At 70.8% G+C, this 115,343-nt stretch carries 88 protein-coding genes (1 of these 88 only partly in view); 31 read left to right on the top strand and 57 right to left on the bottom strand.

Annotated features, from left to right (window positions below; translation table 11 throughout):
- From ACWC91_RS10285 to ACWC91_RS10275, 3 genes are all read left to right on the top strand, one after another.
- Positions 1-37, top strand: partial view of a multinuclear nonheme iron-dependent oxidase gene (locus ACWC91_RS10285; protein ID WP_450642027.1) — the end only. The gene continues 1,382 nt to the left of window position 1, outside the view; the window shows 37 of its 1,419 coding nt (coding positions 1,383-1,419); its start codon lies beyond the left edge, outside the window; its stop codon occupies positions 35-37.
- 117 nt (positions 38-154) lie between these two features.
- Positions 155-994, top strand: coding sequence for a TIGR04222 domain-containing membrane protein (locus ACWC91_RS10280; RefSeq protein ID WP_450642025.1), 840 nt, complete (start codon positions 155-157; stop codon positions 992-994).
- Positions 995-1,244: 250 nt separating this feature from the next.
- The gene (locus ACWC91_RS10275) at positions 1,245-2,903 is read left to right on the top strand and encodes an alpha/beta fold hydrolase (RefSeq protein ID WP_450642023.1); all 1,659 of its coding nucleotides are present in this window, start codon (positions 1,245-1,247) and stop codon (positions 2,901-2,903) included.
- Positions 2,904-2,945: 42 nt separating this feature from the next.
- Here the strand turns inward: ACWC91_RS10275 and hemQ are convergent, their stop codons facing one another.
- Together hemQ and hemG are read right to left on the bottom strand one after the other, a co-directional pair.
- A complete protein-coding gene (gene hemQ / locus ACWC91_RS10270; RefSeq protein WP_225075721.1) occupies positions 2,946-3,677 on the bottom strand; it encodes a hydrogen peroxide-dependent heme synthase in 732 nt (243 codons plus the stop codon).
- Positions 3,678-3,681: 4 nt separating this feature from the next.
- Complete coding sequence (hemG, locus tag ACWC91_RS10265) at positions 3,682-5,136, bottom strand: protoporphyrinogen oxidase (protein ID WP_225075722.1); 1,455 nt, start codon at positions 5,134-5,136, stop codon at positions 3,682-3,684.
- A gap of 160 nt (positions 5,137-5,296) precedes the next feature.
- On the opposite strand from hemG, the gene ACWC91_RS10260 reads away from it, so the two are divergent.
- Both ACWC91_RS10260 and ACWC91_RS10255 read left to right on the top strand, forming a co-directional pair.
- Complete coding sequence (locus tag ACWC91_RS10260; RefSeq protein WP_225075723.1) at positions 5,297-6,301, top strand: DUF4349 domain-containing protein; 1,005 nt, start codon at positions 5,297-5,299, stop codon at positions 6,299-6,301.
- A gap of 61 nt (positions 6,302-6,362) precedes the next feature.
- On the top strand, positions 6,363-7,772 hold the full coding sequence (locus ACWC91_RS10255) for an FAD-dependent oxidoreductase (RefSeq protein ID WP_376499405.1): 1,410 nt from the start codon (positions 6,363-6,365) through the stop codon (positions 7,770-7,772).
- Positions 7,773-7,775: 3 nt separating this feature from the next.
- Here the strand turns inward: ACWC91_RS10255 and ACWC91_RS10250 are convergent, their stop codons facing one another.
- On the bottom strand, positions 7,776-8,072 hold the full coding sequence (locus ACWC91_RS10250) for a hypothetical protein (protein WP_225075725.1): 297 nt from the start codon (positions 8,070-8,072) through the stop codon (positions 7,776-7,778).
- Positions 8,073-8,197: 125 nt separating this feature from the next.
- Here ACWC91_RS10250 and ACWC91_RS10245 point away from each other — a divergent pair, with 125 nt between their 5' ends.
- Positions 8,198-9,016 (top strand): rhomboid family intramembrane serine protease, encoded by an 819-nt coding sequence (locus tag ACWC91_RS10245; protein WP_225075726.1) that lies wholly within the window; start codon positions 8,198-8,200, stop codon positions 9,014-9,016.
- A gap of 61 nt (positions 9,017-9,077) precedes the next feature.
- Here the strand turns inward: ACWC91_RS10245 and ACWC91_RS10240 are convergent, their stop codons facing one another.
- The gene (locus ACWC91_RS10240; protein WP_450642019.1) at positions 9,078-9,515 is read right to left on the bottom strand and encodes a cytidine deaminase; all 438 of its coding nucleotides are present in this window, start codon (positions 9,513-9,515) and stop codon (positions 9,078-9,080) included.
- A 269-nt stretch (positions 9,516-9,784) separates the two neighbouring features.
- Here ACWC91_RS10240 and ACWC91_RS10235 point away from each other — a divergent pair, with 269 nt between their 5' ends.
- Entirely contained in the window at positions 9,785-11,305 is a 1,521-nt protein-coding gene (locus ACWC91_RS10235; RefSeq protein WP_450642017.1) for a catalase, read from the top strand.
- A 108-nt stretch (positions 11,306-11,413) separates the two neighbouring features.
- Here the strand turns inward: ACWC91_RS10235 and ACWC91_RS10230 are convergent, their stop codons facing one another.
- The 5 genes from ACWC91_RS10230 to ACWC91_RS10210 form a co-directional block, all read right to left on the bottom strand.
- A complete protein-coding gene (locus ACWC91_RS10230) occupies positions 11,414-13,003 on the bottom strand; it encodes a sensor histidine kinase (protein ID WP_450642015.1) in 1,590 nt (529 codons plus the stop codon).
- The gene (locus tag ACWC91_RS10225) at positions 13,000-13,752 is read right to left on the bottom strand and encodes a response regulator transcription factor (protein ID WP_225075729.1); all 753 of its coding nucleotides are present in this window, start codon (positions 13,750-13,752) and stop codon (positions 13,000-13,002) included. The genes ACWC91_RS10230 and ACWC91_RS10225 overlap by 4 nt, the downstream gene beginning before the upstream one ends.
- Positions 13,753-13,859: 107 nt before the next feature.
- Entirely contained in the window at positions 13,860-15,536 is a 1,677-nt protein-coding gene (locus ACWC91_RS10220; protein WP_450642013.1) for a CotH kinase family protein, read from the bottom strand.
- Entirely contained in the window at positions 15,536-16,213 is a 678-nt protein-coding gene (locus ACWC91_RS10215; RefSeq protein WP_225075731.1) for a DUF4956 domain-containing protein, read from the bottom strand. The genes ACWC91_RS10220 and ACWC91_RS10215 overlap by 1 nt, the downstream gene beginning before the upstream one ends.
- Entirely contained in the window at positions 16,210-17,049 is an 840-nt protein-coding gene (locus ACWC91_RS10210; RefSeq protein WP_225075972.1) for a polyphosphate polymerase domain-containing protein, read from the bottom strand. Before ACWC91_RS10210 ends, ACWC91_RS10215 begins: the two co-directional genes overlap by 4 nt.
- Positions 17,050-17,397: 348 nt before the next feature.
- Here ACWC91_RS10210 and ACWC91_RS10205 point away from each other — a divergent pair, with 348 nt between their 5' ends.
- The gene (locus ACWC91_RS10205; protein ID WP_225075732.1) at positions 17,398-18,048 is read left to right on the top strand and encodes a CatB-related O-acetyltransferase; all 651 of its coding nucleotides are present in this window, start codon (positions 17,398-17,400) and stop codon (positions 18,046-18,048) included.
- Positions 18,049-18,102: 54 nt separating this feature from the next.
- Here ACWC91_RS10205 and ACWC91_RS10200 read toward each other — a convergent pair whose 3' ends face one another.
- The 7 genes from ACWC91_RS10200 to ACWC91_RS10170 all read right to left on the bottom strand — a co-directional run bounded on the left by ACWC91_RS10200 (position 18,103) and on the right by ACWC91_RS10170 (position 25,144).
- Positions 18,103-19,077: a PDR/VanB family oxidoreductase gene (locus ACWC91_RS10200; protein WP_225075733.1), complete on the bottom strand. Its 975-nt coding sequence runs from the start codon at positions 19,075-19,077 to the stop codon at positions 18,103-18,105.
- Positions 19,077-19,577 carry a hypothetical protein gene (locus tag ACWC91_RS10195; protein ID WP_450642010.1) on the bottom strand — a complete coding sequence of 167 codons (501 nt, stop codon included), beginning with the start codon at positions 19,575-19,577 and terminating at the stop codon, positions 19,077-19,079. The genes ACWC91_RS10200 and ACWC91_RS10195 overlap by 1 nt, the downstream gene beginning before the upstream one ends.
- Positions 19,578-19,662: 85 nt before the next feature.
- A complete protein-coding gene (locus ACWC91_RS10190; RefSeq protein ID WP_281154323.1) occupies positions 19,663-20,451 on the bottom strand; it encodes an amino acid ABC transporter ATP-binding protein in 789 nt (262 codons plus the stop codon).
- Positions 20,448-21,389, bottom strand: a complete 942-nt coding sequence (locus ACWC91_RS10185) for an amino acid ABC transporter permease (RefSeq protein WP_225075735.1) — start codon at positions 21,387-21,389, stop codon at positions 20,448-20,450. Before ACWC91_RS10185 ends, ACWC91_RS10190 begins: the two co-directional genes overlap by 4 nt.
- Position 21,390: 1 nt before the next feature.
- Entirely contained in the window at positions 21,391-22,308 is a 918-nt protein-coding gene (locus ACWC91_RS10180) for an ABC transporter substrate-binding protein (protein ID WP_450642007.1), read from the bottom strand.
- Positions 22,309-23,087: 779 nt separating this feature from the next.
- Positions 23,088-24,101 carry a succinylglutamate desuccinylase/aspartoacylase family protein gene (locus ACWC91_RS10175; protein WP_450642005.1) on the bottom strand — a complete coding sequence of 338 codons (1,014 nt, stop codon included), beginning with the start codon at positions 24,099-24,101 and terminating at the stop codon, positions 23,088-23,090.
- Positions 24,102-24,106: 5 nt separating this feature from the next.
- Entirely contained in the window at positions 24,107-25,144 is a 1,038-nt protein-coding gene (locus tag ACWC91_RS10170; RefSeq protein ID WP_225075738.1) for an aromatic ring-hydroxylating dioxygenase subunit alpha, read from the bottom strand.
- Positions 25,145-25,280: 136 nt separating this feature from the next.
- Between ACWC91_RS10170 and ACWC91_RS10165 the strand changes: the two genes are divergently transcribed.
- Positions 25,281-25,988, top strand: a complete 708-nt coding sequence (locus ACWC91_RS10165; protein ID WP_225075739.1) for a GntR family transcriptional regulator — start codon at positions 25,281-25,283, stop codon at positions 25,986-25,988.
- Positions 25,989-26,046: 58 nt separating this feature from the next.
- On the opposite strand, the gene ACWC91_RS10160 is transcribed toward ACWC91_RS10165, so the two are convergent.
- Positions 26,047-27,405 (bottom strand): APC family permease, encoded by a 1,359-nt coding sequence (locus tag ACWC91_RS10160; RefSeq protein ID WP_281154326.1) that lies wholly within the window; start codon positions 27,403-27,405, stop codon positions 26,047-26,049.
- 94 nt (positions 27,406-27,499) lie between these two features.
- Positions 27,500-28,381, bottom strand: coding sequence for a carbon-nitrogen hydrolase family protein (locus tag ACWC91_RS10155; RefSeq protein ID WP_281154327.1), 882 nt, complete (start codon positions 28,379-28,381; stop codon positions 27,500-27,502).
- A gap of 83 nt (positions 28,382-28,464) precedes the next feature.
- Between ACWC91_RS10155 and ACWC91_RS10150 the strand changes: the two genes are divergently transcribed.
- Both ACWC91_RS10150 and ACWC91_RS10145 read left to right on the top strand, forming a co-directional pair.
- Positions 28,465-29,259: a FadR/GntR family transcriptional regulator gene (locus ACWC91_RS10150; protein ID WP_225075742.1), complete on the top strand. Its 795-nt coding sequence runs from the start codon at positions 28,465-28,467 to the stop codon at positions 29,257-29,259.
- Between the two features lie 222 nt (positions 29,260-29,481).
- Complete coding sequence (locus ACWC91_RS10145; RefSeq protein ID WP_450642001.1) at positions 29,482-30,834, top strand: glutamine synthetase family protein; 1,353 nt, start codon at positions 29,482-29,484, stop codon at positions 30,832-30,834.
- A gap of 78 nt (positions 30,835-30,912) precedes the next feature.
- On the opposite strand, the gene hemE is transcribed toward ACWC91_RS10145, so the two are convergent.
- Complete coding sequence (gene hemE / locus ACWC91_RS10140; protein WP_281154328.1) at positions 30,913-31,983, bottom strand: uroporphyrinogen decarboxylase; 1,071 nt, start codon at positions 31,981-31,983, stop codon at positions 30,913-30,915.
- Positions 31,984-32,108: 125 nt separating this feature from the next.
- Between hemE and ACWC91_RS10135 the strand changes: the two genes are divergently transcribed.
- The 3 genes from ACWC91_RS10135 to ACWC91_RS10125 all read left to right on the top strand — a co-directional run bounded on the left by ACWC91_RS10135 (position 32,109) and on the right by ACWC91_RS10125 (position 35,378).
- Positions 32,109-32,792, top strand: coding sequence for a DUF3000 domain-containing protein (locus ACWC91_RS10135; RefSeq protein WP_225075745.1), 684 nt, complete (start codon positions 32,109-32,111; stop codon positions 32,790-32,792).
- Positions 32,793-33,141: 349 nt separating this feature from the next.
- Positions 33,142-33,804 (top strand): response regulator transcription factor, encoded by a 663-nt coding sequence (locus tag ACWC91_RS10130; RefSeq protein ID WP_100572546.1) that lies wholly within the window; start codon positions 33,142-33,144, stop codon positions 33,802-33,804.
- 284 nt (positions 33,805-34,088) lie between these two features.
- Complete coding sequence (locus ACWC91_RS10125; protein WP_281154329.1) at positions 34,089-35,378, top strand: ribonuclease D; 1,290 nt, start codon at positions 34,089-34,091, stop codon at positions 35,376-35,378.
- Between the two features lie 91 nt (positions 35,379-35,469).
- Here ACWC91_RS10125 and ACWC91_RS10120 read toward each other — a convergent pair whose 3' ends face one another.
- Genes ACWC91_RS10120 through ACWC91_RS10110 form a run of 3 tightly spaced genes read right to left on the bottom strand, consistent with a single transcriptional unit; the run spans position 35,470 to position 38,542 of the window.
- Positions 35,470-36,300, bottom strand: coding sequence for a carbohydrate ABC transporter permease (locus ACWC91_RS10120; RefSeq protein ID WP_225075747.1), 831 nt, complete (start codon positions 36,298-36,300; stop codon positions 35,470-35,472).
- Positions 36,297-37,232: a carbohydrate ABC transporter permease gene (locus tag ACWC91_RS10115; RefSeq protein ID WP_450640877.1), complete on the bottom strand. Its 936-nt coding sequence runs from the start codon at positions 37,230-37,232 to the stop codon at positions 36,297-36,299. The genes ACWC91_RS10120 and ACWC91_RS10115 overlap by 4 nt, the downstream gene beginning before the upstream one ends.
- A complete protein-coding gene (locus tag ACWC91_RS10110; RefSeq protein ID WP_450640876.1) occupies positions 37,232-38,542 on the bottom strand; it encodes an ABC transporter substrate-binding protein in 1,311 nt (436 codons plus the stop codon). The genes ACWC91_RS10115 and ACWC91_RS10110 overlap by 1 nt, the downstream gene beginning before the upstream one ends.
- A 169-nt stretch (positions 38,543-38,711) precedes the next feature.
- Here ACWC91_RS10110 and ACWC91_RS10105 point away from each other — a divergent pair, with 169 nt between their 5' ends.
- The 4 genes from ACWC91_RS10105 (at position 38,712) to ACWC91_RS10090 (ending at position 45,661) form a co-directional block, all read left to right on the top strand.
- Positions 38,712-41,177 carry a glycoside hydrolase family 2 protein gene (locus ACWC91_RS10105; RefSeq protein ID WP_450640875.1) on the top strand — a complete coding sequence of 822 codons (2,466 nt, stop codon included), beginning with the start codon at positions 38,712-38,714 and terminating at the stop codon, positions 41,175-41,177.
- Positions 41,174-42,202 carry a LacI family DNA-binding transcriptional regulator gene (locus ACWC91_RS10100; RefSeq protein ID WP_450640873.1) on the top strand — a complete coding sequence of 343 codons (1,029 nt, stop codon included), beginning with the start codon at positions 41,174-41,176 and terminating at the stop codon, positions 42,200-42,202. The genes ACWC91_RS10105 and ACWC91_RS10100 overlap by 4 nt, the downstream gene beginning before the upstream one ends.
- A gap of 118 nt (positions 42,203-42,320) precedes the next feature.
- The gene (locus ACWC91_RS10095; protein WP_225075752.1) at positions 42,321-43,538 is read left to right on the top strand and encodes a thiolase family protein; all 1,218 of its coding nucleotides are present in this window, start codon (positions 42,321-42,323) and stop codon (positions 43,536-43,538) included.
- Entirely contained in the window at positions 43,535-45,661 is a 2,127-nt protein-coding gene (locus ACWC91_RS10090) for a 3-hydroxyacyl-CoA dehydrogenase NAD-binding domain-containing protein (protein ID WP_225075753.1), read from the top strand. The genes ACWC91_RS10095 and ACWC91_RS10090 overlap by 4 nt, the downstream gene beginning before the upstream one ends.
- 104 nt (positions 45,662-45,765) lie before the next feature.
- Here ACWC91_RS10090 and ACWC91_RS10085 read toward each other — a convergent pair whose 3' ends face one another.
- The 6 genes from ACWC91_RS10085 to ACWC91_RS10060 all read right to left on the bottom strand — a co-directional run bounded on the left by ACWC91_RS10085 (position 45,766) and on the right by ACWC91_RS10060 (position 56,269).
- On the bottom strand, positions 45,766-47,154 hold the full coding sequence (locus ACWC91_RS10085; RefSeq protein ID WP_450640872.1) for a GDSL-type esterase/lipase family protein: 1,389 nt from the start codon (positions 47,152-47,154) through the stop codon (positions 45,766-45,768).
- Positions 47,155-47,195: 41 nt separating this feature from the next.
- On the bottom strand, positions 47,196-49,268 hold the full coding sequence (locus ACWC91_RS10080; protein WP_450640870.1) for a PIG-L family deacetylase: 2,073 nt from the start codon (positions 49,266-49,268) through the stop codon (positions 47,196-47,198).
- Positions 49,265-52,141: a stealth conserved region 3 domain-containing protein gene (locus ACWC91_RS10075; RefSeq protein ID WP_225075756.1), complete on the bottom strand. Its 2,877-nt coding sequence runs from the start codon at positions 52,139-52,141 to the stop codon at positions 49,265-49,267. The genes ACWC91_RS10080 and ACWC91_RS10075 overlap by 4 nt, the downstream gene beginning before the upstream one ends.
- On the bottom strand, positions 52,141-53,112 hold the full coding sequence (locus tag ACWC91_RS10070) for a hypothetical protein (protein ID WP_450640869.1): 972 nt from the start codon (positions 53,110-53,112) through the stop codon (positions 52,141-52,143). The genes ACWC91_RS10075 and ACWC91_RS10070 overlap by 1 nt, the downstream gene beginning before the upstream one ends.
- Positions 53,109-54,824, bottom strand: coding sequence for a stealth family protein (locus ACWC91_RS10065; protein ID WP_225075973.1), 1,716 nt, complete (start codon positions 54,822-54,824; stop codon positions 53,109-53,111). The genes ACWC91_RS10070 and ACWC91_RS10065 overlap by 4 nt, the downstream gene beginning before the upstream one ends.
- A gap of 323 nt (positions 54,825-55,147) precedes the next feature.
- Positions 55,148-56,269: a hypothetical protein gene (locus tag ACWC91_RS10060; protein ID WP_450725867.1), complete on the bottom strand. Its 1,122-nt coding sequence runs from the start codon at positions 56,267-56,269 to the stop codon at positions 55,148-55,150.
- Between the two features lie 259 nt (positions 56,270-56,528).
- Between ACWC91_RS10060 and ACWC91_RS10055 the strand changes: the two genes are divergently transcribed.
- Both ACWC91_RS10055 and ACWC91_RS10050 read left to right on the top strand, forming a co-directional pair.
- Positions 56,529-57,608, top strand: coding sequence for an LCP family protein (locus ACWC91_RS10055; RefSeq protein WP_225075759.1), 1,080 nt, complete (start codon positions 56,529-56,531; stop codon positions 57,606-57,608).
- Positions 57,609-57,741: 133 nt separating this feature from the next.
- A complete protein-coding gene (locus ACWC91_RS10050; RefSeq protein ID WP_281154339.1) occupies positions 57,742-58,143 on the top strand; it encodes a PIN domain-containing protein in 402 nt (133 codons plus the stop codon).
- Between the two features lie 42 nt (positions 58,144-58,185).
- Here ACWC91_RS10050 and ACWC91_RS10045 read toward each other — a convergent pair whose 3' ends face one another.
- The 17 genes from ACWC91_RS10045 to ngcE all read right to left on the bottom strand — a co-directional run bounded on the left by ACWC91_RS10045 (position 58,186) and on the right by ngcE (position 78,300).
- Positions 58,186-58,914, bottom strand: a complete 729-nt coding sequence (locus tag ACWC91_RS10045) for a sulfite exporter TauE/SafE family protein (protein WP_281154340.1) — start codon at positions 58,912-58,914, stop codon at positions 58,186-58,188.
- A gap of 123 nt (positions 58,915-59,037) precedes the next feature.
- Complete coding sequence (locus ACWC91_RS10040; protein WP_141357308.1) at positions 59,038-59,796, bottom strand: GntR family transcriptional regulator; 759 nt, start codon at positions 59,794-59,796, stop codon at positions 59,038-59,040.
- Between the two features lie 110 nt (positions 59,797-59,906).
- A complete protein-coding gene (deoC, locus tag ACWC91_RS10035; protein ID WP_225075762.1) occupies positions 59,907-60,620 on the bottom strand; it encodes a deoxyribose-phosphate aldolase in 714 nt (237 codons plus the stop codon).
- A gap of 116 nt (positions 60,621-60,736) precedes the next feature.
- Positions 60,737-61,192, bottom strand: coding sequence for a D-ribose pyranase (gene rbsD / locus ACWC91_RS10030; RefSeq protein ID WP_281154341.1), 456 nt, complete (start codon positions 61,190-61,192; stop codon positions 60,737-60,739).
- Positions 61,193-61,237: 45 nt separating this feature from the next.
- Positions 61,238-62,806 carry a sugar ABC transporter ATP-binding protein gene (locus ACWC91_RS10025; protein WP_281154342.1) on the bottom strand — a complete coding sequence of 523 codons (1,569 nt, stop codon included), beginning with the start codon at positions 62,804-62,806 and terminating at the stop codon, positions 61,238-61,240.
- Positions 62,806-63,837 carry a sugar ABC transporter substrate-binding protein gene (locus ACWC91_RS10020; protein WP_281154343.1) on the bottom strand — a complete coding sequence of 344 codons (1,032 nt, stop codon included), beginning with the start codon at positions 63,835-63,837 and terminating at the stop codon, positions 62,806-62,808. Before ACWC91_RS10020 ends, ACWC91_RS10025 begins: the two co-directional genes overlap by 1 nt.
- 62 nt (positions 63,838-63,899) lie before the next feature.
- Positions 63,900-64,937, bottom strand: a complete 1,038-nt coding sequence (locus tag ACWC91_RS10015) for an ABC transporter permease (RefSeq protein WP_281154344.1) — start codon at positions 64,935-64,937, stop codon at positions 63,900-63,902.
- The gene (locus tag ACWC91_RS10010; protein WP_376499378.1) at positions 64,934-65,851 is read right to left on the bottom strand and encodes a ribokinase; all 918 of its coding nucleotides are present in this window, start codon (positions 65,849-65,851) and stop codon (positions 64,934-64,936) included. The genes ACWC91_RS10015 and ACWC91_RS10010 overlap by 4 nt, the downstream gene beginning before the upstream one ends.
- 185 nt (positions 65,852-66,036) lie before the next feature.
- Complete coding sequence (locus tag ACWC91_RS10005; protein ID WP_225075768.1) at positions 66,037-67,551, bottom strand: amino acid permease; 1,515 nt, start codon at positions 67,549-67,551, stop codon at positions 66,037-66,039.
- 191 nt (positions 67,552-67,742) lie between these two features.
- Positions 67,743-69,695 (bottom strand): 1-deoxy-D-xylulose-5-phosphate synthase, encoded by a 1,953-nt coding sequence (gene dxs / locus ACWC91_RS10000; protein WP_281154345.1) that lies wholly within the window; start codon positions 69,693-69,695, stop codon positions 67,743-67,745.
- 191 nt (positions 69,696-69,886) lie between these two features.
- Positions 69,887-71,176: a sugar ABC transporter permease gene (locus tag ACWC91_RS09995; RefSeq protein ID WP_225075770.1), complete on the bottom strand. Its 1,290-nt coding sequence runs from the start codon at positions 71,174-71,176 to the stop codon at positions 69,887-69,889.
- Positions 71,173-71,964 carry an ATP-binding cassette domain-containing protein gene (locus ACWC91_RS09990; protein WP_225075771.1) on the bottom strand — a complete coding sequence of 264 codons (792 nt, stop codon included), beginning with the start codon at positions 71,962-71,964 and terminating at the stop codon, positions 71,173-71,175. The genes ACWC91_RS09995 and ACWC91_RS09990 overlap by 4 nt, the downstream gene beginning before the upstream one ends.
- A 206-nt stretch (positions 71,965-72,170) precedes the next feature.
- Entirely contained in the window at positions 72,171-73,271 is a 1,101-nt protein-coding gene (locus tag ACWC91_RS09985; protein WP_225075772.1) for a substrate-binding domain-containing protein, read from the bottom strand.
- Between the two features lie 134 nt (positions 73,272-73,405).
- Complete coding sequence (locus ACWC91_RS09980; protein ID WP_141357332.1) at positions 73,406-74,605, bottom strand: ROK family transcriptional regulator; 1,200 nt, start codon at positions 74,603-74,605, stop codon at positions 73,406-73,408.
- 338 nt (positions 74,606-74,943) lie between these two features.
- The gene (locus tag ACWC91_RS09975) at positions 74,944-75,867 is read right to left on the bottom strand and encodes a carbohydrate ABC transporter permease (protein ID WP_225075773.1); all 924 of its coding nucleotides are present in this window, start codon (positions 75,865-75,867) and stop codon (positions 74,944-74,946) included.
- A gap of 2 nt (positions 75,868-75,869) precedes the next feature.
- Positions 75,870-76,796 (bottom strand): carbohydrate ABC transporter permease, encoded by a 927-nt coding sequence (locus tag ACWC91_RS09970; protein ID WP_141357336.1) that lies wholly within the window; start codon positions 76,794-76,796, stop codon positions 75,870-75,872.
- 55 nt (positions 76,797-76,851) lie between these two features.
- A complete protein-coding gene (gene ngcE, locus ACWC91_RS09965) occupies positions 76,852-78,300 on the bottom strand; it encodes an N-acetylglucosamine/diacetylchitobiose ABC transporter substrate-binding protein (RefSeq protein ID WP_225075774.1) in 1,449 nt (482 codons plus the stop codon).
- Positions 78,301-78,757: 457 nt separating this feature from the next.
- Between ngcE and ACWC91_RS09960 the strand changes: the two genes are divergently transcribed.
- The gene (locus ACWC91_RS09960) at positions 78,758-82,561 is read left to right on the top strand and encodes a GH92 family glycosyl hydrolase (protein WP_450640863.1); all 3,804 of its coding nucleotides are present in this window, start codon (positions 78,758-78,760) and stop codon (positions 82,559-82,561) included.
- 80 nt (positions 82,562-82,641) lie between these two features.
- On the opposite strand, the gene ACWC91_RS09955 is transcribed toward ACWC91_RS09960, so the two are convergent.
- Both ACWC91_RS09955 and acnA read right to left on the bottom strand, forming a co-directional pair.
- The gene (locus ACWC91_RS09955; protein WP_450640861.1) at positions 82,642-85,926 is read right to left on the bottom strand and encodes a GH92 family glycosyl hydrolase; all 3,285 of its coding nucleotides are present in this window, start codon (positions 85,924-85,926) and stop codon (positions 82,642-82,644) included.
- 455 nt (positions 85,927-86,381) lie between these two features.
- A complete protein-coding gene (gene acnA / locus ACWC91_RS09950; RefSeq protein ID WP_376499366.1) occupies positions 86,382-89,099 on the bottom strand; it encodes an aconitate hydratase AcnA in 2,718 nt (905 codons plus the stop codon).
- Positions 89,100-89,646: 547 nt separating this feature from the next.
- On the opposite strand from acnA, the gene ACWC91_RS09945 reads away from it, so the two are divergent.
- The 3 genes from ACWC91_RS09945 (at position 89,647) to ACWC91_RS09935 (ending at position 92,539) form a co-directional block, all read left to right on the top strand.
- Positions 89,647-91,176 carry a helix-turn-helix domain-containing protein gene (locus tag ACWC91_RS09945; RefSeq protein WP_225075778.1) on the top strand — a complete coding sequence of 510 codons (1,530 nt, stop codon included), beginning with the start codon at positions 89,647-89,649 and terminating at the stop codon, positions 91,174-91,176.
- Positions 91,177-91,472: 296 nt separating this feature from the next.
- On the top strand, positions 91,473-91,865 hold the full coding sequence (locus ACWC91_RS09940) for a hypothetical protein (RefSeq protein ID WP_450640859.1): 393 nt from the start codon (positions 91,473-91,475) through the stop codon (positions 91,863-91,865).
- Between the two features lie 5 nt (positions 91,866-91,870).
- A complete protein-coding gene (locus tag ACWC91_RS09935; RefSeq protein WP_450640857.1) occupies positions 91,871-92,539 on the top strand; it encodes a nucleotidyl transferase AbiEii/AbiGii toxin family protein in 669 nt (222 codons plus the stop codon).
- A gap of 397 nt (positions 92,540-92,936) precedes the next feature.
- Here ACWC91_RS09935 and ACWC91_RS09930 read toward each other — a convergent pair whose 3' ends face one another.
- Positions 92,937-96,836: a CHAT domain-containing protein gene (locus ACWC91_RS09930; RefSeq protein WP_450640856.1), complete on the bottom strand. Its 3,900-nt coding sequence runs from the start codon at positions 96,834-96,836 to the stop codon at positions 92,937-92,939.
- Between the two features lie 71 nt (positions 96,837-96,907).
- Here ACWC91_RS09930 and ACWC91_RS09925 point away from each other — a divergent pair, with 71 nt between their 5' ends.
- From ACWC91_RS09925 to ACWC91_RS09915, 3 genes are all read left to right on the top strand, one after another.
- Positions 96,908-97,237 (top strand): CATRA system-associated protein, encoded by a 330-nt coding sequence (locus ACWC91_RS09925; protein ID WP_225075782.1) that lies wholly within the window; start codon positions 96,908-96,910, stop codon positions 97,235-97,237.
- A complete protein-coding gene (locus ACWC91_RS09920; protein ID WP_450640854.1) occupies positions 97,227-98,771 on the top strand; it encodes a CATRA conflict system CASPASE/TPR repeat-associated protein in 1,545 nt (514 codons plus the stop codon). Before ACWC91_RS09925 ends, ACWC91_RS09920 begins: the two co-directional genes overlap by 11 nt.
- A gap of 139 nt (positions 98,772-98,910) precedes the next feature.
- Positions 98,911-99,447, top strand: a complete 537-nt coding sequence (locus tag ACWC91_RS09915) for a hypothetical protein (protein ID WP_225075784.1) — start codon at positions 98,911-98,913, stop codon at positions 99,445-99,447.
- 576 nt (positions 99,448-100,023) lie between these two features.
- On the opposite strand, the gene ACWC91_RS09910 is transcribed toward ACWC91_RS09915, so the two are convergent.
- The 6 genes from ACWC91_RS09910 to ACWC91_RS09885 form a co-directional block, all read right to left on the bottom strand.
- On the bottom strand, positions 100,024-100,338 hold the full coding sequence (locus ACWC91_RS09910) for a hypothetical protein (protein ID WP_225075785.1): 315 nt from the start codon (positions 100,336-100,338) through the stop codon (positions 100,024-100,026).
- Positions 100,339-100,597: 259 nt separating this feature from the next.
- Positions 100,598-101,128, bottom strand: a complete 531-nt coding sequence (locus ACWC91_RS09905) for a proline dehydrogenase (RefSeq protein ID WP_450640852.1) — start codon at positions 101,126-101,128, stop codon at positions 100,598-100,600.
- A gap of 401 nt (positions 101,129-101,529) precedes the next feature.
- Entirely contained in the window at positions 101,530-103,050 is a 1,521-nt protein-coding gene (locus tag ACWC91_RS09900; RefSeq protein WP_376499353.1) for an amino acid permease, read from the bottom strand.
- Positions 103,051-103,394: 344 nt separating this feature from the next.
- The gene (locus ACWC91_RS09895; RefSeq protein WP_263637772.1) at positions 103,395-103,820 is read right to left on the bottom strand and encodes a DUF4345 domain-containing protein; all 426 of its coding nucleotides are present in this window, start codon (positions 103,818-103,820) and stop codon (positions 103,395-103,397) included.
- 501 nt (positions 103,821-104,321) lie between these two features.
- Positions 104,322-105,950 carry a flavin monoamine oxidase family protein gene (locus tag ACWC91_RS09890; RefSeq protein WP_225075789.1) on the bottom strand — a complete coding sequence of 543 codons (1,629 nt, stop codon included), beginning with the start codon at positions 105,948-105,950 and terminating at the stop codon, positions 104,322-104,324.
- Between the two features lie 188 nt (positions 105,951-106,138).
- Positions 106,139-107,593 (bottom strand): APC family permease, encoded by a 1,455-nt coding sequence (locus ACWC91_RS09885; protein ID WP_450640851.1) that lies wholly within the window; start codon positions 107,591-107,593, stop codon positions 106,139-106,141.
- Positions 107,594-107,892: 299 nt separating this feature from the next.
- On the opposite strand from ACWC91_RS09885, the gene ACWC91_RS09880 reads away from it, so the two are divergent.
- Together ACWC91_RS09880 and ACWC91_RS09875 are read left to right on the top strand one after the other, a co-directional pair.
- The gene (locus ACWC91_RS09880; RefSeq protein ID WP_225075791.1) at positions 107,893-109,329 is read left to right on the top strand and encodes an aldehyde dehydrogenase family protein; all 1,437 of its coding nucleotides are present in this window, start codon (positions 107,893-107,895) and stop codon (positions 109,327-109,329) included.
- 128 nt (positions 109,330-109,457) lie between these two features.
- Positions 109,458-109,991 (top strand): Lrp/AsnC family transcriptional regulator, encoded by a 534-nt coding sequence (locus ACWC91_RS09875; protein WP_141357369.1) that lies wholly within the window; start codon positions 109,458-109,460, stop codon positions 109,989-109,991.
- Positions 109,992-110,055: 64 nt separating this feature from the next.
- Here the strand turns inward: ACWC91_RS09875 and ACWC91_RS09870 are convergent, their stop codons facing one another.
- The 3 genes from ACWC91_RS09870 to ACWC91_RS09860 form a co-directional block, all read right to left on the bottom strand.
- The gene (locus ACWC91_RS09870; protein WP_281154350.1) at positions 110,056-110,481 is read right to left on the bottom strand and encodes a DUF6299 family protein; all 426 of its coding nucleotides are present in this window, start codon (positions 110,479-110,481) and stop codon (positions 110,056-110,058) included.
- Between the two features lie 125 nt (positions 110,482-110,606).
- Positions 110,607-111,011, bottom strand: coding sequence for a RidA family protein (locus ACWC91_RS09865; protein WP_225075793.1), 405 nt, complete (start codon positions 111,009-111,011; stop codon positions 110,607-110,609).
- 279 nt (positions 111,012-111,290) lie between these two features.
- Positions 111,291-112,430: an acyl-CoA dehydrogenase family protein gene (locus ACWC91_RS09860; protein WP_450642670.1), complete on the bottom strand. Its 1,140-nt coding sequence runs from the start codon at positions 112,428-112,430 to the stop codon at positions 111,291-111,293.
- A 60-nt stretch (positions 112,431-112,490) separates the two neighbouring features.
- On the opposite strand from ACWC91_RS09860, the gene ACWC91_RS09855 reads away from it, so the two are divergent.
- Positions 112,491-114,185, top strand: a complete 1,695-nt coding sequence (locus ACWC91_RS09855) for an AMP-binding protein (RefSeq protein WP_376499535.1) — start codon at positions 112,491-112,493, stop codon at positions 114,183-114,185.
- Between the two features lie 93 nt (positions 114,186-114,278).
- Positions 114,279-115,100 (top strand): PaaX family transcriptional regulator, encoded by an 822-nt coding sequence (locus ACWC91_RS09850; RefSeq protein ID WP_376499342.1) that lies wholly within the window; start codon positions 114,279-114,281, stop codon positions 115,098-115,100.
- Positions 115,101-115,343: the final 243 nt, after the last annotated feature.

The following is a 115,343-nucleotide window of genomic DNA, read 5'->3' as shown; positions in this document are numbered from 1 at the left end:
GGCCCGCGCGGCCCAGCGGGTGCTGCTGCGCCGCTGAGCCCGGCCCCGACACCCTGACCTCGGAAAACAAACGGAACGTCACATACCGGCAACACTCTGTCCGGATGGCGGACAAGGCATGGTGTTTCCCAGGCCTCTGGCATAGAAACGCGTCATGTTCTGGGTCCTTCTCCTGCTCCTGGCCTGGGCCTTCGCGGGCGCGGCGTGCCTGCGGCTGTGCCTGGCCGCGGTACGCGCCGCGGCCGTCGACGTGGGCGCGGGCCAGGGCCGCGATCTGACGCTCTATGAGGCGGCGTTCCTCTCCGGCGGACCGGCGCGGGTCGCCGATCTGACCCTGGTCTCCATGGCGCGCCAGCACCGGCTGCTGCTCGCGCACACCGGCTGGGCGACGGTCGTCGATCCGCGCGGGCGGGACGAGATGGAGCGCTCCGTCATAGGGGCGATCGGCCCGGAGGGACAGTCCCGGATCGCGCCGGTGCGCGCGGCCGCGGCCACCGCGGACGCGGTGCGCGGGCTCGCCGACCGGCTCGTCGGCGCCGGTCTCGCCGTGCCGGACGGGGACGGGTCCACGATCGCGGCCGGGGTCCGCCGGGTGCGGACGGCCACGCTGGCCGTGCTCGCCCTGGGCACGACCGCGCTGCTGCTGCCCGGCCCGACGGGGATGCCCCGCGAGCTGATCGCCCTCTGGTTCGCGCTGCCGCTCACGCTCACCCTGAGCTGCCTGGCCATCGCCCGCTTCGAGGTCCACCCGTACTCGCGTTGGGCGTCCCCGGCCGGACAGCGCCTGCTCGGCGCGCTGAACCGGCGGGTGAACGGCGCCGTTGACGAGCGTACGTACCTGGCGTCCGTGGCCGTGCACGGCGTCAGCGCGATCGGCGAACCGAACCTGCGCGCGGCCTTCGCCCACCGCGACCAGCCCTCGCCCGACCGTCCCTCGCGCGGCGGGCCCCCGCGCGGCGGGCCCCCGCGCGGCCGGGCCTTCCGGGACGGATAACCCGCGACTCGACTGGCCGACCAGCCGACCAGCCGACCAGCCGACCAGGGCCAACGGGCGTACGGGCGTACGGGCGTACAGGCACGGGCGTACAAACAGCGGTGCGGGCCGGAGCGTGCGCCCGGCACCAGCGCTCGCGCGGGGCGCGTCGGGCGCATCGGCGCCGACACCGGCGGGACGGTGCTTGCCCTCCCCACCGCGGCGGACGAAACATCCCTTCTGTCGCTGCCGTGCACCGAAGGGATACGCGATGACCGCTGCCGCCGTCTGGACGGCCGCCGGGTCCCTGATCCTCACCGCCCTCGCCGGCGCCCCGGCCTCGGGCTCCGCACGCCTTCCCGGCACCGCGGCGGAACTGCGCGGCACCGTCGTGGCCGCGGCGCGCGCCCGCGCGGCCGGAATCGACTTCGGCGCGTGCCCGAAGGCACGGGACCTGCCCGGCACCCTGGAGTGCGGCACGGTCCCGGTGCCCCTCGACTACGCGCACCCCGACGGCGAGCGGATCCGGCTCTCCGTCAGCCGGGTGCGGGCCACCCACACGGACCCGCGCAACAGCAAGCGCAGAGTGCCCCGTCAGGGCGCCCTGGTGTTCAACCCGGGCGGTCCGGGCGCCGACGGCACCTCCTTCCCGCTCATGGGCCTGCTGCCGGAGTGGAAGCGCGTCGCCGCCGCGTACGACCTCGTCGGCTACGCCCCGCGCGGGGTGGGCCGGTCGGCCCCGCTGTCCTGCCAGGACCCGAAGGGCTTCTTCAAGGCGCCCGCACCCGCGCCGACGCACCCCTCACGGGCGTACAAGGAGCGGCGCGTCACCGAGGCCAAGGCGTACGCGCGCGGCTGCGCCCGGCGCGCGGGCCAGGCGCTGCGGCACTACAACTCCCTCAACAACGCCCGCGACCTGGACGTGCTGCGGGCGGCGCTGGGTGAGGACCGGCTGACGTTCGTGGGCGCCTCGTACGGCACCTACTTCGGCGCGCTGTACGCCACGCTGTTCCCCTCGCACGTGCGCCGGATGGTCTTCGACGCGGCGGTGAACCCGGCGCCCGACCGGATCTGGTACCGCAACAACCTGGACCAGTCGGCCGCGTTCGAGGCCCGCTGGGCGGACTTCCGGGAGTGGACGGCCCGGCACGATGACGTGTACGCGCTGGGCCGCACGGCCGGGCAGGTGCAGAGGAGCTACGACAGGGCGCGGGAGCGGCTCGCCGCCGAACCGGCGGGCGGCTCGGTGGGGCCGGGGCAGTTGCAGGGCCTGTTCCTGACGGCCGGGTACTACGACGACCACTGGCCGGGCAGCGCCGAGGCCCTGTCGGCGTATCTGAAGGGCGACCCCAAGCCGCTGGTCGCGCTGGCGGCCCCGCACCGGGAGGGGGCCGCCGAGGCGGAGAACGGCAACGCGGTCTACACGGCCGTGGAGTGCAACGACGCTGCCTGGCCCGCGGACTTCGAGGTCTGGGACCGGGACAACACACGGCTCGCGCGGGTGGCGCCGTTCGAGACCTGGAGCAATGTGTGGGCGAACCTGCCGTGCGCCTACTGGAAGGCACCCCGGCAGCGGCCCCTGGACGTGCGGACCCGGCCGGGCGAGCTGCCGCCGACGCTGATCCTGGCCGCCGAGCGGGACGCGGCCGCGCCGTACGACGGCGCCCTGGAGCTGCGCCGGCGCCTGGCCGGCTCGGTGCTGGTGACCGAGCGGGGCGCGGGCACGCACGGCATCGCGGGCGGGCCGAACACGTGCGTCAACGCGTATCTGGAGGCCTACCTGCTCCAGGGCCGCCTGCCGGCGCGGCAGGCGGAGTGCGCGCCGCGCGCGGAACCGGGGCCGGACGGCCCGACCTTCCACGAGTCCCGCGCACGCCAACTGCGCGACGCCCTGAAGAACGCCACCGGCCGGCCCGCCGCCACCCGCTGACCGAGCCGGTCCCGGGGTCGGGCCCCGGGACCCGGCCGGGTGTCAGGCCAGACCCGCCACCAGCTCGGCGATGTCCTTGCGGCGCCCGGTGAAGAACGGGATCTCCTCGCGGACGTGCCGGCGGGCCTCCGAGGCGCGCAGGTGCCGCATGAGGTCGACGATGCGGTGCAGCTCGTCGGCCTCGAAGGCGAGAACCCACTCGTAGTCGCCGAGGGAGAAGGACGCGACCGTGTTGGCCCGCACGTCCGGGTAGCCGCGGGCCATCTTGCCGTGGTCGGCGAGCATGCGGCGGCGGTCCTCGTCGGGCAGCAGGTACCAGTCGTACGAGCGCACGAAGGGGTAGACGCTGACGTAGTCGCGCGGCGTCTCGTCGGCGAGGAACGCCGGGATGTGCGAGCGGTTGAACTCGGCGGGGCGGTGCAGCGCCATGTTCGACCACACCGGCTCCAGCGCGCGGCCGAGCCTCGTGCGGCGGAAGAGGTTGTACGCCTCCTGGAGCTGGTCACTGGTCTCGGCGTGCCACCAGATCATGAGGTCGGCGTCGGCGCGCAGGCCCGAGAGGTCGTACGTGCCGCGGATGGTCACGCCCTTGGCGGCGAGCTGGTCGAACAGTTCCTGGACCTCGTCCGCGTAGCCCGCGCGGTCCTCGGGAAGCAGGTCCTTCAGCTTGAAGACGGACCACAGCGTGTAGCGGATGACCTCGTTGAGGTCCTTGGCCAGCTTGCCCTTGTTCGGGATCCTGCCGGAGTCGGTGGTAGGAGCGTCGTCACTCATGAGGCTATTCTCCCGCTCCGCCGTGCAGACTCTGCACCGGGTCCGCCGTCAGGTCCCGCACGGCGCGCAGGTCGCCCTCCAGCTGGTCCACGGCCGCGTACGCGCTCGCGACGCACGCGGGGATGCCCACCCCGTCGTACACCGCGCCGCACACCGCCAGACCGGGCAGCTTGCCGATGTGCTCGCGGATGCGGGCCACGCGGGCGTGGTGGCCGACGGGGTACTGGGGCAGGCCGTCGGTCCAGCGGGTGACACGGGTCTCCAGGGGCGCGGCGTCCAGGCCGGTCGCCTCGCGCAGGTCGTGCCGGGAGACCTCGACGAGGTCGGCGTCCTCGCGCTGGAGGATCTCGGTCTCGCCGTACCGCCCCACGGAGGTGCGCAGCACGACCACGTCCGGGTTCTCGTCGGCGATCCAGCCCCACTTCTGGGAGGCGAAGGTGGACGCCTTGATGGTGCGGCCGTCGACGGGGGGCACCAGGAAGCCGCTGCCCTCGGGCAGGGCGGTGCCGGCGCGGCGGTAGGCGAGGGTGATCAGGGCCATGGAGGCGTACTCGACGGCCCTCAGCTCGGCGGCGGCCTCCGGGGACTCGGCGCGCAGCAGCCCGGCGGCGGCGGGCGCCGGCACGGCGACGACCACCGCGTCGGCGTGCAGCACGCGGTCACCGGCGGCCACCCGCCAGGACGTACGGTCCTGCCGGCGCAGCTCCGTCACGGGGGTTCCGGTCAGGATCTCGCCGCCGCGGGCCCGCACCGACTCCGCGACCGCGAGCGGCAGCCGGCCCACACCGCCCTCGACGCCCATGAACACCGGCCCGGTCTGCTGTGCGGCGGCCGCCGCGTCCTGGATCTCGCGGACGCCTTCCAGCAGCGAGTCGTGGGTCTGCGCGGCCCGGAAGAGCTGCGGGACGGCCGAGCGCATCGAGATGCGGTACGCGTCACCGGCGTAGACCCCGCCGAGCAGGGGCTCGACCAGGCGGTCGACGACCTCGCGGCCCAGGCGTGCGGCCACGTACTCGCCGACCGCCACGTCGTCGCCGACCTCCGTGCGGGGCAGCTCGGCGTCGCGCTCGATGCGGGCCAGGCCCTCCTCGGACAGCACGCCGGCCAGCGCGGAGGCGGTGCCGGGCACCCCCATGACGTGTCCCTTGGGCATGGGCCGCAGGGCGCCGCGGGTCCAGATGGAGGCGCTCGCCGTCGCGGGCGGCTGGAGGTGGCCGGCGAGACCCGTCTCGCGCGCGAGGGTCACGGCCTCGGGCCGGCGGGCCAGCATCGACTCGGCGCCCAGGTCGACGCGGACGCCCGCGATCTCGCCGGGCAGCAGCTTGCCGCCGACCCGTTCCGCCGCCTCCAGCACGGTCACCCGCGCCCCGCGCTGCAGCAGCCGGTGCGCGGCCGCCAGCCCCGCGATCCCGGCACCGATGACGACGACATGGCCCGTGCCCGTACCCGTTGCGCTCATGAGCCCACTCTCTCAGACCCCTCCGGCGCTCCTCCCGCGCCCCGGTGTCCGGCCCGAGTCATGAACGTGACCGCATCGGAACCGTTTTCGGCCAACGTCTCGCGCCGTCCGGGAGTCGAAGAAGCGTCAGTGGTCACGACGACCCTCGGGGGTATGCCACATGCGCACACGACGTTCCGTCCGGCCCGCTTCCGCGCTGGCCGGGCTCCTGCTCGCCGCCGCTCTCGCGCTCACCGGGTGCGGCGCGGGCGACAGCGGCGGCGACAGCAGCGCCGCCGCCAAGTCCGGCGCGGAGGCGGCCGACGGCGGGGCCCGGAAGGGCGCGCCGGACACCGGCGGCGGCCAGGCCTCCGAGGCGAGGGCCACCACGCCGCCCCGGGTCGCCGCGAGCCACATCATCCGCACCGCCTCGCTCACCGTGCAGGTCAAGGACGTGCCGAAGGCCCTCGACGCGGCCCGCACCACCGTCGAGAACGCCGGGGGCTACGTCGGCGACGAGAGCACCAGCCGCGACGAGGAGGGACACGAGCGCACCCGCGTGGTGCTGCGCGTGCCCGCCGACAGGTACGACGAAGTCCTCGGTGGCCTGGAGGGCACCGGCAAGCTGATCGAGCGCACGGCGAAGGCGCAGGACGTCACCGACCAGGTCGTCGACGTGGACAGCCGCATCAAGTCGCAGCGCGCGAGTGTGGCGCGGGTGCGTGAGCTGATGGACCGGGCGACCCGGCTCAGCGACGTGGTCAGCCTGGAGGGCGAGCTGAGCCGCCGCGAGTCCGACCTGGAGTCGCTGCTGGCCCAGCAGGCGTCGCTGAAGGACCGCACGAGCCTGGCCACCATCACCCTGTCGCTGTCCCGGACACCGGCGCCCGAGCCGCCGGTCGCCAAGGACGATCAGCCCGGGTTCATGGACGCGCTGGCGGGCGGCTGGCACGTGTTCGTCACCGTGCTCCGCTGGATCGCCCTGGCCATCGGGGCGCTCCTCCCGTTCGCCGCGGCGGCGGCTCTCCTCGCGGCGCTGTGGCTGCGGGTCGTACGGCCCCGGCTGCCCAGGCGCCCCGTCGAAGCGACGCCGACCATGACCGCGCTGGGAGCGGTGCCGGACTCCCGGCGGGCGCCCGCGCCCCCGGCCCAGAAGCCCGGCGGCGAACCGGACCCCCAGGACTGAGTCGACCTCAGGACCGGGACGACCCCAGCACCGGGACGGCGCGTCCCCGTAGCGTGTTCGCATGGACGTGAGCGCTGCGCGGGATGCCCGGGGTACGAAGGAACGCCTTGTCGTGATCGGCGGCGACGCCGCGGGGATGTCCGCGGCGTCGCAGGCACGACGGCTGCGCGGGCCGGACGAGCTGGAGATCGTGGCGTTCGAACGCGGCCACTTCACCTCGTTCTCGGCGTGCGGCATCCCCTACTGGGTGGGCGGCGACGTCGGCGAGCGGGACCTGCTGATCGCCCGTACGCCCGAGGAGCACCGCGCGCGGGACATCGACCTGCGGATGCGCACCGAGGTGACGGAGATCGACGTGGCCGCAGGCCGCGTGCGCGCGCGGGACGTGGATTCCGGTAAGGAGTCCTGGACGTCGTACGACAAGCTCGTGATCGCGACCGGGGCCCGCCCCGTCCGGCCCGACATGCCCGGCGCCGACGCGCCCGGAGTCCACGGGGTGCAGACCCTCGACGACGGTCAGGCCCTGCTGGACAGCCTGGCACGCGCGCGTGGCCGCCGGGCGGTGGTGATCGGGGCGGGCTACATCGGGGTGGAGATGGCCGAGTCGCTCATCAAGCGCGGCTACGAGGTGACGGTCGTCAACCGCGGCCGGGAGCCGATGTCCACGCTCGACCCCGACATGGGCCGCCTGGTGCACCGGGCCATGTCGGGCCTGGGCATCACCATGGTCGACGACGCCGAGGTGACCAAGGTGCTCACCGGCGACGACGGCCGGGTCCGGGCGGTGGCCACCGCGGACGCCGAGTACCCGGCGGACGTGGTCGTGCTGGGCATCGGGGTGCGCCCGGAGACCGCCCTCGCGCGGGCGGCCGGGCTCCCGCTCGGCACGCGCGGCGGGCTGCTCACCGACCGGGCGATGCGAGTGCGCGGCCACGAGAACATCTGGGCGGGCGGCGACTGCGTGGAGGTCCTGGACCTGGTCTCCGGACAGCTGCGCCACGTGCCGCTGGGCACTCACGCCAACAAGCACGGCCAGATCATCGGCACCAACGCGGCCGGCGGCTACGCCACCTTCCCGGGCGTGGTCGGCACCGCGGTGAGCAAGGTGTGCGACCTGGAGATCGCGCGGACCGGGCTGCGCGAGAAGGACGCCCGCCGGGTGGGCCTGAAGTTCGAGACGGTCACCATCGAGTCGACCAGCCGCGCGGGCTACTACCCCGGCGCCTCCCCGATGACCGTCAAGATGATCGCCGAACGCCGTACCGGCCGCCTGCTGGGCGTGCAGATCGTCGGCCGTGAGGGCGCGGCGAAGCGGGTCGACATCGCCGCGGTCGCGCTCACGGCCGGTCTGACGGTGGAGCAGATGACGGCCCTGGACCTGGGCTACGCGCCGCCCTTCTCCCCGGTGTGGGATCCGGTGCTGGTGGCGGCCCGGAAGGCCGCGGCGAAGGTCCGCGACGGCAGGGCGTGAACCCTACGCCGTGCCGTTCAGCCTCGGCAGGGAGGAGACCGAGCTGCTGGACGTCACCGCCGACGCCGTAGCGGCCGGCTGCTCCCCGGCCGGCCGGGCGTGCGTGGCCGTGACCCGGGTGGAGCGCAGCCGGTGCCCGACGGCCTCGTCCAGCGTCACCGGGCGCTTCATCTGGGATGCCAGCCGGCCGGCCTCCTGGCCGAGCCGGGCGACGTCCTCCCAGGGCAGCCGCACCACCAGGGTGAGCTCGGCCTCGCCGTCGGGCAGCGCGTGCACCGCGGGAGTGACTCGGTCGTTCATCGCCTGTTCCTCACGTCGTCCCCACGGCCCGCCTTCCCCGGGCCGCGGGTGGTTGAGGAGGCATACGTACACGCGGACGGCGGCGTTCACCGATTCGGCGAGCGCATCGCGGGCAGAACTTCTCCGTGGTCATTCCCGTCCATGACGTGAACCCGGCGCGACGCACTCCGTGGGTGACGTACGCCCTGATCGCCGCGAACTTCGTCGTGTTCCTGCTCACCCCCGGCATCGCCGGGTCCTTCACGGGCAGCAGCACGCTGGCGCAGTTGTGCCACCTCCAGGCCTTCACGGAGCAGTACGCGCTGGTGCCGAGAGAGTTGATCCACCATCAGTTGCCGTCGCTGGTCCCGACGGGCGCCGTCGGGGTGGGCGTGCACGGCCCGGGCTGCGTGCTGGGACCGCCCACCTACGACAAGTCGCCCGTGCTGTCGATCCTCACGGCGATGTTCCTGCACGGCAGCTGGCTGCACCTGCTGGGCAACATGCTGTTCCTCCTCATCTTCGGCAACAACATCGAGGACCGCATGGGGCATGTGCGGTTCCTGTTGTTCTACCTGGTCTGCGGGTACGCGGCCGCATACGGATTCGCTCTCATGAACTCCCAGTCCACCACTGCGCTGATCGGCGCCTCGGGAGCCATCGCCGGTGTCCTCGGTGCCTACCTGCTGCTCTACCCGAAGGCACGGGTCTGGGTGCTGGTCCCCTTCCTGATCTTCCTGCCGCTGCGGCTGCCGGCCTGGGTGGTACTGGGCTCCTGGTTCGTGCTCCAGGCGTTCTACTCCTCCGGCCAGGCCGTCGCCGAGGCGGGCACCGTGGCGTACCTGGCCCACGTGGTCGGCTTCATCGTGGGCATGCTGCTCGCCTGGCCCCTCAAGCCGGGTACTCCCCCACCGCCCGAACCGCCCCGCATCCTCTTCGGACGGCAGACGCGACGGGCCTGGTAGAGCCACACGCCAGAAGCTGGTGCCGTGGCAGGCGACGTCTGCCCTGCAACCGCCCGGGGCGTCAGCTCGTGCCGAGTGGTGCGCCCTCCTCGGCGTCGAGCTGGTGGTCCGCCCAGATGTAGCTTTCGGGAAGCAGATCGGTGACGGGCACCATCCGGAGGCCATCGTCCGTCCCGACGATGACCTCGAGGGCCGGGAAGTAGTCGAGGAGGACCTGGCGGCAGCGGCCACAAGGGGGCACGACGCCTCGGTCGCGGTCACCCACGGCGACGATGGTGTCCAGATCGTAGGCACCCTGGGCGGCGGCGGTGCCGATCAGGACGAGCTCCGCGCAGGGGCCTCCGGTGAAGTGATAGGCGTTCACCGCGGTGACGATCCGGCCGTCCCAGGCGCGGGCCGCAGCCGCCATGGTGTGGTTGTCGCCCCGGCAGCGTGTGGCCGCGACGTGCGCCGCTGCCCGGATCAGTTCGTGGTCGACACGGTCGGTCTGTGTGGTCATCTTCTCCGCCTTCTCGCACGGTCGGGCGACGTCGGCCCTGTCCACGACGGAGCCTAAGCGCCGGTCCTGGACGTGGCGGTTCGTCGCCGGTGCGGTGGACGGTGACCCGGCCGACCACGTCCGGACCGCGAACCAATCGCCCTCCGCAAGAACCCGTACGGAATCCGACGGTGTCACCCACAACGTGCGGCTCGGTGCGTTTAGTACGGGTTCTCACGGTCACGCGCATGGAAGGGCATGGAGGACCGGCACAACGAAAGGGCAGACTCATGACGGAGTTCCTTCCCGCCACCACGACGGACTCCGGCGCGCCCGTGGAGAGTGATGAGCACTCTCTCACCCTGGGCCCGGGCGGGCCGGTCCTGCTGCAGGACGCCTACCTGATCGAGCAGATGGCCCAGTTCAACCGGGAGCGGATTCCCGAGCGCCAGCCGCATGCCAAGGGGAGCGGCGCCTTCGGCCGCTTCGAGGTGATCGAGGACGTCAGCGCCTACACCATGGCAGCGGTGTTCCAGCCGGGCACCCGCACCGACCTGGTCATTCGCTTCTCGACGGTCGCCGGCGAGCGGGGCAGCCCCGACACCTGGCGTGACCCTCGCGGCTTCGCGGTGAAGTTCTACACCACCGTCGGCAACTACGACATGGTCGGCAACAACACACCGGTGTTCTTCGTGAAGGACCCGATGAAGTTCCAGCACTTCATCCGCTCCCAGAAGCGCCGCGCGGACAACAACCTGCGCGACCACGACATGCAGTGGGACTTCTGGACGCTCTCGCCGGAGTCCGCGCACCAGGTGACCTGGCTGATGGGGGACCGCGGCATCCCCCGCACCTGGCGCCACATGAACGGCTACACCTCCCACACCTACATGTGGATCAACGCCAAGGGCGAGCGGTTCTGGGTGAAGTACCACTTCAAGACCGACCAGGGGATCGAGTTCTTCACCCAGCACGAGGGCGACCAGATGGCCGCCGTCGACACGGACTACCACATGCGCGATCTCTTCGAGCACATCCGTGACGGCGACTTCCCCAGCTGGACGCTGTACGTGCAGGTCATGCCGTACACGGAGGCCGCGCACTACCGCTTCAACCCGTTCGACCTCACCAAGGTGTGGCCGCACGGTGACTACCCGCTCATCCCGGTCGGCCGGATGACCCTGGACCGCAATCCGACGGACAACCACGCGGAGATCGAGCAGGCGGCGTTCCAGCCCAACAACTTCATCCCCGGGATCGGGCCGAGTCCGGACCGCATGCTGCTGGCCCGGCTGTTCTCCTACGCGGACGCCCACCGGCACCGCATCGGCGCCAACTACCAGCAGCTTCCCGTGAACGCGCCCATCGTCGACGTCCACACCTACTCGAAGGACGGGGCGATGGCGTACCGGAGGACGACGGATCCGGTGTACGCCCCGAACTCCAAGGGCGGTCCCGCCGCCGACCCCGCCCGCTTCGGCCCGCCGCCCAGTTGGACGGCCGACGGCGAGATCATCCGTACCGCATACGTCTCCCACGCCGAGGACGACGACTGGGGGCAGCCCGGCACCCTGGTCCGGCAGGTCCTGGACGACGCCGCCCGGGACCGTCTGGTCGACAACGTCGTCGGGCACCTCCTCAACGGGGTCAGCGAACCGGTCCTGGAGCGGGCCTTCACGTACTGGTCGAACATCGACGAGACGATCGGCAAGCGCATCGCCGACGGTGTGCGGTCCAAGGCCGACGAGAAGGATCCCAAGGCCGCCGAGCAGGGAAGCCCCGCACGACGCGGCATGCAGCACAAGGCATGACGTTGGTTCCGATGTTGTTCGAGGTCGCCGGCCAGGAACCTGGCCGGCGCTGATCCCGCTGGACGGCCTCGACGACGCCGGCAGACCTTTGTGCGGCTCGCCTGCCCCTCAGGCCGGGCGCTCCCCCACCGCCGGAGCCGTGCCGCATCCTCTTCGGACGGCAGACGCGTCGGGCCCGGCAGGGGGCGAGTCGGGGAGCAGCAGGCGGAATGTGCAGCCTTCGCCGGGGCGGGTGTCCAGTTCCAGGCGTCCGTCGTGCGCCTCGGCGATGGCCGCGGCGATGGCGAGGCCGAGGCCGGAACCCGGTTGGGGCGACCCCTGCGGTTCGGCCCGGAAGAAGCGGTCGAAGACACGGGCCGCCTCGTCGGGGTCGAGGCCGGGGCCGTCGTCGGCGACCTCGATGACGCAGACGGGCGTCCCCGGCGCCGCTGGCGGCCCGGTGCCGGTGCGGCCGGGGCGGTCCGTGCCGTAGCCGTGTTCGCCGGCGTGAGCGGCGCCGACCCTGACGCGGACGCGGGTGTCGCCGGGGGTGTGGGTGCAGGCGTTGGAGAGGAGGTTGCCGAGTACCTGGGCGAGTTGGTGGGGATCACCGGACGTCTCGACGATGTCGAGACCGCGCTCGTGGCCGCCGGGGTGGGTGAGGAGCGGTTCGAGGGTGATGGTGCGCCGCGGGTGGCGGACGGCGGTGGTGGCGATGGCGTCGGCGGCCAGGGAGAGCAGGTCGACGGGCTCGCGATGAGGAAGGGGCGTGTCGCCGAGTGTCGCGAGGAGGAAGAGGTCGTCGACGAGGCGGCTCATCCGCTCCGCGTTGTGGTTGATCAGGGTGTGGGCTTCGTGCCGTCGCAGGTCGCTCATCCGGGGTTCGTCGAGGAGGAGTTCGGCGAAGCCCTGGATGGCGGTGAGGGGCGTGCGCAGTTCGTGACCGGCGTCCGCCATGAAGCGGCGCAACTGCCGTTCGGAGGTCTCCGTGCGATGCAGCGCGGTGCGCAGGCGGTCGAGCATCGTGTTCAGTGCCAGGCTGAGCCGGCCGACCTCGGTGTCCGGGTCGGTGACGGGAACGCTGAGTTCCAGGGCGCCCTCGGTGATGCGCTGGGCGGTCCGCTCGACGCGGGTGAGGGGCCGCAGGCCGAGGCGGACGGCGACATTGCCCAGGATGACGACTCCGCCGGCGACACCGATGCCGAGAACGACGCTGAACCAGAGCAGTTTGGTGGTGGCGCCGTCGACGGTGTCCAGGGGAAGGGCGACGACGGCGTGCATGTCGTCGGGCCCCGAGTGGTCGATCACCCGCCACCCGGATCCGGACGAGTCCTCGGACTCGACCGTCCTGGGCTTCTCCGTGTCCAGGTCCAGGTCGGCCGCCTTCTCGGGCAGGCGCGGGCCAGGGCTGTCGCCGTTTCCCAGGGAGGCACGCAGCAGGTGTCCGTCCTGGCCGTAGAAGTAGACGCGGTAGTCCGAGGGCAGGGCGTCGTTCCCTCCGGGGGGCCGCAGCGCGCCGTCGCCGCCGATGTCGCGGTAGACGTCGGCCGGGGGACGGAAGTGGGTGAGCCGGTCGTCGACCTGGTCGGTGAGCCAGGAACGCACGACGGTCAGCCCGGCGATCTGGCACAGGACGACGGCGCAGGTCGCCAGAAGGCCGGCGATCAGCACGAGGCGGCTGCGCAGGGAGCGCGGGCGCGGTCGGGCCGGCCACCTCATCGCGCGCCCGTGTTCGACTCGTCGCGCGGGAGCCGCAGACAGTAGCCGACTCCGCGCACGGTGTGGATCAGCGCGGGCGGGTCGCGGTCGATCTTGCCGCGCAGGTTCTTGACGTAGGTGTCGACGATGCGGGTGTCGCCCGAGAAGTCGTACCGCCACACCTGCTGGAGGATCTCGGTCTTCTCCAGCACGCGTTCGGGGTGGGACAGCAGGCAGGCCAGGAGCCGGAACTCGGTCGGCGACAGCTTCAGGAGCCGGTCGGCGCGCCGTACCTCGTGGGTGCGCTCGTCCAGGGTGAGGTCGGCGTAGCGCAGGGGAGGGCGGACGCCGGGGGTGGAGGCGGGGGCGCTGCTGCGGCGCAGGATCGCGCGGATGCGCAGCAGTACCTCCTGGACGTGGAAGGGCTTGGTGACGTAGTCGTCGCCCCCCGAGCTCAGGCCGATGATGCGGTCCTCGACGCCGGTACGGGCGGTGAGGAACAGGACAGGGGTGTAGGCGCCCTGTGCGCGCAGGTCGCGGGTGAGCTGGAAGCCGTCGGTGTCGGGCAGCATGACGTCCAGCACGATCAGATCGGGGCGGCGGTTGCCGGCCTCGAACATGGCTTCCTGCCCGCCGGCCGCGCTCGCCACGGTGTAGCCGGCCGCGCTGAGCGCGGAGGTGAGCAGGGTACGGATGCTGGGGTCGTCCTCCACGACCAGGACGGTGTGCCCGGCGGCAGGCGTCCGTGCGGGGGTGTGCTGGTCGATCACGTTCGGGCACCTCGGTGTACGGGAAGACGGAGCCGCTGCGGGGACCCGGGCGGGCCGACCGGCATCCCGGGCAGCGGCGTGGAGAGAGAGCCCGGGATGCCGGTGTTCTAGCCGGTCACCTGTTCGTCCTTGGCGAGTGCCGCGGCACGGTCGGTGATGGTTTTGCCGAGCCCGGCGACGGCGGTGTCCAGTTCCTTGGAGCCGGCTCCCGCGGAGCGGGCCTGGTCCGCGACGGACTGGAGGTCCTCGGCCGCCGTACCCGACTGGTAGAACTTCTGGTACAGCGCTCGGTAGGCCTTCTTGTAGACGCCGTCGAACGCGTCGGCCTCCAGGAACCTGGTCTTCAGGACATGCTCCATGAAGCCGCCCTTGCCGCCGTTGCCGCCGGGCATGCCCTGGCCCGGATCGCCGCCGGCCGCCCCGCCGGGCATTCCCTCGGGCATTCCTTCAGGCATTCCGCCGTCCATGCCGCCGGGCATGCCGCCGGGCATGCCGCCGCCCATGCTGATGGAGTCGTCGGGCCCGGCCGTCGCGTCGCCGCTGAAGGTCAGGTTGTAGTCCCAGCCCAGGACGGAGAACTTCTTGGTGTCCAGGTCGTACCACAGCAGGTAGTTCTTGCCGGGGCCGGCCATGTCGTCGAAGTTCAGCAGCAGGTTCTGCGTCGCGAGATAGGTGGCCAGCGAGTCGACGTCCACGTACTTGCCGAGGTCGCGGGCGAACTCCTCGTCCGAGGCCTTGTCGGCCCACTTGATGAGCTTCATGACCGGTTCGAGGTCCCGGCTGCCCTTCTTGTTGAGCTGCTTGAAGGAACTCTCGTAGTCCGTCGGATCGTCACCGCGGTAGGCGAAGCTGCCGCCGGCCTTCGCCTTGTACAGCACCCCGTTGCCGTCGGCGACGTCCTCGGCGTAGTCGGTGTCGGGGCTTTCGACCATGAGCCGCGTGACGGTGGGCCGGTTGTTCACCGTCAGCCGGGTGAAGGAGTACCGCTCGGCCTTCTGCCCGCTGCGCCGGGTCAGCGACAACGACAGCGCCTCGTTCACCGGCACCTGGCCGTCGCTGCCGGGACGCAGGGAGATCTCCCGCTCGCCCTGGTAGGCACGGCCGTCGACGAACTCGTCGATCTTGACGAGCCAGGGCAGTTCCTCCGGCTTCTTCTCGGACAGGTCGTACTGCATCATCCCGCCCATGCCGCCCGCCCCGCCGGGGGCGCCGCCCGCCTTCTGGTTCCCGCCGCGGTCCCCGGCCCCGGCCCCGCCGGCAGCACCGGCCCCGCCGGGTGCACCGACGCCGCCGGGTGCACCGACGCCGCCGGGTGCGCCGGCCGGAGCCCCCTGCGCGGCATCGGGGAAGCCGCGGCCGCCCCCGGGCATGCCCTTGTTGCCGCGCAGTGACATCAGCGTGGAGTTGCCCTTGAGCCGGATTCCGACGTCGTTGAGGTAGACCCCGTCGATGATGAGATCCGCCTCGATGTACTCCTTGGTGCCGTCGTCCCGGAACTCCTTCATCATTTTGTCGAAGTCGGTCTGCTTGTAGGTGAGTTGGACCGAGTGCGACACCGACGTGTCGTACAGGTCCACGGTTCCCCGGACGTTCTCGGTGATGGGGTCCGCCTCGACCCTCGAAGCCGACGTGACATAGGGGGAGATGCGCGCGTCGCCCAGGAAGAAGACCATCGCGGTGAGGCCGACGCCCAGTGCCGCGGTCGGCTTCCAGTGGTGGCGCAGCCGCACCGGCAGCCGGTCCCGCAGGCGGCGCCGGTGCCGCACCGTGTTGTCCCCGGCCATCACAGATCGGTGGTGTCGTAACCGGTCAGGACCGTGACCCGCTGTCCGGACGTCCGCTCCTGAAGGGCGGTGACCAGGTCGCCGGGCTCGGCGCCCTTCTTCAGCCGCACCGTGTAGAAGACCTCGCTCAGTGCGCCGCCGCGGATCGTCTCGGTGCTCACCAGCTCGAACTCGCTGGTGTACTTGATCAGTACGTCACGGATCTGCGGCGTGTAGTCGTCACCGGCCGGGACCTGGACCTTGACGACCTGGCGCTGCACGTTCAGCGCGAACCAGTTGAACTTGAACATCACGAGGACGACGGCGCAGATCACCACGGCGCCGACCGCGGCCAGCGTGTAGAAGCGGGCACCGCACGCCATGCCTATCGCCATGGCGAGGAAGATGAAGCCGACGTCCCTGGTCTCCTTGACCGCGTTCCTGAAGCGGACCACGGACAAGGCGCCGACCAGTGAGAACGCGCGAGCCAGGTTCGAGCCGACGACCAGCATGATCAGCGCGACGATCATGCCGACGACGACCAGGGTCTGGACGTAGGACTGGCTGTAGGAGACGTTGCGGTGCGTGTACCGGTACACGTAACCGATCAGCGTGGACAGGACGAACGACAGCGCCATCGCCGCCACGACGTCGGTCACGCTGAACGTGCCGCTGAGTTCCTGCAGATCGAAGTTCACTTTGCTCCTGCTTTCATCGGCGCGTCCTGCGCCGGCCGCTGCCGGGGCGGCTGTGCTTCAGTGGGGGTGGGTGGCGGGTAGTCCGCCTCGTTGACGTGGAAGACCGAACGGGGGGCCAGACCGAAGGCCTCGATGGACTGCACGTACTTCGAGATCCGTACGAGGTTGAGGTTGCGGCGCGCGGTCAGGTCCGTGATCCAGTGCGGGGTGCGCTCGTTGACCTTGATCTCCATGACCGACAGGTGCGGCGGGATCGTGAACCGGTTCTGGGGCGTCTCGATGCCGAAGTGGAAGTCCCGGTCCCGGCCGCGGATACGGCGGTCGAAGGTGACGCGCAGACCGGTGTCCGCGTCCCGGCCCACCAGGGCCTCACGCTGGTAGCCGGTGATCGCGGTGGGTTGAAGGTCGAGCCGCACGGCGAGTTCGAGGACCTCCTGGATGAAGGCGCTCTCCTTCGCCGAGTGCGGCACCATCTCCCGGCCGTCGCACAACTGCCGCGCCGCACCGTAGGGCAGGGTGATGCGGCGCTTCTGCGTGACCCGGTTGACGCGCTGCTTGATCTCCACGCACACCGGCGACTCGTCGGTGATCCCGTCGAGGTCGCCGTAGTGGCGGATGCGCAGCTTGCGGCGGAACTTCAGTCCCTCGATCTTCTCCCAGTAGAAGCGCAGCTGAGGAGTGTCGTAGTACAGGCTCCACACGCCGTAGCCGCCGACCGGGCTGTGCAGGTCCCGGTCCATCCGCTCGGCCAGTTCGTCCCGGATCTCCGCCGCCTGCTCCACGGGGACCAGGTACTTCAGCTCGAACCGGTTGAACGCGTGCAGCCGGCTCGCCACGTGCAGCGGTTCGCCGTCCGCCCGTTCCGCGCCCTCGCCGGGCCGGACCTGATCGGCCCGGCCGTCGCGCGCCGCGGTTGCCTTCGACAGGAACACCATGCGCCTCCTTGCTCATACGTTGCGGACCGACCGACCCCGCACACGCAACCAGTGGCACATGATGGGCTCATGAGAATCCCGGGTTGATTCCAGTAGTCCTCACGATGGCCGGAAGGCGAACACGAGGAACGGGGGGCGCGGTTACGGGCGCGTTCACCGGCCGCACTCCGGTAAATCGGTGTCCTGGACGAGGCTCTGCCGCGATCATGGACCGGACACCGGCACGCAACCGATGAGGAACCGCCCGCCATGCCTGTCCCTGCCGACCCGACGGTCCTCCACCCGATGCCCGGGCAACCGCGGGTGGTGCTGCTCCGGCCGCTGGTGAAGTCCCCGCTGATCGAGGTCGGGGAGTACTCCTACTACGACGATCCGGACGACCCGACCGCGTTCGAGACCCGCAACGTGCTCCACCACTACGGCCCCGAGAAGCTGATCATCGGCAAGTTCTGCGCGCTGGGCACGGGAGTGCGGTTCATCATGAACGGCGCCAACCACCGCATGGACGGCCCCTCGACCTTCCCCTTCCCCACCATGGGAGGCTCGTGGTCAGAGCACTTCGACCTGCTCACCGGCCTGCCGAACCGAGGGGACACCGTCGTCGGCAACGACGTCTGGTTCGGCCATGGAACGACGGTGATGCCCGGCGTACGGATCGGACACGGCGCGATCATCGCCACCGGCGCCGTGGTCACCGCCGACGTACCGGACTACGGCATCGTCGGGGGCAACCCGGCCCGCCTCATCCGCACCCGCTACGACGACCGGGACATCGCCCGGCTGCTGGCGGTGGCCTGGTGGGACTGGCCCGCGGAGCACATCACCGGGCATGTGCGGACGATCATGTCGGGCAGCATCGCCGATCTCGAAGCCGCCGCCCCGGACGCCCCGCACATGTGACGCGCGCACAGCCGGACCGCGCCGAGGGCCGTGCCCCGGCGCGGGCCCCGGCGGTCAGAGGTCCAGCACCAGCCGGGGGCAGCGGGCGCGGCCGACGCAGATCATCATGGTGTCGTTGGCGGCGCGTTCCTCCTGCGACAGGAGGCTGTCCCGGTGGTCGGGCACGCCCTCGACGACCTTGGTCTCGCAGGTGCCGCAGATGCCCTCCCGGCAGGAGTTAGGGGCGTCGATCCCCTGGTCCTCCAGCGCCTCGAGGACCGTCCTGCCGGCGGGCACGGTGACGCTGCGCCCGGAGCGCTGGAGCACCACCTCGAACTCCCCGTCGGCGTCCGCGGCGCCGGGCTCCCGGGGCGCCGCGGCGAACCGCTCGGTGTGCAGGGCGCCGGGAGGCCACGGGGCGCAGAGCCGCTCGACGGCGGCGAGCAACGGCTCGGGGCCGCAGCAGTAGACCGCCGTCCCCTCCCTCGGCACGCCCAGGAAGGGCTCCAGGTCGAGCAGGCCGAACTCGTCCTGCGGGCGCACCAGCACCCGGTCGCCGTAGCGGGCCAACCGCGGCAGGAACGCCATGCTCTCCCGCGTCCGCCCGCCGTACAGCAGCGTCCAGCGGGCGCCGGCGGCGGCGGCCCGGTCCAGCATCGGCAGCAGCGGGGTGATCCCGATGCCTCCCGCCACGAACAGGTACTCGGGGACGTCGACCAGCGGGAACCGGTTGCGCGGCCCGGTCACCTCGACCTCCTGACCGGGGCGCAGGGTCTCGTGCACCGCCCGGGAGCCGCCGCGGGACGCCGGTTCCCTGAGCACGGAGACCCGCCAGACGGACCGGTCCGCGGGCGATCCGTTGAGCGAGTACTGCCGGGTGACGGAGCCGGGCAGGCACAGGTCCAGGTGCGCTCCCGGCTCCCACGCCGGCAGGTCGCCGCCGTCGGGCCGCCGCAGGTGCACCGAGACCACCCCTTCGGCCTCCCAGACCAGGGCGGACACACGCAGCCGCAGCCGCCGCTCCCCGTCCGCGACGGGTGCCGCCGCCATCAGGGCACCCAGCTCAGGGTGCGGCCCCGGGCTGAGCCGAGGCGGACCACGGCGACCCGGGTGTCCAAGCCGTCCGAGGTGCCTGGGCCGTCCGGGTGCCGGACGTCCACGTGCAGCGGGTCGTCTCCCGCCAGCACCATCGCGTCCGCGTCCGCCAGCAGGTGCCGTTCCTCCACCAGCAGCCGTCCTCCGGTGGACACCAGGACCAGCACGTCGTCCTCTGCGCGGTCCACGGTCGTCCCGGCGCCGGGGTCGAGTACCTCCACACGGGCACGGACCGCGGCGGGGTCGGCGGCGACCTCCAGCAGCGCCCCGTCCGGCAGGGCTTCGGTGATCCGCGACGCTCCGGGCAGCGGGGCGGTGCTGGGGCCGTGACCTCCGGCGAGCAGCCGCACCTGCCACTGCCAGGGCTCACGGCGGGGCGTGTCCGGTGCGGCCGCGACCTCCCGGCAGCCGCCGTCCACCTGCCGGTGGGCGTTGGCGCGGAGCAGGAGCCTCATCGGTCGTCCTCCTTCGTCGTCACTCGGGGAACTCGAGGGGGTTTCTCACTCGAGGGCGTTTCTCAAGGGTGGGTGCCGGGGGCGCTCACCGCACGGCGGCCAGGAAGGCTTTGGTCCGTTCGTGCCGGGGTGCGGTGATGACCTGCCGGGCGGGTCCGGTCTCGACGACCTGGCCGCCGTCGAAGAAGACCACCCGGTCGGCGACCTCTCGGGCGAAGCCCATCTCGTGGGTGACCACGATCATGGTCATGCCGGACGCGGCCAGGTCCCGCATCACCCTGAGCACGTCGCCGACGAGTTCGGGGTCCAGGGCGGACGTCGGCTCGTCGAACAGCATCAGCTTGGGCCGCATGCACAGCGCCCTGGCGATGGCCACGCGCTGCTGCTGCCCGCCGGAGAGGTGGCGCGGGTAGGCCTGGGCCTTGTCCTTGAGTCCCACCTGGTCGAGCAGGTCCAGCGCCCGCTCGGTGACGACCGCCTTGGGCTCCTTCAGCGCGCGCCGGGGCGCCTCGACGAGGTTCTCCAGCACGGTCATGTGGGGGAAGAGGTTGAAGTGCTGGAACACCATGCCGATCCCGGTGCGCCGGCGGCAGATCTCCTTGTCGCCCAGTTCGTGCAGCCTGGTCCCGCGCTGCTCGTAGCCCATCACCTCGCCGTCCACCCACATCCGGCCGCCGTCGACGGTCTCCAGATGGTTGATGCAGCGCAGGAAGGTGCTCTTGCCCGAGCCGGACGGGCCGATCAGGCAGACCACCTCGCCCCGCCGGACCTCCAGGTCGACTCCCTTGAGGACCTCCAGCCGCCCGAAGTGTTTGCGGACCTTCTCGGCCCGGACCATCGGGGCCGGTTCCGCGGTGGCACTGCCGGTGGTCATGACTGCCTCCCGGTGGCGATCGGCGCGTGGGTGCTCAGCATCTGCCTCAGCCGCTGGAACGGGGTGGGCGGCAGCGTGCGGTTGCCGCGCGCGAACCGGCGCTCGACGTAGAACTGCCCGATGGTGAGGACGCTGGTGACGACCATGTACCAGATGCTGGCGACGATGAGCAGCGGGATGGTCTGGAAGTTGCGCGAGTACAGGATCTGCGCGGAGTAGAGCAGGTCGGGCACGGCCAGCACGCTCACCAGGGCGGTGGTCTTGAGCATGCCGATGGTCTCGTTGCCGGTCGGCGGGATGATCACCCGCATGGCCTGCGGCAGGATCACCCGGCGCATGGTCTGCATCCGGGTCAGGCCCAGCGCCCCGGCGGCCTCCGCCTGGCCGTGGTCGACGGACAGGATGCCGGCCCGGACGATCTCCGACATGTAGGCGGCCTCGTTCAGGCCGAGGCCGAGGATGGCCGCGACCAGCGGGGTGATCAGCCGGTTGGCGTCCAGGGACAGGCCCGGGATGCCGAAGGTCAGCGTGGGGTAGAGCGCCGCCAGGTTGTACCAGAACAGCAGTTGCACCAGCACGGGCGTACCGCGGAAGAACGACACGTACAGGAACGCCGCGGAGCGCACGACGGGGTTGACCGACAGGCGCATCACCGCCAGGACGATGCCCAGTACGACACCGAGGACCATGCAGATCGCGGTGAGTTCCAGTGTGACGGCCAGTCCGCGGCCGATGGACACGTCCCGCAGGTAGGTGTTGACGACGTCCCAGCCGAAGCGGGGGTTGGTGAACACCGACCGCAGCGTCGCCGCGCCGATCAGCAGCAGCGCGACCGCCGTCAGCCAGCGGGCCGGGTGCCGTTTGGGGACGACGGTCGGCTCGGCGTCCGGCGTCTTCGCCTCGGTCTCCCGGGCGAGCGGGGTGGGCAGGGCGGCCATGTCAGCTCCCGGAGTTCAGGTGCAGGCCGGCGGGAATGTCCCACTTCTTCATGAGCGACTCCATGGTGCCGTCGGACAGGAGGGCCTTCATGGCCGCGTCCAGGGCCGGCTTGAGCGCGGAGCCCTTGGGCACCGCGATGCCGATGGGGGACGGCTCGTAGTCGGTGCCGGGTGCGAGCTCGAACTTGCCGTTGGACGCCTTGGCCTGGAGCGCGAGGGAGACCGAGTCGGCCATCACCGCGTCGACCCGGCCGCTGACGACGGCGAGGTTGGCGCCGTCCTGGGAGGGGAAGAGCTCGGCCTTCACCGGGGCCATGCCCGCGCCGGTGCACTGCTGGGAGATCGCGGGCAGCTGGTTGAGGCCCTGGAGGCTGCCCTTCTGGGCCGAGATGGTGTGCCCGCACAGCGACATCGGTTCCATCTTGAGGCCCAGCGGGTTGCCCGCCTTGACCGCGATGCCGGAGCCGCCGTTCAGGTAGGGCACGAAGTCGACGGTCTTCGCCCGCTCGGGGGTGCTGGAGAAGGCGGAGGCGCCGATGTCGAACTTGCGGGCGGCCAGGCCGGGCAGGATGCCGTCGAATCCGGCGTTGACGTGTGTGACCTTCAGGCCCAGCCTGGCGCCGAGGGCGTCGGTCATGTCGATATCGAAGCCGATCATCGTCTTGTTGTCGGTGTCGAAGTACTCGAACGGCCGGTAGGAGGCGTCGCTCGCCACCGCGAGCACGCCCTTGGACTTGACGTCGGCGGGGAGCAGCGCCGCGGCCCCGGCCTCCACCGCCGCCGTGCCGGCACCACCGCCGGACGCCGCCGCGGACGGCCCCGGACCGGCGGAACCGCCTTCGGCCGATGCGTTGGTACAGCCGGCGAGAGCCAGCGCGACGACTGCCGCGAGGAGGGGAAGACGTATCGGATGGCGCACGGGATCGTCCTTCTTGAGGGAGGGCAGGACAGGGGCGGGTGGTAGTCGACGGGGGCTGAGGTCGGGGCCGAGGGACGGGGCTGAACGGCGGCCCCGTGCGATCAGCCGGTGCCCGGAGCGGCGGCGCACCGGACGGTCCGCGGGCGAGGGGACCGGCGTGACGGCCGGCGGGTGGTCGGACTGGCGGAACGCCGGGCGCCGGGTGGCCCGAGCGGTACGTCTGGCGGGCGGTGGGTGGCAGGACGGGCGGCACCGTGGCGGGTCGGCGGTGACCGAACCGGCGCTGAGCCACTGTGAGTCGGTGGGGTCGACGGAACACCGGGCGGTCCAACGGGTGGCGGACCGGCGGCGCCGTGGCAGTCGGCGGGTGGTCGGAGTCGGACGTGCGGTGGCGGATCGGCGGGTGGCCGAACCGGCCGTACGCCGAACGGTCGAGGGGTGACCGAACTGGAGCTGCGCCACGGAACGTTGGTGGGGTCGGCGGAGCCCCAGGCGGTCCAACGGGTGGCGGACCGGCGGCGCCGTGGCAGTCGACGGGTGGTCGGAGTCGGACGTGCCATGGCGGATCGGCGGGTGGCCGAACCGGCCGTACGCCGAACGGTCGAGGGGTGACCGAACTGGAGCTGCGCCAAGGGACGTTGGTGGGGTCGGCGGAGCCCCAGGCGGTCCAACGGGTGGCGGACCGGCGGCGCCGTGACAGTCGACGGGTAGCCGAACTGGCTTTGCGGAAAGGGGCGTTGGTGGGGTCGACGGGTGGTCGGGACGAGGTGTGCCGGCGGTCAGCCGGAGGACGGGGTGTCGGCGTCCGGGCGGTGCGCCGCCAGGCGGTAGAGGGCGTCGCCCAGGTCCACCAGGGGCGGGCGGCGGAGGACTGCGACGACTCCGGTGCGGTGGGCGACGACGGGGACGGAAGGGCGGGCGAGTTCCTCGACGGGGTGGATCCGGGCGATGAGGTCTCCCTCCTCGACCTCCTGGCCGAGGCGGGCGATCGGCTCGAAGAGCCCCCGGGCGGGGGTGTACACGGCGCCGTCGGGGAGCAGGTCGATCCAGCGGGTCGGCGCGGCGGGCGGGGTGTCCGGATCCGCCGGGAGGATCCCGGCTCCCGCCAGCACCCGGCGCAGCCCGTGGACCGCGTCGGACACGAACGCGGGGTTGACCTCACCGCCGCCGCCCAGCTCGGTGGAGATCATCGCGACCCCGGCGTCGTCGGCGGCGGTGGAGAAGGATCCGGGCTCGAACCGCGCGGGGACGACCATCGTCCACGGCAGCCCCATCCGCTCCGTCAGCCGCCGCTTGGCCTGCCAGGCCTCGGGCCCGGGACCGTCGTAGACGAAGACCGACGGGAGGTAGTGACCGGTCGATCCGCCGGAGTGCAGGTCCATCGCCAGGTCCGCGTGCGGCAGCAGTTCGCGGACCAGGGCGTGGGCGAGCTGGTCGGTGGGACCGCCCGTGCCGTTCCCGGGATAACTGCGGTTGAGGTTGCCGCCGTCGAGCGGTGAGACCCGGGCCGCGGTGCGGACCGCGGGCAGGTTCAGCGCCGGCAGGACGATGAGCCGGCCGGTCAACTGCCCGGGGTCGGTCCCGCGCAGCAGGCGGTGCAGGACCACCTGCCCCTCGTACTCGTCTCCGTGGGTGCCGGCCACGAGCAGGGCCGTCGGGCCGGGCGCGCCGGAGAGCACCGCGACCGGGACGGGGACGACCCCGTTGTCGTGCCGGTTGTCCGAATGGGTGAGGTGGAGGGCGCCGACCTGGCGCCCCGGCGCGTCGAGGTCGATGCCGTGCAGCCGCGTCACGGCCCTCAGCCCTTCACTGCCCGGCCGGCGGCCCGGTCGGCGGACTGCTCGGCGGCGAGCAGCCGGTTGAGGATCCGGCGGGCCTTGGCGACACCGGCGTCCTGGCCGATGAGCACGTCGTGCTCGCCGCCGGGCCGCTCCCGCATCCCGGTCTCCTGCTCCCGGAGCGCGTCGGCGTCCTCGCGCAGCACGGTCTCCAGGCCGACCTCGAGCTCCTTGGTGGCCCACTCGGCGTCGACCGCGAAGTTGCGGCTGAACGCGTAGTAGTACCAGGTGGTCCGCTCGTCGACCGGGGTGATCCCGTTGAGCACCTTGATGAGGTGGCCCTCCTCGCGCGGGCGCCCCTGGGCGGTGATGCCGGAGTGCAGCACGTGGTAGCCCGGGACGTGGAACTCGGTGGCGTGGAACCGGTCGTACAGTCCCTCGATGCCCATCGTCCGCGCGTACAGCGGCGGCGCCTCGACGCCGGGCATGAACCGGTCCACGGTCACGACGTCGCCGTCCACCTCGACCGTGATGCCGTACTCGGGGATGTAGTCGTCGCCGACGGTCGTCTTGTGCAGGAACGTCTCGTGGGTGAGGTCCAGCAGGTTGTCGTGGATGAGGTCGTGACGGCACTCGAAGAGCATCGTGTGGGTGACCGTGGCCCACGCGGGGTCGTTCATCCAGTGCGTGTCGGGGACCAGGCTCTCGTCGGCGAGGTCCTCGTCGCCGGTCCACACCCAGATCCAGCCGTCCTTCTCCACGACCGGGTAGCGCCGTACGCGGGCCCGGGCGGGGATGGCGGCCTGCGCGGGGACGCGGGTGCACACTCCGTCGGGCCCGTAGGCGAAGCCGTGGTAACCGCACTCGACGGAGTCCCCCACGGTGCGGCCGGCGGACAGCGGGTAGGCGCGGTGGGCACAGCGGTCGGCGAGGACCACCGCCGCGCCGTCCTGGGTGCGGTAGAGCACGAGGGGTTGCTTGCAGACGACCCTGCGCACGGGATCGCGAGTGACTTCCGTGGACCAGGCAGCGACATACCAGGTGTTCAGAACGAACACGGCCAGACCTCCTCTGGATGCAGTGCGCACACCGTATACAGTGGGTTCAGAGAAGACAACGGTCCGCGCGAGGTGGAATTCTTCGGCGGAAGCGGTATCCGGTTGGGGGTACGGCCCTCAGGGACGGAGAGCACACGTGGAGCCTTTGCGCAACGATCCCAGGGACACCAGGCCGTTGGGCGTCCGCGTGTACGAGCGACTCCGCGACGAGATCGTCTCGGGCGGCCTGGAGGCCGACGCCACCCTGGTGCAGGAGCAGGTCGCGGAGCGCCTCGGCGTGTCCCGCACCCCGGTACGGGACGCGCTGAACCGCCTCGCCCACGAGGGACTGGTCACCTGGCTGCCGGGCAGCGGATACATCGTCAACGCCCTCCAGCCCAAGGACATCGCCGAGGTCTACCAGGTGCGCCAGTCGATGGAGACGCTGGCGCTGCGCCTGGCCTGCGGGCGGCACGACCGGGCCCGGCTGGCCCGGCTCGCGGCGGTGATCGAGGAGATGGCGGCCACGGACCCGGCCGACGCGGCGGCGCAGTTCGAACTCAACCGGGCCTTCCACCGGCTGCTGATCGAGCCCTGCGACAACGCACTGCTCCTGCGCATGATCGACACCCTCTGGGACCACCCGGTCAACCGCCGCATCACCCGCTCCTACGTCCACGAGCCGGGCAGCGTCCCGGTGATGGTGAGCGAGCACCGCGCCATCCTGGAGGCCGCCCGCGCGGCGGACGAGGACCGCCTGGTCCGCCTGGCGACCGAGCATATGTACACCGGCTACCGGCAGACCCTGCCCGCGGACAGCGGCCTGGAGCTGGTACCGGGGCCGGAGACGGAGCAGTCGCGCTGAGAGCCGGAAGGGGCCGCCGGCAGTGCGGCGGCCCCTCGGTGGAGAACCCGGATCCCGGTCAGACCGTTTCGGGGGTCCTGGTCTCCTCGGTGAAGTCGATCTCCGGCGGCGGGGTCCGGAACAGCCGGGTGAGATACGCGAGGTAGAGCACGCCCACGGCGAGCCAGATCAGGCCCAGGGTGATGGCCTTGCCGTCGAGGCGGGTCAGCAGCCAGATGTCGACCGCCGCGCCGATCGCCGGGAAGGCGACGTAGGTGAGCGGGTTCAGTCTGCCGCCCGCGCGGCGCTCGCGCAGGAAGGTGGCGATCACGCTGAGGTTCACCGAGGTGAAGGCGGTGAACGCGCCGAAGTTGATGAACGACGTGGAGGTCGCCACGTTGAGTCGCAGCGCGATGAGCCCGATTGCCCCCGTCAGCACGATGTTGACGGCCGGGGTGCGGAACCGGGGGTGGACGAACCCGAAGAAGCGGCGGGGCAGCACACCGTCCCGGCCCATCGCGAACAGCAGGCGCGAGGCGCTGGCCTGGGCGGCGATGCCCGAGGCGAACTGAGCGACCACCAGACCGGCCAGGAAGATCGAGGAGAACAGGCTCCCGGCGATCGTCTTGGCGATCTCGAAGGCGGCCGAGTCCGGGTCGGCGAAGGTGCTCCCCGGGTGGACGAGCTGGGTCGTGTACGCGAGCAGGACGAAGATTCCGCCGCCGATCAGGGCGATGAGGATGATCGCGCGGGGGATGGTGCGCCGCGGCTCGACGGTCTCCTCGGTCAGGGTGGTGACGGCGTCGAAGCCGAGGAAGGAGTACGCGGCGATGGCCGCTCCGGCCGAGACGCCGACCAGGGTGCTGTCGTCGTTGAGGAACGGCGTGGCGCTGAACAGCCCTCCGGCGCCCGAGTGGCGGAAGACGTGGAGCAGTGAGAAGAGAGCGAAGAAGCCGATGACGAGGACCTGGAAGATCATGAGCAGGTCGTTGGTCTTCTCCGCGGTGCGGATGCCGCGCACGTTCAACGCGGTGGTGATCGCGATGAAGCCGACGATCCAGACCCAGAAGGGCACGCCGGGGAACTGGGCGTGCAGGTAGGCGCCGCCGATCAGCCAGATGACCATGGGCAGGAAGAAGTAGTCGAGGAGCGTCGCCCACCCGACGAGGAAGCCCGCCCTGGAGTCGATGGCCCGCCGCACGTAGGTGTAGGCCGAGCCCGCCACCGGATGGGCCGCGGCCATCTTGCCGTAGCTGTGCGCGGTGAAGATCATCGCGACCATGGCCAGCAGGTAGGCGGTCGGCACGGTGCCGTTGGTCGTCTGCGCGATGACTCCGTACGTGCCGAGCACGATCAGGGGGGTCATGTAGGCGAGGCCGAAGGCGACGACCGATCTGAGGGTCAGGGTCCGGTTCAGCGTCGGGGTGGGCTGTTCCATGGCGGGGCTCCAGGGGGCGCGTAGGGGCCGGGCGGGCTTCCGGGGATGTGTCGGCGGGCGAGGGGGACGGGGCGGAGGCGGATGTGCCGGGCGGTCAGCCGCCGGCGCGGCGGTCCGGATTCCAGCGGCGGGGGTCGATCCGCCCCTGGTACAGCGGCAGTTCGATCGGGGCGTCACCGTCCTGGAACTGGTCCCACACACGGTTGAGGCCCGCCGTGCCGTGGGTCCGGACCCGGGTGACGTCGTCGAGGTCGAGCACGTCGGTGAGGACGGTGGGCAGGGCGTCGGGGGCCTCGACCCGTACCCGGCCCTCCGGGTCCACCACGAGACTGCGTCCGGTGCCGACCGGGCCCGCGGTGTTGACGCTGATCACGTAGACCTGGTTCACCATGGCGTTGGCCCGGGCGAGGACCAGTTCCTGGGCACGGTCGGCGGTCGTCGTCATGACCGGATTGACGATCACTTCCGCGCCCATCCAGGCCAGATGCCGGGAGACCTCGGGGAACCACGCGTCGTAGCAGATCGCGAAGCCGATCCGGCCCGCCTCGGCCAGGTCGGCCACGACGAAGCGGTCGCCGGGGTCGTACGGCTCGTAGGGGCGCCACGGGAAGACCTTGCGGTAGGAGGCCGCGAGCCGGCCCTCGGGCGAGAAGGCCAGAGCGGTGTTGAACAGCTCGCCCCGCGCACCGCGCTCGCACACGCTGCCGGGCAGCAGCCAGATGCCCAGGTCACCCGCCAGCTCGGCGAGCATCCTGGTCCGGGGGCCGTCCAGCGGCTCCGCGGACTCCCGCAGCTGGGCCTCCCGCTCCTCCCGGGAACCCTCCACGCCGCACAGGTGCAGCTCGGGATGAACCACCAGACGGGTCCCGGGGAACCTCGCGAGGAGGTCCTGGACCTCGTCGGCGAAGCCGGCCAGCGGCGAGCGGGAGGAGCGCGGAGGGGCCTGCGCGAGGGCGATGGGCAGGGGCCGGGACACGGGAGTCACCACTTTCGGACAGCAGGTGGCCTGATGGCGAAAAAAAATAGAGCACGATGAGCACTTAAACAAGAGTGTTCAAGATGAGCACTTTTGAGTACGGTGTCGCCATGCCCGGCTCCCCCGTGAACTCCCGCCCGGCGCGCGCGGAGCAGGCCACGCACGGCCTGAACGCGCCGCCGCTCACCGCCATCCGGCGGCTGTCCGCCCTGGACGCCGTACGGGCCCGGATCGCGCTCGCCGTCGATCTCGGCCTGCTGGCGCCCGGTGAGCGGCTGCCCGGCAGCGACCGGATCGCCGAGGCCCTGGGCGTTTCCGAGATCACGGTCCGCCGGGCCCTGGTGGCGCTGTGCAAGGAGGGCGTGCTGGAGCGCAGACGCGGCCGCACCGGCGGGACGCTGGTGGCCGAGCGGCCCGCGCACTCGACGGTCGGGGCCATCGAGACGTACCGGGCGGCATCGGCCGACGTGCACCAGCTGATCGACCACCGGCTCGTCCTGGAGTGCGGGGTCGCCCATCTGGCCGCGGTCCGCGGCCTCGACCCGGAGACCGCGCGGGAACTGGACCGGCTGGTCGACGAGATGGACCGGGCCCCGAGCTGGGCGGAGTTCCACGGCTGCGACGAGCGGTTCCACATGGCGGTGGCCGCCGCGACCGGACTCGACTCCGTCGCCGAGCCCTACGGCGCCGTGCTACGGGAGCTGTACCGCTACTACCTGCCCTACCCGCTGGACTTCCTGCGCCACTCCAACGACGAGCACCGCGCCCTGGTGAAGGCGATTCTGCGCGGGGACGCGGCGGAGGCGGCCGAGGTGGCGCGCCGGCATGTCGAGGAACTCCACAAGAGCATGTTCATGGACCTCCTCGACCGGCGCTGACCGGAACGGGCGGTCCACCGCCGCGCCGGGCGCACCCCTGCCCCGGCCGGCCCGGCGCACCCGCGGCCGGCCCCGGCACCCGCACCCGGCCGCCACGGCGTTCGCCCACGTCACCGAAGTGATCCGGGGCTGGGGCCCCGGCCGTCGGCGCCCCGGCGGCGATCACACTCAAGAGCACGACCGCGGAGCCGGTCACGGCCGCACGCGGTGAAGGAGGATGCCATGTCCACCGCGCGCGAGGAGCGGGCCCGGGCGGCCGGGGAGGCCGACCGGCTGACGGCGCAGGGAGTGAGCGGGGTCGTCCTCACCATGGTGGACACCGCGGGCATCACCCGCATCAAGACCGTGCCGGTCTCGGCGCTGCCCGACGCCGTGCGGTGGGGTGTCGCCATGCCGCCGGTCTTCGACCTGTTCCTGGCCGACGACTCCGTCACCGGCGGCATAGTCACCGGCGCCCCCGAGGGCGACCTGCGGCTCCTGCCCGACCTCGGCCGGCTGACCCCGCTGGCCGCGCAGCCCGGCTGGGCCTGGGCGCCTGCCGACCGCCACGACCAGCGGGGCACTCCGTACCCCGGCTGCCAACGGCTGTTCGCCCGGCGGATGACCGAGCGGGCCGCCGAACGCGGTCTCGCCCTGCGGATGGGCTTCGAGACCGAGTGGGTGGTCGGCCGGGACACGGATCCGTCCCCGTCCCCGTCCCGCCCGGCCGCGGGCCCCGCGTACGGCATGGCACGCTTCGTCGAGCTGTCCGACTACCTGCGCGACGTGCTGGACGCCCTCGTCGCGCAGGGTGTCGCCGTGCAGCAGCTGCACCCGGAGTACGCGCCCGGCCAGTTCGAGGTGTCCGTGGCACCCTCGGACCCGGTGGGAGCGGCCGATCTGGCGGTGCTCGTGCGGGAGACGGTCAGGGCGGTCTCCGCGCGGCACGGACTGACGGCGTCGTTCGCCCCGGTCGTCGAGGCGGGAGCGGTCGGCAACGGTCGCCACCTGCACCTCAGTCTCTGGCAGGACGGCCGGAACCTGTGCCGGGACGGGGACGGCCGGCACGGCATGACGGCGGTCTGCGAGGCGTTCCTCGCGGGCGTCCTGCGGGAGCTGCCCGCGCTGCTCGTCCTCGGTGCGCCCTCGGCCGCCAGCTATCTGCGGCTCGAACCCTCGCGCTGGGCCGGTGCGTTCCAGTGCTGGGGCCCGGAGAACCGGGAGGCCGCGATCCGCTTCGTCGCCGGGGCGCCGGACGCCGACTGGGCGGCGAACGCCGAGATCAAGAGTTTCGACGCGGCGGCCAACCCCTATCTGGCGGTGGGCGCGGTCATCGCCGCCGGCCTCGCCGGAATCGACGCCGCCGCGACCCTCCCGCCGCCCGTCGTGGGTGACCCCGCCGAGGTGGGAGGGCACAAGCGGCTGCCCACCTCGCTCACCGAGGCGCTGGGGCACTTCGAGCGGTCGGCGGTGCTGCGCGAGGCGCTCGGGGAGCCGCTGTTCGGCGCGGTCGTCGCCGTACGGCGTGCGGAGGCCGCGCGGTTCGAGGGGGCGACCCCGCAGAACATCGTGGCGGCCACCCGCCTGCGGTACTGACGACCGGCGACCGGCCGCCGAAGGGCCCGCCCCGTCCCTCCTCCCGGTGCGCCCGGCACCGGGAGGGAGGGCGGCGGGTCAGTGGGCGGTCTGCGTGTGGACGTACTCGACGAGGTGGGTGAGCGCGTCGGGGTCGGTCGAGGGCATGACGCCGTGGCCGAGGTTGAAGATGTGGCCCTCCAGTCCCGCCGCCGTGTCCAGCACCTCCTGGGCCTTGGCCTCCATGGCCTTCCGGGGCGCGAACACCACGGTCGGGTCGAGGTTGCCCTGGAGCGCCTTGCCGGGGCCGACGCGGCGGGCGGCCTCGTCGAGGGGGACCCGCCAGTCGACGCCGACGACGTCCGCGCCGGCCTCGCCCATCAGGCCGAGCAGCTCGCCGGTGCCGACGCCGAAGTGGATGCGCGGGACGCCGTACCCGGCGACGGCCTCGAAGACCTTGGCGGAGGCGGGCAGCACCGAGCGGCGGTAGTCGACCGGCGAGAGGGCGCCTGCCCAGGAGTCGAAGAGCTGCACGGCGCTCGCGCCCGCCTCGATCTGCACCTTCAGGAAGGCGGTCGTGATGGCGGCGAGGCGGTCGAGCAGGTCGGCCCACAGCTCGGGGTCGCCGTACATCATCGCCTTGGCGTTCTCGTACGTCCGGGAGGGGCCGCCCTCCACGAGGTAGCTCGCGAGGGTGAAGGGGGCGCCGGCGAAGCCGATGAGCGGGGTGGACCCGAGTTCACGGGTGAGCAGGCCGATCGCCTCGGTGACGTAGGAGACGTCCTCGGGGGTCAGGTCGCGCAGCCGCGCGAGGTCCTCGCGGGTGCGCACCGGACGCTCGACGACCGGGCCGATGCCGGGCTTGATGTCGAGGTCGATGCCGATGGCCTTGAGGGGCACGACGATGTCGCTGAAGTAGATCGCCGCGTCCACGTTGTGCCGGCGGACCGGCTGGAGGGTGATCTCGGTGACCAGCTCCGGGCGCATGCAGGACTCGAGCATCGGGATGCCCTCGCGCACCTTGCGGTACTCCGGCAGGGAGCGCCCGGCCTGCCGCATGAACCACACGGGCGTGTGCGGCACGGGTTCACGCCTGCACGCCTTCAGGAAGGCGGAGTCGTAGGTGGCTGTCTGCGGCTGCCGGCTTGCGGGCGTCTGGTTGGCACTCACGCCCGCAAGTCTCGCATGCCCCCGATGACGCGAAGGCCCCGGTGTGCGGCCCCCGGACGGCGCCGCCGACGGCGGCGGGGTGTCTTGCCCTGCACAAAGGCCCGGTTCCCCTTAATCTTCCCGGCATGGCTGCGGCTCAGGGACGACTGTCGGACGGCACTGGCGGAATGGACGATCCGAAGGATCCGGGAAAGGGGGACTGCGATGCGAGCAGGGCGGCTCAGGCTCCGTTGCCCTTCCAATCGGCGGTCGAGGCGCTGAGGTCCGCGCGGTTGCGGCCGCAGCTGGAGATCGAGCAGGTCCCGCCGCCGCAGCGGCTCGCCCCGTTCACGTACGCGCTGGAGGCCACCGTCGTCGACGGGGAGCAGGACCTGGCCGACGGCCGGCTGGTGCTGCTGCACGACCCGGCCGGGCACGACGCCTGGCGCGGCACCTTCCGGCTGGTGACGCTGGTGCGCGCGGAGCTGGAGCCGGAGATGGCCTCCGACCCGCTGCTGCCGGACGTGTGCTGGTCGTGGCTGACCGGGGCGCTCCAGGCGCGCGGGCTGATGTACGGCGAGCCGAGCGGGACCGTCACGCGCGCGAGTTCGCACTACTTCGGCGGGCTGTCGTCCCGCCCGGCCGCCTCGCAGATCGAGATCCGTGCCTCCTGGACGCCCCGGGAGGGGCTGGGCGGGGTGCCGGACACCGCGGCGCACCTGGCGTCCTGGTGCGATCTGCTCGCCCAGGTCGCCGGGCTGCCGCCGGCCGGTCCGGGGGACGCGTCGGTGGTGACGCTGCCGCAGCGGCGCGGCCCGCAGTCGCGCTGACGGCGGACCCGTCCTCGCGCTGACGGGGGACGGGCGCCCACGCTGACGAGAGGTCCCGCACCCGCGTGCGTACACCTGTCCGGGCACCTCACCGACTTCTTGCCGTTTCTTTGTCGATACGGCCACTTTCAGGCAGGCATCGCTCCCGAACGACACCCAAGTGAACCGATTCGACCTTCGGATTATCGACAATACGTTCGAATTAAACGCTCGGTCACTCACCAGATCGTGATCATTCTCTAAAGGACAGCGGGTTTGGTGCCGAAGACCACTGTGACCTTGCAAGCACGGTTCTTCCCGGCTTCATCCCCACAAGCCGGCCCCGTCCCCCCACCCCCCAGGAGGCCTGGTGTCCGTTCTCCTCGAGCAGCCCGCAAGCCTGGTCGCCTACCGCCCGAACAAGCCGACCGCCATGGTCGTCGTGGCGGACCCGCGCGTCCGTTCCACCGTCACCCGTCATCTGTGGGCGCTCGGAGTCCGTGACGTCATCGAGGCGTCGTCCGTCGCGGAGGCCCGTCCCCGTATCGGTAATCCTCGTGACATCTGCGTGGCCGACGTCCACCTGCCCGACGGCTCCGGACTCACGCTGCTGTCCGAGACCCGTGCCGCCGGATGGCCCAACGGCCTGGCCCTGTCCGCCGCCGACGACATCGGCGCCGTGCGCAACGCCCTGGCCGGCGGTGTCAAGGGCTATGTCGTCACCGGCACCCGCACCAACGTCGGGCTACCCACCCGGCCCGGCGCCGCCCCCATCGGCGCCGCCGCCGCCCGACTGCACCGCCGCCCCCCGGGCGCCCCGAGCCATCCGGGTGGTTTCCGCGAGCTCTCCGGCCGCGAGGTCGAGGTGCTGCGGCTGGTCGCGGAGGGTCAGTCGAACAAGGCGATCGGCGTCTCGATGGGCCTGTCCGCGCTGACCGTCAAGAGCCACCTCGCCCGCATCGCCCGCAAGCTCGGCACCGGCGACCGGGCCGGCATGGTCGCCGTCGCCCTGCGCACCGGCATCATCCACTGACCGCCCCGACCAGCCCCTTTCCCGGTTTGTCCGCCGCCATCCCCGATCCCCCGCTCACCTCTCCCCCGTCCCTCCGTCAGCACGTTCAGCACGTTCAGCACCCGATCCGCCCGCCCGAGAAACCGTCCCCTCATCCCGGTCGTCCCCCCGGTCGCGCTCCGCGCGTGCCCCCTGCCGGTCGTGCACCGGACGTATCACCTGCCTGACCGGTTTACGACCCCCCGGCGCCCGCCGACGGAACGTTCCGTCGGCGGGCGCCGTCCATCCACGGATACTCTTGACATGTGACCGACGCCCAAGAGACCGCAGCAGACAGCTCACTGCGAACCACCGGAGGCGCCCCTCCGGACGACGGCGGATCTTCTGGCACCGGGGCGCCGATCCCCCTGCTCGAACCCCGTGAGGGCATCCCGCCCGTGATCGCCGACGCGGACGCGCTCGCCGAGGTGACCGCCGCGTTCGCGGCCGGCTCCGGCCCCGTCGCCGTCGACGCCGAACGGGCCTCCGGCTACCGCTACGGCCAGCGCGCCTACCTGGTGCAGCTGCGCCGCGAGGGCGCCGGCACGGCGCTGATCGACCCCGTCGCCTGCCCCGACCTGTCCGGTCTCGGCGGGGCGCTGTCCGGCGTCGAGTGGGTGCTGCACGCGGCCACCCAGGACCTGCCGTGCCTGCGCGAGATAGGCATGCTCCCGACCAGCCTGTTCGACACGGAACTGGCCGGCCGGCTGGCCGGGTTCCCGCGGGTCGGGCTCGGCGCGATGGTCGAGGGCGTGCTGGGCTTCGTCCTGGAGAAGGGCCACTCCGCCGTCGACTGGTCGAACCGGCCGCTGCCCGAGCCGTGGCTGCGGTACGCGGCGCTCGACGTGGAGCTGCTCGTCGACCTGCGCGACGCCCTGGAGAAGGAGCTGGACCGGCAGGGCAAGCTGGAGTGGGCCCTTCAGGAGTTCGACGCCATCGCCTCGGCGCCGCCGGCCGAGCCGCGCAAGGATCCCTGGCGGCGTACCTCCGGGATGCACAAGGTGCGACGCCGGCGGCAGCTCGCCGTCGTGCGGGAGCTGTGGCAGACCCGGGACCGGATTGCCCAGCGGCGGGACGTGTCGCCGGGCAAGGTGCTCTCCGACGCGGCCATCGTGGAGGCCGCGCTCGCCCTGCCGGCCAATGTGCACGCGCTCACCGCGCTGAACGGCTTCGGGCACCGGACCGGCCGGCGGCAGCTGGAGCAGTGGCAGAGCGCGGTGGAGCGGGCCAAGACCCTTCCCGAGTCGGCGCTGCCGCAGCAGGGGCAGCAGGTGACCGGCCCTCCGCCGCCGCGGGCGTGGGCCGACAAGGACCCGGTGGCGGCGGCGCGGCTCGCCGCCGCCAAGACCGCGGTGTCGGAGCTGGCCGAGCGGCTGAACATGCCGCAGGAGAACCTCGTCGCGCCGGACACCGTACGGCGCCTGTGCTGGGAACCGCCGAAGGGCGCCGACGCCGAGGCCGTCGGCGCCGCCCTCGCCGGGTACGGTGCGCGGCCCTGGCAGGTGGAGCAGGTCACGCCGGTCCTGGTGAAGGCGCTGGCGGCCGGGGGCGCCTAGGACTTGTCGGCACTGGGCGGCCAGGGGCGCCTGAGACCTGCGGGACCGGTCCGGCCGGGCGCGTCTCCCCCGTTGCCCGGGCGCCCGTGCCCTACCTGGTCGCCCCCTTCATGAAGCCGTTGTAGATGAAGCGCTGGAGGAACAGGAAGACGATCAAGGTCGGCAGGATGACGAGGACCGCTCCTGCCGAGATCGTCTCCCAGTGGGCGCCGAAGGGGCCGCGGAAGCGGAACAGGGACGTCGAGATCACGCCAAGATCCTCGGAGGGCATGTAGAGGAAGGGGATGTAGAAGTCGTTGTAGACGGTGATCCCCTTCACGATCACGACCGTCGCGATCGCGGGCTTCAGCAGCGGAAAGATGATCTTCCGGTAGATCGTGAAGGCGTTGGCGCCGTCCAGGCGGGCCGCCTCGTCCAGGGACAGGGGGATGGACCGGACGAACTGGAGGAAGATGTAGATCGACACGATGTCCGTGCCCATGTAGAGGGCGATCGGCGCCCAGCGCGTGTCGAACAGGCCGAAGCCGTTGACGATCTGGAAGGTCGCCACCTGGGTGGTGACACCGGGGACCAGTGCGGCGACCAGGAACAGCGCCACCACGAGCTTCTTGAAGCGGAAGGTGAAGCGGTCGATGGCGTAGGCCGTCATGGAACCGATCAGCACGGTGCCGCCGATGGCGAAGACCAGGATGAAGGCCGTGTTGCCGAACGCGGAGAGCATCCGGCCGTCCTGGAACGCCGTGGCGTAGTTGCGGAAGTTCAGCGGATCGCCGGGGAGCGTGAGCGCCCCGCCGTCGTCGGCCATCTCCTCCGGCGTCTTCAGCGAGGTCATCAGGACCACACCGAGCGGGAGCAGCACGACCAGCGACGCGGCGGCCAGCGAGGCGTACACCAGGGTCCGGGCGACGATGCGGCGCGTCATACCAGGTCCACCCTGTCGTCGGGGACGAGACGCCGCTGGGCCCAGGTCACCGCCAGGATGATCAGCAGCAGCACGACCGCGGCCGCCGAGGCGAGCCCCGTCTTGTTGAACTGGAAGGCCAGCTTGACGGTCTGGATCACGAAGGTCTCGGTGCCGGTCGCCCCGCCGGTCATGATGTACGGGATCTCGAAGGCCGACAGCGAGCCGGAGACGGACAGGATCACGGTCAGGGTCAGCACCGGCTTGATGCCGGGCGCGATGATGTGCCGGAACTGCTGCCAGCGGTTCGCCCCGTCCAGTTCGGCGGCCTCGTACAACTCCCCCGGGATGGACTGGATCGCGCCCAGGAACAGGACGAAGTTCAGGCCCAGGTAGCGCCAGACGGAGACCCCGGCGAGCGAGGTGTTCGCCGAGACGGGCGCACCCAGCCAGGCGTGCGAGGAGTGCCGGCCGAACAGGGCCAGGACGGAGTCGAGGGTGCCGCCGTCCTGGAAGAAGTAGAGGAAGACGAAGCCGATCGCGACGCCGTTGATCAGGTACGGGAAGAAGAGCACGCCCTTGAAGAAGTTCCTGAACCGCACGTCGAAGCTGAGCACGGTGGCGAAGTAGAGGGCGGCGGCGATCTGCGCGGCGGAGGCGGCGAGGTAGTAGCCGCTGACGAAGAACACCTCGAACAGATCGGGGCGGGTGAACAGCTCGGTGTAGTTGTGGCCGCCGGTGTAGTGCAGTTCGGGACTCACCCCGTCCCAGTCGGTGAAGCTGTACGCGACCATGTTGGCGACCGGCGCGTAGGTGAAGGTGATCAGCAGGGCGAGCGGGGCGAGCAGGAAGAGCCAGGGGGTCAGCCCCCGCCGCACGCGCGCGCGGCGCGGGACGGGGGCCGGGGTGGCGGCGACGGGCGGCGCGGCCGGCCCGGCGGTGGTGTCCGTCATCAGGACCCCGCGTTCTTCCGCGCCGCCGTCCACTTCGCGCCGAGGTCGCCCAGGAAGCCGTCGAGGCTGCCCTTGCGGGCACCGCGCGCGAGGTCGACGAGGTTCTGCCGGTAGCCGGGCTTGTAGATGCCGACCTCGGACTCGTCGTCGATCAGCTTCACCCGGGCGCCGGCGGTGTCGTCCAGCTCGATGAGCTTCACGCCCGCGTCCCGGTACGGCGTGAGGACCGCCGGCAGGGGCGCGTCCTTCAGCGGGGAGATGGCGAGGTTGTCCTTGTCGTAGCCGGACTGGTCGGTGAACCAGTCGATCCAGGCACGGGCCGCGGCCTTGTGCCGGGAGTGGATGTTGACGGCCTGGTTGTAGTCGGGGCCCACCACCCCGCAGAACGTGCCGTCCGTCTGGGCCGGGAAGGGCATGAACCCGATGTCGCCGGGGTCCGCTCCGGCCTTCTCGGCCGCGTCCTGGAACTGGATGATCGCCCAGGTGCCGAGCCACTGCGTGGCGATCTCACCCTTGGCAAGCCGGGCCTTGGAGGCCTCCCAGTTGGTGGTGGTCGGGTCCTTCTCGGCCAGGCCCCGACGCACGATGTCGTACAGCAGCGTGTCGCCGACCCGCAGGTCCGCGCCCCGCGCCCAGGGGTCGCCCTCGGCCAGCTTCGTCGTCGCGCCGGTGTCGCAGTGCACGGAGCCGTTGACGTAGGTCCAGGAGGTCAGCGGCCACTGGGCGGCGAAGTTGGTGTAGTACGGGGTCGCGCCGGTCCTGTCCTTGATGGCCTTCAGATCGGCCAGGAACTGGTCGGACGTGGTGGGCCACTCGGTGATCCCGGCCCGCTCCCAGACCTTCTTGTTGTAGACGAAGCCGGGCATCACGCCGATCGGGCTCTGCCCGTAGACCTTGCCGTCGACCGTGGTGAAGTCGGTGAACCGGTACTTCTCGGCGCGCTCGGCCCGGGTGCCGAGCGAGGCGAAGAACTTCGGGTAGTCGCTCTTCTTGATCACCCCGGGGATCATCAGGACGTCGCCGTAGTTCTCGGTGTTCATCCGGATCTTGACCTCGGACTCGTAGTCGGTGAGCGCCTGGAACTCGACCTTCACCTTCGGATACGTCCGGTTGAACGCGGCGGCGTACTTCTTCATCGTGCCGTCCTGCACCAGGTCGGTGCGCTGGGTGAGGACGGTGATGGTCCCGCTCACCTTCGCGGGGTCGTCGGGTGCCTCGGCGTCCTGCCCCTTCGAGACGCCTCCGGTGCCGGTGCACCCGGTGAGCAGCAGGGCCGCGGTGGTCGCGGCGAGAAAAGTGCGGCGGTTCATGTGCGTCAGCTCCGTTCTGCGGACGGACGAGCACTGCGGATGGACCGGCCGGACGGCCGGGTTGGCTGGTTCGGCACTCTGACAGCGCTTTCTCAACCGGTAAAGTCCGAATCTCGCCAACGCTGCTACACCACAGGCCAGTTGGGTTGGACCGGTTTAGGGAGAGCGCATGCTTCGGGCCACACCGCTCACCGAGGGATGGATCCTGCGACACCCCGACGACGCGGGTGCGGCGCTCCCGGCGGCCGTGCCGGGCTGCGTGCACACGGATCTGCTGGCCGCGGGGCTGATCCCGGATCCCTTCCTCGGCCGGAACGAGGCGGACGTGGCCTGGGTGGGCCGCCGGGAGTGGGCGTACGAGAGGCGGCTGGACGCCGGCTCGGAGCACGAGCGGACCGACCTGGTCTTCGACGGGCTCGACACCGCCGCCGAGATCACCCTGGACGGCGCGCGGCTGGGCCGGGTGCGCAACATGCACCGCTCGTACCGTTTCGACGTGACGGGCCGCCGGGGGGACCTGACGGTGCGCTTCGACTCCGCGTACACCGAGGCGGAGGCCGTGCGCGCACGTGTCGGAGAGCGGCCCTCCGCCTATGCCGAACCCTTCGCCCACATCCGCAAGATGGCCTGCTCCTTCGGCTGGGACTGGGGGCCGACCCTGGTCACGGCGGGCATCTGGCGCCCGGTGCGGCTGGAGTCGTGGTCCACGGCCAGGATCGAGCGGGTGCGCCCCGTCGTCACCGTCGAGGACGGCACGGGCGTGGTCGAGGTGCACATCGAGGTGGAGCGGACCCGCTCCGAGGCCGAACTCGCCGTCGAGGCCGGGGTGGCAGGGGTGCGGGCGCGGGCGGCTGTCGACGGCACGGCCGCCGTCGTACGGCTCCGGGTGCCGGACGCCGGCCTGTGGTGGCCCCGGGGCTACGGCGGACAGCCGCTGTACGAGCTGGAGTTGACGCTGCTGCACGGCACGGAGGTGCTGGACACGCGGCGTCACAGGATCGGCTTCAGGAGCGTGGAGCTGGACACCTCCGCCGACGAGTACGGCAGCGGCTTCACCCTCGTGGTCAACGGCGAGCGGCTGTTCGCCCGGGGCGTCAACTGGATCCCGGACGACGTGTTCCCCTCCCGGATCACCCGCGAACGCTACCGGGAGCGGCTGGGCCAGGCGGCCGCGGCGGGTGTGGACCTCGTCCGGGTCTGGGGCGGCGGGATCTACGAGAGCGAGGACTTCTACGACGCCTGCGACGAACTCGGCCTGCTGGTCTGGCAGGACTTCCCGTTCGCCTGCGCCGCCTACCCCGAGGAGCAGCCGCTGCGCGGCGAGGTGGAGGCCGAGGCCCGCGAGAACGTCGTACGCCTGATGCCGCATCCCTCGCTCGTGCTGTGGAACGGCAACAACGAGAACCTGTGGGGCTTCAGGGACTGGGACTGGGAGCCGCGGCTGGCCGGCGACTCGTGGGGCGAGGGGTACTACCTGAGCCTGCTGCCCCGGGTGGTGGCCGAACTCGACCCGACCCGGCCGTACACGGCGGGCAGCCCCTGGTCCGGGTCCTGGGCGCACCACCCCAACGACCCGGCGTACGGCACGCACCACTCGTGGGAGGTGTGGAACCGGCGCGACTGGGCGGACTACCGGCTGAACGTACCGCGTTTCGTGGCCGAGTTCGGCTGGCAGGCGCCGCCCGCGTACGCGACCCTGCGCCGCGCCCTGCCCGGCGAGGAACTCGCCCCGGACTCCCCCGGCATGCTGCACCACCAGAAGGCCGACGACGGCAACGGCAAGCTGGAACGCGGACTGGCCCCGCACTTCGCCCTGCCCGAGGGGGACTTCGGCCGCTGGCACTACCTCACCCAGCTCAACCAGGCGCGGGCGGTGGCCGCTGGCATCGAGCACTGGCGCTCGCACTGGCCGGTGTGCGCGGGCACCGTCGTGTGGCAGCTCAACGACTGCTGGCCGGTGACGTCCTGGGCGGCGATCGACGGCGACGGGCGGGAGAAGCCGCTGTACCACGAGCTGAAACGGCTCTACGCGGACCGGCTGCTGACCCTCCGGGCGCGGGACGGCGAACTGGTGCTGGCCGCGGTCAACCAGTCGGCCGCGCCCTGGGCGGGTGAACTGACCCTGCGCCGGATGAACGTCGACGGCGAGGTCGTCACCTCCACACGCACGGCCCTGCGCGCCGCGGCACGCACGGTCGCGGACGTCGCCGTCCCGCCCGAACTGGTGCCGGCCGGCCCGAAGGAGTTCCTGGTCGCGGACGCGTGGGGGTCCCCCCGGTCCTGGGAATTCCCCCTGTTCGAGCGAAGTCGAGAACCTGAGGGAGAGGCCGGGAGCGGAGGAGGCCTGCGCGCCCTGCACTTCCCGGTGCCGGACCGCGAATTCCTCTTTCCGCGGCCGGAGTTCGACGTGTCCGTCGCCCCGGACGCGGTCACCGTGACCGCCCGCACCCTGGTGCGGGACCTGCTGTTCCAGGCCGACCGGCTGGACCCGGCCGCACGGGCCGACACGGGGCTGGTCACCCTGCTCCCCGGTGAACGGGTGACCATCGGGGTCGACGGCTGGAGGATCCCCGGCGGCCGGGAGGCGGCCGACGCCGTCCGGTCGGCCCTGTACTGCGTGGAGCCCGCCCGATGACGGCACCCCGCGTCACCATCAAGGACGTCGCCGCCCGTGCCGGGGTGTCCAAGGGGGCGGTGTCGCTGGCGTTCAACCGCAAGCCGGGCCTTTCGGAGGCGACCCGCGACCGCATCTTCCAGGCCGCGCGCGAGCTGGGCTGGGCGCCGAACCCGGCCGCCCGGTCGCTGGCCGGCTCGCGCGTGGACGTGGTCGGGCTCACGATCTGCCGGCCGGCCCGGCTGCTCGGGCTCGAACCCTTCTACATGGAGTTCATATCGGGGGTGGAGAGCGTCCTCGCCGAGCACTCCTGCTCGCTGCTGCTGCGGCTCGTACGCGAACCGCGGGAGGAGGCGGGCCTGCTGGAGACGTGGTGGAAGGCACGGCAGATCGCGGGCTCGATCCTGGTCGACTTCGGCAGCGACGATCCCCGCCCGGCCGTGGCGCGGCGGATCGGGCTGCCCGCGGTCGCCGTGGGACACCCGTCGCTGACCGGCGGGCTCACCTCGGTGTGGACCGACGACGCCACCGCGGTCGCCGAGGCCGTGCGCTACCTGGCGGCGCTCGGGCACCGGCGGATCGCCCGGGTCGGCGGTGCGGCGGCCCTCGGGCACACGGCGATCCGCGCGGCGGCGTTCGACGCGGCGGCGCGGAGCCTTCGGCTGGCCGGGGCGTGGCAGGTGGCGACCGACTTCTCCGGCGAGACGGGGGCGCGGGCGACGCGCTCGCTGCTGTCCGCGGCCCTGCCGGAGCGGCCCACGGCGATCGTCTACGACAACGACATCATGGCGGTGGCCGGGCTGTCGGTGGCGGCGGAGATGGGCCTGCGCGTCCCGGCCGACGTGTCCCTGCTGGCCTGGGACGACTCCCAGCTGTGCCGGCTGACCCACCCGACGCTGTCGGCGATGAGCCACGACGTGCACGGCTTCGGCGCGGACGTGGCCCGCACGCTGTTCGGCATGTTCCTGGAGGAGGGTCCGGGCTCGCATCCCGTGCCGACTCCGGTGCTGACCCCGCGGGGTTCGACGGCACCGCCGGCAGTGTGACCTTCGCCGCTGTGGGCGCGGGGACTGGGCAGTCACATTACCCACGAGTAGCATGGAGGCTGAGCGCGCGCTCAGCGCTGCGCGGCAGTGCCGTCCCGCACCCTGGAGGAGAGCCATCGTGCCTCGTACCGTCAAGGACGTCGTCTTCGTCGACGGCGTCCGCACCCCGTTCGGCAAGGCGGGCCCGAAGGGCATCTACCACGAGACTCGCGCCGACGACCTCGTCGTCAAGGCGATCCGGGAGCTGCTGCGCCGCAACCCCGGCCTGGACCCGAAGAAGATCGACGAGGTCGCCATCGCCGCGACCACGCAGATCGGTGACCAGGGCCTGACCCTCGGCCGCACCGCCGGCATCCTCGCCGGTCTTCCGCAGTCCGTGCCGGGCTACTCCATCGACCGGATGTGCGCCGGCGCGCTGACCGCCGTGACGACCACCGCCGGTTCGATCGCCTTCGGTGCCTACGACGCCGTCATCGCCGGTGGTGTCGAGCACATGGGCCGCCACCCGATGGGCGAGGGCGTCGACCCGAACCCGCGGTTCGTGAGCGAGAAGCTGGTGGACGAGTCGGCCCTGTTCATGGGCATGACCGCCGAGAACCTGCACGACCGCTACCCGAGCATCACCAAGCGGCGCGCCGACGAGTACGCGGTGCGCTCGCAGGAGAAGGCCGCCAAGGCGTACGCCGACGGCAAGATCCAGCAGGACCTGGTGCCGATCTCGGTGCGCCGCACCAGCCCCGAGGCCGGCGAGACCGGCTGGGGTCTGGTGACCGCCGACGAGCCGATGCGTCCGGGCACCACCATGGAGAACCTCGCGGGCCTGAAGACGCCGTTCCGTGTGCACGGCCGGGTCACCGCGGGCAACGCGGCCGGTCTGAACGACGGTGCCACCGCGTCGATCATCGCCAGCGAGGACTTCGCCCGCGAGAACGGCCTGCCGGTCAAGATGCGCCTGGTCTCCTACTCCTTCGCCGGCGTGGAGCCCGAGGTCATGGGCTACGGCCCGATCCCGGCCACCGAGAAGGCGCTCGCCAAGGCGGGCCTGTCCATCTCCGACATCGGCCTGTTCGAGATCAACGAGGCCTTCGCCGTCCAGGTCCTGGCCTTCCTCGAGCACTACGGCATCGCGGACGACGACGCGCGCGTCAACCAGTACGGCGGCGCCATCGCCTTCGGCCACCCGCTGGCCTCCTCCGGCGTCCGTCTGATGACGCAGCTGGCCCGCCAGTTCGAGGAGCAGCCGAACGTCCGCTACGGTCTGACCACCATGTGTGTCGGCTTCGGCATGGGCGCGTCGGTCATCTGGGAGAACCCGCACTTCGAGGGGGACAAGTGAACACCACCGAGCTTCTGAAGCAGGCCTCGGGCCTGTTCCCCGACGAGGTCGTCACCAGCGCGCACGTCCGCCACTTCGACCTCCCCTCCGGCGCCGGCCGCTTCGCGCTGATCACGCTGGACAACGGCCTGGACCACACCAAGCCGACCACCTTCGGCCCGGCCTCGCTCGCCAACCTGAACGTCGCGATCGACCAGGTCGAGAAGGAAGCGGCCGAGGGCGCGATCGCCGGCATCGGCATCACCGGCAAGCCGTTCATCTTCGCGGTCGGCGCCGACCTCAAGGGCGTCGAGCTGCTGAAGGAGCGCGAGCACGCGCTCGCCATCGGCACGGGCGGCCACGAGGTCTTCAAGCGGCTGTCGGAGCTGGCCGTGCCGACCTTCGCCTACTACAACGGCGCGGCCATGGGCGGCGGCGTCGAGGTCGGCCTGCACTGCACCTACCGGACCGTCTCCAAGGCGATCCCCGCGTTCTCGCTGCCCGAGGTCTTCCTCGGTCTGGTCCCCGGCTGGGGCGGCTGCACCCTGCTGCCGAACCTGATCGGCGCCGACAAGGCCGTCTCGGTCATCATCGAGAACTCGCTGAACCAGAACAGGCAGCTCAAGGGCAAGCAGGTCTTCGAACTCGGCATCGCCGACGCCCTCTTCGAGGGTGCCGACTTCCTGGAGCAGTCGCTGCTGTGGACGGCCAAGGTCCTCAAGGGCGACGTCACGGTCGAGCGCCCGGAGATCGACCGCGGCGAGGGCTGGGACCAGGCCGTCGCCAAGGGCCGCTTCATCGCCGACTCCAAGGTGCACGGCGCCGCCCCGGCCGCCTACCGCGCCCTGGAGATCATCGAGGCCGCCAGGAACGGTGACCTCCAGCAGGGTTACGACGCCGAGGACCAGGCGCTCGCCGACCTGATCATGGGCGGCGAACTGCGCGCCGGCATCTACTCGTTCAACCTGGTGCAGAAGCGCGGCAAGCGCCCCGCCGGCGCCCCGGACAAGAACCTGGCCCGCCCGGTCACCAAGGTCGGTGTCGTCGGAGCCGGTCTGATGGCCGGCCAGCTCGCGCTGCTGTTCCTGCGCCGTCTCGAGGTGCCGGTCGTCCTGACCGACATCGACCAGGAGCGCGTCGACAAGGGTGTGGGCTACGTCCACGCCGAGATCGACAAGCTGCTCGGCAAGGGCCGTATCAACCAGGACAAGGCCAACCGCCTCAAGGCGCTGGTCACCGGTGTCCTGGACAAGGCCGAGGGCTTCGCGGACGCGGACTTCGTCATCGAGGCCGTGTTCGAGGAGATGAGCGTCAAGCAGAAGGTGTTCGCCGAGGTCGAGGCGGTCGCCCCGGCGCACGCGATCCTCGCCACGAACACCTCCTCCCTCTCCGTGTCGGAGATGGCGTCGAAGCTGAAGCACCCCGAGCGGGTCGTCGGCTTCCACTTCTTCAACCCGGTCGCGATCCTCCCCCTGCTGGAGATCGTGCGCGGCGAGCAGACCGACGACGCCTCCCTGGCCACGGCCTTCGCGGTCGCCAAGAAGCTGAAGAAGACCGCGGTGCTGGTCAAGGACGCCCCGGCGTTCGTCGTGAACCGCATCCTGACCCGCTTCATGGGCGAGATCCAGAACGTCATCGACGAGGGCACCCCGGTCGAGGTGGCGGAGCGGGCGGTGGAGCCGCTCGGCCTGCCCATGTCCCCGCTGGTCCTGCTCGAACTGGTCGGCCCGGCGATCGGCCTGCACGTCTCGGAGACCCTCAACCAGGCGTTCCCGGACCGCTTCACGGTCTCCCCGAACCTCAAGGCGGTCGTCGAGGCCGGCAAGCGCGGCTTCTACGTCTACGACAGCGGCAGGCCCGAGCTGGACCCGGAGGTCGCCGCACTCCTCAAGCAGGGCGGCACCGTCCTGACGGAGGAGCAGGTGCGGGCGCGGGTGCTCGACGCGGTCGCGCAGGAGATCGGCCTGATGCTGGCCGAGGGCGTCGTCGCCGAGGCCCAGGACATCGACCTCTGCCTGATCACCGGCGCCGGCTGGCCCTTCCACCTGGGCGGCATCACGCCGTACCTGGACCGCGAGGGCGTGTCGGAGCGTGTGAACGGCAGGCGGTTCCTGGAGCCGGGAGTGGCGAGCGTCCCGGCGTAACGCCTCCCGCCCGCCACGGCGCTCCCGTCCGCCCCTGTCGCTCACCGCGGTGGCAGGGGCGGACGCGTACCGCCGGTCGTTCGGCGGCGGAGGGAACCGTCAGGTCACCAGGTGGGCATCGCCGGGTAATGGGCGCACGTCCCGGAGCAGGGTTCACGGGAGGACAACGACGTGTGCAGCCAGTTGTCCTCGGGAACGCCGTGCACGCGCACCGTCAGCGAGGCGGGCGCCGAGTGGATGGCGCTGAACACCGTCACGAACTCGACCGTGTAGGAACCGGGCCGCCAGTCGTGGGCGTGGGTGACCCGCCAGGTGCCGTCCTCCTGGACGGGTGCCTCGGCGATGAGCCGGCCCTGCTCCAGGACCATGACCTTCTGGGCGCCGCGCGGCGCCTTGCCGGAGAAACGGGGGCGCGGGCCGGTCCAGGCGTTCGGCCGCGGGCCCACGACCTGCGGCGGGTCGATGCGGTCGAGGACGTGGAAGTCCACCGTGGAGGTCCGTGAGACGGCGTTGCCGTCGGCGCCGAGCACCTGGACGGTGTGGGGTCCCGCGGGCCAGTTGACGACTCGGCGCCACTGCCAGGTCCCGGAGGCGGAGACGGCGGTGCCTCCGAGGTAGCGGCCCTGCTCGTAGAAGAGGACGTAGCCCGTGCCGGCGGGTGCCTTGCCGGCCAGCTTGCGTGCGGCGCCGATCAGCTGGCCGGGGGCCGGCGAGGTGACGACGGGCGCGTCGGGCAGGCTCGGCGCCAGGGTGAGCGCCGTCTCGGGGTGGCTCATGGTGAACTCGGCGAGCACCGGGGGCATCGTGCCGGGGGTGAGGCGCCGGGGGTCGACGATGTCGGGCGGCAGGTCCGGCGAGTCGGCGACGACCATGGCCATCCGGCGGGCGACCTCGCGCGCCCCCAGGTCGTTGTAGTGGCTCGCGTCGATGATGCCGTCGGGGTGGTTCGGGTGCTCGCCCGGATCCAGCCACCGGTAGAGCCTGCGTGCTCGCGTGGGGCCCAGTTCGGCGAGCATCGCCGTCGTGAAGGCGGCCATGTCGATCAGGGGGACCCCGTTCTCCGCCGCCGCCTCCCGGGTGAGTTCGGGATATCCGTCATGGGTGTCCACGACGTTCCCGGCCTCGGAGAAGGTGCAGCGGGCCGCCGGGGTGAGCAGCACGGGGACGGCGCCCTCGCCCCGTACGGCGTCGCCGTAAAGGCGCAGGTACTCCTTGTACTCGCGTGGTCCGTGGTGGCGGTTGAGCTGGTTGATGCGCTGCTCGACGTTGCCGAAGGCCATCAGGACCAGGTCGCCGGGGTTGAGGACGCTGAGGAGGGTGGCGAACCGCTCGGTGAAGTAGCCGCGCAGGGTCATGGCGTCGCGGGCGTAGTTGCGCACCTCGTAGTGCTCGGTCAGGAATTCGCCGAGGTACTGCCCCCAGCCGGCGAGCGGTGCCTCCTCGGCGGTGCGCGACGCGGCCACCGAGTTCCCGATGATGCAGATCTTCCTCAAGTCTTCCTCTGTTCCGTCAGGCCGTGCTGTGGTCGGCGGGATCAGACGACGGTCAACGGCCCGAAGCCGGCGGCGGTGTCGGGTGCGTGCTGCCGCATCACGCGCAGCCGGGAGTCCGTGCCCAGCACCGCCACCACGACCCGTCCGGCGTGGTCGAGGGCGAGGGCGGGCGGACGGGCCGTCAGCACGTCGTGGTCCGTCCACTCCGGCGTCTGCTCGCGGCCCTGCGCGGCGAGGACCGCGGTGCTCAGCCGGTTGCGGCCGTTGCGGCGGGCGAGGACGACGGCGTCCTGCCGGTCTGTCGGCTGCCGCAGGGCCGCGATCCTGCCGGTTCCGCCGTGCCCGCCCAGCCGTTCGACGCGCTCGTTCCACCGGCCGTCCGGTCGCTGCCGTACCCACATCACTTCGCCGGACTCCTCCTCGCGGTAGAAGACCGCCATGCGGTTGCGTCCGATCTGCAAGGGCGTGAGGCCGCCGACGGGCCGCCAGGCGTCCGGGTCGGCCGACGTCACACCGTCCTGGAGCTTGTACGGGCCGTAGACGTCCTCCTGGAACCAGTGCACTCCGCCGGTGCGGTTCGCGGCGAACATCTGGATCCGGCCGGTGGACTTCAGCACCGCGCTCAGGCAGTCCTGCATCCCGCGGCCGCCCAGGTCCTCCCAGGCGCCCCAGCCCTCGCCGGTCTCGCGGCGGGCGCTGATGCCGGATCCGAAGTTGCGCAGGAAGACGTGCAGCCTTCCCGAGGGGTCGACCACGGCCTCCGGGACGCCGGCCTCCCGGCAGCGCCGCCAGTCGTTCGACCGCTCGTTGGGGTTGCCGAGGCTCTCCCAGGGCGTCGTCGCCCCGGTGTGCGCCTGCCGCCACATGCGTACGGCCTCCACGTCCACCTGCCCGCCCGGTCCCGGGGTGCGGCGCAGGCCGACGAGGTGCACTCCGCCGTCGCGGTCCGCGGCCACGGACAGGGCCGGGCCGAGGCCGGCACCCGGCAGGAAGGCCGGCCCGCCCCAACTGCCGCTGCCCGGCGCGCTCTCGGTCCAGACCGCGACCCGGCCCCCGAGGACGGCGTAGGCGGCGAGCCGGCCGTCGGCCTGGAGGTGGAGCCAGTCGGTGCCGCCCTCGTACCGGGTCCGCGTGCTCCATCCGTAGCGGCGGATGTCGGAGCCGTCGGACAACTGCCGGTCACCGCAGTAGCGGTGACGGCAGTCGTGTCCGTCGGCGGAGGTGTACACCTCGATCACACGCTTCTTCTCGTCCCAGGCGTGCTCGGTGAGGTTGCTGGGCCAGAGTTTGTTGCCGTAGCCGACGCAGTGGTCCACGAGCGGAGGCGTACCGCCCTGCTGGATGTACTGCTCCAGGGCGGCCAGCGCGAACTGCGCCGTCGCGGTGTGGTCCTGGTGGTCGCTGGACGCCGGCCCGCGCTTGTCGTCCCAGGCGGTGTGCCACGGGTCGGGGTCCATGGTCCAGAACTGGGCGGGCCGCGTGTGGTGCAGCAGCTCGACCAGGGAGCGCAGCAGTCCGTCCCGGGTGATCTCCTGGGGCCGGCGCAGCGGGGACTCGGCGGAGATCAGGGTGAGCTGGGCGGTCGCCTGCTCGGTCCAGAGCGTGGCCAGCCGGGCGGTCGGCACGTCGGCCGCGAATCCGTGCTGGGCGTCGACCATGCGCAGTCCGAAGAAGAACAGCTGGACGTGCGGTGCCGCGAGCAGCGTCGAGCGCTCGGCCAGCACTCCGGTCGAGAACGAGACGACGTCGCGCGCCCACTCGCTGTCGCGCTTGCCCGTCACCATGACCGCGTACGCGGCGCGCAGTCCGTGCTGGCGCGCCTCCGCGTACCCCTCGTAGTCCGGTGGGCTGTCCAGACGGTCGGGGTCGCGGGTGTCGATGTTGCGCCCGTCGGCCTCCGCGGCCGTCAGGTAGACGCTGGTGACCCGGTGGCCGGCCTCCAGCGCCCGTTGCAGGTCGGGGTTGATGAAGTAGAGGTCGTCGTCCGGATGCGCCAGAACCTGGATGAGCGAAGCCTGTGACGTACTGCCCTCGGCGGACTGCATGGCGGTCTCCTCGGTCACGGACGGGCGGGCGGTGGGCGGTGCGTGCGGTTCCGGGCTGCCGGAGGTCACAGCGGCCACTCCGGCAGGCGGCCCTCGTGGGCGAGCTGGTTGCGCTGTGATCCGGTCTCGAACTGGCTCGGCACCGGGAAGTAGCTGGGCAGGAACGCGGCGAGGATGGCGTCCTGCTCGTCCTCGGGCACGTCGCCGTCGTGGTAGTCGTTCAGGCAGAACACGTCGTGCGGGCGGACGCTGAGGATCCGGTTCAGCCGGGAGGCGTGCTCGCTCAGGCCGACGTTGACGAAACCGCACGAGATGCTGCCGGGGACGCTGCGCAGTGTGTGGAACCCGTAGTAGTGGTGCAGCGAGGACGCCACGGACACGTCGCTGTGGCTGCGCAGCCGGTTGCCCGCGGTGGTCGCCACCGCCTCCTGGTAGTGCTCCTCGATGTCGGCCAGGACGCTGCGGCGCAGCGGGTGCGGCGCGTGCAGGAACGAGTGCACCAGCGTCTGCCCGAAGGACTCCTCGACGAGCGCGCGGTTGTTCTTCGCGGCGCTGATGTTGAACTCGTCCTCGTAGGAGGGCGGGGCCATCGGGACGGAGGTGGGCGACATGAAGTGCTTCGCCTGCCCGTTGCCGTGGAAGAACGCGCCGGGCTGGAGGGTCCGTCCGACGAACACGTCGTCGTTGAAGTAGAGGAAGTGCTCGGCCAGGCCCTCGATGTGGTGCAACTGGCTCTCGATGGCATGGGAGTTGTACGTGGGCAGCGCGCCGCGCCCGGCGAAGATCTCGGTGTGGTCCACGACGCGCACACGCGGGTGCGAGAGGTCGAGCCAGGACGGTACCTGCTGGTCGGTGACGAGGTAGATGTTCCGGATCCAGGGCGCGTACATGTCGATGGAGCGCAGGGAGTAGCGCAGTTCGTCCCGGTCCCGGAACCGGGCCGCGCTCGTGGCCGCGTCCTCGGTCTCCATGCCCATGGCGGCCAGGACGGCGTTCTTGCGCTCCAGCCACGCCACGTCGGCGCCGTTCACCCAGGTGTAGACGGCGTCCACGGGGAAGTCGACGTCTCCGTGCAGCACGTGCTGGAAGGCGTCGATCGTCGGGTAGTGCCGGTTGCCGAGAGTGATCGGGCGCCGGCGCAGGGCGCTGTTCGGCACCCGGTCTCCGATGAGCGTGCGCGCGGGAGCCTTCAGGTGCTCCCCGGACTCGTCGTCGGGGTCGGTGTCCCAGAAGGACACGGTGCAGCCGTAGACGGCGCCGAGCCGCAGGATGCGCGAGTGGGAGACCACGTTCTGGTACACCCGGACACCGGACGAGGGGGTGCCGGCGTACGGCGCGACGAGACCGGCGAGGACGGTGGCCACCGTCTTCTGCCCCTCGTTGAGCACGGCGGCGTACACGGCTTCCTTCGCGAACCGTTCGGCGAGGGCCTTGAAGACCGCCTCGCGGTGCACGGCGTGCACCGCGACGGTGTGCCGTACGAGGTGGTCGCGTACGACGAAGTAGGGGATGTCGGCCTCTTCGAGCGCGTCGGCCACCAGGGCCAGGTTCTGCTGGACGACGTCCCACGGGGACTGCCACTCCATCAGGCGGCAGACCTGGCCGCCGTCCTGCACCAGGCCGCGCCGCTTGAGCAGGCGTCCTTCCAGCGCGCGCTGGTCGGAGGTGCGCACGGTGGTGGCCGGAGTGGCGGCCGCCGCGGGCACGATGCCGTCGGGCCCGCTGCGGAAGGCGTGCACGGCCTCGCGTTCGGCCTTGAGGACCGCGCGGGCGCCGCTGTCCCGCTGGGCCACGAGCTCGTGGAAGACGCGCTCCCAGTGGGCGGTGACCACGGCGGGCGAGAAGCGGTTGACGGACGCCAGGGCCGCGGCGCCCATCCGCTGCCGCAGATCGCTGTTCTGGATGAGCAGCATCAGCGCGGAGGCGAGGGCGTCGGTGTCGCCGGGCGGGACGAGGATGCCGGTCTGCCCGTCGATGACCACCTCGCGCGGGCCGTTGGGCGAGTCGTAGGAGACCACCGGGACGCCGGCCGCGTGCGCCTCGGCGAGGACCAGACCGAACGCCTCGTTGCGGGAGGTGAGCGTCGCGATGCTGGCCTTGGCCCACTCCTCCGCCAGATGCGGGGAGTTGCCGTTGAGCTGAACGCAGTCGTGCAGACCGAGCATCTCGATCTGCCGGCGCAGGGCACCGCTGAGCGGCCCGTCGCCGAAGATCCGCAACTGCCAGTCCGGGTACGCCTGCGCGACGGTCGCCCAGGCGGTGACGGCGTGGTCGATCTGCTTCTCCGCCACGAGCCGGCCGGCGATCACCACGGTGCGGGTCTTGAGCGTCGAGCGGGGCCGGAAGCCGCTGGGCAGGGCGTTGGGCACGACCTCCAGGCGGGGAGCGGCGTCGCCGAGGGTCTCGGCGAACCAGTCCCGGGTGCGCTCGCTCAGCACCGCCAGCGCGTCCAGCCGGGAGGCGTAGCGGCGCAGCGGCTCCCCGCTGGTGCCGCGCAGTTCGGAGACGCGGTGCTCCTGGTGGACGGTGACGACGTGGGCGGGGGCGAGGTGGACGGCCAGCGCCATCAGCGCGGGGGTGGTGGTGACCAGGACGTCCGTGTCGGTGTCCTGGAGCGCGAGTTCGAGTTCCAGGTCCGACAGCCGGTTGAACGCCGACTCCCAGGAGGGGTCGACGATCCGGCTGGGCTGGGCGGCCAGTCCCGCCCACACCGAGTCGTCCACCGACGTCCGGCGCACCGGGCGGGGCGGACGGGAGGTGAGGTCGACCAGGTAGTCGACGCGGACCCGCTCGTCGGGTGTGAAGAACTGCTCGCGCCTGCTCCTGAAGACGCTGAGCACCCGCACCTCGTGCCGGGCGGCGAGTTCGGAGGCCTGGTTGAACACGGCCCGTTCGGTGCCGCCGACGGCGTCGGCCGTGGTCAGCAGAAACGTGATCTTCATCAGTCGGTCCGGCCCGCCTCGGGCATGCGCGTGCAGGTGACCCGGAAGTTGCCCGCGGGGGTGTAGCGCGGCTGGACGATCAGCGGCGCCTTGCCGGGCGGTGTGATGGCGAGACTGCGCATGGCGAAGACGCGCAGCGGGTTGCGTACGTCGTGCAGCCTGCGTCCCAGCCGCATCGAGCGTCCGTCGCGGTCGCGCAGGACGACGTCCCAGTGGTCGGGGCGGCTGCCACGGGGCGGCATCTCCCCCAGCGGGACGGTGACGCGGAAGCCGTCGGGGCCGAGCGCGGTGACCGCCTGCTCGATCCGGCGGCCGGAGGCGACGAAGTCCACCCAGGGCTCTTCGACCCGGGTGCCCAGGACGCGGAAGTCGACGGTGACCCCGGCGTGCGTCAGGTGCACCTTGGCCACTTCCACGGCGGGCCGGGCAGCGGTGCTGACCACCCGTGCGCTGCCGCGGAAGGAGCGTCCGAGCCGGTGGCGTTCGCCGGTGACCGGCGAGGCCGTCATCGGCTTGGTGGGTCCTTCGTAGGGCACGGGCGGCTGAAGCAGCAGCAGCGGGAGCATGCGGGAGCGGCGGCCGGTGTGCACCCGCAGCCTCAGCCGCCAGCGTCCGGTGCCGACGGGCACACCGCCGACGTCGGCGCCCAGCAGCACCGCGGCGTCGACCAGGACCTCACCGGCCGGGCCCTCGTGGACACGGGCCTCGCCGGGGTAGCGGCGGCGCCCGCGCTGCAGGACGACCTCCGCCCGCTCGGGCAGGCCCGCGCGGGCGGGCAACTCGGCGTGCAGGTTCACCGTCTGGCCGTCGAGGATCGCGGCGTAGCGCAGTTGGGCGGCGCGCCTGCCGCGCAACGGGACGAGGACGCCCAGCAGCCGGTTGCGCAGGGCGACGGCGCCGGCACGCAGGCGACGGCGCGGGCGACCGGCCCCGCCGGCGGTCTTGGCGGGGCGCTTGGATCGGGAGGTCATGAGCCCGCGTACCCCAGTTCTGCCGCAGGGGCCGGCCTGCGCGGCGCCATTGCGCCGGAGGCTGTCTCGAAGGGACTGGCTACTGGGAAGTAGTTTTCCAGGAACGTGGCGACCATGCGGGACTGGGCCTCGGGGTCGGCGGCGGTGACGGTGTCGTTCATGCAGAAGGTGTCGAAGTTACGGCGGGCCAGGAGGGTGTCGAGCCGGCGCTGGGCCAGCCCGTCCGCCAGGTCGATGTAGACGTAGCGGATGTCACCGACCGTGGCGCGTGCCGAGTGGTAGGCGTAGTAGTGGTGCAGCGAGGAGGCGATCGGTACGTCGCTGGGCGACCGGAAGCGGGAGTGCTGGGTCACCCGGTGCGCCTGGTTGTAGACCTGCTCGATCTCGGCCAGCACACTGCGCCGCAGCGCGTGCGGCGTGTGCTTCATCTTCTGGGAGATGACGGTGCCGAAGTACTGGGCGATCAGGCCCCGGCTGTTCTTGCCCGCCGCGTTGACGGGCAGGTCCTCCGCGCTGGTCCGCCCGGACGGGATCAGGGCCTTGGACTGGAAGAACTTGGTCAGCCCGTTGGCGTGGAAGAAGTGGCCCGGATGCACGGGCCGCCCGAAGAAGACGTCGTCGTTCAGGTACAGGAAGTGCTCCGAGAGCTCGGGTATGTGGTGCAGCTGGCTCTCGATCGCGTGGGAGTTGAACGTCGGCAGCGCACTGGGCTCGGAGAAGATCTCGCGGTGGTCCACCACGCGGATCCCGGGGAAGTCCGTGTTCAGCCACGACGGCACCTGGCCGGCCGTGACCAGGAAGATGTTGCGCACCCAGGGCGCGTACTGGTGGATCGAGCGCAGCGAGTACCTCAGCTCGTCCCGGCTGGTGTAGCGGGAGTCGTTGGCCGCCTGCTCGTGCAGAGCGCCCTCCCGGGCGGAGGTGAGCTGCCCGCGGGCCGCGTCGCGGCGGGCCCGCCAGACCGTGTCCGAGTCGTCCACCCAGGTGTAGACGACGTCGATCGGGAAGAGGTGGTCGTCCGGCAGCGCGGCCACGAACTCGGGCAGGGTGCGCGCCCGGCCGGTGGTGTAGGGGGCGGGCACCGCGCTGAAACGCTTCTGCTCCGACCAGCAGCGGCCCGCGTCCAGCGGGACCTCGGTCGCCACCTTGTTGGGCCGCGGCGCGACGAGCAGGCCGTCCCGCTCGGTCCAGAACTCGATGTCGCAGCCGTACTCGCCGCCGAACACCAGGCGCGCGGTGGGGTCGCAGACGACCCACGTCACCCGCAGCACGTCCTGCCCGCGCAGCGCCCGCCAGCTTCCCGGCGCGGACCCGGGACGCAACTGCGCCGGGGCGGTGCCGATGTATCCGGGATGCTCCACGAAGGCGAGCTGGAGCAGTTCCTCGAAGTCGGCCCGCCGCCGGGCGGGAACGGCCACGCACGGCACCACGGGCGACTTCGCGCCACGGACGCAGAAGTAGTCGATCCCGGCCTCCTCCAGCAGGGAGACCACGATGTGGAGGTTGCGCGCACGGGCGGCCCACGCGGTGGCGCCCGGCACCTCCACCGCGCGCAGATGCTTTCCGGCTTCTCGTACGACGCGCAGAGGACCGTCGGACGTGCGCTTGCCGGCACGGCCCTGACCGCCCATCGCCCGCACCATGACGGCGGAGCGCACGGCGTCGGCGGAGGCGAGCGAACGTTTCACCGACGTGCGCAGTGGGCCCGGTATCCGGCGCCGGGCCCCCACGGGAACCAACGACCGATACGCCGACACGAGCGCACTCGCCTCGGGATTGTTGAGGCTCACCCGACTTCCGCACCCACCCAGCTCGAGGCCGGCACAGAGTGCCCGGCGCACGTCCCCCGCCCTGCCCGCGGCCTCCACCTCATGTCGGCCAGCGGTACACCTGAGGCTTACCGATCAAACAGAATGTTTACATCTGCTTCTCAGACTGTCCAGAAGTAATCGGTTTCTGCGAACCGTCTGTCATAAAGGCCACATCTGTACAACCTTTTTGCGGAACGCCTGCTCAACGGCCTCCGGACGGTATGTCAGACCCGCACCCAGTCCATGAGCACCAGGCCCGGTTCGGGTGCCTGCCGGGCGAGACGGAGCGCGCCGTCCGGGCCGAAGGCCGCCACCACCACCCGGCCGTATCCGTCGTGCGCCAGGGCCGGCGCGCCGGCGGCGTTCCCGCCGGCGTCGGTCCACCACATGCCCGACGACTCGGCCTCCGTGCCGCACACGCCGAACAGGATTCCGCCGGCCGCGCCACGATGAGCGATCACCGTGCAGTCGTATCCGTCGACAGTGGTGCGCAGCACCGCGTTGGCGCCGTCCGAGGGAGTGCCGCCCAGCGTGACGAGCCAGGAGCCGCGGCGGTGAGAGAGCAAGCCGGATCCGGACGCGTCCGTCCAGAAGCAGGTGAGCCGCCCTGGAGCGGTCTCCACGGCGGTGACGGACCCGGGCAGCGGGCCCGGCCGCATGTCGTGGGAGCGCTGCGGCACGGCGCCGGGCTCCGGCTGGATCCAGTGCGCGAGCGCGTCGGCGGTGGGCGCGAACACCTCGACGTGATCGGTGGACGTGACCGCGGCCGTCAGTCCGTCCCGCAGGTCCGAGCCCCGGAGATCGGTCCAGGGCTCCCAGCCGCCGCCCTTGCCCTCCCGGCGCATCATCAGCCCGCCGCCCGCGTTGCGCACGAAGACGTGCACGGTGCCCTTGGCGTCCACGGCGCCCGTGGGCGCCCCGAGCCGGGCCGTCCTGTCCGGCTCGCGGTGCGGATTGCCCAGGGAGCGCCATTCGGTGACGGGACGCCCGCTCTGGTACTGGATCGCGTGCACCACGTCGACGCGCACCGTGCCGTCGGCGCCGCGCCGTTCCCGGCGGCCGAGGAAGTGGACGTAGGTGTCGGCCCCCTGGGCGACGGTGAGACGCGTGAGGCCGGCGACCGGAAACAGGTCGGGTCCCGACCAGTCCGGGCCGCCCGGCCGGGTCTCGGTCCAGCGCAGCAGTCCGTCCGGGCAGCGGGCGTAGGCGGTGAGCCGTCCGTCCTTGCCGCGCACGAGCCAGCTTCCCTCGACGGCACCGGTCACGACGGGAGATGACGCGGCCTCGGCGGACGGAGCGGAACGACGCCCCTGCGCCACCCGCGCCGGCCGGCCTCGCATCGCCATGACGGACCCCCTGGAAGAACCCGCCCGAATTCGACGCGGGGACATGAAACTCTCACATCACATGAACAATACATATGCGTTTCCGGCGTGAACCGGTCCCGGAACGCGGCGCCGCGACCGCGGTCGGGGGTCACTTCAACCCCCGTCGGCACAGCGTGTGATGTATGCCACTGCCGTACAACGCCCCCCATGGGTCACGGGTCTGTCCGATAGCCCGAGCGCTCCCTGCCCGGGCACGAGGAGACGAGGACAGCGCGCCATGACAACCCCAGCCGTCGAGAGCCCCCGCAGCCCGCACCGGCCCGACCAGGACGGGACTCCCCGTCGCCGGCGTCGCACCGGCCGGTGGATCCTGCTCTCCATGGCCGTGCTCGTCGCGGCCGGGGCGGGGACCGTGTACTGGCTGTACAGCGGCCTGAACGGCAACATCCAGGGCGTCGACATCGAGAACGCCATCGGCGACGACCGGCCCGAGAAGCTGCCCACCTCCGGGCAGAACATCCTGATCCTCGGCTCCGACTCCCGCGCCGGCGACAACGCCGCGCTCAACACCGGCAAGGTGGCCGGCGCCCGATCCGACACCGCGCTGATGATGCACATACCCGAGGGCCGCACCCAGGCCGTCGCCATCAGCATTCCGCGCGACACCCTGGTGACCCGGCCCGAGTGCACGAAGTCCGACGGCACCACGGTGGAGTCGGCGAAGCGCGTGATGTTCAACTCCATCTACGGGCAGGTCGGCCCGGCCTGTGTGGTGAAGACCGTGGAGCAGATGTCCGGCATCCGCATGGACCACTACATGGAGATCGACTTCGCCGGCTTCCAGGGGCTGGTGGACGCGATAGGCGGGGTCACCGTCACCGTGGACCAGGACATCCACGACAAGTCCAGCGGCCTGGACCTCACCGCCGGCACCCACCGCCTGGACGGCACCCAGGCCCTGCAGTTCGTCCGCACCCGGCACGGCATCGGCGACGGCAGCGACCTCGGACGCATCAGCCTCCAGCAGCAGTTCATGCTGGCCCTGCTGAGCGAGATCAAGAAGCAGGACCTCCTGGGCAGCCCCACCAAGACGTACAAGATCGCCGACAAGCTCACCTCGGCCCTCACCACCGACTCCGATCTCGCCTCTCTCACCAAGCTCGCGGAGTTCGGGCGCAGCCTGAACGGGGTCGACCCGTCCAGCATGGACACGATCATGCTGCCGGTGATGTACGACAAGACCGACCCCAACCGCGTCGTGGCCGCGGAGCCCCAGGCGACGGAGCTGTGGAAGGCGCTCCGCAACGACTCCACCATCCCGGAGTCCGCCAAGAAGTCCCCGGCGACGGGCGGTTGATCCGCCAGCGAGGCCGCAGGCATCCACGGGCCGGCCTCCGCCGGTCGGGACGGGCCGGGCGAGAAGCCCAGGGGCCCACGGCGTCACGGACACTGGTACCGCGTCTGATCCCGACCGGAAGGACCGACCCAGGATGCCGACCCTGCTGATCGTCGACGGGGCCAACGTCGTCGGCTCCGTCCCGGACGGATGGTGGCGCGACCGGCGGGCCGCCGCCGAACGCCTGCGCGACCGGCTCGCCGGGTACGTCGAGGACGGCGTTCCCGGCGTGCCCGGTCCGCTGGACGTCGTCCTGGTCCTGGAGGGCGCCGCGCGAGGCGTACCGTCCGTACCCGGCGTACGGGTCGAGGACGCCCCCGGCAACGGCGACGACCACATCGTCCGACTGGCCGCCGCCACGGCGGACCGGTCCCGCGTGGTCGTCACCGCGGACCGCGAACTCCGCCGCAGAGTGACCGCGACGGGCGCCGCCACGGTAGGTCCCCGCACGGTGTACGGCCCCGGCGACCAGGACACCTCCGGTCGGGAGCGCTGACCGCGGGTCAGGGCAGGGCCGTAATCCCCGTGCCGCGGCGGGTCAGTTCAGCATGGCCTGGTACAGGGCCACACAGGCGCTGGCCACCAGGACGCCCAGGACGATCCGTTTGAAGCGGGTGGGATCCGTGCGGGCGAAGAGGCGGTCGCCCAGCCACCAGCCCACCAGCAGGCCGGGAAGCCCCGCACCGGTCAGCAGGAGGCTGTCCGTGGTCAACCGGCCGACGACGAGGAATCCGGCGAGGGCCAGGGCGTCCTGGACGCAGAACGTGGCCTGGAGGGTCGCCCGGAACTCCCGGGGCGCCAGGCCCATGGCCTGGAAGGTGGCGACCAGCGGCGGCCCGTTCATACCGGTCGCGGTCAGCAACGCCCCGCTGGCGAAACCCGAGGCGACGGTGAGGCCCGTACCGCGGCGGAAGGTCAGGCCGCGGCCGATCAGGACGGCGAACACCAGCACCACACAGGCGATGAGGGCCGACAGCGAGCGGGCGTCGAGCACCGTCACCGCGAGCAGCCCGAGCGGCATGCCCACCAGTCCCGCCGCGCTCACCAGGCCCGCGGTGCGCACACTGACGTGCTCTCGCTGATGGACGCAGACCGCCAGCGAGAGCACCCCGCCCAGCGCGGTGACCACGACGATGGCGTTCTGCGGGCTGGTCAGCAGGGTCAGCAGCGGCACCGCCACCAGCGCGAACCCGAAGCCGCTCAGCGCCTGCGCGAACGACGCCAGCGTGGTGACCAGTGCCACCTCGGCGATCAGGGTCGTCGTCACCCGCTCCCCCTCCGGCCGCTGCCGCCGGGGTGGCCCGTCCGTCCCCGTACCTGCCCGAACCCTACCGAGCAGGAGAGCGCCAGCCGCCCGGGGGGGGCTCGCCGAACGGCCCCGGCGCCGTCGTCATCTGCGCAGCAGCAGCGAGGTGACCCTCAGCCGGCCGCTGTGGATCCACACGTCCGAGTACTCCACCGGACGGTCGTCGGCGAGGTAGGTGACCTGCTGGAGGTACTGCACGGGGGCGCCCTCGGGCAGTGCCAGGGCGTCGGCGACATCGGCGGTGGCGGCCTCCGCGCTGAAGGTCCGGCGGGCCGTGGCGATCTTCAGCCCGTAGGTGCCCTCCAGGACCCCGAAGAGACTGGAGGTGGTGAAGTCCACCTCTTCGATGCCCGGCGCGACATCCGTGCGCACGAAGTTGAACAGCAGCGCGACCGGCCCCTCGCCGGTGCTGCGCACCCGCACCAGGCGCAGGACGCGGGTACCGGGGGCGACGTCCAGCAGGGCCGCGACGGGCCGGGGCGGAATGATCAGCGAGCACTCCCGCACCGACGTGGTGGTGACGACTCCCTGGCTGGCGAAGTCCTCGGACAGGGTGCTCAGCTTCTGGGCGATGGCCGGTTCGATCGTCGTCGAGGTGACGAACGTGCCGCGCCCGCGCACCTGCCGCAGCAGGCCCTCCTCGATGAGCGTGGTCAGGGCGCGCCGCAGGGTGCCGCGGCTGACGCCGAACTCCTGAGCCAGTTCCGGCTCGCTCTTGAGGCGGTAGTGCGCCGGCCACTCGCCGCTGGCGATACGCAGTCGGATGTGTTCCGAGATCTGGACGTGGATCGCCGTGGGGACGTCACGCTTGATGCCCGGAAGCCCCCCTTTGTCGGCCGTCACAGTCGTCGCATCTCCTTCTCCGGTCTCACCGGAGGACGGGCGTCGCTCCGGAAAATGGGGAGCCGCACCCCGGCCGCGGGGCGCGGGCGGGGTGCGGCGGCAGTGGCCGGTCAGTAGCTGACGGTCGACTCGTCACCGGTGTCGGTGACGATCGCCAGGCCGGCGCTGGTCCCGAGCAGCGAGGCACCCGCGCGCAGGAGTTCCAGGCCCTGCCGGTAGGTCTTGATGGACCCGGACGCCTTCACCTGAACCCCGTTCCGCGCCCGGTCAACAAGGTAGCGAACGCTCGTCGGGTTCGCAGTCTCGATCTGTCCGCTGCTGGCGTTCTTCAGGAAGGCGGCACCCGCCTCCATGGCGAGCTCGACGGCGGCCTCCTTCTCGTCGTCGGTGAGCAGCGGCAGTTCCAGCATGACCTTGACGGGCAGGCCCGAGGCCCGGACCACGCCCGCGATGTCCTCGCGGAAGTCGTCGTAGCGGCCGCTCTTGAGCCAGCCGACCTGGACGCCGATGTCGAGCTGGGTCGCGCCGAGCCGGGCTATCTCCGCGGCCTCGGCGGCCTTGCCCGCGCTGGTCATGACGCCGACGGTCGGGAAGTCCAGGGCGGAGGCGACCCCGACCCCGGTGCCGCGCAGCTCGGCCACCACGACGGGAAGCCAGGAGGCGGGAACCATCGCGGCGTTGAAACCGTGGGTGACCGCCTCCTGGGCGTGGGCGACCATCTCGTCGCGGGTCGCGTCCGGATCGATCTTGGTGTGCTGGATGTAGGGGGCCAACTCGGCGGGGCTGAGGTCGAGTTCGGCAGTGGTGACGGTCGTGGTGGACACGGAGTGATCTCCCTGTGTGGAGGGCGGTGGGGCACCCGGCGATACGGCCGCCGGGTGCTTTCGACGGACGGGCCGTCGCGGGAAACGGGAGCCGGGACGTGGGGTCCGGCGGCGGCTCAGAGCTTGGAGGCGTAGTGGTCCGGGACGACGACGCCCTCGCCGCCGAACCACCGGGGGGCGTCGACGCCGCAGAACAGGCCGATGTTGCCCCAGGGTTCGAAGGCTCCGGTGCGGACGACGACCTTGGCCTGCCGGGCCAGCTCGCCGAGGACCTCCGCGTGCGGACGGGTGGTGAACTCGGCGTCGCAGAAGCGTTCGCGCAGCCACGCGTCGAGCCGGGGGTTGCGGGTGGGGACGTCCTCGGCCCGGACCACTCCCTCGACGACCAGTTCGTCGGCTATCAGCCCGAGCACCGTCCGCAGGTCCGGGAGGTTCTCGGCGAGGGCGAGATCGACGCGGTGCGCGTCCCGGGGGATGGGGAAGCCGGCGTCCACGACCAGCAGCAGGTCGGTGTGGCCGAGCGTGGCCAGGGCCCCGCTCAGTTCGGCGTTGAGGATGCCGGAGCGTTTCACGGCGGGTTCCTTTCGATGGGGTCTTCGCAGGTCGGGCTGTGGGTCTCAGGCCGCCGCCGGCACCGCTCCGGTCGCGAGGGCCATGATGGATTCCTCGGTCGCCCCCGCGGTGTCGACGCAGCTCACCAGCCGGCCCTCGCTCATCACGGCGATCCGGTCGGTCAGGGTCAGCAGTTCGGGCAGGTCGGAGGAGGAGCAGAGGATCGCCAGGCCCTGCCGGGCGAGGGCGAACAGCTGCTCGTAGATCTCGGCCTTCGCCCCGATGTCCACGCCGCGCGTGGGCTCGTCGAGGATCAGCACACCCGGGTTGATCGCCAGCCAGCGTCCGAGTACGGCCTTCTGCTGGTTGCCGCCGGACAGGCTGGTGATGGGCTGGCTCATGGTGGCGGTCTTGACCCGCAGCTGCTTCGCCTGGTCGGCGGCCTGCGCGTCGAAGGCACGGCGGCGGACGATCCCGAGCCGGCTGAACGTCCTCGTGGTGAGCGCGCCGATGTTCTCGCCGACGCTCATGGTGGTCAGCAGCCCCTGGGCGCGGCGCTCGCCGGGCACGAACGCGAGCCGCCGTTCGACACTGGCGATCGGGTCGCGCCGTTCGTAGGGCCTGCCCAGCAGTTCCACGGTGCCGCCGGTCCCGCGGTCCCCGCCGAAGAGGTTGTGCAGCATCTCCACCCGGCCGGAGTCCGGCAGTCCGGCCACGCCCAGGATCTCGCCGGGGCGCAGGTCGAAGGAGACGCCGCTGTGCCGGCGTCCGCTCAACTCCCGCACCTTCAGCACGGGTTCGCCGCTGGACTCGGTGCCGCGCTCCGAACGGCGGGTGAACTGGCCCAGTTCACGGCCGACCATGGCGGCGACGGCCTGGTCGGGGGTGGTCTCCGCGCTCCGCCAGGAGGCGACGTGGGCGCCGTCGCGCAGCACCTGGATGTGGTCGGCAAGGCGGAACACCTCGGGCATGCGGTGCGAGACGTAGAGCATGGTCGTCCCGGCCGCCTTGAGCTTGTCCATCAGGGCGAACAGCCGGTCGGCCTCGGCCGGGGTGAGCATGGCCGTGGGTTCGTCCAGGATCAGCACGCGGCAGCCCCGGGCGATGGACCGGGCGACCACGATGAGCTGCTGGGTGGCCAGGTCCAGGGTCCGCACGGAGTCGTTCGGGTCCAGGCGGAGGTCGAGTTCGGCGAGGAGTTCGGTGGTGCGCTCCAGCATGCGGCGCCGGGAGGGGAACCAGCGGTTGCCCGGCTCGACCCCGCTCAGCACGTTCTCCGCCACACTGCGGTCGGGCAGCAGCGACAGTTCCTGGGGGACGATCGCGACGCCGTGCCGGCCGAGCATCGTGCTCGGGTCGAAGGACGTGACCTCCTCGCCGAAGACGGTGACGCCGCCGTCGCTGGGCGGCTGGAGGCCGGCCAGGATCTTGAGCAGGGTCGACTTGCCGGCCCCGTTCTCCCCCAGCAGGGCGGTGACCTCGCCCGCGGGGACGTCGAAGGAGACGTCGCTGAGGGCGCGTACCGGGCCGAAGTTCCGGGACAGGCCCCGGATCCGGACGGCTGGGGCGGCGGCGGGCGGGGTGCCGGGAGACGCCGAGCCGCCCGTGGCGGGGTCGCGGGAGGCGGCGGCCATCAGTCCTCCACCGTCGCGGCGTCGAGGTTCTTGCGGGTGATGAACTGCGCGCCGGTGTCCACACCGGTGATCTCGGTGCCCTTGGTGAGGAAGTCGTACAGCACCTTGACCGCCTGGTAGCCCTGCTCGGACGGGTTCTGGCTGATGGTGAAGTCCAGGACCCCGCGGTCGATGTACTCGGCGGTCTGGGTGAGCAGGTCGAAACCGCCCATCGTGATGGCGTCGGCGCGTCCGGACTGGGCCACCCACTTGGCGGCGGCCGTGGTCGAGCAGCAGTCGAGCCCGGCGACGGCCACGACACCGGACTGACCGGCCATGGTGGACTCGACGGTGTTGTAGGCGGCGTTGGGTTCGTTGCCGACGTTCACCGGCCCGACGACCTTCAGATCGCTGCCCGCCAGCCCTTCCTTGAAGCCGTTGAACCGGTCGTGCGACCAGCCGGCGCCGGTGTCCACGGAGAAGACGACGACGGACTTGCCCTTGCCGGTGCCCTTCAGGTCCTTGAGCAGCTGTTCGGCCTCGGCCTTGCCGGAGGCCTTGAGGTCCTGGCCGACGAAGCCCATCTGCTGGGAATCGGGGTTGTCGGTGTTGAACGAGATGATCGGGATGCCCGCCTTGTAGGCCTGGCTGATGACCGGCTTCAGCGCGTCGCTGGAGGCGGAGGAAACGGCGAGCCCGTCCACGGCCTTCTGCTGGATGAGCGTCTGGAGCTCGGAGACCTGCTTGGCGGCGTCGCCGCCGGTGGGGCCGATGAGGGAGACCTCGGCCCCCAGTTCCTTGCCGGCCCGCTTCATGCCACTGCCGATCGGTGTCGCGAAGGCGAGGGACGGGTCGTGGTAGCTCAGCTTGATGCGCATCGGCTTGTCGTCGTCGATCCGCTGCTGGATGTACGAGGCGAGCTTGAAGGAGCCGTCGCCGGAGCCGGAGCCGGCGGCGTCGCCGGCGGTGACGGCGCCGCACGCGGTGAGGGAGAGAGCCGCGGCGGCGGCCGTCGCGGCGACGAGGGATCTGAGGAGGGTGCGCGGGGACATCGTGACTCCCTTGTCGTGTCCGTGGGTCTGTGCGTCTGCGTGAGGTGGGAAGCGGACGGCGGTCAGGCGCGGGTCTTGCGCTTGCGCTGCCAGGTGTCGGCCGCGACGGCGGCGACGATGACGAGGCCGGTGACGACGGTCTGCCAGAAGGAGGAGATCCCCTTGATGTTGAGGATGTTCTGGAGCAGGCCGATGAAGGCGACGCCGATGACGGTGCCCCACATGGTGCCGGAGCCGCCGAAGAGGGCCGCGCCGCCGATGATGACGGCGGAGATGACGGTGAGTTCCAGCCCCTGGCCGGTCACACCCTGCACGTAGGACAGGAAGGACAGGCCGAGTACGCCGGCGAGGCCGGCGGTGAAGCCGGACAGGACGAAGGCGGTGAGCTTGACCCGCTTGACGTTGACGCCGACGAGGCGGGCGGCCTCCTGGTTGCCGCCGACGGCGTAGGTGTTGAAGCCGAAGCGGGAGCGGGACAGCAGCACCACGCCGAGGGCGGCGACGGCGGCGAAGAGGACGAACTGCATCGGGATCACTCCGAAGAGCCGTCCCTGGCCGAGGAGGTTGAACTCCGCGACCCCGGGCTGGGAGGAACTCAGGGAGATCGGGGCCCCGTCGGAGATGAGCAGGGCGACGCCGCGGAAGACGCTGAGCGTGCCCAGGGTGACGATGAAGGAGGGCACGCCGAGCACCACCACGGCCAGCCCGTTGAGCAGTCCGGCCAGGACGCCCACGGCCAGTCCGGCGAGCATCGCGGCGGGCCAGTTCCAGCCGTCCGAGATGAGCAGTCCGGTGGAGATCGCGGAGAGGGCGTAGGTGGAGCCGACCGAGAGGTCGATCTCGCCGTTGAGGATGACGAACGTCGCTCCGACGGCCATGATGCCGATCTGCGCGATCTGCTGACCGACCGAGAGCAGGTTGTCGGACTGGGCGAAGGTCGGCGAGAGCACGGTGCCCAGCAGGAAGAGCAGGACGAGCGCGGCGAAGACGCCGGCCTCGCGTGCGTGCAGCAGCCTGCGCAGCGCGAGCGGGAGCTGTCGTGCCGGTCCGGTGGCCGACGGCGCCGCGGCGGTCGGGGGTTTCGAGGTCGTCGAGGTCACGGGGTTCTTCCAATCCGGGCGTTCAGCTGGTCTCGGGTGGGCAGGGCGGGGACGACGCCCGCGATCGTCACGGTGTGGGCGCCAGCGGCGGCGGCGAACCCGGCCGCCCTTTCGAGGGGCTGTCCCTCGGCGAGGGCGACGGCGAGGGCCGCGGTGAAGGAGTCGCCGGCGCCCGTGGTGTCGACGACGGCGGGGGCCGGGTGCGCCGGCACCGCGGTCACGCCGGAGGCCTGGGCGACCAGGGCGCCCTCGCCACCCCGGGTGAGGACGGCGGCGCCTCCGGTGCGCTCCCGCAGGGCGCGAACCAGTTCCCCGTCGCCGAGCCCGTGGCCCTCGTCGAGGCCGAGGAGTACAGGGGCCTCCGTCTGGTTCGGCGTGATCACGTCGATGAGGGGCCAGCACTCGTCGGGAAGCGGCCGGGCGGGCGCGGGGTTGAGCAGGGTCGGCGTGCCGGTCTCGCGGCCCAGGCGGAGCGCCGTGACCACGGCCTCCTCGGGGATCTCCATCGACACGACCAGGATGTCGGCGGAGGCGATCTCGGCGCGGAAGGGTGCGACGGCGGCGGCGTCCAGTTCGTCCAGGGCGCCCGGGGCGATGGCGATGCGGTTCTCGCCGGACGGTTCGACCAGGATGAAGCCGACCATCGTGGGGGCCTCGGCGGTCAGCACATGTTCGGCGCCGACACCCTCGCGCTGCCACAACTCACGTGCGGAGCGGCCGAAGTCGTCGTCGCCCACGGCCGTCAGCAGCGAGACCTCGGCCCCCAGCCGGGCGGCGGCGATGGCCTGGTTGCTGCCCTTTCCGCCAGGACCGGGATCGAACACCCCGCCCGAGACGGTCTCACCCGCCGCGGGGGCCTTGGGGACCCGCATGGTGAGGCCGGCTCCATAACTTCCGACAACCGCGATCTTCATGGGCGCACCGCTTTGTGTATGGACAACCATGGACAAGCGAGATCGTAGGTACAGGGATGTCCATAGTCAATGGTGGTCGAGAGGATGAACTCCGGATGTTGCCGCGCGTACAAGGAACGGGCCCGGGCTCCTCGGTGACGAGGAACCCGGGCCCGTCGGCCACACCGCGAGCGGTACGGCCGCCGCTAGGAAGCGCCTGAGCCGCCCGCCGGGCGGCCTTCCCGCGCCTGGCGTTCGCCGAGCCTGCTGTGGGTGCGGCCGTAGAGGTAGTACACGACGAAGCCGATGACCATCCAGATGGCGAAGCGGAGCCAGGTCTCGGCGGGGAGGTTGACCATCAGCCAGAGGGAGGCGCAGACGGAGAGGATCGGGAGCACCGGGACCCAGGGGGTACGGAAGGCGCGGGGCAGGTCGGGGCGGGTGTTGCGCAGGATGACCACGCTGATCGCGACCACCACGAACGCGAACAGCGTGCCGATGTTCACGAGTTCGGCGAGTTCGCTCAGGCTGGTGAAGCCGGCGACGACGGCGATGATCACGCCGAGCAGGATGGTCGGCCGGTACGGGGTGCGGAACCGCGGGTGGGTGTGCGAGAAGAACCGGGGCAGCAGCCCGTCCCGGCTCATCGCGAAGAAGACCCGGGCCTGGCCCAGGAGCAGGATCATGCACACCGTGGTCAGGCCGACGGCCGCGCCGAAACTGATCAGGCCCGCGTACCAGGGATGCCCCGTGGACTTGAACGCGTCGGCGAGCGGAGCGTCCACGGACAGCGCGCTGTACTTCTGCATACCGGTGACGACGATCGACACGGCGACGTACAGCACGGTGCAGATGATCAGCGAGCCGAGGATGCCGCGCGGCACGTCGCGCTGCGGGTTGCGGGTCTCCTCCGCCGCGGTGGCCACCACGTCGAAGCCGATGAAGGCGAAGAAGACGACGGACGCGGCGGTGAAGATGCCCATCACGCCGAAGTTCGAGGGTGCCCAGCCGAACATCAGCTGGATGAGCGGTGCCTTGAGGGTGCCGCCCGCGGGCACCGGCTGCGCCTTCGGGATGAACGGGTCGTAGTTGCCGCCCTTGATGAAGAAGGCGCCCGCGATGATCACGACGAGCACCACGGCCACCTTGACGGCGACGACGATCGTGGTGACCCGCGCGGAGAGCTTCATGCCGAGCACGAGGATGACGGTGAGGACCAGGACCAGGAGGGCGGCGAGGATGTCGAAGCCGAAGCCGGTCGCGCCGTCACGGCCGCTGAGATATTCGGGCAGGTGCCAGCCCGCGTTGTCGAGCAGCGAGTGGATGTAGCCGGACCATCCGACGGCGACCACCGCGGTGCCGAGCGCGAGTTCCAGCACCAGGTCCCAGCCGATGATCCAGGCGGGGAGCTCGCCGAGCGAGGCGTAGGAGAAGGTGTAGGCGGAGCCGGCCACCGGAACCGTGGAGGCGAACTCCGCGTAGCAGAGCGCGGCGAGCGCGCAGACCACCCCGGCCACGGCGAAGGACAGGGAGACGGCGGGGCCGGCGGTGTTCCTGGCCGCCGTACCGGTGAGGACGAAGATGCCGGTACCGATGATGACACCGACGCCGAAGACGGTCAGATCGAGGGCGGACAGGGATTTTCTGAGCGCGTGCTCGGGTTCCTCGGTGTCCTGGATCGACTGCTCGACGTTCTTCGTCCTGAAGAGCGTGCTGCTCACGGCGTGACCTCCCCTGCGTGTCGTCCTCGACCTGGCCCGGACCGGCCGAGCCGGCTCGGCATGATCGAGAGAGCTGGGGATGCGTATGCCCCGGCACTCGCAGGTTCACGCAGACGGGCCGGTCGCGCCACCCGTAAGAGGGGGCGCGACCGGCCCGTGCCGTGGTGGTCCTGGTCCGCGCGGTCGGCGGCTCAGTCGCGCACGGGCTGCACCGCCGCGTCCACCTGCGCGTCGACCCCGGCGTCGACCTCCTCCGGCCGCTCGAACCGGCCGTCCAGCTTGGAGACCAGGCCCGTGACCTGACGGGCGATGTCCGGCGCGGTCAGCCCGATCTCCGCCAGCACCTCGGCCCGGGAGGCGTGGTCGAGGAAGCGCGGCGGGATGCCGAAGTCGCGCAGCGGCATGTCCACACCCGCGTCACGCAGGGCCTGGGAGATGGCCGAGCCGACACCGCCGACGCGGGAGTTGTCCTCGACCGTGACGACCACGCGGTGCCGTGCGGCGAGCGGCGCCATGGCCTCGTCGACGGGCTTGACCCAGCGCGGGTCGACGACGGTGGTGGTGATGCCCTGCTTGTCGAGGAGCGTGGCCACCTCCAGGCACATCGGGGCGAGGGCGCCGACGGAGACGAGAAGCACGTCCGGGGTGTCGGTGCCGGGCTCGCGCAGTACGTCCATGCCGCCGACGCGGCCCACCGCGGGTACGGCGGGACCGACGGCGCCCTTGGAGAAGCGCACCACGGTCGGGGCGTCGTCGACCTCGACGGCCTCGCGCAGCTGGGCGCGGACCTGGTCGGCGTCGCGCGGCGCGGCCAGCCGCAGACCCGGGACGACCTGGAGGATCGACATGTCCCACATGCCGTTGTGGGAGGCGCCGTCGGTGCCGGTGACACCGGCCCGGTCCAGGACGAAGGTGACCCCGCACTTGTGCAGGGCCACGTCCATCAGGACCTGGTCGAAGGCGCGGTTGAGGAAGGTGGCGTAGACGGCGAACACGGGGTGCACGCCGGCGTGGGCGAGGCCGGCCGCGGAGACGGCGCCGTGCTGCTCGGCGATGCCGACGTCGTAGACCCGGTCGGGGAAGGCCTTGGCGAACTTGTCCAGGCCGACCGGCTGGAGCATCGCCGCGGTGATGGCGACGATGTCGCCCCGCTCCTTGCCGAGCCTGACCATCTCCTCGCCGAAGACGGAGGTCCAGTCTGCGCCGGAGGTGGCGATCGGCAGTCCGGTGTCGGGGTGGATCTTGCCGACGGCGTGGAAGCGGTCGGCCTCGTCCTGGAGGGCGGGCTGGTAGCCGCGGCCCTTCTCGGTGAGGCAGTGCACGATGACGGGACCGCCGAACCGCTTGGCGCGGGCCAGCGCCGACTCCAGGGCCTCGATGTCGTGGCCGTCGATGGGGCCCACGTACTTCAGGCCCAGGTCCTCGAACATGCCCTGCGGGGCGATGAAGTCCTTCAGGCCCTTCTTGGCGCCGTGCAGGGTCTCGTACAGCGGCCGGCCGACGACCGGGGTGCGCTCCAGCACCTCCCGGGTGCGGGCCAGGAAGCGTTCGTAGCCGTCGGTGGTGCGCAGGGTCGCCAGGTGGTTGGCGAGGCCGCCGATGGTGGGCGCGTAGGAGCGCTCGTTGTCGTTGACGACGATGACGAGCGGGCGGTCCTTGGCGTCGGCGATGTTGTTCAGCGCCTCCCAGGCCATGCCGCCGGTCAGCGCGCCGTCGCCGATGACCGCGGCGACGTGGCTGTCCCGCTCGAGCAGCTGGTTGGCCTTGGCGATGCCGTCGGCCCAGCCCAGCACGGTGGAGGCGTGGCTGTTCTCGATGACGTCGTGCTCGGACTCGGCCTGCGAGGGGTAGCCCGACAGACCGCCCTTCATCTTCAGCTTGGAGAAGTCCTGGCGGCCGGTGAGCAGCTTGTGCACGTAGGACTGGTGGCCGGTGTCCCACAGCACCTTGTCCTTCGGCGAGTGGAAGACCCGGTGCAGGGCGATGGTCAGCTCCACCACACCGAGGTTCGGGCCGAGGTGGCCGCCGGTCTTGGAGACCTCGGTGACGAGGAAGGTCCGGATCTCCTGCGCCAGCTGGTCCAGCTCCTCCAGGCTGAGCCGGTCCAGATCGCGCGGTCCCCTGATGCGGGTCAGCAGCGGCACCCGTGCCTCCTTGCGTAGAGCTGATCGAGCTGTTGCCGGGCTCGTCGAGTCTAATGTTCCGCCCGAGCGCCCGGTGTCCGGGCCGGGGGTCGTACGTCACGCGAACGGCGGTACCGGTGTCGCGCCCGCCATGACACGACTGTGCCCAGCACCACCATGGGTGCCGGGCACAGCTCTGGAGCGGACGAGGCTTACGCGCGCCCCGCCGACTTCTGCGTCTTGCGGGTCACGGCGTCGATGACGACCGTCGCCAGCAGCACGCCACCGGTGATCATGTACTGGACCGGGGACGCGATGCCCTCCAGGGCGAGGCCGTACTGGATCGAGACGATGACCAGCACACCGAGGAGCGCGTTCCAGGTGCGGCCGCGGCCGCCGAAGAGGGACGTGCCGCCGATCACGGCCGCGGCGATGACGTTCATCAGGAACTCGCCGGTGCCCGCGCCCTGGTTGGCGGAGGCGATCTTCGAGGCGACGAAGAGACCGCCGATCGCGGCGAAGGTGCCGGCGATCGCGAAGACCGAGATCCGGACCAGTTCCACGTTGATGCCGGCCCGGCGGGAGGCCTCGACGCTGCCGCCGAGCGCGAAGACCTTGCGGCCGTACGCGGTGCGGCGGAGCACGAAGTCGGTGATCACCAGCACGGCGAGGAAGATCACCACGGCGAGGGGCAGGCCCTTGTACTGGTTGTACATGACCGCCACGGCGAAGGAGACGACGGCCAGCAGCACGGTGCGCACCACGATGTCGCTGAGCGGCCGGGACGGGATCCCGGCAGCCTCGCGGCGGCGGTTGCCCAGGTACGCGGTCAGGAAGTACCCGCCGACGGCCACGACGGCGAGCCCGTAGGCGGCGGCGACGTCGGTGAAGTAGTAGCTGGTGAGCTTGGTGACGATGCCGTCGTCGAGGTTGATGGTGCCGTTGCTGCCGAGGATCTGGAGCATGAAGCCCTGCCAGAACAGCAGTCCGGCCAGCGTCACGGCGAAGGCGGGGACGCCGATGCGCGCGAAGAAGAAGCCGTGCAGGGCCCCGGCCGCGGTACCGGTGAGGATGGCCAGCACCAGGGCCAGCACCTCGTTCATCCCGTGGGTGATGTTCAGCACCGCGAAGGTGGCGCCGGCGACACCGGAGACCGAGCCGACCGACAGGTCGATCTCGCCCAGCAGCAGGACGAACACGATACCGACGGCGATCATGCCCGTGCCGACCATGGCGACGGAGATGTCGGAGAGGTTGCCCGCGGTCAGGAAGTTGGAGTTCAGGCTCTGGAAGATGATCCAGATGACCAGCAGACCGATGACGACCGGGACGGAGCCCAGGTCACCGGCCTTCATCTTGCGCTTGAACTCGGTGACATAGCCCGCGAAGCCCTGTTCGCGCACCAGCAGCCGGGGGTCCACGACGGTCGCCGCGCCTGCCGCCGCCTCGGTGTTCTCCAGCGCGCTGCCCTCGGGGGGCGTGGAGGTCTTGTCGATGCTCACTTCTTGATCTCCCCATTGGTGCGCGCCGCACGGCGGGTGACGGCGTTGTCCGTGGCGCCGGTGATGGCGGAGATGATCTCTTCCTGGGAGGTCGACTTGACCTCGAAGACACCGTTGTTGCGGCCCAGGCGCAGAACGGCCACCTTGTCCGCGACCGCTTTGACGTCGGCCATGTTGTGGCTGATGAGGATCACCGCGTGACCGCGCTCGCGCAGCCGCTCGACCAGGTCGAGGACCTGCGCGGTCTGCTCCACGCCGAGGGCGGCGGTGGGCTCGTCGAGGATGACCAGCTTGGGCTCGCCGAGCATGGAACGGGCGATGGCCACGACCTGGCGCTGGCCGCCGGAGAGCGAGGCGATCGGGATACGGACGCTGGGGATGCGGATCGACAGCGTGTCCAGCAGTTCGCGGGAGCGGCGCTCCATCTCGACCTCGTCCAGGACACCGCGGCGGCGGATCTCCCGGCCCAGGTAGAGGTTGCCGACGACGTCGATGTTGTCGCACAGCGCGAGGTCCTGATAGACCGTCGCGATGCCGAGGTTCTGGGCGTCGTGCGGCTTGTTGATCTGGACCGGGCGGCCGTCCCACTCGATGCGGCCCTCATCGATGGGGTGCACGCCGGCGATCGTCTTGACCAGCGTGGACTTTCCGGCGCCGTTGTCGCCCACCAGGGCGACCACCTCACCGGCGTGGACCTCAAGCTCTACGTCGGTGAGCGCCTGGACGGCACCGAACCGCTTGGAGACCCCGCGCAACGCCAGCACGGGCGTAGCGGACAAGTGAACCATCTCCTTCGCCGCCTGACCCGGCGGGAGGTTGTGCAGAAGTTTGGGGGGTTGTTCCGTCCGGCGCCCCGCACGAGCTTGCGGGGCTTTGGATACGCGGGGCGCCGGCGGAGCCTGGGGCGCGTCCCGTCAGGGGGTTCGGGGGGTGAACTCCCCGAACTCCCCTGACCCTGGAGGCGCTTGATTCGCGTTGCCGCGGACCGGTCCGGTTACTTCAGACCGATCTTGTCGCAGGCCGCCTTGTACTGGGCGGTGCAGATCTCGGCAACGGTGTAGACGCCGTCCTTGACGACGGTGTCCTGGATGTTGTCCTTGGTCAGCGAGGTGACCTCGACCAGGACCGAGGGGACGCCCTTGGTGGTGGGGCTGTCGACCTTGTCCTTGGCGATCGAGTCCAGGGACTTGCCCTGGGCCAGGGCGACGGCCATCTCGGCGGCGGCGTCGGCCTCGGGGGCGTACGGCTTGTAGACGCTCATGTACTGCTCACCGGAGACGATGCGCTGCACACCCGCGAGTTCGGCGTCCTGGCCGGTGACCGGGACGGAGATGCCGGCGGCCTTCAGGGCGGTGATGATGCCGCCGGCCATGCCGTCGTTGGCGGAGTAGACGCCGACGATGTTCTTCTTGCCGATGGAGGAGATGGCGCCCTCCATGTTGGAGTTGGCGTTCTCCGGCTTCCACTCCTTGGTGTCGTACTCCTTGCCGATGTTCACCTTGCCGTCGAGGACCGAGTGGGCGCCGTCCTTGAACTGCTTGGCGTTCGGGTCGGTGGAGGAACCGTTCATCATGACGATCTTGCCGGACTTGGCCTTGTCGCCCAGCGCCTTGAGCAGCGCCTCGCCCTGGGTCTTGCCGACGGTCACGTTGTCGAACGAGGTGTAGGCGTCGATCGGGCCCTGGGCCAGGCGGTCGTAGGCGACGACCGGGATGCCGGCGTCCTTGGCCTTCTGCACCGAGTTCTTGATGGCGGCGGCGTCCACGGCGTCGACGATCAGCACGTCCACCTTGTTGGTGATCATCGTCTCGACCTGCTGGCTCTGCAGGGTGGCGTCCTGCTTGGCGTTGGCGTAGACGACCTTGCCCTTGTTGTTCGTCAGCTCCGCGACCTTCTTCTCGATCAGCGGGCGGTCGAACTTCTCGTAACGAGCGGTCTGGTTCTCCGGCAGCAGCAGGCCGACCTTGATGGCGTCGCCCTTCTTCTCGCTGCCGGCCGACTTGGAGGAGTCGCCACCGGACTCCTTGGCGCTGCCACAGGCGGCGAGCGAGACGGCCATGGCACCAGCAGCAACGGCGAAAGCCGCACGACGCATACGCGTGTTCACTTCTTCAAACCTCCCTGACGAGGCCGCGTCGTTGCGGCCGAGGTGGCTGGAAGTCAACTCGGCCGCGCGTGCGACGTCAAGAAGTAAATCCTTAACGAGATGGCAACGGTGCCATCCGTTCTCTAAGTGAAGGCAGGGGTGGCCGCGTGCAACGTGCCGTCCAAAAGTGTCGAATCGCCCATCTCGCTGAGCGCCAGGGCGAGCGCCCCGAGGACCTCGGCGCGGCCCCCGAGTGCCCCGGGAAGCACGGAGAGTTGACGCGCGGCACTGGGGATGGCGTACCGCCCGACCGACTCCCTGATCGGGCCCAGCACCAGCTCACCGGCCTCGGCGAGGTCGCCGCCGAGCACCACCCGGCTGGGGTTGAGCAGATTGCAGAGATTGGCGACTCCGCTGCCGATGTGACGGCCGACGTCGGCGATCACCCGGCGGCAGCCCGGGTCGCCGTCCCGCGCCAGCCGTACGACGCCCTCCATGGTCAGGTCGGTGCCGTGGCTGGGCCGGAGCAGCGGGAGCACGTACCCGGCGGCGGTGAAGGTCTCCAGGCAACCGCGGTTCCCGCAGCGGCAGACCGGGCCCGACTCGTCGAGCGTGATGTGCCCGATCTCACCCGCCGTGCCGCCGGGGCCGCGGTAGATCCTGCCGCTGATCACCAGGCCCGCGCCGACCCCGCTGGCGATCTTGATGTAGGCCAGGTCGCGCACGCCCCGGCCGCTGCCCCAGACCAGCTCGCCCAGAGCGCCCAGATTGGCGTCGTTGTCCACGTGCACCGGCACGCCGAGGCGCCCCCGCAGCTCCTCGGCGGGCTTGACGCCCGTCCAGCCCGGCAGGATGGCCGTGGAGCCCAGCGTGCCGGACTCGACGTCGATCGGGCCGGGTACGCCGACACCCACGCCGGCGATCTTGGAACGGTCGACGCCCGTGGCCGCGATCAGCCGGTTGACCAGCTCTTCCGCCCGGTCGAAGCCCTGCGTGGAGGAGGCGTCGACGTCCAGCGGCTCGGACTCCTCGGCCAGCACCTGGTGGGCGAGGTTCCCTATGGCGACCCGCAGGTGCGTATGCCCGAAATCGACGCCGATCACGATGCCGGCGTCCCCGCTCAGGGACACGCTGCGGGCCCGGCGCCCGCCCGCGGAAGTGGGCGTGACCTGGACCGTTCCACCGTCCTTGAGTTCGCGCACGATATTGGAGACCGTCGCCGCGGACAGGCCCGTGGTCCGCGCGATCTCCGCCTGCGTGAGTGATCCGGCAAGGCGCACGGCACGTACGACCCGCTCCAGGTTGGCTCGGTGCAGCGACGACTGCGACCCTGGAGTCTCCACGACGACCTCCTGCGCGCGGGGCCGCTTCGGCGAGGCCCCGTCCAATGTCCAACTAGTGAACTCTAAGCTGAGCTGTTCGGGTCCCCTCCCGTCAAGAGGTTGAACGGTATCCGGGTCCATGGACAGGCTGATGGAGCCGTGTCACGCACGCGTGTGCGGACATGCGTGCGCCGCCCCGGCACGCCCCGGAGGGGGCGGCGAGAGCGGCGTACACGGGCTGCGGGGCGCCGGGCGCCGCCCGCACGGGACGGGTCTCGGCACCGGAACGCCGGACGGCGACGCGCGGAGGGCGGCAGGAGGCACGGGGCGGCGCGTGCGGGGCGCCGGGGCGCCGGGAGCTACTTCAGGGCGCCCGCGGTGAGCCCCTGCACCACCTGGCGCTGGAAGACGATGTACGCGGCGAGCACCGGCAGCATCGCCATCACTAGTCCGGCGAAGAGACCGGACCAGTCGCCCTTGTAGCCCTGGCTCACGGCCAGCTGCACCAGGCCCTGGGTGAGCACGTGCTTGTCCGGGTCGGTGTTGAGCACCGTCGGCAGCATGTACTGGTTCCACTGCCCCAGGAAGTTGAAGATCCCCACGCTGATCAGGCCGGGCTTGGCCATCGGCAGCATGATCTGGAAGAACGTCCGGGTGTGCGAGGCCCCGTCCACGAAGGCCGCCTCCGCCACCGAACTCGGCAGGGTCCGGAAGAACGCGGTCAGGAAGAACACCGTGAACGGCAGTGAATAGGCGATGTAGACCAGGATCAGGCCGTGAATGGTGTTCAGCAGTCCCATGTTGTTCACGACGTAGAACAGCGGGACCAGGGCCAGCATGATCGGAAAACTCATGCCGCCGATGAAGAGGTAGTAGATGAAGCGGTTGCCCGGAAAGTCGAAACGGGCCAGCACATACGCCGCCATCGAACCGAGAACCAGGGTGCCGACGAGCGAACCGCCCACCACCAGAATGGTGTTGAGGAAGTATTCGCTCATATTGGCATCGGTCCAGGCCCGCGCCCAGTTGTCGAAGTGGAGTTTGTCGGGCAGCGCCCAGGGCGAGCTGAAGATGGAGTTGTCGTCCTTGAAGGACGTCATCACCGCCCAGACCAGCGGCATGACCACCATGATCGCCCAGATGATCAGAATGCCGTGCGAGAAGACGTTGAGGACGGAGCCGTCCTTCTTCCGTCCGCCCGGCTTTTCGGCCGGTACGCCGGCCGTGGCGGGGCCGACACCGGACTCGGCCGGAACGGGGGCGGGGGACTCGGTCGTTTTCATCGTCAGAACTCCAGCCGCTCGCGCCGGCCCAGCCGCATCACGACGGCCGCGAAGGCCAGCGTGACGATGAGCAGGGCGACGCCGATCGTGGTGGCGTAGGCGGCCTGACCGTCACGGAACGCCTTCTGGTACACGTACAGGACCATGACGGTGGTCGAGTAGTCGGGGCCGCCCGGCCCGGTCGTCATGATCTGTACGACCGCGAACGACTCCGCCCCGAGGGCGAGGATGCCCATGTACACCCAGCCGGACTGCACGGTGTCCCACAGCAGCGGCAGGGTGATCCGGAAGAAGGTGGTGAACCGGCTGGCGCCGTCCAGCAGCGCGGCCTCGTACAGGTCCGCCGGGATGGAGGCCATACCGGCCGAGAACAGGACCACGAAGAAGCCGACCGTGGACCAGACCAGCACGCCCATCACGCACCACAGCGCGAGGCCCGGGTCGCCCAGCCACAGCGGCTGGACGCTGCCGAGCCCGATCCCGCGCAGCACGGAGTTGATCGCGCCGCTGTCCGGGTTGTAAGCGAACGCGAACAGCAGGGCCACGATGGCGATCGACAGTACCTGCGGGAAGAAGTAGACGATCTTGTAGAACGAGGAGCCGCGGACGCCGGAGATCGCCGGTCCGCCCCGGCGGCGCCGCCCGCCCACATTGATCATGAAGGAGAAGAACAGCGCCAGACCGATCGTCACCAGCGGTAGCACCAGAGCGAACAGCAGGCTGTGCTGCAACGACTTCCAGAAGATGTCGTCGTGGAGCATCCTCTGGTAGTTGTCGAAGCCGACCATCTGGAAATCGGGGCTCAGACCGGTCCAGTCCGTGAACGAGTAGTAGATGGACTGGATGAACGGCCAGATGACGAAAAGCGCGTACAGCCCGAGGGGAACCGCGAGGAACCCCACGATGAACCGGTACTTGCCGTGCTGCATTGCTGCCGACCCCGATCTCTGGGCGGGTGGTACCGCTGGTGACGGATCCTCAGGACTACTGGTGCTTGTAGTGCTTGATCGACTGGTCCTTGGCGGCCTCGTCGGCGAAGCCCTGGATCTTCTTGATGGCCTCGGCCGGGGTGAGGCGGCCGGCCATCATCTCGCCGATGCCCGACACACCGATCTTCTCCTTCTGGAGCTGCACGTACCAGTCCTGGAGCCGCGGGTTCACCACGTTGGAGCCGGCCTTGTCCAGCGCCGCGACTCCGGACTTCAGTCCGGGGGTGAGCGGAATGCCGTCCGTACCGCCGTTGTACGCGGTGAGCGACTTCACCTTGGAGGTGAAGTTCTTCGAGGAGGCCTCGCTGAGCATGATGCGCAGCTGCTCCATGCCGCCCTCGGGGTTCCTGGCCTTGGCCGGGACGATGAACGGCTCGCCGCCGGAGGCCCAGATGGTGCCGAACGGCATGTTGTCGGAGCTGTCGATGCCGGTGGGCGCGGAGACGGCCAGGTTGAAGTCGGCCGGGATGACGTTGGCGGACTCGTTCTCCACCCAGGAGCCGTTCGGGATGAACAGCGCCTTGCCCTTGGCCCAGGCGGTCTGCGACTGGATGTGGTCCAGGCCCGGGGTGCCCTTGAGGATGTAGCCCTTCTGGAAGAGCTCGTAGTAGGCCTCGAAGCAGGCCTTGACCGCCGGGTGCTTCCAGGCGTTGGGCTCGAGGTTGTCGATGGCGTCCAGGACCTCGCGGCCGCCGACCTTGCCGATCATCGGGTAGAGCGAGAAGGGCAGGTAGTAGGGGTACTTGCCGGCGTAGGTCCAGCCGGCCATGCCCTTCTTCTTGGCCTTCTCGCAGACCTTGAGCATCTCGTCCCAGGTCTCCGGGTACTTCTCGTCCAGCGAGTCCAGGGCCTTCTGCGAGTACCACACGCCGTAGACCGTGTAGGCGTAGTACAGGATCCAGACCGGCTGGCCGTCGAACTGGCCCATCTCCACGATGCCCGGGCGCAGGGTGTCGCGGACCTTCTTGCTCGGGTCGTCGTAGGACGCGGCGTCCAGCAGCGGGGTGAGGTCCGCGAGCTGGCTCTTGCCCACGAGGACGCCCATGTCCATTTGCTCCGCGCCGGAGTTGTCGATGAGGTCCGGCGGGTTGCCCTGGTTGAAGCGCGGCTGGAGCGTCGACTGGATCTTCTGCGTGGCGGCGAACTTGGTCTTCGCCTTGGGGAAGTCCTTCTGGTAGATCTTCACGGCGTCCTCGGCGTACTCCTTGCCGAAACCGCCGTCGAACAGGACGAATTCCATCTGCGCGGTGTCGTTGACACCGAGCGGGTTCTTCTCGGTCTTCTTGCCCGCCTTGGCCTTCTCCTGGCCGTCACCGCCACCACCACTGGCGCAGGCGGACAGGAAGCCCATCGCGGGAACGCTGATGAGACCGAGTGCGGCGGACCGCTTGATCAGAGCCCGGCGGCCGACGCCTCCGTGGTGCTCGGCGGAAGTGGATCCCATGCTCAAGTCCTCGCCTTCTCCAGGACTCAGGCGGTGAACCGGATCCTCCCCGGCACCGCGGTCGGGTCAAGCTGGGTCGTGCAGGAAGTACTTAGTGCGTCATCTACCGGGATCGGACGGAAGACAAGGAGGCGGACGCGTCTCCCACGTGCACCACCCTTTCCGACTCCCCCGGGTCCGCTTCCGGCCGTTCTCACGGTCGCGCGGACGCCGACAGGTATAGTCCACTTCCCGTCAACGGAGCAAGATCGAGAGCAAGGTTCACCGCGGGTCTTTTCCGAGTTGAGACCTCACGCAGAATATGAGCCGTCTGTGGGCTTCCGTTGACGGAGATATCCATGCCTTTGCGTCCGAATGCCACACCCAACACCCTTGACATCACTGGTCACTTGGCTCCCTACTGGTCCTTGCGTAAAGAGCTGACAACGTTGTCCGAACGCAGGGAGGGACGCCGCGCATGCAGCGCAGAGTACGGCACAGATGGGGTCCGGCGGTCGTCATCACGGCCGCCTTCGTCACGGCAGCCGGCTCGCAGGGGGCCGCGGTCGCCCTGCCCGGCAAGCCCCCGGCCGCCGAACGGGAGTTCAGCTCCTCGTTCGAGGCCGGCGATCCGGCGCCGGACTGGCTGAACACGGTCGACACCGCCCCCGGCGGCGGCAAGCGCGCCTCGGGCGTGGACGGCGGCTACAGCACCGGCATCCCCGGCAATGTGGACGACCACATCACCGAGGTCCGGGCCAGCGGGGAGAACACGGGCGGCGGGGAGGTGAAGGAGAACCTCGTCGACGGCGAGTCCGGCACCAAGTGGCTGACGTTCCAGCCCACCGGCTGGGTCGAGTTCGACTTCGACAAACCGCAGAAGATCGTCCGGTACGCCCTCACCTCCGCGAACGACTTCGACGGGCGCGACCCGAAGGACTGGACCCTGAAGGGCTCCACCGACGGCAAGGACTGGAAAACCCTCGACACCCGCACCGGGGAGAACTTCTCCGAGCGGTTCCAGACCAGGACCTACGACCTGGCTGAACCGGCCGAGTACCAGCACTTCCGGCTCGACGTCACCAAGAACAACGGCGCCTCGGACATACTCCAGCTCGCCGATGTGCAGTTCTCCACCGGCGGCGACGACGCGCCGGTCCCGCAGGACATGCTCTCGCTGGTCGACCGCGGCCCGAGCGGCTCCCCGACCGCGAAGTCGGGCGCCGGCTACACGGGCAAGCGGACCCTGCGGTACGCGGGCCGGCACACCGCGAAGGGCCGGGCGTACTCGTACAACAAGGTCTTCGACGTCAATGTCAAGGTGCTGCCCGACACGCAGCTGTCGTACCGCCTCTACCCGTCGATGGCCGACGGCGACCGCGACTACGACGCCACCAACGTCGCCGTCGACCTCGCCTTCACCGACGGCACCTACCTGAGCGGGCTGGGCGCGACCGACCAGCACGGCTTCACGCTGAGCCCGCAGGGCCAGGGCGCGGCGAAGACGCTGTACGTCAACCAGTGGAACAGCGTGGCCTCCCGGATCGGCTCGGTCGCGGCGGGCAAGACCATCGACCGGGTCCTCCTCGCCTACGACTCCCCCACCGGCCCCGCGAAGTTCCGCGGCTGGCTGGACGACGTGGTGATCAAGCAGACGCCGCAGGAGAAGCCGAAGGCGCACCTGTCGGACTACGCGCTGACCACCCGCGGCACCAACTCCAGCGGCAGCTTCTCGCGCGGCAACAACTTCCCCGCGACCGCCCTGCCGCACGGCTTCAACTTCTGGACGCCGGTGACCAACGCGTCCTCGCTGAGCTGGCTGTACGAGTACGCGCGCGCGAACAACGACGACAACCTGCCGACGATCCAGGCGTTCAGCGCGAGCCATGAGCCGAGCCCCTGGATGGGCGACCGGCAGACCTTCCAGGTGATGCCGTCCGCCGCCGCGGGCACCCCGGACACCGGACGCACCGCCCGCGCGCTCGCCTTCCGGCACGAGAACGAGACCGCGCGGCCGTACTACTACGGGGTGCGCTTCGAGAACGGCCTCAAGGCGGAGATGACGCCGACCGACCACGCGGCCGTCCTGCGCTTCACCTACCCGGGCGACGACGCGAGCGTGGTGTTCGACAACGTCACCGAGCAGGCCGGCCTCACCCTGGACAAGGAGCACGGAGTCGTCACCGGCTACTCGGACGTCAAGTCCGGGCTGTCCACCGGCGCCACCCGGCTGTTCGTCTACGGCGTCTTCGACAAGCCCGTGAAGGACGGCTCGTCGAGCGGCGTCAAGGGCCACCTGCGCTTCGACGCGGGCAAGGACCGCACGGTCACCCTGCGCCTCGCCACCTCCCTCATCAGCCTCGACCAGGCGAAGGACAACCTCCGCCAGGAGGTCCCGGACGGCACCTCCTTCGACACCGTCAAGGCGTCCGCCCAGCGGACCTGGGACAAGCTGCTCGGCAAGGTCGAGGTCCAGGGCGCCACGCCCGACCAGCTGACCACGCTCTACTCCAGCATGTACCGGCTGTACCTGTACCCGAACTCCGGCTTCGAGAAGGTCGGCGGGAAGTACCAGTACGCCTCCCCGTTCTCGCCGATGCCCGGCCAGGACACGCCGACCCACACCGGCGCGAAGATCGTCGACGGCAAGGTGTACGTCAACAACGGCTTCTGGGACACCTACCGGACCACCTGGCCGGCGTACTCGCTGCTGACACCCGGTCAGGCCGGTGAGATGGTCGACGGCTTCGTGCAGCAGTACAAGGACGGCGGCTGGACCTCCCGCTGGTCCTCCCCCGGCTACGCCGACCTGATGACCGGCACCTCCTCGGACGTGGCCTTCGCGGACGCGTACGTCAAGGGCGTGCCGATGGACGCGAAGGCGGCCTACGACGCGGCCCTGAAGAACGCCACCGTGGTGCCGCCGTCCTCGGGCGTGGGCCGCAAGGGCATGACCACCTCGCCCTTCCTCGGCTACACCAGCACGGCCACCGGCGAGGGCCTGTCCTGGGCGATGGAGGGCTACGTCAACGACTACGGCATCGCGAAGATGGGCGAGGCCCTCTACAAGAAGACGGGTGAGAAGCACTACAAGGAGGAGGCCGACTACTTCCTCAACCGGGCCCAGGACTACGTGAACCTGTTCGACTCCCGGGTCGGCTTCTTCCAGGGCCGCAACGCCCGGGGCGACTGGCGCCTCGACGCCTCGAAGTACGACCCGCGCGTGTGGGGCTACGACTACACGGAGACCAACGGCTGGGGCTACGCCTTCACCGCCCCGCAGGACAGTCGCGGCCTGGCGAACCTGTACGGCGGGCAGAAGGGCCTGGCGGACAAGCTGGACACCTACTTCGCCACTCCCGAGACGGCCGGCCCGGAGTTCGTCGGGTCCTACGGCGGCGTCATCCACGAGATGACCGAGGCGCGGGACGTGCGGATGGGGCAGTACGGCCACTCCAACCAGGTCGCCCACCACGTGATCTACATGTACGACGCGGCGGGGCAGCCGTGGAAGGCGCAGGCGAACGTCCGTGAGGCGCTCTCCCGGCTGTACGTCGGCAGCGAGATCGGCCAGGGCTACCACGGCGACGAGGACAACGGCGAGCAGTCGGCCTGGTACCTGTTCTCCTCGCTCGGCTTCTACCCGCTGGTCATGGGCAGCGGCGAGTACGCCATCGGCTCCCCGCTGTTCACCAAGGCGACGGTGCATCTGGACGGCGGCCGCGATCTGGTGATCCAGGCCCCGAAGAACAGCGCGAAGAACGTGTACGTGCAGGGCGTCCGGTTCAACGGCAAGGCGTGGAACTCGACGAGCCTGCCCCACTCCCTGCTGTCCAAGGGCGGTGTCCTCCAGTTCGACATGGGTCCGCGGCCCTCCTCGTGGGGCACGGGCAAGGACGCGGCGCCGGCGTCGATCACGACCGGCGACAAGGCGCCGAGCCCCCGGGCGGACGTGCTGAAGGGCGACGGGGCGCTGTTCGACGACACCTCGTCGACGGAGGCCGCCGTGACGACGGTGGACCTGCCGGTGACGGGCCCCGTCAAGGCCGTCCAGTACACCCTGACCTCGTCCGGCGACCGCGCCAAGGCTCCGACGGGCTGGACGCTCCAGGCGTCCACGGACGGCACGACCTGGAAGACGGTGGACCGGCGCTCGGGCGAGTCCTTCGCCTGGGACAAGCAGACCCGCCCCTTCACGATCGCCGCACCGGGCACCTACCAGAGGTACCGCCTGGTCCTGGACGGCGCCTCGACGCTCGCGGAGGTGGAGCTGCTGGCCTGAGCCGCTGAGCGTCCGGCATGAGGAAGGGGCGGGCCCGCCGGGCCCGCCCCTTCGTGCCGTCCGGAGGACCGGAGGTCCGGTCAGCCGGTGGCGACGGTGAAGACGTGCAGGTCGGCGTTGCCGGGCAGCCGCACACCGCTGATCCGCTTGCCCGCCGGGGCCTCGTACGGCGCGGTGGCGAAGACGTAGGTGGTCACCGCGTCCTTGTCCGCGCCCGCGACATTGCGGTACGCGGTCTTGGCCACCACCGAGTTGCCGAACTGGACGGTGCCGCCGCCTCCTCCGACGGTCCAGTCGGTGAAGGAGAGGTCGACGGTGCCCGTGGTGCCGTCGGTGTAGGTGACGGTGGCCTTCGTCTGCTGGTTGCCGTTGACCGCGCTGCCGACGAAGGACAACCGGGCCGCCGGCTCGGCCAGTTCGATGCTCTGGCCGGCCGCCGAGGCGTTGTCGGGGCGCCCGCTCGGCGAGTTCGGCCAGGTGAAGGTGAGGCCGTTCACCGTGCCCTGCCCGCCCGGGGTGAGGCCGGCCGCCGCGAGGGCCTGGCGGGAGTAGCTCCAGCCGCCGCCGTCGTAGTCGGCCTCGTCGTGGTCGCCGTCGTCGTCCGAGACGCCGGTGTTGTCGTACGCGGCCAGCAGGCTGCCCGGGGCCGCCACCGTCAGGGACACCGGCTGCTCGTAGGACTGGCTGCCGGAGGTGACCGTGACCTTCGCGTCGTAGAAGCCCTGTTCGGCGTCCGGGGCGGCGGTGAGCGTGATCTGCCGAACGCCGTCGGTCACCGTGCCCTCGGCGGGGGTCGCCGTGATGCCGGACGGGGTGCGGACACTGAAGCGCACCTCGGGGCCCTGGCCGCCGTTCAGTGACAGGGCCCGGACGCCGAGCGTCGTGCTGCCGCCGGGCGCGAGCGTCGCCGCGGTCGGGCCCACACCGATCTGGTACGGCTGCTCGCCCTGGCGGAAGGAGGGCGGGGCGGCGGACGGGGCGCTGCCCCAGGTGCGGTCCGGGGTGGCCGAGAGGGTGTAGTCGAGCCGGCCGCCGTCACGGACGAAGCTCGCCGGCAGCCAGGGGCGGTCGCTCGCCCGGCCGTTCACCGTCAGGGACCGGACGTACGGGGATCCGGCCGCCGCTCCCGTGGCGCGCACGGAGATGTCGTTGCCGTGCGGGCGGCGGATCTCGATCCGCTCGAACAGCGGGGAGGACAGGACGAGTTCGGCGCGGGAGGGCACCTGCGGATACATGCCGAGCGCGGAGAAGACGTACCAGGCGGACATCGCGCCGAGGTCGTCGTTGCCGGGGATGCCGCCCGGCTGCGTCGTCCACAGCTGCCGCATGGCCGCGCGGACGGTCTCCTGCGTCTTGTAGGACGCGCCCGCGTAGGCGTACAGGTAGGGGACGTTGATCGAGGGCTCGTTGTCGAGTTCGGACTTGGCGCCTCCGCTGCCGGTGAACGCCCAGCCGCCGTCCGCGTCGTGGAAGAAGTCGTCCAGACGGGCCAGCGCCGTCTCCCTGCCGCCCATCGCCGCGAACAGGCCTGCCGGGTTGTGCTGGACCATCCAGGTGTACTGGGCAGCGGTGCCCTCGACGAATCCGTTGCCGGTGTCCGGGGTGAAGCCGGTCACCCAACTGCCGTCGGCCTTGCGGTTGGCGATGTAGCCGCCGGAGGGTTCGGCCGCGACGTTGAAGTTGTTCTGCCACCACTGGGCGCGCTCGGTGAAGGTGGCGGCGGTCTTCTTCTGCCCCGCCGCTTCGGCGAGTTGGGCCAGCGCGAAGTCGGCCGTGGACATCTCCAGCGTCTCGGCGGCGCCGCCCCAGGCGTTGGAGACGGACGGCATGTAGTGCAGCTTCAGGTACTTGTCCAGGGAGGGCCGCTGGCCGGCCGCCAGGACCGGCTTGCCCGCCGGGGACAGGTCCCGCTCGGTCGGCACCGTCGCCGCCTTCACCAGGGAGGCGAGGGCCCCCTTCAGGTCGAAGCCGGTGCCGCCGAAGGCATGGATGCCGGCGAGGGCGGTCGGCGAGGGGTCGCCGTTCATGACGTGGGTACCGCTCGCGCCGTGCAGCCACCGGTCCCAGACACCGTCGTTCTGACGGGCCAGCTCGTACAGGGACTGGGCCACGTCCGAACCGGTGGCCGGGCTGAGCAGGGTCAGCAGCTGCACCTGGTCGCGGTAGACGTCCCAGCCGGAGAAGGTGCCGTACTGGGCCTGGTGGCCGCGGCCCACGGTGTGCACCTTGTCGTCGGCGCCGCGGTATCTGCGGTCGGCGTCGCTGATGACGTTCGGGTGGAGCAGGGCGTGGTAGAGCGCGGTGTAGAAGGTCGTGCGCTCCTCCTCGGTGCCGCCGCCGACGCGGATCGCGCCCAGCCGGTCGTTCCAGGCGCGGCGGGCCGCGCCCTCGACCGAGCCGAAGGAGCGCTGGGGCGGGTTCTCCGCGGCCAGGTTGGCCTCGGCCCCGGCCTGACTGACGTAGGAGATGCCGACCTTGACGCCGACCGGGCCGGTGCCGGGCGCGAACTCGACGTAGCCGCCGGTTCCCTTGCCCGCCACGGGCCTGCCGCCGCTCGCGAAGCCGCCCGTGCCGCCGGTCGCCGAGGTCGCGCCCTGGTTCAGCTTGTCGTCCTGCCAGGTGCCCGTCGCCTTGAAGGGGCGGTCGAAGCGGGCGGTGAAGTACAGGGTGTAGTAGGCGCGCCGGCCCTCCGGGTCGAGGTAGCCGCAGAAGTTCCCGGAGGTGACGGAGCCGGAGACGGTCCGCTTCACCGGGTCGATGGTGAGCGACGAATCGGTCGAGCCCACCTCGGAGTTGGCGGTGCGGACCAGAAGGGAGGCGGGCTTGTCCGCGGGGTAGGTGAAACGCGCCGAACCGGTGCGGATGGTGGCCGTGAGGTCGGCGGTGACTCCGGAGGCGAGGCCCACCGAGTAGTGGCCGGGCTCGGCGGTCTCGTCGGAGTGGCTGAAGTCGGAGGCGTAGACGGCGTCCTTGGTGTCGCTCGCGGGTGAGGAGGTGACCTTCCCGGCGTACGGGAAGAACGGGATGTCGCCGCTGCCGCCCGCGCAGCCCGTGCCGGACATATGGGTGAGGCTGAAGCCTCGGATGCGGGTCGCGTCGTACTGGTAGCCACCGGGCGCGGCAGTCCTCGTCGCATCGCCGCGGGTGTTCTCCGGGCTGAAGGAGAGCATGCCGAACGGGACGACGGCGCCCGGGAAGACGTTGCCCCCGTTCCTGGTGCCGATCAGCGGATCGACGTACGCGGTGGCGTCCTCGACCAGGGCGGGACCGGATCTCGGGGGTGCGGCGGGCGCCGCGAGGGCGGGACTGGCGCCGCAGGCCGCGAGCACCGCGGCCAGCAGCAGGGACATGGGACGGAAACGCATGACGCGGCCCCTCCTCCTTCAGGCGGGTCGCGCACCACAGGTCGCACAAGCCTCAGGGACAGTAGCGTGCGCCGGTGGTATCACGGAAGACCGCGTACGGGTGCGCAGGCGCGCGCCGCGCTCACGCGGGCGGAGTCCTGGGCACGGGCATCGGCATCCTTGTTGACATCGTTGTCGGCAGAGGCAGTACAGTCATGTACAGACCAATTACGACAACGTTGTCGCACCGCGGTGTCGCCACAAGCCGGCTCCACCCGCGCACGGCGTTGCCCAACGGGGTGGGCGAGGTGGGAGCGACCGGGACGGCAGGTTCCGGTCCGCCGTCATGGGAGCGCTCCCACCTCACTGCCGGTGAAAGCTAGCGCGGACGGGGGCGCCTGTAAACGTCTGGTGCGAAAGAGCGAGGGCCGCACCCCCGTTACCGGGGGTGCGGCCCAACTGCCCTACAGGATCGGTTACTTGCCGATCAGGTTGCGCAGGACGTACTGCATGATGCCGCCGTTGCGGTAGTAGTCCGCCTCACCGGGGGTGTCGATGCGGACGACCGCGTCGAACTCGACACCGCTGTCGGTGGTGACCTTCATCGTGCTCGGCGTGCGGCCGTCGTTGAGCTCGGTGACACCGGTGATGGAGAAGGTCTCCTCGCCGGTCAGGCCGAGGGACTCGGCCGAACGGCCCTCCGGGAACTGGAGCGGCAGGACGCCCATGCCGATGAGGTTCGAGCGGTGGATGCGCTCGTAGGACTCGGCGATGACGGCCTTGACGCCGAGCAGCGCGGTGCCCTTCGCGGCCCAGTCGCGGGACGAGCCGGAGCCGTACTCCTTGCCGGCCAGGACGACCAGCGGGATGCCCTGCTCGATGTAGTTGCGCGAGGCGTCGTAGATGAAGGAGACCGGGTCGCCGTCCTGCGTGAAGTCACGCGTGTAGCCGCCCTCGGTGCCCGGCGCGATCTGGTTGCGCAGGCGGATGTTGGCGAACGTGCCCCGGATCATCACCTCGTGGTTGCCGCGGCGGGAACCGTAGGAGTTGAAGTCGCGACGCTCCACACCGTGCTCGGTGAGGTACTGGCCCGCCGGGGTGTCGGCCTTGATGGCACCGGCCGGGGAGATGTGGTCGGTGGTGACCGAGTCGCCCAGCTTGGCGAGCACCCGGGCGCCGGCGATGTCCTCGACCGGGGCCGGCTCCATGCCCATGCCCTCGAAGTACGGGGGCTTGCGGACGTAGGTGGACTCGGTGTCCCACTCGAAGGTGTTGCCGGTCGGGATCGGCAGCGACTGCCACTGGGCGTCGCCGGCGAACACGTCGGAGTAGGACTTGGAGAACATGTCCTCGCCGATGGCGTTGGCCACGACGTCGTTGACCTCGGTCTCGCTCGGCCAGATGTCCTTCAGGTGGACCGGGTTGCCGTCCTGGTCGACACCGAGGGCGTCCCGGGTGATGTCCACCTTCATGGAGCCGGCGATGGCGTAGGCGACGACCAGCGGCGGGGACGCCAGGTAGTTCATCTTGACGTCGGGGTTGATCCGGCCCTCGAAGTTGCGGTTGCCGGAGAGGACCGAGGTGACCGCGAGGTCGTGCTCGTTGACGGCCTTGGAGACCTCCTCCGGCAGCGGGCCGGAGTTGCCGATGCAGGTGGTGCAGCCGTAGCCGACGAGGTTGAAGCCCAGCTTGTCCAGGTACGGGGTCAGGCCGGCCTTGTCGTAGTAGTCCATGACGACCTTGGAGCCCGGCGCCAGCGTGGTCTTGACCCAGGGCTTGCGGGTCAGGCCCTTCTCCACCGCCTTCTTGGCCACCAGCGCGGCGGCGACCATGACGTACGGGTTGGAGGTGTTGGTGCAGGAGGTGATGGCCGCGACGGTGACCGCGCCGTGGTCCAGCTCGTAGGTGGTGCCGTCGGGGGCGGTGACCTGGACCGGGTTGGTCGGGGTGCCGTTGGGGTGGACGGCCGGGGCGTCGGAGGCCGGGAAGGACTCCACGCCCGCCTCGTCGACGCTGTCGACGTAGTTGCGGACGTCCTGCTTGAACTGCTCGGCGGCGTTGGCCAGGACGATGCGGTCCTGCGGACGCTTGGGTCCGGCGATGGAGGGCACGACGGTGGACAGGTCCAGCTCGAGCTTCTCGGAGTAGTCCGGCTCGGCGTTCGGGTCCAGCCAGAGGCCCTGCTGCTTGGCGTACGCCTCGACGAGCGCGAGCTGCTGCTCGGGGCGGCCGGTCAGGCGCATGTAGTTGATGGTCTCGTCGTCGATCGGGAAGATCGCGGCGGTGGAGCCGAACTCCGGCGACATGTTGCCGATGGTGGCGCGGTTGGCCAGGCTCGTCGCGGCCACGCCCTCGCCGTAGAACTCGACGAACTTGCCGACCACGCCGTGCTTGCGCAGCATCTCGGTGATGGTCAGCACCAGGTCGGTGGCGGTGGTGCCGGTGGGCAGCTCGCCGGTGAGCTTGAAGCCGACGACCCGCGGGATGAGCATGGAGACCGGCTGGCCGAGCATGGCGGCCTCGGCCTCGATGCCGCCGACGCCCCAGCCGAGGACGCCGAGGCCGTTGACCATGGTGGTGTGCGAGTCGGTGCCGACGAGGGTGTCGGGGTAGGCCTTGCCGTCGCGGACCATCACGACACGGGCCAGGTGCTCGATGTTCACCTGGTGGACGATGCCGGTGCCCGGCGGGACGACCTTGAACTCGTCGAAGGCGGTCTGGCCCCAGCGCAGGAACTGGTAGCGCTCCTTGTTGCGGCCGTACTCGAGCTCGACGTTCTGCTTGAAGGCGTCGTTGGTGCCGAACTTGTCGGCGATGACGGAGTGGTCGATGACCAGCTCGGCCGGGGCCAGCGGGTTGATCTTCGCCGGGTCACCGCCGAGCTCCTTGACGGCCTCGCGCATGGTGGCGAGGTCCACGACACAGGGCACGCCGGTGAAGTCCTGCATGATCACGCGGGCCGGCGTGAACTGGATCTCCTGCGACGGCTTGGCCTGGGAGTCCCAGCTGCCGAGGGCACGGATGTGGTCGGCGGTGATGTTCGCGCCGTCCTCGGTGCGGAGCAGGTTCTCCAGCAGCACCTTCAGGCTGTAAGGCAGTCGGGCCGAGCCCTCGACCTTGTCAAGCCGGAAGATCTCGTACGACTCGTCGCCCACGTGCAGCGTGCTGCGGGCGTCGAAGCTGTTCGCCGACACGACAGTCTCCTTCATTCATGTGCGCCTACCACCACGATCCTGCCGCCACGGCATCTCGACCGATCCAGTAAGGTAAGGCTAAGTTAGGTGAGCCTTACCGAGTGGCGACTGTGGTGCACCCCGGCAGATATCTCGATGTCGAGATAACTCTAATACATGGGGGCCGAATGGTCATGCGCGGACTCGGGTCCGGGACCGGCCGACGGACACCCGGACCGGGTCCGGGACTGGCCGACGGACACCCGATCCCCGAGAGTGGGTACGCCACCCGGCGGCAGAAATCGACACCTGGACACGCAAAAGGGACCGGCGCGCCCTCCGCGACCGAAGCGGCGATGCGGCACGAGGCACCTGCCCCGCACGCCACGGCAACCGCCGCACACCGCCACGGAACACCGACGAATACACCCGGAAACGCCAGGAATGCCCGGAACATCCAGACCTTTCGGGCAGCACTGAACCCTTTGGCCCAGGGCTCACTGACGACTCATCACCCGAACGGACCCCCCAAGAGGCGCCATCTCATATCTGAGATAACCTCAACCCCATGGCAGACGACTACCTCGTACGCATCGGCAAGCTCATCCGTGACGCTCGGCAGCACCGGGGCTGGACGCAGGCACAGCTGGCCGAGGCGCTAGGCACCAGTCAGAGCGCCGTCAATCGCGTCGAGCGCGGCAACCAGAACATCAGTCTTGAGATGATCGCCCGCATCGGTGAAGCCCTGGACAGCGAGATCGTCTCGCTGGGCTACGCGGGTCCCATGCACCTGCGAGTGGTGGGCGGCCGCCGGCTCTCCGGCGCGATCGACGTGAAGACGAGCAAGAACGCGTGCGTGGCGCTGCTGTGTGCCTCGCTGCTCAACAAGGGGCGCACGGTGCTGCGCCGGGTGGCCAGGATCGAGGAGGTGTACCGCCTGCTGGAGGTGCTGAACTCCATCGGCGTGCGCACCCGCTGGATCAACGACGGCACCGACCTGGAGATCGTGCCGCCGGCCGACCTCGATCTGGACGCCATCGACGCCGAGGCCGCCCGCCGTACGCGGTCCATCATCATGTTCCTCGGGCCGCTGCTGCACTGGATGGACCACTTCAAGCTGCCCTACGCGGGCGGTTGCGACCTCGGCACGCGGACCATCGAGCCGCACATGATCGCGCTGCGCCGGTTCGGTCTCGACATCACCGCCACCGAGGGCCAGTACCACGCGGTGGTGGACCACGCCGTCCGCCCGGACCGCCCGATCGTGCTGACCGAGCGCGGCGACACCGTGACCGAGAACGCGCTGCTGGCCGCGGCCCGCCACAACGGCGTGACCGTCATCCGCAACGCCTCCTCCAACTACATGGTCCAGGACCTGTGCTTCTTCCTGGAAGTGCTCGGCGTCAGGGTCGAGGGCATCGGCACCACCACGCTCACCGTGCACGGCGTGCCGAACATCGACGTCGACGTCGACTACTCCCCCTCCGAGGACCCGGTGGAGGCGATGAGCCTGGTGGCCGCCGCCGTCGTCACCGAGTCGGAGCTGACGGTGCGCCGGGTGCCGATCGAGTTCCTGGAGATCGAGCTGGCGGTCCTGGAGGAGATGGGCCTCGACCACGACCGCACGCCCGAGTACTTCGCCGACAACGGCCGCACCCGGCTGGTGGACCTCACCGTCCGGCCCTCCAAGCTGGAGGCGCCGATCGACAAGATCCACCCGATGCCGTTCCCGGGCCTGAACATCGACAACGTCCCGTTCTTCGCGGCGATCGCGGCCTCCGCGCAGGGCAAGACGCTGATCCACGACTGGGTCTACGACAACCGCGCGATCTACCTGACCGACCTCAACCGCCTCGGCGGCCGCCTGCAACTCCTCGACCCTCACCGGGTCCTGGTCGAGGGCCCCACCCGCTGGCGCGCCGCCGAGATGATGTGCCCGCCGGCCCTGCGCCCCGCCGTGGTCGTCCTCCTGGCCATGATGGCCGCGGAGGGCACGTCGGTACTGCGCAACGTGTACGTCATCAACCGCGGCTACGAGGACCTGGCCGAGCGGCTGAACTCCATCGGGGCGCAGATCGAGACCTTCCGGGACATCTGAGGCTCTTCAGAAAAAGCGCCGTCACACCCGTGCTGACCTGCGTGAATGCGAGGCGGGAGGGGCGGTGGCGGCGCCTCTGGGACTTTTCTGGGACTTTCGGCAGAGACCGAAGGCTTCCTGTCCCTGCGTACTCGACATGATGAGTCATTGGAGAGATATCAGCCTGAGCGATTCACGGAAAAGACCAGGTCAGGACATGTTTCTCGGCTCGCTGTCCCGCGTGCGGGCGGCCAGAGGGCCAAACGAGCGTCATGACCGACAGTCCACGCCCCCTGCTCGGCCGCCATAATGGAGTCATGTCCTCCAGCCCGCAGCACGCCGCCCCCGCGCCGATGGACCTCTCTGACACGGACACCGAGGACCTCGCGCTGTACCGGGAGAAGTTCCGGAGGCGTCTGCCGGAGTCGCTGAACGAGTTGCGTGGCCCGACCCAGGGGGTCGTCGAGCTGCCGCTGCACATGGCCTGGTCCGGGATGACCTCGTACGACCTGGGCAAGCCGCGCCAGCGCATGGGCCTGTACCGCACCGTCCTGCACGAGGGCCTGCGCGACGACCTGCCCCGCTACCTCAACCAGGAGCTGCTCATCCAGCTGTGGCCGGTGCTGCGCACCCTCGTCGGTCTTACCGTGCGCTCCGTGTGGGAGGACGCCTTCCCCCAGCTGGCCTCCCGCCCCCGGGCAGCCGCGTGACGGACATGCCGGAGCTGCACACGCGGCTCCTGGCGGATGTGATCGCGCTCGGCTCGCCGTATCCCCTGGTCCTCACCGGCGGGTATGCCGTGCGGGCGCACCGCCTCGTGAACCGACCCAGCCAGGACCTCGATGTCGCCACCGAGAACCCGGCGCCCATGGCCGACATCGCCGCCACGCTCCGCGCCGGTCTGGAAGCCCGCGGCTGGAGGGTGCACGCGCTGGAGACCGCCCCGCTGTCCGCCCGCTTCACCGTGACCGACCCAGTCACCGGGCAGGAATGCGAAGTCGACATCCTCAAGGAGATCTTCTGGCGGCCGGTCGCCCAGAGCCCGTACGGGCCCGTCCTCGCGGAGGAGGATGTGATCGGGACCAAGGTCCGCGCCCTCGCCGACCGCGGAGCACCCCGCGATCTGATCGACGTGTTCGCAGCCTCCCGCCGCTGGACCAATGCCGAGCTCGAGGAGTTCGGCCGCCGCCACGCCCGCGGCCGCTTCGAGCGCGAGGACCTGCAGGCGAACCTCACCGGCGCCGAGTGGACCGACGACGAAGCCTTCGCCGCCTACGGGCTCGATGACGCCACCATCACCGCACTCCGTGCCTGGGCCGTGGAGTGGGCCGACGACCTCGCGGCCCGTCTCCTCGAAGAGGCCGATGATCCGGACATCGACTGATCACGTCGCGACAAGATCAGAGCGAGAACCCAGAAATGAGAAGGTGGGACAGCAATCGGTCGCGGGCTTGCCCGACGACAAGCCCGCCGGGCAGGCCCTCGGTGTGCATCTGCCGTCGAAGCACAGCTTCTTCCGCACCATCTTGACCTGGCACCGGACGTGGACGATGTCGAAGCGGCCTGGAGGACACCGGACCAGTGTCGCCCAGACGAGACGGATCCAGGTGGAGCCAAGGTTTCCGCACATTGTCAGTGGAATGTTTCCGAGAAGGTCAAAGTCGATCTCGTCGAAGTGTCCACATTTCCTGAGAGATCCCTCGAAGGCACAAGGGCAAGAGGAGGGTCGCTCGCACAGTACCTTTGCTGTGCCGAGTGCCCGGAACGAGCCCGCCTTTTGGTCACGGTCCGAGGTGCACGTACGCCGCCCACACCTCCACGGCTTCTGGTCGTTCGCGGCGACGCTCCCGCACCGCTGCGTACAGGGCGTGTGCCGCGTCGCGGGCCGTCGGGACAAGGGCCGCCCGCCCGCGGGCGCCGGAGTCTTCCAGCAGCTTCTCGTAGAAGTTCGTGGTGACGTGCCGGGCCCGGAGGCTGTTCAGCTGCCACTGTGCGGCGACGACGTGCCGGAAGCCGGCGAGCTGGAGTGCCCCGGCGAGGCTGACGGGCTCGTCGGAGTGCGCCCGTGGGGCCATGTGGGTCTGGCAGGCCGAGAGGAAGGCGAGCTCGGCCTTGTCGAGCCGGAGACCGGTGACGTCCCGGATGCGCAGGGAGTTGCTCGTGGCGTGGTCCCACAGGTAGAGGAGCCCGTCGGGTTCCTCGGGGTTCTGTTCACCGTGGCCCGCGAAGTGGAACCATCCTCCGGCCCTGAGCCGCTGTAGGACCGTCTCCCGGAGCGCGTCCTCGTCGCGCAGCGGCTCGGCCGCCGGAAAGAGTCGCGCGAGAGCGTCGATCTCCACGGCGACGTGGTCCAGCTCGGCCAGGTCGGTCCCGGGTGGTGTCCTGCCGACGCCGACGAGCAGCATGGGTGGCTTCGCGCCTGACGCTGCCCGATCAGCCTCACGGGCAGCCTTGAGGGCACGCAGCGTCGGGGTGTGGCTGGAGACGAACCGATCGGTGAGGCTGTCGCCGGCCATGCTGTCCGGGTCCAACGGGTCCTTGATCCGGGTGGCCGCATGGACCGGAAGGTGGTTGAACACGCCGGTGGGGCACCACCAGATCCGGGGCGGAAGCGTGTTTGCGTTCTTTACCGGGCTGGAGGGCAGGACCCTCAGCACGGGCTCCGCAACCGTCGTCCACAGCCAGTCCAACAGCTCGGTCAGATACGGGCGCAGCTCGATGTGCTGCTCTTCGTCCGCGTCGTCCCCTTCCTCAAGGGGATGCACGAGCCGGGACAGGGCCTGGGCACGGAGCACTGCCTTGCTGTGCCGGAACCCGGGCAGCGGAACGACCGTGAGGGCCTTGTCGTGGAGGACCAGTGCGTCCGAGCGGAAGGGGCTGGAGTTGAGGACGATGACTGGGCCGTCCTGCGCGGCGGAGAGGAGGTCGCGGTACGGCAGAGGCTTGAGGAAGTCGGCCAGATCCGGGAGTTGCCGCACCTGCTGGACAAGATGGTCCCAGTGGTGCTGACGCTGCCTTCGGTACGTTCCCGCATGCTCGGGTTCGCCGCTCCGGGCTGTGTCCTGGTCGTTGCGGAGCAGCTCCAGCTCGGCTGCCAGCCGAGGGTCCTGGCGACGTACGGCCTCCAGGTCGGCGCGCATGTCCAGGGCATGGGAGAGCAGTTGACCGCGGCCGTGTTCGAGGATCTCCAGCGCCCTTTCGGGGGCATCGGCGTGCAGTGCGATGGCGGCCGCGTCGGAGACCATCTGGGAGGTGTCGCTCAGGGCGTGCAGGCGGTCGTCAAAGGCGAGGCCGCCCCAGGCCAGCTGTGGCAGAACGGCGATGGCGGCGGTGCAGGCGTCGAGGGCTCCCGTCCAGTCGCCCCGCCCGGCCAGGAGTTCGGCGCCCTTGACAGCCGCGTTCCATCGGGTCGTCGAAGTCGCCGACGGATGCCGGGCAGCCCTCAGGCACAGGTTCGCGGCCTGCGTCACTTCCTCGGCCGACGGTGCCTCGACGCTGACGAGCGTGGTGGCGAGGAGCAGCGCAGACAGCGCCCAGGACGGATTGTCCGCATCCAGCGAGTTCACGGTCTGACGGTGGACGGCCAGCGCCTCCTCCCTGCCTCGCCGATCACCGGTGAGCTGCCCGAGGGCTTTCAGGGCTTCACCGTACTGATTTTCGATTGCCGGACGTGTGGTGTACCCGGGCGGCAGCGAGCGCAGGGCCTGTCGCAGCACCTCCACCGCACGCTCCAGGTCGCGGCGGCCGCGCTCCACGTCGTTCTGCTCGGCGTGGTAGACACCGCGGCTGACCAGGCAGCCGCCCAGATCGGACAGCAGCAGGGGGTGGTCCGGTGCTTCGGTGGGAGCCTCCTCAAGTGCGGCCTCGACCACTTCCAGTGGCTCGTCGAGCAGAGCGGGATCCTCGTCGAACAGCGACCAGGAGTGCAGGGCCGCAGCCAGGTTGCGGCGAGCGAGTCTGCCAAGGACGTCGCTCGCCGTTGTGGTGGCCACCGCCACCTTCAGATGCCCGACGCCGTGCCGAAGCTGCTCGCGGTCATGCGTGACCTCGGCGGCCTGCCGCAGGATCGTCCCGAGGTTGTGGTGCAGGACGGGCTTGTCCTGCGGAAGGAGGCCCTCGCTGTCGAGGGCGTCGCGCAGCAGCCGCTCCGCAGCGCGGTAGTCCTCTGGGCGGCCCGGAAGGGCGAGAACCAGCGCGTGGTTGGAGAGGCGTTGCGCCCACTGGGGCGCGGTTCCCGGAAACTGCGCGAGGGTGACGCCCTGGCCCGTGTGCTCCCATGCCCGCTCGTAGTCCCGCCGGTCGCCGGAGCGTTCGTACCGCAGTCTTAGCAGGTCGCCGAGCACGGTGTGCGCAACCGGGAGCTGTTGCGGGGCTTCGCGTGGTGGGCAGAGACGTACGGCCTGTTCCGCGTGGCCGATTCCGGTCGACAGCTGCTCCGGGTCTCCGGTGGCCCGGTAGAAGTCTCCGTTGAGCAGGGCGAGCTGGTTGTGAATGTGCCAGGCGTGACCAGTGCCGCTCAGCTCGGCGAGAGCCCGCTCGTACAGCACCGCCGTCTCCTGCGTGTATGCGAGACCGGCCTCGGACGGGAACTGGTGGCGGACGTCGGCCAGCAGACGCATGTGCGCCGCGTGATCCGCCGAACCGGTCGTGACCGCGGTCAGGGATTCGGTGGCGAGGCGGTGGGTCAGGGCGATGTCCGCGGGCGCGAGTTGCTCGTGCTGGGAAGTCAGCAGGAGCAACATGGCCAGACGCCACTGCACGTCGGTGCGCCATTGCGCCACGCCGGGGTCGGCGAGGCGCAGGGCGGCCTCGCAGTCGAGGCGGGCGCCTTGGGCGTCCTGCCTCTGTCCCAGGAGCCGGTAGCGGGTGAAGAGAAGACGACCGCGCAGCTCGAACAACGCTGGATCACCCTGCCTTTCACCGAACGCGCCGATGCCGCAGGAACATAGGGCGACCGCCTCCTGGCAGAACTGGTGGTCATGAGTGCTCTCGTAGCGTTCCAGCAGGAAGCGGACGCGTCGCAGGAGCAGGAGGGACCAGGTCTCGATCCCCGGGCCCGCGGTCGGGACCAGGGAACCGCCGAAGGTCTGCCGGGCCTGTCCCAGCCAGGATGCGGCCGCCGTCTCGTCGCCCTGTAACGCAGCGAGTTGGGCCGTGGTGAGGTACACCGCCGCGCGCAGGTCCGGCGCCCAGGGCTGCCCGTGCAATCCGTTCAGCATCGGTGCCAGCGACTGGTGGCAGTCCACGGTGAGCTGGGCGTCGGCCACGTCCCTGGTGGCGCCATGACGCAGGACGTGGAGCAGCATCAACATCCAACGGCGGCCGATCCAGTTCTCGGCATCGGCCGGCGGTGTACGGGCCGCGGACGCCGCCATGAGGTCGATCGATTGGTGGAGGGTGTCCGGGAACCCCGTCGCAATCCAGAGGTCGCGCTGGCCGGCTGCCAGTTGCTCTTCGAGCGCCGCTCGTTGCGGGTGCTCGGGCGTGGTGTTCCGCAGGGCGTTCCGGTAGAAGGAGACGGCGCTTTGAAGGGCCTGCACGTCGCTGGGGTTGCCGTACCAGTCCTGAAGGTCGCGGTAGGCGTACCGGCCCATGTCGGCGGCGACGAGATTCGCATCCCTGACGAACAGCAGCCGTCCCAGGAACCGTCCGAAACCGTTCAGACCGTTCGCGCGGCTCATCCGCCCCCCATCGCCGATCTCGCCGGATGCCCTAATCTGGGCACAAGGTCGGAGAGTAGCAAGGGGGCGGTATGCGGGCCGAGTTGAGTGGTCTTCGCGAGGTGTCCGAGGAGATCCTGGAGGCCGCGGTCCGCAGTCGGCTCACTCCAGAGGGCTGGGAGCAGGCGGAGGCTTCCCTGGACGCCATGTCCGGCTCTCTGGACCGGGGCGACCACGACGGATTCCGGCAGGCGCTCTTCCGGCTCGAGGACATCGTTGCGGTGATGCGCGCGCCCAGGAAGCTGACGGGCGACGCGACCGGGCCTTCGGAGCGGATCCTCGAGCGGAAGGCACTGATCCAGGATCGGCTGGGTCGGGAGGACCGCGAGAGGGAGCGCACCGAGGAGCAGAATGAGCAGTGAATCGCGCCATGCGCGTGAGGCGCTGCAGCTGCACTATTTCTTCACGTCCCAGCGATTCGGCGACACGGGAGGACGCCTGCTGCATCTCCTCTGGGAGACATGCGCGCGGGTCGGCATGGACACGGCGCTCCAGGCCGACGGAGAGCTGTCCCTTCCCACCGACCTGAGAGACGGGGTCGGTTTCCTCTTCTTGCGGCAACGGGCCGACGCCGCAGGGGCGAGGCAGGCGATGCTCTACCGGCTGCACGACGTGGTCGGACTCACCGTCATGCTGTCGGCGGACGAGGGGCCGGACCGCACCGCCGAGCAGAGCGCACAGGTGCTGCGCGCGCTCGAACGCAACTGGGAAGAGGCCTGTTCGCAAGCGGCGGCGGTGGGGAACGGCGGCGACGCCGCCACCGACCCGTCTCTCCTCGGATCGGTCCGTGTCTACCGGTCGCTCAGCGTTCCCGACGGCACCTCGCGCCCGGACTCCGCACTCATGGGAGAAGGGCTCCGTCGGGAGCTGTCGCCGCAGTCCCAGCTCTCCCGCCCGGTGGAGACGGAGAACGGGCTGACGCTGTGGGAGATCACCCGATCGGGGAAGGTCCTCTCCGCCCGCCGTGATCTCCTCCTCACCACGGTGGCGACCGACCAGCAGGAGGGTCTGCTGGACGACTGGAGCTGGCATTCCGAACACGGGGGCCTCGTGCCGCTGACGCGCTATCTGATCGGCGCCGCCCTCATCCGCGAGAACTATCGAGTACGCCTCGACAGCGCCGCTGCCTTGAGCGAACACATCGACCGGCTGAGGCGGAATAGCGAGGAGCTGACCAGGAAGTGGCAGGAGCTGACGATGAGTTCGGCGACGCGGCCCGCCATCGGTCGCCGGGCCCTCGCGCGCTGGGAGCGCATCGCGGAGCAGGCCCGGCAGGCGCTTGCCGAGGAACGGCTGGCGAGCGCGACGACCCATGGCCTGCGCACCATGACTCGCTCCTTGGAGGTCGCGTCCGCCGGCCTGCGCGTACTGGGGGCGAGCGCGGACGGTCGGCCTAGAGTCCTTGACAATGACGAGGAGCTGCGCGTGCAACTGGCCGCAGTGCTCGATGACGACGTGACCTATCTGGGCATCGCTCGGGAGCAGGTGGCCGAGGCCGCCCGTATCGCCACGGAATCCGCCGCGCAGCGGCTGCAGAGTCACCAGCAGTACCTGTCCCTCATCCAGACCACAGTCATCGGTTCCGTCCTGCTCACGCTGACCGCCATCCAGGCCCTGGCATACAAGCTCCCCGTGCCCGTCCGTCTCCACGCTCCCCTGATCGCCGTGCTCGGCTCGCTGGGGCTCATCCTTCCGCTGCTGGTCGTACGCCGTTGGCGGGGCGGGGCCGGCGGACGGATCGGTGGCGTCCTGGAGATCGGGTCCCTGGCGGTGACCGGCGCGGCGGCAGGCTGGCTGGTGGGCAGGGCCCTCGGCCACCCCATACCGAGCGTGCTGACCGGCGTGGTCCTCCTGGCCGTTCTGGGAAGCCTGCTGACACGGAAGTCGTCGCCCTGACGGCAGCCCCGGGCCGCAGGGCACGCAGCGCAACCACCCTTTCGACCGATCGAGAACGGGCGCATGCATCATGACCGCACCTCCTCCACAGCCGCCTGCCCCACAAAGGTCGGCGTGGTGGTACAAAGCACTGGCCCTGTTGATTCCCGCCATCGTCTCCGGCGTGGTGGGGGCGTGGGCGCAGGGCTGGTTCGACGGCGACCGTGATTCCCCCGCCGAAGTCGCCGAACGGCCGGTCGCCGAGACACCCGTGAACGGCCGGCCTGAGGCGGTCACCGGTCCGGCTTCCCTGTCGGCGGATCCTGATACCCACTGCGCCACCCGAGTGCAGGCCGTGGGGTCCGTGGAGTGGACCCCTTGCGCACGGGTCACCAAGAACTCGGTTCAATTCGGTGTCTTGGTCCGTAATGCCGGTGGGCGCCAGATTCTACGGCTACGTCTCGGATATGTGCGCGCCCAGCAGTTCGCACCGTGCGGAGCCGCGGACAGCGACGTCACCGCGACAGTGGAAGCCGGGAAGATCATGTGGCTGACGACCAAGGGGTGCTCTGTGGCCCGCGTCCACGCCGCAGTGCAGGCTCAGGTCGAGGTGGCGCCGAGCGAAGGCTCCTTCTCCGAGGCATCGCGCTCGCCGACCCTGCACATCCAGCCGGACGGCTCGGTGAAAACCTCGTAGCCGAACTGAGTGACTGTCAGGCTCCCTCGACCTCAATGACCTCCACGTTGGTCCACCACTCTCGCTGACCGTCAGCAGACCACGGTCGTGGGGCATGGGCCGAGCGCCAGTCCCTCGGACCACCGGGGCAGGAGCCGCTGCCCTGGGACTTTTCTGGGACTTTCGGCCGCATCAAGGGGCACGGGCGTGAAACAGTCGAAAGGTCGTTCGCGCAGGTCAGCGCCCCGCGACCACCCATCGGGTCAGGTCACGACTTCCTCTGGTCTCTTCCGGGACATCTGAGCGACGAATGCCGCCGGCCCCCTTCCGACCTGCGTTGGTGCGGGTCTGGAAGGGGGCCGGCGGCCTCCCTGGGACTTCTCTGAAACTTTCGGCACTTTCGGCCGAGAGCGAGTTGCTGCCGGGAGGCCGGCGGCTGCGCGAAGACCGCGTCGCCGCGTCGACGGCTGCGCTGCCACGCGCACCCGCGCGAGGCAGGAAGTGCGCGCTCCACCGGGTTCACTGCCGCCTCATGGCTCACACCCGCCGATGTCGGCCGGCGCAAGCCATGAACCTGCCGGTCTCAGCCTCACCCGCTCAGCAGTAGCGCTCTTCCGCTCGGGCGAAACCGTCGCTGTACCCATGGCTGTAGCCACGGGTGTAGTCGCTGTTGCCGGAGCTGTAACCCCGATGTCCCCTGTGCATCCGGCAGTCGTCCCGAGCGTCCTGGTATCCGTCCCGGAATCCGTCGCGGAATCCCCGTCGGTAGTCGCGCTGGTTCTCGACCGCACTGGCGTGGGTCTGGCTCGGCGTTGCCGCTGCTGCCACCGCCGGCTGCAGGCCAAGCGGTGCGAGGGCGAGGATGAGGGCCGAGCCCGCAACGGCAGATCGCTTGCAGAGCCTTGCGTTCATGACCGTACCCCTTTGCAACATAGGTCACATCGGCCACTTCCACCGTAGTAGCCCATATGGGTCTCGCAACTTGCTGACATCGGCGCCAGATGCACATCCGCTCCACGGTGTGTGGGCCGACGGCCGTGTACGCGGTCTCCCAACGGCTGGTCGGCATCGCACGTCACCCGTGATCGACCTGATGAGGATGAGAACGGACCTCGGCCGAAATGCTCAGGTCCGGGGCCATTTCTCATGTTCAGCTCCGCCGCCCGCACGACTACGAGACGCGTGTCCGACTGTCGCCGAGGACGTCCGCGGCCGCTGCGCGGAGGCCTTTCACGGCCTGGTACAGCAGGTGCTCGCGCTCAGCGGCGAGCGCGGGGTCCGCGGCCTTACGGGATGTGTCACCCGCATGGGCATCACGCACCATCCGCCGCACGACCTCGGCCAGGTCGTCGGCCGCATGCACCGCACGGTAGAGCGCCTCCACCACGGACCGCGGACCTTCGAGGATGACGAACTCGGCAGCCCGGTGAACGCCGCGGACCTGGGCGTCGAAACGCTCCGTCTTCTCGTCGACTTCCCGCAAGTCCGGTGAGTCCCCCCGCAGCGTGTCGCGCACCGCGTCCAGGGCGACATCGCGGTCGTACACCGCGGCCAGGTAGTTCGCGTAGGCGTCGCGGCGATGCTGCCGGCGCCACTGGGCGAACTGCGAGCGCGCCGCCACGCGCCCGGTGACCATCGCGGAGCCGAGGGTAGCGAGTGAGCCCACGGCGGTGCCGAGCAATGCAGCCAGTCCAGCGTCCATGAACTCATTCTGCCGACGGCCAGATCTTGGTTGTCCGGCAACCTGGGCGGCTGCGGCTGCCGTTCCCCGTCCGCGCGAGAACGACAGCGACCCCTCCCCGGGCTTCAGCGGCCGGTGGACGACGACGGTGCCGCCGCCGCGGCCCGGTGCGTCTCGACGAAACCCGCCATCCGCAGTGCGGCGATCGCTCCCGGAGAGTCGCCCGGGACACTCCCAGGCACTCGGCCAGGATCCGCTCGGTCGGCGGCGCCGGACCACGCGGATACCCGCCCAGCCTGATCGCGGTCGCCGACTGCTCCACGCACGACTCGAAAGCGTGGTGGGAACGCACCGGCCGCAGCAGGCTCTTTCCCGGATCGGGGTCCATCGCATGCCCGAGGGGGGCCGCGGGCGTCACGACGTCACAGTTCCCCCAGGTTGTCACGGCTGGTCATGAAGTGCTTACGGCCGCCCGCGTACCACGACACCAGCGCGAACAGACCGACCACCGCCACCGCGATCGGCGCGTAGTTGAAGCTGTCGACGTTGACCGGCCGGGTCGGCGGCAGCACGAACAGCACGCAGATGATCACGACCCACACGATCGCGACCCAGCCGACCAGGCTGCTCCACTTGCCCAGGTGCCACGGCCCCGGAACGAACTCGTTGCCGCGCAGACGACGCAACAGCACCGGCGTGACATAGGCGATGTAAAGGCCGATCACCGCGATCGAGGTCACCGCCAGATATGCCGTGGTGTTGAACAGCGCCGGCAGCGTCAGGAGCGCCGAGAGCGCCACGCAGAACCAGATCGAGTTCGTGGGCGTCCCGGTGCGCGGGTTGACCTTCGCCCAGATCCGCGACCCCGGAAGGGCGTTGTCGCGCGAGAACGCGTAGCTCATCCGGGAGTTGGCCGTCACCGAGGCCATCCCGCAGAAGAACTGCGCAGCACAGACGATGAACAGCAGGAACTTCGCCGTGGCCGGACTGTTCAGCGAGTCCAGGAAGACCTGCGCCGGCGGCAGCCCCGTACTCGACGCGGCCAGCTTGTCCAGTCCCGCGGAACTCTTGTCCTGGATCGACGCGGTGATGGAGAAGAGCAGGATGAAACCGCCGATGACCGAGATCACCACGCTCATCACGATCCCGCGCGGCGCGCTGCGGGCCGCTCCCCTGGTCTCCTCCGCCACGTGGGCCGACGCGTCGTACCCGGTGTAGGTGTACTGCGCCATCAGCAGGCCCATGAGGAAGACGTAGATTCCGGAGGTCCAGCCGGTGGCGTTGTGCCAGCCCGTCAGCGTCCACCCGGCGGACTGGTGGTGCTCGGGCAGCGCCCACAGCACGGCGACGATGACCAGGACGCCCACCACGTGCCACCAGGCGGAGACGTTCGACAGGAAGGCGACGAGCTTCACGCCGAACGTGTTGAGAAGCGCGTGCACAAGAATGATCGCGAGGAACAGCAGGAACGTACCGCCGGCGGTCACCTCGACGCCCCAGACGAGGTTCATGAACGCCATCCAGGTCGTGGCGCACCCGAAGTCGATCGCGGCAGTCACCGCGACCTCGCCCATGAAGTTGAACCAGCCCACGAACCAGGCCCAGGCACGCTTGTTGTTCCTGGCGAGCTCACCGGCCCAGAAGTAGAGACCCCCCGCGGTGGGGTAGCGCGAACACACCTCGGCCATGGCCAGCGCCACACACGTCACGAAGACACCGACCACCGCCCAGCCGAGCACGATGGTCGACGGACCACCCGACTTCAGCGCGATCCCGTACGACGTGATGCAGCCCGCCAGGATCGAAATGATCGAGAACGATACGGCAAAATTCGAGAACGCGGACATACCGCGATGAAGTTCCTGCTTGTAGCCCATCTCTGCGAGACGGGCAGCATCCTCGTCCAGCTCTATCTCTGGCTGGACTTCCTCTTGCGCAGCCATCCGCGACTCCTCATCGACGAGGGACGACGGCGAACAAAGTGGCGTACGACACACCGATTGTCAATGGCCTGATCTCAAACCATTCCAGGTCGCGACACACGACACGCCGGCTCGAGCGGGCCACCGGGGGGATTTCCGTTTGCGCGGGCCCTGCCGACGCGCCGGACCGGGACCCTGCAGCAGTGCGCGACGGGCCGTAACCCGGCCCGGGCCGGTCGGCCGCTTCGACGCACCCACCGGGACGGGCTCCGCGAGGTCATCGAACTGGCGGCAGCCGAGTCAGGTCCAGCGGGCGGGGCCGGCAAGGGCGCTGCGGCCCGCCGTCGCCGCCCGTCGGAGTCCGCTCAGTCGGTGCGCATTCGCCGTCCGGCGGGCACGGTCTCCGCGCCTCTGCCCAGAGCTCGTTCCTCCGCGTCCGCCAGCCAGAAGAAGACGGGCGGCAGGCCGAGTTCGATCACCGTCAGCGGGATCTGGAACCATTGCGGCCAGCCGTGAAGGGCGAGCGAGAGCAGGCGCCCCGCGCCACCCAGCAGAAAGACACCGGCCAGCCACCGCACCGCCCACGCCGGTACGGGCCGCTGCCGAGCGGCCCAGAGCCAGGCCAGCCCGTAGCCGACGAAGCTCGCCCCCATGAACCGGCCCCAGCTGTCGACGGTCGTCCCGGCGGAACCTGCGCCGGGGATCGCCGCGTTGCCGAGTGTCACATGAACTGCACCGATCAGCACGCAGGCCCAGCCCATCAGATGCGTGAGTGCCCGCAGAGCCACCAGGCCCGCCGCGTCGTCGGGACCACGGCCGCGCTCAAGGCCGGCCGGGCCGCCTGAACCGCGCGGAACGCCGGACCTGCCGGGGGGCGCGTGGACAGCCGGCCGCTCAGGACTGCCGAAGCGCTGCTCGATGACCTTCAGGCAGGACCGGTGGCCCGCCTCGGGGTCCTCCGACTGTTCCCCGGGGTCGTCGAGGGACAGTCCCGCGGCGGTGAGGTCCGCTTCCAGGGCCGCGCAGAGGTCCGGGTCGTCGTCGGAGACTCCGTCGAAGCCACACGAGGAGTCCTGGTGCAGGTTGAAGAAGCAGACGGTGCGGCCGTCGTGCTGGTGGGCGTCCCGCGAGGCCCCGGGCGATGACCACGCTGTGGCCGGTCCGGCCGATGACGTTCGGCTCGGCGAGCCAGGTGATTCCGTCGGACATGCCGATCGTGGCCCCGGAGGCCCGGAGTCCGCCGACTCCGGCACGATCACTCCTCCGGGGCCACACCGTGGTCCATGCCGGTGTCAGGGCGCGATCTCCTTCGACACCCGCTCGCCGGAGGCGATCGCGCCGTCGAGGAAGCCGTAGTCGTCCAGGGACGTGTGCTCACCGGCGAAGTGCACGTTGCCCTCGGCGCCGGGCTGGGCACCCCACAGGGTCGTGTACTGGCCGACCCGGGGGCAGCTGTAGGCACCCTTGGACCAGGGGTTGAGGTACCAGACGTCGCGGTACGCCTTGCCGTTGTACGCGGCCGTGACACCGGGGAAGATCGGCTCCGTCTGGGACAGGAAGGTGCTGACCTGCGCCGCCGGGGCGGTGTCGAAGGCGGCTCCCGTCCAGCCGGTGGTCACGGCGGAGCCGGCCGGGAACTGGCACAGGATGCCCTGGGGCAGCGCCTGGCCCACGGTGTCGTCCCAGACCGTCTGCAGGGTGTCGGGGTTGGTGTAGGCGACGCCGCCGTATTTCTGCGCCACCCACGGCCGGTTGGCGAACTGCACGTGGAGCTTGGCGTTGGTGCCCAGATCGAGCTGCTGGATCGCCTGTGTCTTCAGCGTGGAGAACCCGGCCTTGGCGAGGTCGCAGTCCCTCAGTGTGGTGAAGGGCAACGCCAGGACCACCTTGTCGGCGGTCACGTCGAAGACGGTCGGGCCGTCGCTGAACGTGCAGGTGACCGTCCCGTCGGCGTTGGACCGGAGCGCGGTGAGCTTCTTCCCGTACTGCACCGTGCCGGACGGCAGTTGGCCGATCATCCCGGAGACGAGCTGGTCGTTGCCGCCGACGATCGAGTACTTCTCGTCGTCGCCGGCGAGCGGGGCGAGGGAGCCCGGTGTGTTCCAGCCCAGCAGGTAGATCAGATTGAGGGCGGACTGCCGGCCGGGGTCGAGGCCGTACTCGGAGAGCACGTTGGACCGCATGAGCTTGGCGAACCGGCTGCCGAGGCCGCCGGGGACGTTGGCGGCCAGCCACTCGTCGACCGTCATCAGGTCCAGTTGGCGTCCGCGCGCGGTGTACTTGTCGTAGGTCTGCGGATAGGGAGCGGCGGCCAGTTCGGCGGCGAACTTCGGCTGCACCGCCTTCCAGTCGGCGTTGGCCTCCTTGGTGCTGTAGAGCGCACCGTCGATCCAGTACTTGTCCCCGTAGGGTGACGTGTTGCCGCCGTTGACGGCCCGCAGGGTCAGGCCGAGCGAGGCCGCCAGGTTGCGGGCGGCGGTGTGGTCGGTGTTGATGAAGGCGCCGCCGTGTTCGACGACATGGCCCGCGTCGAAGAAGCCGCGCAGGCTCCAGCACCGGCCGCCGGCACGGGTGTTGCCCTCGTAGACCGTGGCGGCGATGCCCTTCCTGCGGTACAGGTCGTGGGCGGCCCGCAGCCCGGCCAGGCCGGCTCCGACGACGACCACTCTGGGTGCGGTGGCGGCGTTGGCCGCGGGGGCCTGGAGCAGCGAGCGGACACCGAGCCCGCCGGCCGCGGCGACCGCCAGGCCGCCCGCGGCACCGCGCAGGAACTGCCTGCGGCTCGCGCCCTCGGCAGCGGCGGCGGCCCGCCTGCCCTGGATCTCCTCCACCGGCACGCCGGTGCGTGCCGCTTCCTGGTGTGCCGAGAACATCGCGCGCATGTGCGCGCTGAGACGGGTGCGACCCTGAAAACGTGCCATGCCGAAGTCCTTGCCTTTGAGGGGGAGCGGTGAGCGGCGGCTGCGGCGCACGGACCCGCCGGTCTGGGGACGCGTGGGGGGTTGGGACGCGCGTGACACCGTGCGTGCGGCACGGCTGGGGACGGGATGCGGCGGGAAGTCGGGCGAGCGAGGCTCTCGGCGGCCGGACGGTCACGGCAGCGAGAGGTTCAGCGGCGGGGTGCTTCCCTCACCTCGTCGTGGGGCGGGGCCCCGTCGGTACCGGCTGCGGATGCGTCGGGGGGTGCCGGGGCGGCGCGGTCCTGGACGCGGCGGCGGTACTCCCACAGCACGGCCGCGGCGGCCAGTACTCCCAGGGCGATGGCCAGTTCCCTGAAGCCGCCGTAGCCGGTGATGGAGAAGCCGGTGGCGCCGACGACCAGGATGACCGCCAGCAGTGCGGTGAGGAACCAGGCCAGCGGCACGAAGAAGTCGGGGAGCCGGATCGGGCGGGCCAGATCGGGGCGGTCCCGGCGCAGCAACGCGAACCCGGAGATCGCCAGGATGTGGGTCAGGATGTAGCCCAGGTTGCCGGTGACGATGATCGCCAGCGGCGTCTTGAGCACCACCAGCACGATCACGTTGACGACCAGGGCGACGGTGAGCGCGCGAGCCGGTACGCCGCGCCGGTTGAGCACACCTACCTGACGGACCGTCACCCCCTGTCGACCCATGTCGTACAGCACCCGCGAGCCGTCGGCCAGCCCGGTGATCATGATGAGCAGCAGTGAGGCGATGAGGAACACGATCATCAGGTCCGCGGCGCCGCCGACCAGGTCGCGGAAGGCGCCGACGTAGAAGGCGGTGGGGTCCTCGCCGATCTTCTTCTCGCCGACGTAGCCGGAGAGCGCCAGTGGCAGCAGGATGAAGACGCCGAGGCAGAACAGCACCCCCGCGCGAAGCGCCCGGGAGGTGTCCCGCACGGTCTCCTTGTACTCGGGGGCGAAGGTCGCGCACACCTCCACGCCGAAGGAGGTCCAGGCCATGATGTACAGCCACACCAGGGCCTCGCGGAGCCCGCTCGTGCCGTGCAGGTTCCAGTGCAGGCCGGCCGTGCTCCAGTCACCGGAGAGGAACGGCCCCACGATGAAGACCGAGAGCGGGACCAGCAGGATCCCGCCGGTCACGTAGACCACCCACATCGCCGCGTGCAGGCCGTACATCGCCGCCGCGTACAGCAGTCCCATGACGACGAGCCCCACCACGATCGGCAGACTCAGCTCCCCCACGCCCAGGTCGAGCGTCCAGGTCTGGCCGGGGAACCACTGCGCCTGCACCAGGGAGCCGATGATCCCCGCGTACACCGACAGGGCGGTCGTCCAGGGAAGCCAGTAGCCGACGCCGGCCAGGGCCCCGACGACGGGGGCGCGGCTGCGCCATCCCTCGGTGGCGTAGTGCGCGATACCGCCCGAGGAGTCGGGAAACATCGCGGCCATCTCGGTGTAGATCCAGTTCGTGGCGGTGGCCAGCACCATGGACACCGTCCACAGGGCGATGGCGCCCCATGCGCCGAGCCCCCCGATGGAGGCCCCCAGGGACGCGATGAGCGCGGCCGGCATCGTCAGTGACATGGCGAAGCCGTCGTACCAGCGCATCTTCTTGGCAAGGGCGGGTTGCTCGGACATGGGTGTCTCCTTCGGGCGGAGAGCGGTGACAGAGCGGGGGAAGAGCGGAGCGAGGAGAGCCGGGAGGACGGAACGGGGGAGAGAGCGGGGAGGCCTACCCGGGGCTGGGCCCTGGCCTATGAGCCCCGCACCGTAGGGCCACCGATTTCGCAGTGTCAATGGCTTGAGCCTGCTGATTCAGCAATCAACTGGCCTTTGGATTGCGGGTTCCAGCCTATTGACAGCCTTTCATTGCCCACCCGATGGTGTGGACACCACTCCCCTCTGCGCTCTCCCCGTCACGACCAGAAGGGTTCTTCATGTCTGCCGTGCACCCGTTCTTCGTCAACGGCGACTATGCCGACAGCACAGGTACCGAGACCTACGACGTCGTCAGCCCGGTGACCGGCGCGCACATCGGCACCGTCCCGCTCCCCTCCGCCACGGACCTGGACGCCGCCGTGAAGGCCGCGAACGAGGCGCAACAGGCCTGGGCGAGGGTCAACGTCTGGCAGCGAGCGGAGATCTGTCACCGCGTCGGCGACGCGCTGTCCGCCCGGGTGCAGGAACTGGCCCGCCTGCAGACGCTGGAGCAGGGCAAGCCGCTCGCCGAGTCGGTCGCCGACGTCGAGGAGGCGGCGCAGCTGTTCCATCTGCACGCCGAGGACGCGGTGCGGCTGCACGGCGAGACCATGCCGTCGACGGACCCCACCAAGCGGATGTGGACCTTCTACCGGCCGGTCGGCACCTGGGGCATCATCACGCCCTGGAACTTCCCGCTGCTGATGCTCGCCGAGTTCGTCGCCCCCGGCCTGGCCACCGGCAACGCGCACGTCGTCAAACCGCCGGCGAACACCCCGCTGACCGTGCTGAAGGCCATGGAGGCGATGGTCGAGGCGGGGGTCCCGGCGGGCCTGGTGAACGTCCTGCCCGGCGAGGGTGCGGCCGGGGACATGCTGGTGCGCCACCCCGGTGTCGACGCCATCGGTTTCATCGGCTCCTCGGCGACCGGCGCGAAGGTCGCGGCCGCCGCCGGGCTCAAGCGCTCCCTCATGGAGTGCTCGGGCAACGGCCCGCTGGTGGTACTCGCCGACGCCGATCTGGACGCGGCGGCCCGCGCCGCGGTGTACGGCGCGTACCTGTGCTCCGGGCAGGTGTGCTGTGCCACGGAGCGGGTGGTCGTACACGCCGACGCGCACGACGGCTTCGTCGAGGCCGTGCTCCGCGCCGCCGAGAACGTCGTGCTCGGCGACCCGTTCGACGCGGCGACGAACCTCGGGCCGCTCAACAATGAGGGTGTCGCGGCCAAGATGGACCGGCACATGGCCGACGCCGGGGAGCGCGGTGCGCGGATTCTGCTCGGCGGGCAGCGCCGCTCCGGCCAACCCACCGATCTTTATTACGAGTTCACCGTGGTGGACGGGGTTCCCGAGGACAGCCTGCTGTCCCGCGAGGAGTCCTTCGGGCCGGTCGTGCCGATCATCACCGGCGGCAGCGACGACGAGCTGCTGAGGATCGCCAACGACGACGCACTCGGCCTCCAGGGCGCGGTGTTCACGCAGAGCATGGCCTCGGCGTACCGGTTCGTCGAGGAGTTGGCCGTCGGTCAGGTCGTCGTCAACGACAGCACCTGCTTCTGGGACGTCAACATGCCGTTCGGCGGTGCGGGCAACCGCGGCACCGGCTGGGGCCGGATCGGCGGCAAGCACACGCTGCTCGACATGTCCGACCTGCGTACGGGCGTCATGAGCCTCTGATCGGGCTGGTGACCCGCCGCTCCACGGGGCTCCGTACCCTGGACCGCCCGGACCCGGTGGCCGTCCCCGTGCCGAGGGACCGCCACCGGCCCGGTCCACACCTTGGTCGCGACCTCCGGAGCAGCCGTATGTCCACCCCGAGCCCGCTCGACGACATCGACCGGCGCATCATCGCCATCCTGCAGACCGACGGACGTCGCGCCTACAGTCTGATCGCCTCGGACGTGGGCATCCCGGCCTCCTCCGTGCGCTATCGGGTGCAGCGGCTGAAGGACGCCGGGATCCTGCAGGTGGTGGGCATCGCCAACCCGCTGACCATCGGGTTCGACCGGCTGGCGATGATCGGCATCCGGGTACGGCCCGGTACCGCCCCGTCGGTCTGCCGGGCGCTGCGGGAGCTTCCCGAGACGGCGTACGTCATCATGACCGCGGGCGGATTCGACATCATGGCCGAGGTGATCTGCCGGGACACGGCTCACTTCACCGACCTGATGACGCGGCGCCTCCATCTGATCGACGGGATCGTCGCCACGGAATCCTTCTTCGTGCTGGAGGTGCACAAGCTGGCGTACGGGTGGGGCGTCGGCGAGGTGGAGACCTCCGTCCTCGACGCCCCGGGTCCTCCCGACGACGCCGGCATCGACCAGCGGGCCGACCGCTGACCGCCCCGTCGCCGCACGCCCGGCTGCCCGGCACCGCCGGGGTGCCGGGCAGCCGGGCGGAGGCTCAGTCCGCGACGAGCATCACGTTCCGGTGGTGCGCGGCGTGGAAGTGCGGCAGCGGCAGACCGCTGTGCGGTCGCAGTTCCACGAGGACGGCCTCGACGCGGGCCGGGCCGGGCGTGAGCCGCCTCGGCGTCACGGTGCCGGAGGCCCGCCAGTGGTGGTGGGCGCCGTCGCACACGGCGCGGGTGCCGCCGATGCCGTAGTGGGTGGCCGAGGGATCCTGGCTGATGGCGGCACCGACGAAGACCGGGCCGTTGCCGTCGAAGCAGCGGTAGGTGCCGGAGACGGTGACGGTGCCGTTCACCGACACGCGGGCCGTCCGGTCGATGGTCACGTTGTCGCCCGGAGCGGCGGTGGCGGGCGCGCTCAGCACGAGCACGGTGGCCGCGGCCGCGCCCAGGGCGCCGAGTACGGGACGCAGGGGCATGGGGAAGAAACCTCCCGGGTGGCTGGAACAGGAGCTCCCACTCGTACCCGGCGCCCTCGGCGGTGGCCGTGACCCTCACTCTCCGGCGGCGCGTGCCCGTCGACCACTTGGCCGACACCGCCTGATCAGCCGTCGCCCAGCACCGCGAAGCCGTCGAGCTCGACCAGGGCTCGCTCGTCCCAGAGCCGTACGATCCCGACCACCGCCATCGCGGGATAGTCGCGGCCTGCCAACCGGCGCCATACGCGGCCGAGTTCGGCGGCGTGCACGCGGTAGGCCGCGACATCCGTCGTGTACACGGTGACCCGGGCCAGGTCCGACGCGGTGCCGCCGGCCGCCGCGAGCGCGGTCAGCAGGTTGGTCAGCGCCCGCTCGAACTGCTCGGGCAGGGTCTCGCCGACCACCTTTCCGTCGGTGTCGAGTGCCGTCTGGCCCGCCAGGAACACCAGCCGTGAGCCGGTCGCGACCACCGCGTGCGAGAAGCCGGTGGGCGGGGACAGAGCGGGTGGGTTGACGCGGTCGGCGGTCACAGGGCCTCCCCGGGCGTACGCAGCTCGACGACGGTCACGGGGTCTCCCCCGGCGGGCAGGGCTCGACGGTCACGGGGTCTCCCCCGGCGGGCACGGCTCGACGGTCGCACGGCCTCCCCCGGCGGGCACGGCTCGACGGTCGCACGGCCTCCCCCGGCGGGCACGGCTCGACGGTCACACGGCCTCCCCCGGCGGGCACGGCTCGACGGTCACACGGCCTCCCCCGGCGGGCACGGCTCGACGATCGCACGGCCTCCTCCGAGTGGCGCGGCTCGACGGTCACAATGCCTCGCCGGGCTCGCGCAACCCCGCGTACAGCTCCTTCGCGATGATCCCCCGCTGCACCTCACTCGCTCCCTCGTAGACCCGCGGAGCCCGCACCTCGCGGTAGAGGTGTTCGAGCAGGTGGCCGCGGCGCAGGGCGCGGGCGCCGTGGAGCTGGACGGCGGTGTCGACGACGAACTGCGCGGTCTCGGTGGCGAGCAGCTTCGCCATGGCGGCGCGTCCGCGAACGCCGGGGGCTCCGTCGTCGTACGCCGTCGCCGCCGCGTACACCATCAGGCGGGCCGCCTCCGTGCGCAGGGCCATCTCGGCGACCTGGTGGGCGACCGTCTGGAGGTCCCTCAGCTTGCCGCCGAAGGCGTCCCGGCGGGCGGTGTGGGTGAGGGTGGCGTCGAGCGCCGCCTGCGCCATGCCCACGGCGAAGGCGCCGACGCTGGGGCGGAACAGGTTGAGGGTGCCCATGGCCACCCGGAAGCCGCGGTCCCTCTCACCGACCACGTCCTCGGCCGTGACGGGGACGCCGTCGAAGCCGAGCGTGCCGATGGGGTGCGGCGAGAGCATCTCCAGCGCGGTTCCGGTGAGCCCGGGGCGGTCGGCGGGCACCAGGAACGCGGTCACGCCACGGGAGCCCGCGTCCGGTGTCGTACGCGCGAAGACGGTGTAGAAGTCGGCCTCGGGGGCGTTGGAGATCCAGCACTTCTCGCCGGTGAGCCGCCAGCGGGAGGGGCCGTCCGGATGGGCCGCCAGCGCCAGCGCCGCCGCGTCCGAGCCCGCGCCCGGCTCGCTGAGGGCGAAGGCCGCGACCGCGCTTCCGTCCGTCACGCGAGGCAGCCAGCGGGCGCGCTGGGCGGGGGTGCCGTGGGCGTGGACGGGGTGGGCGCCGAGGCCCTGGAGGGCAAGGGCGGTCTCGGCCTCCGTGCAGGCGTGGGCCAGGGACTCCCGCATGAGGCACAGATCGAGGGCGCCGGAGGTGAACAGGCGCTCCAGCAGGCCGAGTCGGCCCAGCTCGACGAGGAGCGCGCGGTTGACGTGGCCCGGCTCGCCCTTCTCGGCGAGCGGGCGCAGCCGGTCGGCGGCCAGGGCGCGCAACTCGGCGCACCAGGCCGCCTGTTCCGGTTCGATCGAGAATGCGGGCATTCGCCGGTCTCCTCTCTCCCGGTCGACCGGAGGACGATCCACCGTATCGCGTACAGTTGACTGTCGTCACCAACACGATACGCTCCTTGTGCGTGCCCACCACGACAAGGGGGCGAACCGGCCATGGACACCTTGGACTCCGGCAGGGGCGGCACCGCGCGGCCGACGGCCTCGGCGCACGTGGACACCTTCGCGCGCGACCACCTGCCACCCCCGGACCAGTGGCCCGAGCTCCGCTTCGACCTTCCGGAACTGCGCTACCCGGACCGGCTCAACTGCGCCGCCGAACTGCTGGACCGCACCGACGCCGGGCGCCCGGTGTTCCGTACCGCCGACGGCCGGACGTGGACCTACGGCGATCTGCGTGCCCGCGTCGACCGCATCGCGCACGTGCTGACCGGCGACCTCGGGGTGGTCCCCGGCAACCGGGTACTGCTGCGCGGCCCCACCACCCCCTGGCTGGCGGCCTGTTGGCTGGCCGTGCTCAAGGCGGGCGCGGTCGCCGTCACCGTGCTGGCCCAGCAGCGCCCGCACGAGCTGAGCACGATCTGCGAGATCGCCCGGGTCCGGCACGCGCTGTGCGACGTCCGGGCCGTGGACGACCTGGCCAAGGCGGGGATACCGGGGCTCGCCGTCACGACGTACGGGGGTGACGCCCCCGACGACCTGCTGCGCCGTCCGGCGCCCGGCACGCCGTACCCGGCCGTGGACACCGCCGCCGACGACGTCGCGCTCATCGCGTTCACCTCGGGCACCACCGGGCGGCCCAAGGGCTGCGTCCACTTCCACCGGGACGTGCTGGCCATCGCGGACACCTTCTCCCGCCATGTGCTCAGACCGCACGCGGACGACGTGTTCGCGGGCAGTCCCCCGCTCGGTTTCACCTTCGGGCTCGGCGGGCTCGTGGTCTTCCCGATGCGCGCCGGCGCCTGCGCGCTCCTGCTCGAACAGGCCCATCCACGGCAGTTGTTGCCCGCGATCGCCGAGCACCGGGTGTCCGTGCTGTTCACCGCCCCCACCGCGTACCGCGCGATGCTCGGCGCGCTCGACTCCCACGACGTCTCCTCGCTACGGCGCTGTGTGTCCGCCGGGGAGAACCTGCCCGCGGCCACCTGGCACGCCTGGCACGAGCGGACCGGACTGCGCATCGTCAACGGCATCGGCGCCACCGAGCTGCTGCACATCTTCATCTCGGCGGCGGACGGGGACATCCGGCCCGGCACGACCGGAGTGCCCGTACCGGGGTGGCACGCGCGCGTGCAGGACGAGCGCGGCGAGCCGGTGCCGGACGGGGTGCCGGGCCTGCTCGCCGTCCAGGGACCGGTCGGCTGCCGCTACCTCGCCGACCCGCGGCAGCGCGTGTACGTGCGGGACGGCTGGAACGTCACCGGGGACACCTACGTCCGCGAGGCGGACGGCTACTTCCGATACGTCGCCCGCGCCGACGACATGATCATCTCGGCCGGGTACAACATCGCCGGTCCGGAGGTCGAGGACGCCCTGCTGCGCCACCCCGACGTGGTGGAGGCGGCGGTCGTCGGGCGGCCCGACGAGGACCGCGGGCAGGTCGTGGTCGCCTACGCCGTCCTCAGGCAGGGCGCGCCGCGGGACGCGGAGGCGCTGCGCGTGCACCTCAAGTCGGAGCTGGCCCCGTACAAGTGTCCGCGCGAGATCGTCTTCCTGGACGTGCTGCCGCGCACGGCCACCGGCAAGCTCCAGCGGTTCCGGCTGCGTGCCGACGGCGTCCAGGGGTGACGCCGCACGGCGGTGACGGCGCGCACGCGACGATGCTCGGCGGTGACGGCCCTCAGCGGCGTCGGTGACCAGCAGTGATGCCGAAGACCTAAAATGATCAACGTGTCCGAGCAGCAGGCGCTACACGCCCCGAGGTCCCTCATCGTCACGCTCTACGGCGCCTACGGCCGCTTCGCGCCAGGCCCGGTGCCCGTCGCCGAGCTGATCCGGCTGCTGGCCGCCGTGGGGGTGGACGCGCCGTCCGTGCGTTCCTCGGTGTCGCGGCTCAAGCGGCGCGGGCTGCTGCTGCCCGCCCGCACCCCGCAGGGCGCGGCGGGATACGAACTGTCCGCGGAGGCACGGCAGTTGCTCGACGACGGCGACCGCCGCATCTATGCCACGGCGCACCCCGGCGACGAGGACTGGGTGCTCGCCGTGTTCTCCGTGCCGGAGTCGGAGCGCAACAAGCGGCACGTGCTGCGCTCCCGGCTGGCCGGGCTCGGCTTCGGCACGGCGGCGCCCGGCGTGTGGATCGCCCCGGCCCGCCTGTACGAGGAGACCCGGCACACGCTGCGGCGGCTGGACCTCGACCCGTACGTGGACTTCTTCCGCGGCGAGCACCTGGGCTTCACGCCGACCGCTCAGGCGGTCGGACGGTGGTGGGACCTGGCGGCGATCGCCGAGCAGCACGAGGCGTTCCTCGACCGGCACGCGCGCGTCCTGCGCGCCTGGGAGAAGCGCGCGGACACCCCGCCGGAGGAGGCCTACCGCGACTACCTCCTCGCCCTGGACTCCTGGCGCCATCTGCCCTACGCCGACCCGGGCCTGCCCGCGCGGCTGCTGCCCGCCGACTGGCCCGGCTCCCGCTCGGCCGCCGTCTTCCAGGGGCTGCACGAGCGGCTGCGGGACACGGGCGCCGAGTTCGCAGGGCTCTGACGCCGGTCAACCATCCAACGTCAGGCGGAGATTGGGCGCGTCCGCGCCCCGTCGGCTGCCCGCCCGATAGGGCGCCGGTCAACTACCCAGGCGAGGCTTGGGCGCGTCGTACGGTCCGCCCGGCTGCCCGCCCAATAAGGAACCGCTCAACCGCCCAGCACCAGGCGGGGCTTGAACGCACCCCCACGGCCCGCCCTCGCGCGGACGGCAGCCGCCCACCCCGGTGAGGGGCCGGTCAACCGC

This window comes from Streptomyces sp. NPDC001204, assembly GCF_053598035.1.
Note: the sequence above shows the minus strand (reverse complement) of the source record. Positions and strands in the feature narration are given on the sequence as shown.

Coding starts and splice junctions, on each gene's coding strand:
- ACWC91_RS10280 (WP_450642025.1), top strand. CDS start 155: ATGTTCTGGGTCCTTCTCCTGCTCCTGGCCTGGGCCTTCGCGGGCGCG.
- ACWC91_RS10275 (WP_450642023.1), top strand. CDS start 1,245: ATGACCGCTGCCGCCGTCTGGACGGCCGCCGGGTCCCTGATCCTCACC.
- hemQ (WP_225075721.1), bottom strand. CDS start 3,677: ATGAGTGACGACGCTCCTACCACCGACTCCGGCAGGATCCCGAACAAG.
- hemG (WP_225075722.1), bottom strand. CDS start 5,136: ATGAGCGCAACGGGTACGGGCACGGGCCATGTCGTCGTCATCGGTGCC.
- ACWC91_RS10260 (WP_225075723.1), top strand. CDS start 5,297: ATGCGCACACGACGTTCCGTCCGGCCCGCTTCCGCGCTGGCCGGGCTC.
- ACWC91_RS10255 (WP_376499405.1), top strand. CDS start 6,363: ATGGACGTGAGCGCTGCGCGGGATGCCCGGGGTACGAAGGAACGCCTT.
- ACWC91_RS10250 (WP_225075725.1), bottom strand. CDS start 8,072: ATGAACGACCGAGTCACTCCCGCGGTGCACGCGCTGCCCGACGGCGAG.
- ACWC91_RS10240 (WP_450642019.1), bottom strand. CDS start 9,515: ATGACCACACAGACCGACCGTGTCGACCACGAACTGATCCGGGCAGCG.
- ACWC91_RS10235 (WP_450642017.1), top strand. CDS start 9,785: ATGACGGAGTTCCTTCCCGCCACCACGACGGACTCCGGCGCGCCCGTG.
- ACWC91_RS10230 (WP_450642015.1), bottom strand. CDS start 13,003: ATGAGGTGGCCGGCCCGACCGCGCCCGCGCTCCCTGCGCAGCCGCCTC.
- ACWC91_RS10220 (WP_450642013.1), bottom strand. CDS start 15,536: ATGGCCGGGGACAACACGGTGCGGCACCGGCGCCGCCTGCGGGACCGG.
- ACWC91_RS10205 (WP_225075732.1), top strand. CDS start 17,398: ATGCCTGTCCCTGCCGACCCGACGGTCCTCCACCCGATGCCCGGGCAA.
- ACWC91_RS10200 (WP_225075733.1), bottom strand. CDS start 19,077: ATGGCGGCGGCACCCGTCGCGGACGGGGAGCGGCGGCTGCGGCTGCGT.
- ACWC91_RS10195 (WP_450642010.1), bottom strand. CDS start 19,577: ATGAGGCTCCTGCTCCGCGCCAACGCCCACCGGCAGGTGGACGGCGGC.
- ACWC91_RS10190 (WP_281154323.1), bottom strand. CDS start 20,451: ATGACCACCGGCAGTGCCACCGCGGAACCGGCCCCGATGGTCCGGGCC.
- ACWC91_RS10185 (WP_225075735.1), bottom strand. CDS start 21,389: ATGGCCGCCCTGCCCACCCCGCTCGCCCGGGAGACCGAGGCGAAGACG.
- ACWC91_RS10160 (WP_281154326.1), bottom strand. CDS start 27,405: ATGGAACAGCCCACCCCGACGCTGAACCGGACCCTGACCCTCAGATCG.
- ACWC91_RS10150 (WP_225075742.1), top strand. CDS start 28,465: ATGAGCACTTTTGAGTACGGTGTCGCCATGCCCGGCTCCCCCGTGAAC.
- ACWC91_RS10145 (WP_450642001.1), top strand. CDS start 29,482: ATGTCCACCGCGCGCGAGGAGCGGGCCCGGGCGGCCGGGGAGGCCGAC.
- ACWC91_RS10135 (WP_225075745.1), top strand. CDS start 32,109: ATGGCTGCGGCTCAGGGACGACTGTCGGACGGCACTGGCGGAATGGAC.
- ACWC91_RS10120 (WP_225075747.1), bottom strand. CDS start 36,300: ATGACGCGCCGCATCGTCGCCCGGACCCTGGTGTACGCCTCGCTGGCC.
- ACWC91_RS10115 (WP_450640877.1), bottom strand. CDS start 37,232: ATGACGGACACCACCGCCGGGCCGGCCGCGCCGCCCGTCGCCGCCACC.
- ACWC91_RS10110 (WP_450640876.1), bottom strand. CDS start 38,542: ATGAACCGCCGCACTTTTCTCGCCGCGACCACCGCGGCCCTGCTGCTC.
- ACWC91_RS10105 (WP_450640875.1), top strand. CDS start 38,712: ATGCTTCGGGCCACACCGCTCACCGAGGGATGGATCCTGCGACACCCC.
- ACWC91_RS10100 (WP_450640873.1), top strand. CDS start 41,174: ATGACGGCACCCCGCGTCACCATCAAGGACGTCGCCGCCCGTGCCGGG.
- ACWC91_RS10075 (WP_225075756.1), bottom strand. CDS start 52,141: ATGAAGATCACGTTTCTGCTGACCACGGCCGACGCCGTCGGCGGCACC.
- ACWC91_RS10070 (WP_450640869.1), bottom strand. CDS start 53,112: ATGACCTCCCGATCCAAGCGCCCCGCCAAGACCGCCGGCGGGGCCGGT.
- ACWC91_RS10060 (WP_450725867.1), bottom strand. CDS start 56,269: ATGGCGATGCGAGGCCGGCCGGCGCGGGTGGCGCAGGGGCGTCGTTCC.
- ACWC91_RS10055 (WP_225075759.1), top strand. CDS start 56,529: ATGACAACCCCAGCCGTCGAGAGCCCCCGCAGCCCGCACCGGCCCGAC.
- ACWC91_RS10050 (WP_281154339.1), top strand. CDS start 57,742: ATGCCGACCCTGCTGATCGTCGACGGGGCCAACGTCGTCGGCTCCGTC.
- ACWC91_RS10025 (WP_281154342.1), bottom strand. CDS start 62,806: ATGGCCGCCGCCTCCCGCGACCCCGCCACGGGCGGCTCGGCGTCTCCC.
- ACWC91_RS10020 (WP_281154343.1), bottom strand. CDS start 63,837: ATGTCCCCGCGCACCCTCCTCAGATCCCTCGTCGCCGCGACGGCCGCC.
- ACWC91_RS10010 (WP_376499378.1), bottom strand. CDS start 65,851: ATGAAGATCGCGGTTGTCGGAAGTTATGGAGCCGGCCTCACCATGCGG.
- ACWC91_RS09990 (WP_225075771.1), bottom strand. CDS start 71,964: ATGGTTCACTTGTCCGCTACGCCCGTGCTGGCGTTGCGCGGGGTCTCC.
- ACWC91_RS09985 (WP_225075772.1), bottom strand. CDS start 73,271: ATGCGTCGTGCGGCTTTCGCCGTTGCTGCTGGTGCCATGGCCGTCTCG.
- ACWC91_RS09975 (WP_225075773.1), bottom strand. CDS start 75,867: ATGAAAACGACCGAGTCCCCCGCCCCCGTTCCGGCCGAGTCCGGTGTC.
- ACWC91_RS09970 (WP_141357336.1), bottom strand. CDS start 76,796: ATGCAGCACGGCAAGTACCGGTTCATCGTGGGGTTCCTCGCGGTTCCC.
- ngcE (WP_225075774.1), bottom strand. CDS start 78,300: ATGGGATCCACTTCCGCCGAGCACCACGGAGGCGTCGGCCGCCGGGCT.
- ACWC91_RS09960 (WP_450640863.1), top strand. CDS start 78,758: ATGCAGCGCAGAGTACGGCACAGATGGGGTCCGGCGGTCGTCATCACG.
- ACWC91_RS09955 (WP_450640861.1), bottom strand. CDS start 85,926: ATGCGTTTCCGTCCCATGTCCCTGCTGCTGGCCGCGGTGCTCGCGGCC.
- ACWC91_RS09945 (WP_225075778.1), top strand. CDS start 89,647: ATGGCAGACGACTACCTCGTACGCATCGGCAAGCTCATCCGTGACGCT.
- ACWC91_RS09940 (WP_450640859.1), top strand. CDS start 91,473: ATGTCCTCCAGCCCGCAGCACGCCGCCCCCGCGCCGATGGACCTCTCT.
- ACWC91_RS09935 (WP_450640857.1), top strand. CDS start 91,871: ATGCCGGAGCTGCACACGCGGCTCCTGGCGGATGTGATCGCGCTCGGC.
- ACWC91_RS09930 (WP_450640856.1), bottom strand. CDS start 96,836: ATGAGCCGCGCGAACGGTCTGAACGGTTTCGGACGGTTCCTGGGACGG.
- ACWC91_RS09925 (WP_225075782.1), top strand. CDS start 96,908: ATGCGGGCCGAGTTGAGTGGTCTTCGCGAGGTGTCCGAGGAGATCCTG.
- ACWC91_RS09920 (WP_450640854.1), top strand. CDS start 97,227: ATGAGCAGTGAATCGCGCCATGCGCGTGAGGCGCTGCAGCTGCACTAT.
- ACWC91_RS09910 (WP_225075785.1), bottom strand. CDS start 100,338: ATGAACGCAAGGCTCTGCAAGCGATCTGCCGTTGCGGGCTCGGCCCTC.
- ACWC91_RS09905 (WP_450640852.1), bottom strand. CDS start 101,128: ATGGACGCTGGACTGGCTGCATTGCTCGGCACCGCCGTGGGCTCACTC.
- ACWC91_RS09900 (WP_376499353.1), bottom strand. CDS start 103,050: ATGGCTGCGCAAGAGGAAGTCCAGCCAGAGATAGAGCTGGACGAGGAT.
- ACWC91_RS09890 (WP_225075789.1), bottom strand. CDS start 105,950: ATGGCACGTTTTCAGGGTCGCACCCGTCTCAGCGCGCACATGCGCGCG.
- ACWC91_RS09885 (WP_450640851.1), bottom strand. CDS start 107,593: ATGTCCGAGCAACCCGCCCTTGCCAAGAAGATGCGCTGGTACGACGGC.
- ACWC91_RS09880 (WP_225075791.1), top strand. CDS start 107,893: ATGTCTGCCGTGCACCCGTTCTTCGTCAACGGCGACTATGCCGACAGC.
- ACWC91_RS09875 (WP_141357369.1), top strand. CDS start 109,458: ATGTCCACCCCGAGCCCGCTCGACGACATCGACCGGCGCATCATCGCC.
- ACWC91_RS09870 (WP_281154350.1), bottom strand. CDS start 110,481: ATGCCCCTGCGTCCCGTACTCGGCGCCCTGGGCGCGGCCGCGGCCACC.
- ACWC91_RS09860 (WP_450642670.1), bottom strand. CDS start 112,430: ATGCCCGCATTCTCGATCGAACCGGAACAGGCGGCCTGGTGCGCCGAG.
- ACWC91_RS09850 (WP_376499342.1), top strand. CDS start 114,279: ATGATCAACGTGTCCGAGCAGCAGGCGCTACACGCCCCGAGGTCCCTC.